Annotated in this window: 103 protein-coding genes (1 of these 103 running past the window's edge); 62 read left to right on the forward strand and 41 right to left on the reverse strand. The window is 50.8% G+C overall.

The window, feature by feature from the left end; genetic code table 11:
• Window positions 1-98: 98 nt before the first annotated feature.
• From EFB08_RS07945 to EFB08_RS07955, 3 genes are all read right to left on the reverse strand, one after another.
• Entirely contained in the window at window positions 99-482 is a 384-nt protein-coding gene (locus tag EFB08_RS07945) for an ankyrin repeat domain-containing protein (RefSeq protein ID WP_123126421.1), read from the reverse strand.
• Between the two features lie 91 nt (window positions 483-573).
• The gene (locus tag EFB08_RS23325) at window positions 574-909 is read right to left on the reverse strand and encodes a hypothetical protein (RefSeq protein WP_125077680.1); all 336 of its coding nucleotides are present in this window, start codon (window positions 907-909) and stop codon (window positions 574-576) included.
• A 363-nt stretch (window positions 910-1,272) separates the two neighbouring features.
• Window positions 1,273-1,680, reverse strand: coding sequence for a hypothetical protein (locus EFB08_RS07955; protein WP_123126423.1), 408 nt, complete (start codon window positions 1,678-1,680; stop codon window positions 1,273-1,275).
• A gap of 209 nt (window positions 1,681-1,889) precedes the next feature.
• Here EFB08_RS07955 and EFB08_RS07960 point away from each other — a divergent pair, with 209 nt between their 5' ends.
• The 6 genes from EFB08_RS07960 to EFB08_RS07985 all read left to right on the forward strand — a co-directional run bounded on the left by EFB08_RS07960 (window position 1,890) and on the right by EFB08_RS07985 (window position 8,040).
• Window positions 1,890-2,660, forward strand: a complete 771-nt coding sequence (locus EFB08_RS07960) for an FkbM family methyltransferase (RefSeq protein ID WP_123126424.1) — start codon at window positions 1,890-1,892, stop codon at window positions 2,658-2,660.
• The gene (locus EFB08_RS07965; protein ID WP_123126425.1) at window positions 2,660-2,962 is read left to right on the forward strand and encodes a DUF4834 family protein; all 303 of its coding nucleotides are present in this window, start codon (window positions 2,660-2,662) and stop codon (window positions 2,960-2,962) included. The genes EFB08_RS07960 and EFB08_RS07965 overlap by 1 nt, the downstream gene beginning before the upstream one ends.
• Window positions 2,963-3,021: 59 nt before the next feature.
• On the forward strand, window positions 3,022-5,439 hold the full coding sequence (locus tag EFB08_RS07970; RefSeq protein ID WP_123126426.1) for a YfhO family protein: 2,418 nt from the start codon (window positions 3,022-3,024) through the stop codon (window positions 5,437-5,439).
• Between the two features lie 120 nt (window positions 5,440-5,559).
• A complete protein-coding gene (locus EFB08_RS07975; RefSeq protein ID WP_123126427.1) occupies window positions 5,560-6,363 on the forward strand; it encodes a cation transporter in 804 nt (267 codons plus the stop codon).
• Window positions 6,364-6,372: 9 nt separating this feature from the next.
• Window positions 6,373-7,353 carry a 1-aminocyclopropane-1-carboxylate deaminase/D-cysteine desulfhydrase gene (locus EFB08_RS07980; RefSeq protein ID WP_123126428.1) on the forward strand — a complete coding sequence of 327 codons (981 nt, stop codon included), beginning with the start codon at window positions 6,373-6,375 and terminating at the stop codon, window positions 7,351-7,353.
• A 48-nt stretch (window positions 7,354-7,401) separates the two neighbouring features.
• Window positions 7,402-8,040: a DUF4230 domain-containing protein gene (locus EFB08_RS07985; RefSeq protein WP_123126725.1), complete on the forward strand. Its 639-nt coding sequence runs from the start codon at window positions 7,402-7,404 to the stop codon at window positions 8,038-8,040.
• 99 nt (window positions 8,041-8,139) lie between these two features.
• Here the strand turns inward: EFB08_RS07985 and EFB08_RS07990 are convergent, their stop codons facing one another.
• Window positions 8,140-8,625 (reverse strand): regulatory protein RecX, encoded by a 486-nt coding sequence (locus EFB08_RS07990; protein WP_123126429.1) that lies wholly within the window; start codon window positions 8,623-8,625, stop codon window positions 8,140-8,142.
• 108 nt (window positions 8,626-8,733) lie between these two features.
• Between EFB08_RS07990 and EFB08_RS07995 the strand changes: the two genes are divergently transcribed.
• From EFB08_RS07995 to gloA2, 3 genes are all read left to right on the forward strand, one after another.
• Window positions 8,734-9,657 carry a DMT family transporter gene (locus EFB08_RS07995; protein WP_262707471.1) on the forward strand — a complete coding sequence of 308 codons (924 nt, stop codon included), beginning with the start codon at window positions 8,734-8,736 and terminating at the stop codon, window positions 9,655-9,657.
• A gap of 195 nt (window positions 9,658-9,852) precedes the next feature.
• Window positions 9,853-12,492: a DUF5686 and carboxypeptidase regulatory-like domain-containing protein gene (locus EFB08_RS08005; protein ID WP_123126431.1), complete on the forward strand. Its 2,640-nt coding sequence runs from the start codon at window positions 9,853-9,855 to the stop codon at window positions 12,490-12,492.
• A gap of 69 nt (window positions 12,493-12,561) precedes the next feature.
• Complete coding sequence (gene gloA2 / locus EFB08_RS08010) at window positions 12,562-12,951, forward strand: SMU1112c/YaeR family gloxylase I-like metalloprotein (RefSeq protein ID WP_123126727.1); 390 nt, start codon at window positions 12,562-12,564, stop codon at window positions 12,949-12,951.
• 106 nt (window positions 12,952-13,057) lie between these two features.
• Here gloA2 and EFB08_RS08015 read toward each other — a convergent pair whose 3' ends face one another.
• The 6 genes from EFB08_RS08015 to EFB08_RS08045 form a co-directional block, all read right to left on the reverse strand.
• Entirely contained in the window at window positions 13,058-13,426 is a 369-nt protein-coding gene (locus EFB08_RS08015; protein WP_123126432.1) for a hypothetical protein, read from the reverse strand.
• A gap of 206 nt (window positions 13,427-13,632) precedes the next feature.
• A complete protein-coding gene (locus EFB08_RS08020; protein WP_123126433.1) occupies window positions 13,633-15,150 on the reverse strand; it encodes a RagB/SusD family nutrient uptake outer membrane protein in 1,518 nt (505 codons plus the stop codon).
• A gap of 12 nt (window positions 15,151-15,162) precedes the next feature.
• Complete coding sequence (locus EFB08_RS08025) at window positions 15,163-18,234, reverse strand: SusC/RagA family TonB-linked outer membrane protein (protein ID WP_123126434.1); 3,072 nt, start codon at window positions 18,232-18,234, stop codon at window positions 15,163-15,165.
• An 847-nt stretch (window positions 18,235-19,081) separates the two neighbouring features.
• A complete protein-coding gene (locus EFB08_RS08030; RefSeq protein ID WP_123126435.1) occupies window positions 19,082-20,407 on the reverse strand; it encodes a glycoside hydrolase 5 family protein in 1,326 nt (441 codons plus the stop codon).
• Window positions 20,408-20,696: 289 nt separating this feature from the next.
• A complete protein-coding gene (locus EFB08_RS08040) occupies window positions 20,697-21,161 on the reverse strand; it encodes a hypothetical protein (RefSeq protein WP_123126437.1) in 465 nt (154 codons plus the stop codon).
• A gap of 78 nt (window positions 21,162-21,239) precedes the next feature.
• Complete coding sequence (locus EFB08_RS08045) at window positions 21,240-22,145, reverse strand: EamA family transporter (RefSeq protein WP_227006262.1); 906 nt, start codon at window positions 22,143-22,145, stop codon at window positions 21,240-21,242.
• 247 nt (window positions 22,146-22,392) lie between these two features.
• Between EFB08_RS08045 and EFB08_RS08050 the strand changes: the two genes are divergently transcribed.
• Window positions 22,393-24,864, forward strand: coding sequence for a bifunctional UDP-N-acetylmuramoyl-tripeptide:D-alanyl-D-alanine ligase/alanine racemase (locus EFB08_RS08050; protein WP_123126438.1), 2,472 nt, complete (start codon window positions 22,393-22,395; stop codon window positions 24,862-24,864).
• A 322-nt stretch (window positions 24,865-25,186) separates the two neighbouring features.
• On the opposite strand, the gene EFB08_RS08055 is transcribed toward EFB08_RS08050, so the two are convergent.
• Window positions 25,187-25,936: a Bax inhibitor-1/YccA family protein gene (locus EFB08_RS08055; RefSeq protein WP_123126439.1), complete on the reverse strand. Its 750-nt coding sequence runs from the start codon at window positions 25,934-25,936 to the stop codon at window positions 25,187-25,189.
• 165 nt (window positions 25,937-26,101) lie between these two features.
• Between EFB08_RS08055 and EFB08_RS08060 the strand changes: the two genes are divergently transcribed.
• The 6 genes from EFB08_RS08060 (at window position 26,102) to infB (ending at window position 34,216) form a co-directional block, all read left to right on the forward strand.
• Window positions 26,102-26,335 carry a FeoA family protein gene (locus EFB08_RS08060; RefSeq protein WP_083470258.1) on the forward strand — a complete coding sequence of 78 codons (234 nt, stop codon included), beginning with the start codon at window positions 26,102-26,104 and terminating at the stop codon, window positions 26,333-26,335.
• 3 nt (window positions 26,336-26,338) lie between these two features.
• Window positions 26,339-28,498 (forward strand): ferrous iron transport protein B, encoded by a 2,160-nt coding sequence (gene feoB, locus EFB08_RS08065; RefSeq protein ID WP_123126441.1) that lies wholly within the window; start codon window positions 26,339-26,341, stop codon window positions 28,496-28,498.
• A 34-nt stretch (window positions 28,499-28,532) separates the two neighbouring features.
• Window positions 28,533-28,718, forward strand: coding sequence for a hypothetical protein (locus EFB08_RS23460; protein ID WP_165864834.1), 186 nt, complete (start codon window positions 28,533-28,535; stop codon window positions 28,716-28,718).
• 233 nt (window positions 28,719-28,951) lie between these two features.
• Entirely contained in the window at window positions 28,952-29,425 is a 474-nt protein-coding gene (locus tag EFB08_RS08070; protein ID WP_123126442.1) for a ribosome maturation factor RimP, read from the forward strand.
• Window positions 29,426-29,432: 7 nt separating this feature from the next.
• Window positions 29,433-30,692, forward strand: a complete 1,260-nt coding sequence (gene nusA / locus EFB08_RS08075; protein ID WP_123126443.1) for a transcription termination factor NusA — start codon at window positions 29,433-29,435, stop codon at window positions 30,690-30,692.
• 188 nt (window positions 30,693-30,880) lie between these two features.
• Window positions 30,881-34,216, forward strand: a complete 3,336-nt coding sequence (infB, locus tag EFB08_RS08080) for a translation initiation factor IF-2 (protein ID WP_394342958.1) — start codon at window positions 30,881-30,883, stop codon at window positions 34,214-34,216.
• Window positions 34,217-34,687: 471 nt separating this feature from the next.
• Here the strand turns inward: infB and EFB08_RS08085 are convergent, their stop codons facing one another.
• The gene (locus tag EFB08_RS08085) at window positions 34,688-35,116 is read right to left on the reverse strand and encodes a hypothetical protein (protein ID WP_123126445.1); all 429 of its coding nucleotides are present in this window, start codon (window positions 35,114-35,116) and stop codon (window positions 34,688-34,690) included.
• A gap of 241 nt (window positions 35,117-35,357) precedes the next feature.
• Between EFB08_RS08085 and EFB08_RS08090 the strand changes: the two genes are divergently transcribed.
• The 7 genes from EFB08_RS08090 (at window position 35,358) to EFB08_RS08120 (ending at window position 43,313) form a co-directional block, all read left to right on the forward strand.
• Complete coding sequence (locus EFB08_RS08090) at window positions 35,358-36,140, forward strand: enoyl-CoA hydratase/isomerase family protein (RefSeq protein ID WP_123126446.1); 783 nt, start codon at window positions 35,358-35,360, stop codon at window positions 36,138-36,140.
• 150 nt (window positions 36,141-36,290) lie between these two features.
• On the forward strand, window positions 36,291-37,796 hold the full coding sequence (locus EFB08_RS08095) for a lipopolysaccharide biosynthesis protein (RefSeq protein WP_123126447.1): 1,506 nt from the start codon (window positions 36,291-36,293) through the stop codon (window positions 37,794-37,796).
• A 23-nt stretch (window positions 37,797-37,819) separates the two neighbouring features.
• Window positions 37,820-38,266, forward strand: coding sequence for a dUTP diphosphatase (gene dut, locus EFB08_RS08100; protein WP_123126448.1), 447 nt, complete (start codon window positions 37,820-37,822; stop codon window positions 38,264-38,266).
• A 123-nt stretch (window positions 38,267-38,389) separates the two neighbouring features.
• Window positions 38,390-39,397, forward strand: coding sequence for a sugar phosphate nucleotidyltransferase (locus EFB08_RS08105; protein ID WP_123126449.1), 1,008 nt, complete (start codon window positions 38,390-38,392; stop codon window positions 39,395-39,397).
• A 17-nt stretch (window positions 39,398-39,414) separates the two neighbouring features.
• Window positions 39,415-41,172 carry a tetratricopeptide repeat protein gene (locus EFB08_RS08110; protein ID WP_227006263.1) on the forward strand — a complete coding sequence of 586 codons (1,758 nt, stop codon included), beginning with the start codon at window positions 39,415-39,417 and terminating at the stop codon, window positions 41,170-41,172.
• Window positions 41,165-41,926 (forward strand): DUF4292 domain-containing protein, encoded by a 762-nt coding sequence (locus tag EFB08_RS08115; RefSeq protein WP_123126451.1) that lies wholly within the window; start codon window positions 41,165-41,167, stop codon window positions 41,924-41,926. The genes EFB08_RS08110 and EFB08_RS08115 overlap by 8 nt, the downstream gene beginning before the upstream one ends.
• Entirely contained in the window at window positions 41,913-43,313 is a 1,401-nt protein-coding gene (locus tag EFB08_RS08120; protein WP_123126452.1) for a murein hydrolase activator EnvC family protein, read from the forward strand. The genes EFB08_RS08115 and EFB08_RS08120 overlap by 14 nt, the downstream gene beginning before the upstream one ends.
• Before the next feature lie 296 nt (window positions 43,314-43,609).
• Here the strand turns inward: EFB08_RS08120 and EFB08_RS08125 are convergent, their stop codons facing one another.
• The 4 genes from EFB08_RS08125 to EFB08_RS08140 all read right to left on the reverse strand — a co-directional run bounded on the left by EFB08_RS08125 (window position 43,610) and on the right by EFB08_RS08140 (window position 46,732).
• Window positions 43,610-44,329 carry an SAM-dependent methyltransferase gene (locus EFB08_RS08125; protein WP_123126453.1) on the reverse strand — a complete coding sequence of 240 codons (720 nt, stop codon included), beginning with the start codon at window positions 44,327-44,329 and terminating at the stop codon, window positions 43,610-43,612.
• 227 nt (window positions 44,330-44,556) lie between these two features.
• Window positions 44,557-45,324, reverse strand: coding sequence for an alpha/beta fold hydrolase (locus EFB08_RS08130; protein WP_123126454.1), 768 nt, complete (start codon window positions 45,322-45,324; stop codon window positions 44,557-44,559).
• A 42-nt stretch (window positions 45,325-45,366) separates the two neighbouring features.
• On the reverse strand, window positions 45,367-45,945 hold the full coding sequence (locus EFB08_RS08135; RefSeq protein WP_123126455.1) for a hypothetical protein: 579 nt from the start codon (window positions 45,943-45,945) through the stop codon (window positions 45,367-45,369).
• A 70-nt stretch (window positions 45,946-46,015) separates the two neighbouring features.
• Window positions 46,016-46,732 carry a pyridoxine 5'-phosphate synthase gene (locus EFB08_RS08140; protein WP_123126456.1) on the reverse strand — a complete coding sequence of 239 codons (717 nt, stop codon included), beginning with the start codon at window positions 46,730-46,732 and terminating at the stop codon, window positions 46,016-46,018.
• Window positions 46,733-46,849: 117 nt separating this feature from the next.
• Between EFB08_RS08140 and EFB08_RS08145 the strand changes: the two genes are divergently transcribed.
• The 13 genes from EFB08_RS08145 to EFB08_RS08205 all read left to right on the forward strand — a co-directional run bounded on the left by EFB08_RS08145 (window position 46,850) and on the right by EFB08_RS08205 (window position 58,809).
• Window positions 46,850-47,311, forward strand: coding sequence for a GatB/YqeY domain-containing protein (locus EFB08_RS08145; protein WP_123126457.1), 462 nt, complete (start codon window positions 46,850-46,852; stop codon window positions 47,309-47,311).
• Between the two features lie 13 nt (window positions 47,312-47,324).
• Entirely contained in the window at window positions 47,325-47,834 is a 510-nt protein-coding gene (locus EFB08_RS08150; protein WP_123126458.1) for a CvpA family protein, read from the forward strand.
• Between the two features lie 179 nt (window positions 47,835-48,013).
• Window positions 48,014-48,586, forward strand: a complete 573-nt coding sequence (locus EFB08_RS08155; RefSeq protein ID WP_123126459.1) for an anthranilate synthase component II — start codon at window positions 48,014-48,016, stop codon at window positions 48,584-48,586.
• A 38-nt stretch (window positions 48,587-48,624) separates the two neighbouring features.
• Window positions 48,625-49,395 (forward strand): alpha/beta fold hydrolase, encoded by a 771-nt coding sequence (locus tag EFB08_RS08160; RefSeq protein ID WP_123126460.1) that lies wholly within the window; start codon window positions 48,625-48,627, stop codon window positions 49,393-49,395.
• Window positions 49,385-50,050 (forward strand): CBS domain-containing protein, encoded by a 666-nt coding sequence (locus EFB08_RS08165; RefSeq protein WP_123126461.1) that lies wholly within the window; start codon window positions 49,385-49,387, stop codon window positions 50,048-50,050. The genes EFB08_RS08160 and EFB08_RS08165 overlap by 11 nt, the downstream gene beginning before the upstream one ends.
• Before the next feature lie 77 nt (window positions 50,051-50,127).
• A complete protein-coding gene (locus EFB08_RS08170; RefSeq protein ID WP_123126462.1) occupies window positions 50,128-51,006 on the forward strand; it encodes an NAD kinase in 879 nt (292 codons plus the stop codon).
• 124 nt (window positions 51,007-51,130) lie between these two features.
• Window positions 51,131-52,081 (forward strand): DUF6089 family protein, encoded by a 951-nt coding sequence (locus EFB08_RS08175; protein WP_123126463.1) that lies wholly within the window; start codon window positions 51,131-51,133, stop codon window positions 52,079-52,081.
• Window positions 52,082-52,175: 94 nt separating this feature from the next.
• Complete coding sequence (porG, locus tag EFB08_RS08180; protein WP_165864835.1) at window positions 52,176-52,907, forward strand: type IX secretion system protein PorG; 732 nt, start codon at window positions 52,176-52,178, stop codon at window positions 52,905-52,907.
• Window positions 52,908-52,959: 52 nt separating this feature from the next.
• Window positions 52,960-53,712 (forward strand): isoprenyl transferase, encoded by a 753-nt coding sequence (locus EFB08_RS08185; protein WP_123126465.1) that lies wholly within the window; start codon window positions 52,960-52,962, stop codon window positions 53,710-53,712.
• The gene (locus EFB08_RS08190) at window positions 53,712-56,294 is read left to right on the forward strand and encodes a BamA/OMP85 family outer membrane protein (RefSeq protein WP_123126466.1); all 2,583 of its coding nucleotides are present in this window, start codon (window positions 53,712-53,714) and stop codon (window positions 56,292-56,294) included. Before EFB08_RS08185 ends, EFB08_RS08190 begins: the two co-directional genes overlap by 1 nt.
• A 57-nt stretch (window positions 56,295-56,351) precedes the next feature.
• Window positions 56,352-57,011: an OmpH family outer membrane protein gene (locus tag EFB08_RS08195; RefSeq protein WP_227006264.1), complete on the forward strand. Its 660-nt coding sequence runs from the start codon at window positions 56,352-56,354 to the stop codon at window positions 57,009-57,011.
• 19 nt (window positions 57,012-57,030) lie between these two features.
• Window positions 57,031-57,642 carry an OmpH family outer membrane protein gene (locus EFB08_RS08200; protein WP_123126467.1) on the forward strand — a complete coding sequence of 204 codons (612 nt, stop codon included), beginning with the start codon at window positions 57,031-57,033 and terminating at the stop codon, window positions 57,640-57,642.
• Window positions 57,643-57,735: 93 nt separating this feature from the next.
• A complete protein-coding gene (locus EFB08_RS08205) occupies window positions 57,736-58,809 on the forward strand; it encodes an RluA family pseudouridine synthase (RefSeq protein ID WP_123126468.1) in 1,074 nt (357 codons plus the stop codon).
• A gap of 465 nt (window positions 58,810-59,274) precedes the next feature.
• Here EFB08_RS08205 and EFB08_RS08215 read toward each other — a convergent pair whose 3' ends face one another.
• From EFB08_RS08215 to EFB08_RS08245, 6 genes are all read right to left on the reverse strand, one after another.
• A complete protein-coding gene (locus tag EFB08_RS08215; RefSeq protein ID WP_123126470.1) occupies window positions 59,275-60,768 on the reverse strand; it encodes a tetratricopeptide repeat protein in 1,494 nt (497 codons plus the stop codon).
• Window positions 60,769-60,806: 38 nt separating this feature from the next.
• Window positions 60,807-61,754, reverse strand: a complete 948-nt coding sequence (locus EFB08_RS08220) for a PstS family phosphate ABC transporter substrate-binding protein (RefSeq protein ID WP_123126471.1) — start codon at window positions 61,752-61,754, stop codon at window positions 60,807-60,809.
• 383 nt (window positions 61,755-62,137) lie between these two features.
• On the reverse strand, window positions 62,138-62,884 hold the full coding sequence (locus EFB08_RS08230) for an energy transducer TonB (protein ID WP_227006265.1): 747 nt from the start codon (window positions 62,882-62,884) through the stop codon (window positions 62,138-62,140).
• Between the two features lie 77 nt (window positions 62,885-62,961).
• A complete protein-coding gene (locus tag EFB08_RS08235) occupies window positions 62,962-63,501 on the reverse strand; it encodes an ExbD/TolR family protein (RefSeq protein ID WP_123126474.1) in 540 nt (179 codons plus the stop codon).
• A gap of 15 nt (window positions 63,502-63,516) precedes the next feature.
• Window positions 63,517-64,122 carry an ExbD/TolR family protein gene (locus EFB08_RS08240; RefSeq protein ID WP_123126475.1) on the reverse strand — a complete coding sequence of 202 codons (606 nt, stop codon included), beginning with the start codon at window positions 64,120-64,122 and terminating at the stop codon, window positions 63,517-63,519.
• Window positions 64,123-64,148: 26 nt separating this feature from the next.
• Window positions 64,149-65,000 carry a MotA/TolQ/ExbB proton channel family protein gene (locus tag EFB08_RS08245; RefSeq protein ID WP_123126476.1) on the reverse strand — a complete coding sequence of 284 codons (852 nt, stop codon included), beginning with the start codon at window positions 64,998-65,000 and terminating at the stop codon, window positions 64,149-64,151.
• On the opposite strand from EFB08_RS08245, the gene EFB08_RS23465 reads away from it, so the two are divergent.
• Window positions 64,906-65,154, forward strand: a complete 249-nt coding sequence (locus EFB08_RS23465) for a hypothetical protein (protein ID WP_165864833.1) — start codon at window positions 64,906-64,908, stop codon at window positions 65,152-65,154. The two genes, EFB08_RS08245 and EFB08_RS23465, sit on opposite strands and share 95 nt — an antisense overlap.
• Window positions 65,155-65,263: 109 nt before the next feature.
• Here EFB08_RS23465 and mazG read toward each other — a convergent pair whose 3' ends face one another.
• Window positions 65,264-66,076, reverse strand: a complete 813-nt coding sequence (gene mazG / locus EFB08_RS08250) for a nucleoside triphosphate pyrophosphohydrolase (RefSeq protein WP_123126477.1) — start codon at window positions 66,074-66,076, stop codon at window positions 65,264-65,266.
• Window positions 66,077-66,770: 694 nt separating this feature from the next.
• Between mazG and glmM the strand changes: the two genes are divergently transcribed.
• The 3 genes from glmM (at window position 66,771) to EFB08_RS08265 (ending at window position 70,511) form a co-directional block, all read left to right on the forward strand.
• Window positions 66,771-68,162, forward strand: coding sequence for a phosphoglucosamine mutase (gene glmM / locus EFB08_RS08255; RefSeq protein ID WP_123126730.1), 1,392 nt, complete (start codon window positions 66,771-66,773; stop codon window positions 68,160-68,162).
• Between the two features lie 94 nt (window positions 68,163-68,256).
• Complete coding sequence (locus EFB08_RS08260) at window positions 68,257-69,399, forward strand: cysteine desulfurase family protein (protein WP_123126478.1); 1,143 nt, start codon at window positions 68,257-68,259, stop codon at window positions 69,397-69,399.
• 149 nt (window positions 69,400-69,548) lie between these two features.
• Entirely contained in the window at window positions 69,549-70,511 is a 963-nt protein-coding gene (locus EFB08_RS08265) for an L-threonylcarbamoyladenylate synthase (RefSeq protein ID WP_123126479.1), read from the forward strand.
• Between the two features lie 116 nt (window positions 70,512-70,627).
• Here EFB08_RS08265 and EFB08_RS08270 read toward each other — a convergent pair whose 3' ends face one another.
• The 4 genes from EFB08_RS08270 to EFB08_RS08285 all read right to left on the reverse strand — a co-directional run bounded on the left by EFB08_RS08270 (window position 70,628) and on the right by EFB08_RS08285 (window position 75,840).
• Window positions 70,628-72,826, reverse strand: coding sequence for a S9 family peptidase (locus EFB08_RS08270; protein ID WP_394342959.1), 2,199 nt, complete (start codon window positions 72,824-72,826; stop codon window positions 70,628-70,630).
• Window positions 72,827-73,078: 252 nt separating this feature from the next.
• Complete coding sequence (locus EFB08_RS08275) at window positions 73,079-74,521, reverse strand: aldehyde dehydrogenase (RefSeq protein ID WP_123126481.1); 1,443 nt, start codon at window positions 74,519-74,521, stop codon at window positions 73,079-73,081.
• Window positions 74,522-74,578: 57 nt separating this feature from the next.
• Window positions 74,579-75,016 (reverse strand): hypothetical protein, encoded by a 438-nt coding sequence (locus EFB08_RS08280; RefSeq protein ID WP_123126482.1) that lies wholly within the window; start codon window positions 75,014-75,016, stop codon window positions 74,579-74,581.
• A 35-nt stretch (window positions 75,017-75,051) separates the two neighbouring features.
• Entirely contained in the window at window positions 75,052-75,840 is a 789-nt protein-coding gene (locus EFB08_RS08285) for an SDR family oxidoreductase (protein WP_123126483.1), read from the reverse strand.
• A gap of 165 nt (window positions 75,841-76,005) precedes the next feature.
• On the opposite strand from EFB08_RS08285, the gene EFB08_RS08290 reads away from it, so the two are divergent.
• From EFB08_RS08290 to EFB08_RS08300, 3 genes are all read left to right on the forward strand, one after another.
• Window positions 76,006-76,533: a 3-hydroxyanthranilate 3,4-dioxygenase gene (locus tag EFB08_RS08290; RefSeq protein WP_123126484.1), complete on the forward strand. Its 528-nt coding sequence runs from the start codon at window positions 76,006-76,008 to the stop codon at window positions 76,531-76,533.
• A gap of 128 nt (window positions 76,534-76,661) precedes the next feature.
• The gene (locus EFB08_RS08295; protein ID WP_123126485.1) at window positions 76,662-76,898 is read left to right on the forward strand and encodes a DUF433 domain-containing protein; all 237 of its coding nucleotides are present in this window, start codon (window positions 76,662-76,664) and stop codon (window positions 76,896-76,898) included.
• Window positions 76,895-77,248: a DUF5615 family PIN-like protein gene (locus tag EFB08_RS08300; protein ID WP_123126486.1), complete on the forward strand. Its 354-nt coding sequence runs from the start codon at window positions 76,895-76,897 to the stop codon at window positions 77,246-77,248. Before EFB08_RS08295 ends, EFB08_RS08300 begins: the two co-directional genes overlap by 4 nt.
• Before the next feature lie 114 nt (window positions 77,249-77,362).
• On the opposite strand, the gene EFB08_RS08305 is transcribed toward EFB08_RS08300, so the two are convergent.
• From EFB08_RS08305 to EFB08_RS08315, 3 genes are all read right to left on the reverse strand, one after another.
• Window positions 77,363-78,094 carry a YebC/PmpR family DNA-binding transcriptional regulator gene (locus EFB08_RS08305; protein ID WP_123126487.1) on the reverse strand — a complete coding sequence of 244 codons (732 nt, stop codon included), beginning with the start codon at window positions 78,092-78,094 and terminating at the stop codon, window positions 77,363-77,365.
• 66 nt (window positions 78,095-78,160) lie between these two features.
• Window positions 78,161-79,021 (reverse strand): SDR family oxidoreductase, encoded by an 861-nt coding sequence (locus EFB08_RS08310; RefSeq protein ID WP_123126488.1) that lies wholly within the window; start codon window positions 79,019-79,021, stop codon window positions 78,161-78,163.
• A gap of 209 nt (window positions 79,022-79,230) precedes the next feature.
• Window positions 79,231-79,614 carry a RidA family protein gene (locus EFB08_RS08315; protein ID WP_123126489.1) on the reverse strand — a complete coding sequence of 128 codons (384 nt, stop codon included), beginning with the start codon at window positions 79,612-79,614 and terminating at the stop codon, window positions 79,231-79,233.
• Window positions 79,615-79,831: 217 nt separating this feature from the next.
• On the opposite strand from EFB08_RS08315, the gene EFB08_RS08320 reads away from it, so the two are divergent.
• From EFB08_RS08320 to EFB08_RS08335, 4 genes are all read left to right on the forward strand, one after another.
• Window positions 79,832-80,887: an amidohydrolase family protein gene (locus EFB08_RS08320; RefSeq protein ID WP_123126490.1), complete on the forward strand. Its 1,056-nt coding sequence runs from the start codon at window positions 79,832-79,834 to the stop codon at window positions 80,885-80,887.
• Between the two features lie 178 nt (window positions 80,888-81,065).
• On the forward strand, window positions 81,066-82,337 hold the full coding sequence (gene kynU / locus EFB08_RS08325) for a kynureninase (protein ID WP_123126491.1): 1,272 nt from the start codon (window positions 81,066-81,068) through the stop codon (window positions 82,335-82,337).
• Between the two features lie 260 nt (window positions 82,338-82,597).
• Entirely contained in the window at window positions 82,598-83,908 is a 1,311-nt protein-coding gene (locus EFB08_RS08330; protein WP_123126492.1) for a cation:proton antiporter, read from the forward strand.
• Between the two features lie 20 nt (window positions 83,909-83,928).
• On the forward strand, window positions 83,929-84,546 hold the full coding sequence (locus tag EFB08_RS08335) for an alpha-ketoglutarate-dependent dioxygenase AlkB family protein (protein ID WP_123126493.1): 618 nt from the start codon (window positions 83,929-83,931) through the stop codon (window positions 84,544-84,546).
• Window positions 84,547-84,730: 184 nt separating this feature from the next.
• On the opposite strand, the gene EFB08_RS08340 is transcribed toward EFB08_RS08335, so the two are convergent.
• A complete protein-coding gene (locus EFB08_RS08340) occupies window positions 84,731-85,234 on the reverse strand; it encodes a methylated-DNA--[protein]-cysteine S-methyltransferase (protein ID WP_123126494.1) in 504 nt (167 codons plus the stop codon).
• 105 nt (window positions 85,235-85,339) lie between these two features.
• Between EFB08_RS08340 and EFB08_RS08345 the strand changes: the two genes are divergently transcribed.
• Together EFB08_RS08345 and EFB08_RS08350 are read left to right on the forward strand one after the other, a co-directional pair.
• Window positions 85,340-86,689: an FAD-dependent oxidoreductase gene (locus EFB08_RS08345; protein WP_123126495.1), complete on the forward strand. Its 1,350-nt coding sequence runs from the start codon at window positions 85,340-85,342 to the stop codon at window positions 86,687-86,689.
• A gap of 116 nt (window positions 86,690-86,805) precedes the next feature.
• Complete coding sequence (locus tag EFB08_RS08350; protein ID WP_123126496.1) at window positions 86,806-89,676, forward strand: CHASE domain-containing protein; 2,871 nt, start codon at window positions 86,806-86,808, stop codon at window positions 89,674-89,676.
• A gap of 113 nt (window positions 89,677-89,789) precedes the next feature.
• On the opposite strand, the gene EFB08_RS08355 is transcribed toward EFB08_RS08350, so the two are convergent.
• The 5 genes from EFB08_RS08355 to asnS form a co-directional block, all read right to left on the reverse strand.
• Window positions 89,790-90,284 (reverse strand): DUF4252 domain-containing protein, encoded by a 495-nt coding sequence (locus tag EFB08_RS08355; protein WP_165864836.1) that lies wholly within the window; start codon window positions 90,282-90,284, stop codon window positions 89,790-89,792.
• Window positions 90,285-90,444: 160 nt separating this feature from the next.
• Window positions 90,445-90,927: a GNAT family N-acetyltransferase gene (locus tag EFB08_RS08360; protein ID WP_123126498.1), complete on the reverse strand. Its 483-nt coding sequence runs from the start codon at window positions 90,925-90,927 to the stop codon at window positions 90,445-90,447.
• Between the two features lie 566 nt (window positions 90,928-91,493).
• Window positions 91,494-92,285 (reverse strand): hypothetical protein, encoded by a 792-nt coding sequence (locus EFB08_RS08365; protein ID WP_125077681.1) that lies wholly within the window; start codon window positions 92,283-92,285, stop codon window positions 91,494-91,496.
• A gap of 721 nt (window positions 92,286-93,006) precedes the next feature.
• Window positions 93,007-93,519, reverse strand: a complete 513-nt coding sequence (locus EFB08_RS08370; RefSeq protein WP_125077682.1) for a hypothetical protein — start codon at window positions 93,517-93,519, stop codon at window positions 93,007-93,009.
• A gap of 705 nt (window positions 93,520-94,224) precedes the next feature.
• Complete coding sequence (asnS, locus tag EFB08_RS08375; RefSeq protein WP_123126501.1) at window positions 94,225-95,613, reverse strand: asparagine--tRNA ligase; 1,389 nt, start codon at window positions 95,611-95,613, stop codon at window positions 94,225-94,227.
• Between the two features lie 230 nt (window positions 95,614-95,843).
• On the opposite strand from asnS, the gene rpoN reads away from it, so the two are divergent.
• The 13 genes from rpoN to EFB08_RS08440 all read left to right on the forward strand — a co-directional run bounded on the left by rpoN (window position 95,844) and on the right by EFB08_RS08440 (window position 107,794).
• The gene (gene rpoN, locus EFB08_RS08380) at window positions 95,844-97,325 is read left to right on the forward strand and encodes an RNA polymerase factor sigma-54 (protein WP_123126502.1); all 1,482 of its coding nucleotides are present in this window, start codon (window positions 95,844-95,846) and stop codon (window positions 97,323-97,325) included.
• 143 nt (window positions 97,326-97,468) lie between these two features.
• Window positions 97,469-98,089, forward strand: coding sequence for a hypothetical protein (locus EFB08_RS08385; RefSeq protein ID WP_125077683.1), 621 nt, complete (start codon window positions 97,469-97,471; stop codon window positions 98,087-98,089).
• Between the two features lie 275 nt (window positions 98,090-98,364).
• Window positions 98,365-98,973: a hypothetical protein gene (locus EFB08_RS08390; protein ID WP_123126504.1), complete on the forward strand. Its 609-nt coding sequence runs from the start codon at window positions 98,365-98,367 to the stop codon at window positions 98,971-98,973.
• A gap of 115 nt (window positions 98,974-99,088) precedes the next feature.
• Window positions 99,089-100,645 carry a M28 family metallopeptidase gene (locus tag EFB08_RS08395; protein WP_123126505.1) on the forward strand — a complete coding sequence of 519 codons (1,557 nt, stop codon included), beginning with the start codon at window positions 99,089-99,091 and terminating at the stop codon, window positions 100,643-100,645.
• Window positions 100,646-100,800: 155 nt separating this feature from the next.
• Complete coding sequence (locus tag EFB08_RS08400; RefSeq protein WP_123126506.1) at window positions 100,801-102,450, forward strand: beta-N-acetylhexosaminidase; 1,650 nt, start codon at window positions 100,801-100,803, stop codon at window positions 102,448-102,450.
• A gap of 142 nt (window positions 102,451-102,592) precedes the next feature.
• Window positions 102,593-102,778, forward strand: a complete 186-nt coding sequence (locus EFB08_RS08405) for a hypothetical protein (protein ID WP_123126507.1) — start codon at window positions 102,593-102,595, stop codon at window positions 102,776-102,778.
• Window positions 102,779-102,787: 9 nt separating this feature from the next.
• The gene (locus tag EFB08_RS08410) at window positions 102,788-103,258 is read left to right on the forward strand and encodes a hypothetical protein (RefSeq protein WP_123126508.1); all 471 of its coding nucleotides are present in this window, start codon (window positions 102,788-102,790) and stop codon (window positions 103,256-103,258) included.
• Between the two features lie 273 nt (window positions 103,259-103,531).
• Window positions 103,532-104,110, forward strand: coding sequence for a DUF4142 domain-containing protein (locus tag EFB08_RS08415; protein ID WP_123126509.1), 579 nt, complete (start codon window positions 103,532-103,534; stop codon window positions 104,108-104,110).
• 71 nt (window positions 104,111-104,181) lie between these two features.
• Window positions 104,182-104,847 (forward strand): DUF4142 domain-containing protein, encoded by a 666-nt coding sequence (locus tag EFB08_RS08420; RefSeq protein ID WP_123126510.1) that lies wholly within the window; start codon window positions 104,182-104,184, stop codon window positions 104,845-104,847.
• Window positions 104,848-105,102: 255 nt separating this feature from the next.
• The gene (locus EFB08_RS08425; protein WP_123126511.1) at window positions 105,103-105,336 is read left to right on the forward strand and encodes a hypothetical protein; all 234 of its coding nucleotides are present in this window, start codon (window positions 105,103-105,105) and stop codon (window positions 105,334-105,336) included.
• A gap of 131 nt (window positions 105,337-105,467) precedes the next feature.
• Complete coding sequence (locus EFB08_RS08430) at window positions 105,468-106,349, forward strand: DUF4142 domain-containing protein (RefSeq protein WP_125077684.1); 882 nt, start codon at window positions 105,468-105,470, stop codon at window positions 106,347-106,349.
• A 266-nt stretch (window positions 106,350-106,615) separates the two neighbouring features.
• Complete coding sequence (locus EFB08_RS08435; protein ID WP_123126513.1) at window positions 106,616-107,350, forward strand: DUF4142 domain-containing protein; 735 nt, start codon at window positions 106,616-106,618, stop codon at window positions 107,348-107,350.
• Between the two features lie 204 nt (window positions 107,351-107,554).
• Complete coding sequence (locus tag EFB08_RS08440; RefSeq protein ID WP_123126514.1) at window positions 107,555-107,794, forward strand: hypothetical protein; 240 nt, start codon at window positions 107,555-107,557, stop codon at window positions 107,792-107,794.
• Between the two features lie 179 nt (window positions 107,795-107,973).
• Here EFB08_RS08440 and uvrA read toward each other — a convergent pair whose 3' ends face one another.
• From uvrA to EFB08_RS08465, 5 genes are all read right to left on the reverse strand, one after another.
• Window positions 107,974-111,009: an excinuclease ABC subunit UvrA gene (uvrA, locus tag EFB08_RS08445; protein WP_123126515.1), complete on the reverse strand. Its 3,036-nt coding sequence runs from the start codon at window positions 111,007-111,009 to the stop codon at window positions 107,974-107,976.
• A gap of 408 nt (window positions 111,010-111,417) precedes the next feature.
• A complete protein-coding gene (locus EFB08_RS08450; protein ID WP_123126731.1) occupies window positions 111,418-112,533 on the reverse strand; it encodes an alanine racemase in 1,116 nt (371 codons plus the stop codon).
• A gap of 134 nt (window positions 112,534-112,667) precedes the next feature.
• Window positions 112,668-113,294: a PepSY-associated TM helix domain-containing protein gene (locus tag EFB08_RS08455; RefSeq protein ID WP_123126516.1), complete on the reverse strand. Its 627-nt coding sequence runs from the start codon at window positions 113,292-113,294 to the stop codon at window positions 112,668-112,670.
• Window positions 113,295-113,441: 147 nt separating this feature from the next.
• Window positions 113,442-114,305, reverse strand: a complete 864-nt coding sequence (locus EFB08_RS08460; RefSeq protein WP_123126517.1) for an LOG family protein — start codon at window positions 114,303-114,305, stop codon at window positions 113,442-113,444.
• A 106-nt stretch (window positions 114,306-114,411) separates the two neighbouring features.
• Window positions 114,412-115,343, reverse strand: partial view of an ABC transporter permease gene (locus EFB08_RS08465; RefSeq protein WP_123126518.1) — the 3' portion only. Its footprint extends 325 nt past the window's final position; 932 of the gene's 1,257 nt are visible here — the last part of the coding sequence; its start codon lies beyond the right edge, outside the window — the gene reads right to left on this strand; it ends in the stop codon at window positions 114,412-114,414.

Below are 115,343 nucleotides of genomic sequence, written 5' to 3' on the forward strand. Positions count from 1 at the left end.
CTATTATTCATTCGGGTGTTGCCTACCAACCGGATTTTAAAAGATTTTCCGCCTGATTTTATTGACTTTTAACAGAGTTCATGTTAGCGCCTGTTTTTTTAAAAGTACTGCCTAACATTATAGTTGCTAATGGTGTTTGCCAACTCTTCAGGACTTATTCCTCTTATGTTTTTCTCGTATCTGTCAGCCCCGTTTTTCAAAAGCAACTTAATGAATTCGCCTCTTCCGTTCGAAGCGAAAGTCGCTCTCCATAAAACGTTATTTCCAAAGTTGTCTTTAGCATTTATGTCGGCGCTTCTTGATATTAGTTCCTGTCCGATTTCAACTGCTAAGTATTGAGCCGCATAATGCAGGAGTGTCCATCCTTTTCCGTCTTTGGAGTTTAAATCGGTTGGGTTCTTCTCCAGTATTTCAGAAAACTCTTGGCTGTCATTTTTCACTATACAGGACACCAGCTTTTCAAATACTGAATTCTTCTTCATATGCGATTCTTCTATTTTTTACTTGGTGCTAACGGACTTGGCTATGCGGCGGTATAACTGCCGTATAGCCAAGTCCGTTAGCAGTTAATATTTAATCACCAGACAGGTAAAACCAACCATTCCCCAAATCTATGTCCTCATATATTTCATAGGGACTTATTGACTTATATTCCTCAATACCAACTCCCTTTGGGGTCTTTAAGAAACCCTTCAAACCATCGGGGGAACCTCTAAACGTGTAAAACAAAATTGCTTTACCAGAATCCATATTATCTATAGATACTTCTCCACCTCCAACAGAAAGGTATGTATATTCGGAGGGTAGCTCAAGGGTATTCTGGTTTGGTTTTATCTCAACCTTGCTAGCAAAGTCAGCTGCTTTTTCATAGTCGTTTCTAAACAGAAAGAAGCCCACCCTGTTACGCATGTAATTCAGTGGTAAAATAATTATTATAACCAAGCACGCAATGCCAATCAGCACGGGCATAAACGTGTTACTGTATTTGCTCCTATTCTTTACCCAAAAGGTCAAAGATGAAATCAGGGTAATCGTAAAAAATATGACAAGGCTGAATAAAAGAAAGGCAAAGAAAAAATTAAACATACTCCAAAGCATATTGCTGAACAAGATAGCTAGGAAAAGAAGCGTTGAGCTTATCAATGACAACTTGAAAACCTCTGTTCTCTTAATGTTATACATAAAAATATAGTTTTCTGCTAACGTACTGGGCTAAACGACGGGCGAGGCCATCGGCCGAGACTGACGTTTAGGTGTTGTTGTAGCAAGTTTTTATTTTTTATAATCTACGACATAATCCTTGACAGATTCTGGGAGCTTGGGGTGACTTAAAAGCGTACCGTAAATTTCCTCTACTTTTCTTCCTGCTATTTCTGTTTGACCAGTGTTTTCGATTCTTCTAACCATCGCTACTCCCAAAAGGGAAGGCTGTCTAAGTAAAGAATCAATTAACTCCTGTTCGTAGCCATCGAGGTGTTCAAGGCCATGTACTATTGACCATAAAACACCTGCTCCATCTTCTTCCGGAAAGCGCTCTAACACATTTAATAAGGTGCGTATTCCGTTTTCTGGATTGTTACTTTCCAGTAGTTCCCCAATCAAGTCGTCCAACTCCAACCAGTCATCATCAATTGGTTCAAAAGAATTGATATCGGTTAAAATGTCTTCTATTTCTCTCATATAAATTTGCTACAACTACCGGATAAACGGAACCCCTACGGTTATTAGCCATATAGCTATCCTTAAACATACGGTTTATTGTCTCAATCAACAGATAACCGTAACTGGACTGCCGAATATACTATATAGTTTTCTAGTAGTATTCTTCCGTTTCCTGCCTCCTTTCCCAAAATCAGGGACTAAACGCACCCCTTTGTTTTCTCCCCCAGATGGCAGAACTTTACCGCGTGAAACTTCTCCGCAAATTATTGGTCAAGGCGCTCGGGTTTGAGGGCTACCTCAGGCTGGTCAGCCGGATGTACATCATCATGGTGGGTTCGGGCCGGGGCCGTGAAAAGTACCCAGAGCTGTTCTTCCTGCGCAAAATCATCCGTCCGGGGGCTACCTGTATAGACATCGGCGCGAATTTGGGCTACTATTCCACTTTCCTGTCCAGGCTGGCAGGACCGAATGGTAAAGTGCTGGCCGTGGAGCCGGTGCCGCTGTTTGGCCGCATCTGGCGAGACAACGTGCGGGCTAGCGGGGTAGACAACCTCACGCTCCTGCCTTTTGCGTTGGGCAGCGAGAACACCACCATTGAAATGGGCACCCCTGTACGCGATGGCTTGGTGCACCACGGCATGACCAAAATCGCGAGCTCAGCCAAAGAAGACTACGCCCAGACGTACCAGGTAGAAATGCGCGTGCCAGATGAGCTTTTCGCTGATTTGGATCGGCTGGATTTCATCAAATGCGACGTGGAGGGCTATGAACACCAGGTGTTTGCGAACCTGCAGGAAACTATAAAGAAGTTTAGGCCGTTGATTCAGACAGAGTTGAACGGAGAAGAAAACCGCCGCGCCGTGGTGGAGATTTTAACCCGTTTAGGGTACGGCGTGTACACGCTAACTCATAAACAGACGTTATCTGCCTGTAGCCCGCAGGAGATAGACCAATACCAGGGCGGCGATTTTTATTTCAAACCAAACCCTAACGCCTAGTGAAATTTTTTTTGATCATACTGGCAGTGATGTTTCTGATGCGGTATTTGATGCCGTACATCATCCGCTTTCTTCTTAAAACGTTTGTTCAGAAACAGATGCGCAAGGCCCAGGAGTACGCGGCCTTCCAGGGGCAGCCACAACCGCAGCAAGCCTATCACCAGCAATACCAGCAACAGAGCCGGAGCCAGACTTCTTCTGGGGGCGGCAGAGTGAAGGTAGCCTACGTGCCCGATGACAAGCGGCCGCCCCGCAAAGACTTCCCTGGTGGCGAGTACGTAGATTATGAAGAAGTGAAATAAACTGAGTATCTTTCAAGCCCGATGCCCCGCATCGGGCTTTTTTATTGCAATTAAACCTCATGGCCTCTTCTAAAATCGATTTCAACCGCCACGTGTTGCCGCACCTGCTGGTGCTTCTGTTTTTTGTGCTGCTCATAGTAGCCTATTTCTCGCCTATTTTCTTTGACGGCAAAACCCTCATGCAGCACGATGTGGTGCAGTTCCAGGGCGGTGCCAAAGAGATCGCCGATTTCAGGGAGCGTACCGGTGAGGAAGCCCTCTGGACCAACTCCATGTTCAGCGGCATGCCCGCCTACCTCATCAGCGTGCAGTTCTCCGGAGACCTTTTCCAGTACGTGCACACGCTTTTCACCGTGGGTTTGCCGTTGGTAGCCTCTAACATTTTCATCACGCTGGTGTGCGCTTACATCATGTTTGTGGTGTTTGGCCTTCGGCCGATGTTGGCAGCGGTAGGAGCTGTCGCTTACGCGTTCGTGTCGTACAACTTCGCCATCCTGGAGGCTGGGCACAACACCAAATCATTGGCCATTGCCTATTTGCCGCTGGTGCTGGCCGGGCTCTGGTACGCTTACCGCAAAAACCTGTGGTTGGGGGCCGCTTTGTTTGCCTTCGGGTTGACCATGCACATTCGCATGAACCACTTGCAGATCACCTATTACCTGCTTTTCATCGTGCTCATCTTCGGGCTGGTAGAAATGATCACCTGGGCCAAAGAAGGCCGCATTGCTGATTTCTTCAAACGGACTCTTATCCTGGCCATCGGCGCAGCCTTAGCTGCCGGCGTTAGTTTCGGAAGAATTTACACCACCGCTGAGTACGGCAAATACTCCATCCGGGGCGCTTCTGAACTGACCCAGGGCAAAGACGCTTCAGAGCTGGGATCGGGTCTGGACCGCGAATACGCTTTCCAGTGGAGCTACGGCGTAGGGGAGACCATGACTTTGTTGGTGCCTAACTTCTACGGCGGGGCCTCACAAGGCCCTCTGGAGAAAGATTCTGAAACTTACAAACAACTAGCCCAGGGCGGTGTGCCTGAATCACAGTTACAGAATGCCACCATGCCGTTCTATTGGGGAGACCAGTCCTTCGTGGGTGGGCCGGTGTACATGGGGGCTATCATCTGCTTCTTGTTTGTGCTGGGCCTACTGGTAACGCCGCGCCGCCTCTGGATCTGGCTTTTAAGCGCTACCATTTTGTCCTTTGTGCTCAGTTGGGGCAAAAACTTTGAGGCCTTCAACTACTTCATGTTCGATTACTTCCCGGGGTACAACAAGTTCAGGGCCGTAAGTATGGCGTTGGTCATTGCGCAGGTGACCATGGTGCTGTTGGCTATTCTGGCTTTGTGCCGCGTGCTTCAGAACGAGCCGGTAGAGAACCTCCAGAAGAAACTGTTCACTGCGCTGGGAATCACTGGCGGACTCTGTCTGCTATTGGTGCTCTTCAGTGGCATGTTTGATTATGTGGGCGCGGTAGATGAGCAATTGGCCCAGTATCAGTATCCAATCCAGGCCATCCGGGAAGACCGTGAATCAATGCTGCGGGGCGATGCTTTGCGCTCCCTGATCTTCATTGTGCTGGCTGCCGGAACGCTCTACCTCTACATCAAACGGAAAGTGACTTCGTTCATGGCCACCGCCGTGATCGGGCTCCTGATCCTGGTGGATCTCTGGACCGTAGACAAGCGCTACCTTAACAACGACGATTTCCAGCAAGATTACAGCAAAACCTACTTCCAGCCAACCCCCGCTGACCTAGCCATTCTGCAAGACAAGCAACTGCACTACCGGGTGTTCAATGTGCCCAATGCCTTCGGCGATGCCCGTACGTCTTACTTCCACAAATCTATTGGCGGGTACCATGGGGCCAAGCTGCGCCGCTACCAGGATGTCATTGAACAGCACATCGCGCAAGGCAACGTGCAGGTTTTGAACATGCTGAACGCTAAATACGCCATCACCGGCGATGAGAAACAACCCGTACAGCTGATTCCGGGGTACTTAGGCAATGCCTGGTACGTGGATGAAGTACGCGCCGTGAGCTCTCCAGATGAAGAAATTGCCGCCCTTAAAGGCATTGACGCCAAGCACGAGGCCATTGTAGACGTCTCTAAATTCCCCGACATCAAACCGCAGACTTATACCACCAGCGGCTCTGTCATTTCTCTGGTAGAATATCAGCCTAACTACCTCAAGTACGTGGCGAATGCGGCCCAGCCTGGCCCGGTAGTCTTCTCTGAGATTTACTACAAAGACGGCTGGCAAGCGTACATTGACGGCAAACCGGTAGACCATTTCCGGGTGAACTACATTCTGCGTGCCATGAATGTGCCAGCAGGGAACCACGCCATTGAGTTCAAGTTTGAACCGAAGGAATACAGCCTGGGCAACACTGTAGCCTTGATTTCGTCGCTCCTGCTGTTTGCCGGATTGATCGGGGCCGTGGTGTACGGGGTTCGCCGGAGACCAGTAGCGGTTTAATCGAGATCATTTTTGCAAGCTTCCGCTTAGGGGCTGTTTCTTTGAAAACAGCCCCTAAGCGGAAGCTTCTTTTTTGCCTTCGGCTATATTGCTCCGGCCTCGTAAACCGTTATAAAGCCTATGCAGAAATCAACCTTCTATATCGCGCAAATGGACTGCGCCTCCGAGGAGCAGATGGTCAGGATGAAGCTAAGAGGACAGCAAACCGTGAAGCAACTGGCCTTTGACCTGGCTGCCCGGCAAGTAGACATCTGGCATAGCGGTGAGGTACGGCCTATTTCCTCCGCGCTGTCTACCCTAGGCCTGGGTGCCCGCTTGCTCAACACAGAATACCAGGACAAAGCAGCAACGAAGGAGAAAACATCCACCGGAAGCGAGCGGAAGCTGTTGCTCCTGGTGCTTGGCATCAACGCGGCTTTCTTCCTGCTTGAGATCACGACGGGTTTTCTGGCCAAGTCCATGGGCTTGATCGCTGATTCGCTGGACATGCTCGCCGATGCCCTGGTCTATGGCCTTAGTCTATGGGCCGTAGGCAGTACCCTTTCGCGACAGAAGAACATTGCAAAACTAAGCGGTTACTTTCAGTTGGGGTTAGCCGTGTTGGGCTTCGCCGAAGTGGTGCGCCGATTTTTAGGAGCCGAGGCTCTGCCCGATTTCTGGACCATGATTGGGGTTTCTGCTTTCGCCCTGATAGGCAATTCTGTTTCTTTGTACCTGCTGCAGAAATCGCAAAGCAAAGGAGCCCACATGAAAGCCAGTATGATTTTTACCTCCAACGATGTCATCGCTAACCTGGGTGTGATCCTGGCGGGGGTGCTGGTTTATTTCACCCATTCGGCCCTGCCCGATCTGGTAATTGGTGTTCTGGTCTTTTTGTTGGTAGCCCGCGGTGCCTTCCGGATTCTGAGTCTGGCTAAATCGTAGTTTCAACCCGTGCCCGAAGTCTCTCCCCTGCAACCGCTCACTGACCCGCTGCTGACCCAAAAAGGAGTGGCATTGTCTATCCTACGGGAGGATTTGCTACACCCCGGCATTCCTGGCAACAAGTGGCGCAAACTCAAATACAACCTGCAAGAGGCCCGGGAGAAAGAATGTGAGACGCTGGTCACCTTCGGAGGGGCTTTCTCTAACCACATTGCCGCCGTTGCTGCTGCCGGGCAGGAGTTTGGCTTCGCTACCATCGGGTACATCAGGGGCGAGGAGACCTTGCCGCTCAACCCCACGCTGGAACTCGCCACCCGCCACGGCATGCAGCTCCGGTATCTCTCCCGCACCGATTATCGCCTCCGGCATGAACCGCATTTTCAGGCCGAAATCCTGAAAAAGGCCCCAAAACCATACTTCCTCCCTGAGGGCGGGACTAACCTGCTGGCCGTGAAAGGCTGCACCGAAATCGTGTCTGAATTGACGGAGCCCTGGGATGTCCTCTGCGTAGCAGCCGGAACCGGCGGAACCATGGCCGGCATGGTAGCAGGCGCGGCTGGCCAGGGAAAGGTAATCGGGTTTCCGGCCTTAAAAGGAGGGGCGTTTCTGCAGAAAGAGGTAACAGAACTGGTGCAGGAATACAGTGGTCAAACCTACCAGAACTGGGCACTCCAGACCGAGTACCATTTCGGCGGCTACGCCAGACACACCCCGGAGCTGCTTTCGTTTATCCAGCAATTTTACCAAAGCCATGGTATTCTGCTGGACCCGGTGTACACCGGCAAGATGCTCTATGGCGTGTTTGACCTGATCAGGCAAGACTATTTTCCCAAAGGCACTCGGTTGGTGGCGGTGCATACGGGCGGCCAGCAAGGATGGACCGGGTACGCTCAGCGGTATGGGTTGGCTTGGCCATTACCTGAGTTGGTAAAGTCGGATGTCGCTTTTGGGTTTACTTTTCTGAAAACATGCCAAAATCGCAGGAGGTAACTTTCGGTGCGGTTTTCGCATATAGCAACCTACATCAATTCTTCATCCATGCGATTCCTATTTTTGCTCCGTAAGTTTATCCCGTGGCTCCTGATTTTTGTGGTGGCAGCCTTGGCTTGGCGCTTTTTGCTGATGCCGGTCAAAAACTTTCTGAACCCGGAGAAGGAACCGACCGTGGAAGTGACCCACAACACCATTCTCACCAGGATTGAGGAAATAGGCAAACTGGAACTGGTGCGTTACAACTTCAAAGATGTGGTGGAATACAAAAAGGAGGTTTCGCAGTTCTTGCCCGATTCTAAAGTAGCCTTGATTGTAGGGGGCGAGGCGGTGGGCTGTATTGACCTGCAGAAACTACAGGAAAGCGATTTGCAGTTCATCGGGGATTCTGTGTTGCACGTGAGTTTGCCCGCGCCGGAAATCTGCTACTACAGAATAGACCACACGCAGTCCAAGGTTTTCGGGAAGGAGAACACCTATTTCAAGGATGCTGAGTTGGTGGACGAAGGCTACAAGTACGCCGAGGAAAACGTGAAACAGGCGGCGCTCAACAGCGGGATTCTACAACAGACATCCGTTAACGCAGAAAAGGTGTTGAAACCGATGCTGGAGAACATGACCGGGCGCAAGGTGTACCTGATGCCCCGTCAAACCATGTCCCCACCGCCGGTGCCGAAAAAACGATAGAAGTAAAAGTCCTGGCAATAAATGCAGTTTCAAGCCAAGGAGCTTTTGGGGCGTTTTTCGGGAAATAGCTTTGAATCAGGTCCCGGGCGGGCACATCGTTTACCCAAGCCCCAATTCCCGCCAGGCATCCTGAATCAGGTCCAGTTCATAGCCTTTGCTTTGCAGGAAATATTGAATTTTCTGCCGACGGGCCAAAGGGTTGCGCTCGCCTTCGGTTTTGTTTTTCTTCTCCAGCAGGTGCAGCAGGTTTTCCCAGTACACATCGGGGTCAATTTCCTGGAGGCCTTTCCTGATGCAAAAGTCAGAGATGCCTTTGGCTTTGAGGCCCATCTGGATTTTGCGGCGGCCCCAGCGTTTTAGGCCGTACTTGCCCCGCACGAAAGATTGGGCGTAGCGTTCCTCGTCCAGCAGTTTTTCCTGCGTCAAGAGAATCACCAGTTCATCGGCCTCGTCTAAATCCAGCCCATAGTCCAGCAGCTTGGCACGCACCTCATTCTGGGTGCGTTCCTGGTAGGCGCAGTAGGAGGCAATCTTGGGCAGCGCCTCTTTCTTGGTGTAGACTTTCTTTTTCTTGGGCTGGAACACTGGTCTATTTTTTAGGTGGAAATACCGCCGAAGGCTTACTCTATAAACCAAAAGTAGGTAAAAACAGTTTGCCGAAACCGCGTTTAAGGGCCCGAAAATCAAAAAGCGATGCAAAATGCTACCGCTAAAACCCCGACCTTTGCAGCTTCATTTTTACCGCTTCCCGCCATGACCAAAGGGGTTCAGTACATGCTGCTTTCCACGTTCTTCTTCGCCCTCATGAATGTGTGCGTGAAGTTCCTGTCGCATTTGCCGCCCATGGAGGTGGTGCTGTTTCGGTCGGTGATTTCGCTGATTCTGAGTTACGGCATGATTCGGCAGGCCGGGGTCTCGCCTTGGGGCAACCGGAAACCTATTCTGGTGATGCGCGGACTGGCAGGCGGCTTCTCGTTGCTCATGTTCTATACCACGCTGCAGAATATTCCGCTGGCGGGGGCGGTGACCATTCAGTACCTGGCGCCCATTTTCACCGCCTTGCTGGGCGTGTTCATCGCCAAGGAGAAAGTGGCGCCGTGGCAGTGGGTGTGTTTCCTTATTTCCTTCTCGGGGGTGTTGGTGATTGAGGGTGTGGACACGCGTATTTCATTGTACTACCTGCTCATTGGCATCGGGAGTGCATTTCTGTCTGGGGTAGCGTACAATTCCGTCAGGAAACTAAGTGAGACCGAGCATCCGCTGGTCATTGTCTTTTACTTCCCGCTGGTGTCCTTGCCGCTTTCGCTGGTGTTCTGCCTGTTTGATTGGGTGCCGTTGCGAGGGAATGACTGGCTGTGGCTTTGCCTCACGGGGGTTCTCACGCAGTTGGGCCAGTATTTCATGACCCGTTCTTACCAGATTGAGAAACTGGCGCGGGTGGCTAACCTCAACTACATAGGTATTCTGTATGCGCTGGCGCTGGGATTCGTGTTTTTCGGGGAGAGTTTCAATGTGTATGCCTATTTAGGCATTGCATTGGTATTGCTGGGCGTGGTGTTGAACATGCAGTACAGCAGGAGATTACGGAAACTGGAAGCGGCGCAGGCAACCTCCTGATCGTTTTAGGTATCTTTTCTGTGAAACAGGCCCGAAACGGCCTGCGGCTTTTGCTTCCATCGGTATCTTCTCGCTACCTTTAACATTGCTTCCTTGCCCTGCCGATAAAGCAGGGAAAGGCGTGATATTAAGCTTCTTGAATATACGTATGCGATAGCGGAAACCTCCTTCGTTATACAGTCAAACCTTTTGCTCATGTTTTCCTTGTTCCCGCGTCTGTTTTCCCTAAGGGTCAGAACCCTTGCCTTGGTACTTTGCCTTTGTCTTCTAAGTGCGTGGGCCGAGGCGGGCATCCTGAAGGGGAAAGTGACTGATGAGAAAGGAGCAGGACTGGCTTTCGCGACGGTGTATCTACAGGGCTCCACGGTGGGTTCCACCACCAACGAGCAGGGAGATTACCAGTTCAACGTGGAGCCAGGCAAACATACGGTGGTGTTTCAATACGTGGGCTACAAAAGCCAGACCAGGGTTTTGGAAGTGCCGGAAGAAGAAAAGCCCACGCCCATTGTGCTCAATGTGCAACTCCTGCCCGATGTTTATAACCTGAACGAGGTGCGGGTGAGCCTCAGTGGTAAAAATCCGGCGTACGGCATCATGGAGCAGGTCATCGCCCGGCGGGATTACCACCTGAAGGAAGTGCAGGCCTACACCGCGCAGGTGTATGTGAAAGGGTTGCAGCGCCTCCTGAACGTGCCCAAGCGCGTACTGGGCATTATAAAGGTACCGGCCGGGTTGAAACCGGGAATCCTGTACCTTTCTGAGTCTGTCTCGGAGATGAGTTTCATGCAACCGGGCAAGTACCGCGAGCGGATGATTTCCTCCAAAGTAAGCGGCAATAGCCGGGCCTTCAGTTACAACCAAGCCTCAGAGTTCAACGTCAATTTCTACCAGAACTTGGTGAAAGCCAAAGGGGTGAACGAGCGTGGTTTCGTCTCGCCGCTGGCCAATAACGCCATGTTCTTCTATAAATATGAGCTGGTAGGCAGCAGTCAGAACAACGGCCACCTCATCCACCGCATCAAGGTCATTCCCAAACGGAAGAGCGACCCAGTGGTCACCGGTTACCTGTACATCGTAGACGGCTCCTGGCGGCTGCAGAGCCTGAACCTGTACGTGACCAAAGACCAGCAGATTGAGTTCGTGGACACCCTACGCATCACGCAGCAATTCACGCCCGCGCCCGGCAATGTGTGGGTTCTGCAATCGCAGAAATTCACCTTCGACCTGGAGGGGTACGGCTTTAAGGGCAACGGCTATTTTACGGCCGTTTACAGTAAATACCGCGTAAAACCCGCCCCCTTTGTAAAACAAGCCCCGGCTCCAGTTCCGGTTGCCCCTGAGATTGCGGCACCTGTCCTACCTCAGCCCGTGGCGGCGGCCAAACCCGTTGCCAAACTTACCCGAAAAGAGCGCCGGGCCCAGCGCGATGCTCCCCCGGTGAACGGCGTGCCCGAGGCCGATTACTTCAAGAAAAAGGAGGTGCTGCTCATTGAGAAAGAAGCCAACACCCGCGACAGTTCCTACTGGGCCGAGATGCGGCCCGTGCCCCTAACTGAGGAAGAGGTAGTGGATTACCACACCAAAGACAGCCTGCAGGTCATCAAGGAATCGAAGCCCTATAAAGATTCGCTGGACCGGAAGAACAACAAATTCAGTGTGTCAGCCCTGCTGCTGTCGGGCTACTCTTACCGGAATTCGTTTGAGCGCACCGAGTTCAGCCTGGAGCCCGTCACCCGCATCTGGCAGTACAACACTGTGGAGGGTCTGGTGGCTAACCTGCGCCTGGAATACACCAAACGGTTCGAGGACCGCCGTCGCTACACCATCGCCCCCACCCTTCGGTACGGGTTCAGCAACGAGAAAGCCCAAGCCAAGATCATGGGTTCTTATAACTATGACCCGGTGAGGCGCCGTTCCGTAGGGTTTGAAGGCGGAAAGTTCGTGAGCCAGTTCAATGCGGCAGAGCCGATTACACCTTTTGTAAACACGGTGTACACCCTGCTGCTGAAGGAAAATTACCAAAAGCTGTACCAACGAGACTTCCTGCGCCTGTGGCATAACCGCGAGCTGGTGAACGGGCTGGCGGCCACGTTTCTGGTAGACTATGCCCAGCGCGAGATGCTCTTCAACACCACCGATTACGTGGTGCGTGACCGCACTTCCCGGGTGTTTACGCCAAACGAGCCCCAAAACGCCGAAGTCGTTTTTACCGCTTTCCCGCGTAACCAGGCGCTCACCGCGGCCGTCACGCTGGCTTACCGGCCCGGTTCTGAGTACATCTCGCACCCAGACCGTAAAATCAACCTCGGCTCCAAGTGGCCTACCTTTGATTTGTATTACCGAAAAGGAATATCCAGCGTGCTGGGTAGTGACGTGGATTATGATTTCGTGTCGTTGGGCGTGAGCGATGACCTGGAAATGGGGCTGGTGGGAACCAGTAGCTACTCGGCGAGCATCGGGACGTTTTGGCGGAAGAAGCAGCTGTACTTCATGGATTTCCGGCATTTCTCCGGCAACCGCACCATTCTATCCGGTGATTTCAGCGGCTTCCAGTTGTTGGATTACTACCGCTTCAGTACCCAGAAAACCTACGTGGAGGCCCATTACAGCCATCATTTCAACGGCTTCATCCTGAACAAGCTTCCGCTTATCCGCAAACTGAAGTGGCAGGAAGTGGGCAGCGTGAACTATCTCCACACCGATGCCGCTGGCCATTACCTGGAACTGGGCGTGGGGCTGGAGCATCTGTTCAAGGTTTTCAGGGTAGATTTTGTGACTGGCTTTCAGGAGCGCCAGAAAGTAAGCTCCGGCATCCGGATTGGGTACGGTTTCTAGAAAATGGCCTGATTTCCGCTACCTGGAGGCCGCATGTTTCACCACAAGCACAATGCGTACCTTTGCTACATGATTCAACTGAAAAGCATTCACCACATAGCCGTCATCTGCACCAATTACCCCGTTTCCAAAGCTTTTTACACCCAGGTGCTGGGCCTTACCCTGCAGCAGGAAATCTACCGGGCCGAGCGCAATTCCTACAAGGCAGACCTTGCTTTGAACGGACACTACGTGCTGGAGCTGTTCTCTTTCCCCGATGTGCCTGCCCGCCTGTCTTTCCCCGAGGCTGCCGGACTGCGCCACCTGGCTTTTGCTGTGGAAAACGTAGAGACTTCCCGCCAGGAATTGTTGCAGCAGGGAGTGGAGGTACAGGAAATAAGGGTAGATGAGCCCACCGGCAAACGCTTCTGCTTCTTCTCTGACCCAGACGGATTGCCGCTGGAGTTGTATGAGGGGTAAGTTTTCCGTTTAGGGCTCATTTTCTGAAAGCAGGGCTAAATCGGGCGTTAAAAACAATCCTGCAACTACAACTGCAGGTTCTTTTCCTTTACAGGTTCTTCAAAAGCTATAATGTGGAAATGGAAATCAGGGCTTCTTTCTGGGCTGGGTTCAGATCTGAGATTCTAGGATAAGGAGTTACTTCTCTCAAAGTCAGTTGGTAGGTTTTGGTCCCTAGTGAGATCTTTGCCATTTCGCCTAAAGATAAGGTTTGAGAGACACTTTCCCCCGTGGAATCCTGCAACTGCACTTGCGCCACGGCAACTCCGGCCCAGATGCATAAGACATCTTTCGGGCAGCGGCTATCCTCTATTTTCTGGAGTGTTAAGGTAAGATTCTGGATAGAGACAGGTTGCTGCCAGGAAAGCGCATAAGAAGGGCAGGGTTGCAAAGGAGTAAACGGCGGGATAGAGGCCTCCTGTTGGGGCGCACGCATCCTCCTAGAAGGAGAATAATCAGAAAAACAAACCTGCTTTTGCGTTTCATGGCTACTTTTTAAAGGGGAGGCGATTCTACCAGGTCTATTGATAAGAGTCTGTAACCCGGGCAAAGGTTGCTTAGGGCTTGCGAAGGAAGAATAAAAGAAAAGGCCCACCAGATTCCTGGTAGGCCTTTTCTTTTAAGTAAAAACCGGTTTGTTGCTTAGTACCCTCCTGGATTTTGGGTTAAGCCGGCCGTTCTTACGTCTTCCCCTGGGATAGGCAGCAAATTGTGTTTGCCTTCTTTGTACCCCAATGGACCGAGTTCCTGCGCAGCTAGTCCCCAGCGTACCAGGTCTACGTAGCGGAAGCCTTCAAACGCGAGCTCCAGTTGACGCTCTTTCACAATGGCATCAAACAAGGCAGTGCCGCTGGCGGTGACTGGAGTTAGTTCAGACCGTTGTCTTACCATGTTCAGGTACTCACGGGACTTAACTTCGTTGCCGGCCCGGTAATAGGCTTCTGCCGCCATCAGGAGCACGTCTGCATACCTAATCATGCGCCAGTTAGTACCGTAGTTCAACTCAGACACCGGTCCGCCGGTCTGAGTGCTGAACGTGCCGTATCTTCTCTGGAAATATCCCTCATAGTCATAAGCGGTGGGGTTGGTCCATTTGCCGCCCATGGCTTTCAGTTCTGCTTCAGACATGACGGTGGCGTTCTTGCGCTCTACATCTCCGGCGGCCTCAAAGGCTTGGTATAGCTTGGCTTTGGGAGAGTTAAAGCCCCAGCCTCCGATGAGGGAATCTGAAGGTGCCTTGGTGTAGAAGTCACTTCTTGGTCCCATCAACTGAAGGTGGATGTTGCTTTCAGGCTGAGCGCCCCAAGGGAAGTTCCCCCAGTCGTAGCTTTGGGTTTTGGTGTAGGAAATTTCAAACACAGACTCCTTGCCGAATTCACCGGCCTCAGAAAACGCCTTGCCCACAGAAGATTCCAGTTGAAACTGGTTTGAGGAGATCACCGTTTCAAACTGCGTGGCTGCATCTGCCCATTTCTTCTGATAGAGCAGCGCTTTTCCTAGCAGTGCCTGAGCCGTTCCTTTAGAAACCCTGAATCTGTCACCGCCGGTAAGGGCTGTTTTCAGGGGAAGGTCTGGCATGGCTTCCTGCAAATCTTTTTCAATCTGGGCGTAAATAACCGTTGTGGCGGCTCTGCCAGTAGTGCTCCACTGTTCAATTGGAATGTCACCGGTTACCAATGGAACATCGCCCCAAAGAGAAACCAGTTCAAAGTAGTTGAATGCCCTCAGGACCTTAGCCTCGGCAATCAGCCTTTTCCGCAGGTCGGTTTCGGGCTGAACGTTGTTGATGACTTTATTAGCGCGGTAGATGGCGCTGTAAGTTAGGCGCCAGGCCCACTTTACGGCGTCATTCTCGCTGTCAAAGTTGAAGTCGTCCAGGGTTTGGTAAGCCGGTTGGTCACCAGGCCCGCTACCAGCGGCGTTGCTTTCATCTGACGGCATTAATTTCACCAAGTAGATACTGCTCCAGGCGGTGTTATAATGGGCCTGCATGATGTCATAAATGGCAGTAGTTGCCTGGAGGGCATCGGCATCGGTTTTGTAGAACTCCTGCTCAGAAAGCTTTCCAGGAACCTCCTGGTCTAAGAAGTCCTTACAGCCCGAACTCATGGCCATTAAGGCTAAGCTGAATGCTGCAATCTTTATATAATTCTTCTTCATGGATTGAGTTGCTTAAAAGTTAAAGTTTAAACCAAACATGGCTAATCTTGGAACTGGGTAAGTTCCGCGGTCAATGCCTAAGCTGTTGGCGTTGTTGCTTCCTGCTTCTGGGTCAAGACCTGGGTAGTCAGTGAAGGTGAAATAGTTGTCAAGAGATACATACACCCGGGCGTTCTTCACTCTGAACTTGCTTGTAAGGGCATTTGGCAGAGTATAACCCAACTGCAACTGACGAACGCGGGCATAAGAACCGTCAAATACCATCAGGTCACTGTTGTACACATAGGCGTTGGTGGTGCTGGCAGCGAAACCGGTGTTGGTGCTACCGGCTCCGGTCCAACGGTCTTCATAGAAGAAAGCTGGTTTGTTGGCAGTAGGGCGGTCTGTGCGGCTAAAGCCCAGAATTACATCGTTTCCTAACTGACCCTGTACGAAGGCTAATAAATCAAATCCTTTGTAGGCCAGGTTCACACGAGCCCCGAAGATTACGTCTGGGTGCGGGTTCCCGATCATGTCATAATCTGCGGGAGAAATCTGCTTGTCACCATTGGTGTCTACCACGATAGGGTCGCCTGGTTTAGGGTTGTAGCCGGTGATACCGGTAGAAGTCAGGTAAGCGCTGATTTCCTCTGGCGTCTGGAAGATACCCGCGGTTTTATAGCCTCTCAGGAACCAGATAGGATAGCCTTCTTTGAAAACGGTAGCAGACCAACCAGTACCCACACTTGCTCCTGGGATTTCGTTCACGTTAGGATCAAGGAAAGTTACCTTATTTTTGATGGTGGTGATGTTTCCAGAAACTTCGTATTGGAAAGCTTCAGCGGCGTCATTACGATAGCCTAATTCAAACTCCCAGCCTTTGTTTTGCACGTTTCCACCGTTCACGAACGGGAGCGAGGCACCTACGAAGCCTGGAGCTACACCTGGGGTGATAAGGTCAATAGTTTTCTTGTCGAAATAGTCGGCGGTGAAGGTCAGGCGGTTGTTGAACATGCCAACGTCTACCCCAAAGTCTAACTGCTCACTGGTTTCCCAGGTAAGATCAGGGTTTGCCAGGGTAGTAGGGGCGGCACCCACCAGGTATTCACCGGAAGCATCTGGATAACGGCCGGTAACTGCTACCGCCGCTAGCCAATCCCCGATGCGGGAACTTGAAAGAGAGCCGTTCTGGCCCCAGCTAGCCCGCAACTTCAATTGGTTTACCTTGGTCTCAGGGAAGAAGTCTTCGTTAGACACAACCCAGCCCAAAGACAAAGAAGGGAAAGTACCCCAAGCCTTGTCAGGCGCAAACAGAGAAGAGCCGTCTCTTCTTACGGTGGCGTTTAACAGGTATTTTCCGGCAAAGTCATAAGAAAGTCTGCCGTAGTAAGAGGCCAGGGTGCTCACATTGGAGTTACTGCCAATTCTGTCCAGGGCATCTGGGGTAGTGTCTGCGTAAGAGAACTTATCTTCCTCTTTGAAGAGGCCAGAGTAGCTACCGCCAATGTAGTTCCACATCCGTTTCACGGCAGAAGTACCGGCCAATAACGTGAAGCCATGGTCTCCTACTTGTTTCTGGAAAGTAGCGAAATTTTCCCACTGCAGGTTAAACCAGTTGTTCTGAGAGTCTGAACCGTTCGCCACGGTGTTCAAGCTTTCGCTGGAGAACCAGAACGTAGGCGTCCAGCCGTGCTGGCGTTGGAAGGCTCCGTCAATCCCGAAACGTGACGTGAACTTAAGGCCTTTGATTGGCTCGATGTCGGCGTACACGTTACCCACTACTTTGTTTTGGGTAGTCTGGCCTCTGGCCAAAGCAATTCTGGCCAATGGGTTGCCGTACTCACCTCTGATAAAGTTAGAGATACCATAATAGTTGCCGTTTTCGTCACGCACCAACGGATGACCTGCATTGATGGCGCTTGTCACGTGGGCGGGAAGGGCACCGGTATAGATAACCGGGGTCAAAGGATCCAGCGAAAGGGCGCTGCTGATTAATCCACCAAATTCATCGTTTTCGGCTAGGCCTCTCCGCTTGAAGTGGGAGTAAGAGAATCTTTCGCCAATGTTCAGCCATTCCTTGATCTTGTGGTCTGAGTTGATGCGCACGGTGTAACGGTCAAATCTGGCTTTGTCGCCACCCAGAATACCTGCCTGGGTGAAGTAGTTGCCGCTCACCAGGAAGCTTGATTTTTCAGAGCCACCGCTAAAGCTGATAGAGTGGTGTTGTTGCGGAGCCGATTGGAAGGCTTCCTCGAACCAGTTGGTGCCTGCACCTGCTGCTGCGGCCTCGGCAGCAGTTGGTCTTCCTGGGCTGTTAGATTCCTCCAGGTACTGCTGGTACTGCTGCGGGTTCATCATTGGCATCAATTCCCCAACAGATTGTCTGCCATATTGGAAGCTGTAGGCAACTTCTGAGGTGTTCACTTTACCGGTTTTGGTAGTGATGATCACAACTCCGTTGGCACCTTCTGCTCCGTAAATGGCCGCTGAAGCTGCATCTTTCAGCACTTCAATAGAGGCGATTTCTGACGGATCCAGGAACTCAATTCCACCGGCTCTAACTCCGTCTACAATGTAAAGAGGTTCTGAAGAGGCGTTTGATCCCGTCCCTCTCACGCGTACCCGCATACCGCTGCCCGGCGAGCCGGAAGCTGGCAATACCGTTACGCCCGCCGTGCGGCCCTGAAGCGCCTGTTCAACGCGGCTGGAAGATACCGTGGCTATTTCAGCGGCTTTCACTGAGGAGATGGCGCCTGTTACCAAGCTCTTCTGCTGTGTGCCGTACCCTACTACCACAACTTCTTCCAGTGCTTGTTGGTCTTCCTGCAAACCTACGTCAATGGTGGTGCGTCCATTGATAGAGATTTCCTGGTTCACGAACCCGATGTAGCTGATCACTAAAGTGGAGGCATTGGCAGGAGCCTGAAGCTGGTATCTGCCGTCTACGTCAGTGGTGGTACCGGCTGTAGTACCTTTTACTACCACGCTCACGCCTGGTAGGGCTTCACCACTTCGGCCGGAGGTAACCCGACCGGTGATTGTGGTTTGAGCAAACGCCACGCTACTTATAAGTAGTAGCAGAAAAGTGAGTAGTTTGTTCTTCATAAAATGCGGTTTTGTTAAAAAGAATCTGGTTTTAGAGTTCGAATATAGAGATTTGTTAAATATTGAGCTTGAAACCTACTACATCACAACTACATCAGGAAGCCTACAGGAGTACATCAGGATTACATCAAACAGGTAAAAAGAAGCTTCTAGGGCTTTTTTATGGGGTTTTGCTAAGTTTTGATGCTTTAAAATATTTTTTTGTCAACCTCTGCGACTTTTGTAAGTGTAATGTTGACATTTTTATATTTTTATAAAGTGAAGAATAGGTTTTTGCCCACCAATGCTGTAATGAATTTGCTTTGTTCCAGTATATCAGCCTTAGGGTAGAAATACATCAAAGGCAATCTTTACACTGGTGGATAAGTATAGGAAAATGGTGGTCAAGCTGAGTTTAAGAGAGGAGAAAGGAGCGGGTTTGATTGGTAAGTAATTGAAAGTAAGTTAATTTGTTTAAAGGTGCTTTGTGGATGAGGGTGCAAATCCTATGCTTTCTCCAAAAGGAAAGAAGGAGGGGTATGCATAAAAGAGCCTTCCAATTGCTACTTCTTCTATTTAGAAAGGAGGGCTGAAGAGAACTAGTATCTTACCCGGAACAGCCTTTCTCCCTAGAGCTGGAGTCTAGAGATAGAGTGGTTTCTAGATAAAATTGGCAAACGAAGGGTTGTATAAGGTGATTTAACAAATGAACCCCTACTTCAAATCAAAAAGTCCCTTGGGTATTTGGCCTGTTTCCATTAAAACACGCCAAATACCCAGAGGACTTCAGGTTGATGCAAAAAAAACTTGGCTATAAATCCTCGTTTTCAGCCTTTAATTCAGAAAACAGGCTGAAAGCAGCTAGTCTCTACTTCTTTACAAAGAAAGGAGCGTTGGCAGTGGCTACGTTGTTCTTGCCATCATATGCATAGACAAACAACCGGTAAGCGCCTTCTTTTTCCGGAGCTTTAATTGTTGCCTGACCTTTGCCGCCATCTTGTACAAGCCCTGAAATGGCTCCGGGTCTTGCTTCAGCGTCACCGCCTTCCTTGAGGTCGGTGCTTTCTGGGAGTAACTCCCACCGGTAGGTGAGGGCGTCCTGGTCTGGGTCAGTGACCTGGGTCTGAATAGGGTAGCTTTGGTTGGGTTTCAGGTAGATGTTGTCGGTGGCTTTCTTGCCATCCAGGTGAAGGTAACTCAGATGCGGGGCACGGTTCTGGGGCCACTTTCCTGACCACAGGTAGTGCATCACGTCTACTACTTCAGACTCCTCGCCCTGTTCGGTGAACAGGCCGTACCAGGTGGGCGTTCTTTCCTGTTTCTGTCCCCACAGGAACACGTAAGAACCCAGGCAACGCTCGCTGTCTTTTTTCATGGTAGCCTCATAGCGGCTGCGGTACACAGCGGCTTTCTCAGAACTGGTTTCTTCTACCGAAGCTTTCCAAGGCGTTTGCGGACCTTCCCAATGGCCAGTTGGACCCCATTCCGTAATCATGTAAGCGCCTTCCCAACCAAACTCCCTAACCCTATCCGGAATAGAGGGTAAATCGCCGTATGCATTGATGGACAACAGGTCTATTGCCGGTGCCTGCGCTTTGATGTAGTCCACCTCTTTTTTGTTCAGCCCCGCCAGCATGGTACTGGCCGGATGGTTAGGGTCCACTTTATGAATCATCTTGGCGATGTCATTCACGGCATCCCACACTTTGGGGTTGGAGTAACTCAGGTTCAGTTCATTCCCGATGCCCCACACCAGCAAGGCCGGATGGTCTTTGTACTTCATCACCTCTTCGCGAAGCTTGGCTAGTTGTTTGGCTACAGCTTCGGTGTTGTTGTAGTCAAAGCCATGCCGCTCGCGGGCCACGTCCAAACCCAAAGTCACGGTTAAGCCCCGCTTGTGCGCCTCGTCCAGGGTTTGCTGGGCATTGTGGGTACTCCAGGTTCTGATGGAATTGCCGCCGTACGCTGCCAGTTGATCGAGATATCGGTTTCCGCCGGCTCCTTTGATGAAGTAAGGCTTTCCGCCTCGGTATAACTGAAAACGGCCGTTCTCTTTTCGCAGCTCAACTTTTACGGTCTTCACCGAAGCTTCAGGAGTCTGGGTAGCGGTAGCTTGAAAATTGTCCTGGGCGCAGGATACAGGGAGGGCAGCAACAGAAAGGAAAAGCAGGCTTCTAAGCAGAGGCTTCTTCATTAAATGAAAGGTTTTGGGTGGCAGGTATAGGTGGGTTTGTGGGTGCTGAAATTATCAATTTTTGCTTTACAGTAAAGAGGTGAGAAATAAAATACTTCTGAAAAAGGGAAAAGGCATTCTCCAGCTTTAGCTTGTTCTTTTTAGGGCCTAAGGTATGCTTTCTGATTTGGGATTGTTTTTGGGAAAGGAGCAGGAAAGCAGAACTCCTGGTTTTATGGATAGGAAATCTCTTCAAAAAAGAAAACCCGCAGTATGTGCGGGTTTTCTTTTTTGAAGAACAGACGTGAACTTACAACGCCTGCACCGAGACCATGGCTTTCTTCTCACTGGGAGAAGGGTTTTTAAGATCAGGGTACGGTTGTACGTCGCTCAAAATTAGTTGATAAGGCTTGTTGCCGAGTTGTACCACCACCGTGTCGGCTTCCCGGAAACCACGATTATCAGGAGCAGGCAATGGGCCTCCCAAATAAAGACGTTGGTTCGTTTTTAGCCCATTCGCATCTTGTACCTCAAGCGTGGCCGTTGCTACCCCATACCAGAAACAGGTCGCCTCTTTGGGGCATCGGCTGTCTTCTATTTTCTGCAGGTTCACCAACAAGCCTCCAATGGGCGTGGGTTTGTTCACCGTCAGGATGGTGGCGCCTTTGGTGCGGGCTTGCACTATGGCTTCCTCTTCCTCCGGCGAGATCAGGTCTGGACGGGCGCAGCCAAAAGCCAGTGCCAAAAGGAACAGAGGGAAGAGTTTACTTTTCATCTTGATGCTGATTTTGGTTTGGTCTTGCTTTTATAAGAAGAGCCCCAAAGCCACCCAAACGTTGCACACGCGCGAAAATTAAGCGGTGACCGGAGTTTCCTTTTTCTTCCCGATGGGCAGGTTGTACAGCACCACCGAGGCAAAGATAACCGCATACGCAATCACCTTCTGCTGGCTGGCCACTTCCCCGAAGTACAGGAATGCCATGGTGAAGTTTATAATCGGGTTCAGGTACATGAGTACGCCTACCGTGGCAGATTTCAGTTCTTTGAGCGCATACAGGTTCAGAAACAGAGGAATCACCGTGAACAGCCAGCTCAGCAGCACAATCTGTCCCACAAAATGGCCCGTGATAGGCTGCGCGTCTTCGCCCACAAACCACGGGTAGCTCGGCCCTATGAAGGTGAACGCCAACAGCAACTGCAAGGTGAGCAGCACAATCTTGTCATAGTCCTTGAGCAGCCGCTGGGTGATGAGGTAAAATGCGTAGGAAGCGGCAATAAGTAAACTGAACAGTAGGTTGTAGACAGAATCAGTACCCACCAGAAGGCAGCTCATCAAGCTCAGGCCCACCGATACCCATTGGTTCACCCGCAGGTGCTCATGCAAAATCAGGAACCCGAGCGCTGCCGTCAAGATAGGGCACAACAGGTAAGAAAAAGAGCCCGTCTGGATGTCTACGTGGTTCACCACATAAATAAAGGCCAGCCAGTTGATAGTAAGTAAAGCACCGCCCATGAGCGTGAACAAAATGAACCGACGCTTAAGGATTGGGCTCTGTCCTTTGTACGTGGCAAACGTTTGGCGCCACTGCTCCCGGCGGGTGGTGCCAGAAACAACCAGCAGCGTCAGGACAGAAATCAGGATTCTGAAATACAAAATCTGGCTACTTGGGGATGCGGTTAAAGCTTTAAGCGGAAACGGAATAAATCCCCAGATGAGAAAGGCGCTGATGGCAGCAATATGGTAACGACTAAATTTCACAACAATTTTTTTAAGGGACACAAAGGTAGAAGTTGCCGCGCGTACTGCCTAATTAGCAGCTGTTTCTGCCTTTAATCGTGTGTCGTGCCCAGGAAAACCGCTCCTCTGATTCACGTGCAGGCTATTTTTGACCGCCTTTTCCGAAAACAATGTTAAAAATGCTTCTTACGGCTTAGGGCCTGCTTTCTTAGGGCAAGGTGTGGTAGTATTTCTTCTGTTGTATATTTGATTAACAGATAACCGCATCATGTTTACTTTTAAAGAGATTGCCCAGGTGACGGGAGGCATGTTGGTACAATGCAACGCAACCTACCCCGTACAGCACCTGCTCACCGATAGCCGTAAAATTGCCAATGCCGTTTCCTCGGTGTTTTTCGCCATTCGGGGCGAATTCCATGACGGGCACCAATACATTCCGGAGCTCTACGCGGCCGGTGTGCGGCAGTTTGTGGTGGAAGACGCCTCTGGAGTCATGGACTTGTCCGCCCTACCTGAAGCCAATGTGCTGCTGGTAAGTGACAGCATTCAGGCCATGCAGCGGCTGGCCGCTTATCACCGCCGCAAGTTCTCTATTCCGGTCATCGGTGTCACGGGCAGCAACGGCAAAACCATTGTGAAAGAGTGGCTGGCGCAGTTATTAAGCGTTTCTGAGCGGGTAGTGAAAAGCCCCCGAAGCTATAATTCCCAGATTGGCGTGCCGCTCTCGGTGTGGCAAATCAATGAAAGCCATACCATCGGCGTTTTCGAGGCCGGAATCTCCAAACCAGGTGAAATGGAGCATCTGGCCAGCGTGCTGCAACCTACCATCGGTGTGTTCACCAACCTTGGTCCGGCGCATGACGAAGGTTTCTCTTCGTCCGCCCAAAAGCTGGAAGAAAAGCTGAAGCTCTTTGACCACGTCACCCAGCTTATTTACTGTGCCGACCAGAAAACCGTGGCCGAGGCAACCCAAGCCACAGGCTTGCCCGGTTTTGCCTGGAGCACCCATGAACATCCCTCGGCGCAGGTGCAGCTCAAAGTGCTGGAAATGCACCACGGCAAAACCAAAATCCGGTTCCGGTTCGATGGCAAAGGCCAGGACTTCACCCTGCCTTTCGCCGATGAGGCGTCGCTGGAAAATGCGCTGCATTGCCTGGCCGTCTTGCTGTACTTGGGCGTAAAACCCGAAGAATTACCTAGTCGCTTCGAGCGCCTGCATCCCGTGGCCATGCGTCTGGAGCGCAAAGAAGCTATCAACGGCTGCTACGTCATTGACGATACCTACAATAATGATCTGGCTGGTCTACGCATCGCGCTGGACGTGCTGGGACAGCAAGCCCGCCGGGGCCGGAAAACCCTGATTGTCTCTGATCTGCTGGAAGCTGGGGTGGAAGAAACCACCCTCTACCAACAGGTGGCGCAGGAAATCACCTCCCGGGGCGTGGACCGCGTCATCGGGATTGGCGACATCATCACCCGACACCAGGACCTGTTCCCCGCCGGCAGCGAGTTCTACCTCGGCACCGATTCTTTTCTGGGGCAACTCCGCTCCGAGACGTTCCGGCAGGAAACCATCCTGGTGAAAGGCGCGCGGGTGTTCCAGTTCGAGAAGATTGTGGCCGCCCTGCAGCAGCAAATACACGGCACCAAATTGGAAGTGAACCTGGATGCCTTGGTGCACAACCTCAACTACTACCGCACCAAAGTACCGGCTCAGGTCAAGATCATGGTCATGGTGAAAGCCTTTGCCTATGGGGCAGGTGCCTACGAGATTGCCAACCTGCTCCAGTTCCACCGGGTAGATTACCTGGCCGTGGCGTACGCCGATGAAGGCATTGCCCTGCGGGAGCACGGCATCACGTTGCCCATCATGGTCATGAACCCCAGCCCAGACAGCTTCCTGAAAATGCGGCAGTACAGCCTGGAACCCGAAATTTATTCCCCAGACCTGCTGCATCGGTTTTTAGACTACTTTCCTAAAAAGAGCTCCAAAACGCCCCGCATTCACCTCAAGCTGGATACCGGCATGCACCGCCTCGGCTTTAGCCCTTCTGAACTGGATGAAGCTTTGGAGGTGCTGGACCATGTGCCCCACGTGCGGGTGCAAAGCGTTTTCAGTCACCTGGCTGGCGCCGATGAAGCGGTATACAATGATTTTTCCCACGCCCAGATTGCACAGTTCAAACAAATGGCCACGCGGGTAGAGCAGGCGCTGGGCTATGCTGTGACAAAACACATTCTCAACTCAGCGGGCATCGTGCGCTTTGGCGAAGAAGCTGCCTTTGACATGGTACGCTTAGGTATTGGTTTGTACGGCGTAGAATCTTCGGGGCAGGAGCAGGGCAATCTGCAGACCGTGGGCCAGTTGAAAACCACCGTTTCGCAGGTGAAATCTATAAAAGCGGGCGAAACCGTAGGCTACAGTCGCCGTGGCATCGCTGATACTGATAAACAAACCGCTACCATCGCCATTGGCTATGCTGATGGCTATGACCGCCGGTTCGGGAACGGGGTAGGTGAGGTGCTCATCAACGGGCAACGAGCTCCCATCATCGGGAACGTGTGCATGGACATGTGCATGGTAGACGTGACGGGTCTTGACGTACAGGCCGGCGATGAAGTGCTGGTATTTGGCGAAGGGCTGCCGCTGACTGAACTGGCTTCCCGCATCGGTACCATTCCGTATGAACTGCTCACCAACGTCAGCACGCGGGTGAAGCGGGTATTCTTTAATGAATAGCGTTTAGGGGCTGTTTTTATAAAAACGGACCTAAACTACTTTGTCGGCTTTGATCCGAAGTTGATAAAAGAACTCACAGGTGAAGGCTAGGTTGGTAACCAGAAACAAAAACGCCACTGAAGTTCAGTGGCGTTTTCTATGATAAAGGGTTAGTCTTTCTTCTTGACACAATTAGGCACTTTCTTGCCATCCTTGTCTTTCATGCCGGCCTGTTCATAGCCATTCCAGCATGGGTCTTCTTTCTTCTGGTCTTTTTTCGTCTTCGGCATACGCGTACAAGATTGATATAGAGGTTTGTACGGGCGTAGAAGACGCAAGTTGTTTAGTTGCGGCTATTCAACTTAGAGAGCAGGCGCAGTATTTCAATATACAGCCAGATCAAGGTGACAGCTAGACCGAAGGCAGCGTACCACTCCATGTTTTTAGGAGCGCCGTATGCCACGCCTTGTTCAATGGTGTCAAAATCCATAATCAGGTTCATGGCCGCAATGATCACCACCAGCACACTGAAGATAATGCCCGCTGTGCCGCTGCTATGGATCAAAGCCATCTCAACGCCAAAGAACTGCAGAATGAAGCCCAGCATGTAGTAGCAGAAAATCCCGAACGTGGCCGTCATGACAATGGACTTGAACCGTTCTGTGGCTCTGATCACGCGGGTGCTGTACAAAAGCAACATGCCGCCGAACACCGTAAAGGTCAACAGCATGGCCTGCGTGGCAATACCTGGGAACTTCGTCTCCAGAATACCTGAGATTCCGCCCAGGAACAGACCTTGCAACGCGCAGTAAAGAGGCGCAATGTAGGCGGCCCATTCTTTTTTGAAAACAAGCAGGAACGCCAGGCCCACGCCTACCAACGGAATAGAAACCAGGAACGGCAGCGGCACGCCCATCAGGGCGAACAGGTCCCAGGAGAAAACCGCAAAGACCAGTACTATTCCCAGCAGCAAAGCCGACTTGGCCATGGTGCCGTTCAGGGTCATGGTAGGTCCATCAAGGGTCTGAGGAGTCGCTGATTGAAGAAAAGCCTCCTCTTTAAGAGCAGGGTTGTTAGAACTGAAAAGTGACATGTTTTTAGTTGGTTTCACGAAAATTAGGCAAAAATCAGTAGAAATACAAGCAAAAACAATGCAAGTAATTGATGGTGATGCGAAACTTCGGGTTCTTTTTGGATTCATTAGGAACACCTTGTACCTTGCAACTGTTTATAACAAGTCTAAATAAGGAAACGAAAGGTGCAAGAAGAGCAGAAGAGTGTGCGGGATCTGAAGATAGGGGAGAAGGGCGTCATCTGTTGCCTGACTGATCCCGAAATGTCTTTGAAACTGCTGGAGATGGGCTGTATTCCCGGCGAAGAAGTGAAACTGAACAGCCGCGCCCCTTTAGGCGACCCCATTACCATTATTGTGAACGATTACACCCTTTCCTTGCGTTTAGACGAAGCTGCTACCATCAAGTTAAAGGCTTAGTCTATGTCCGAAGTTCTTGCGCCGGCCCCCGCCTCCGTTCCCCATACGCTTACCACTCCGTCCCGCAAGGTGGCTAAGATTGCCCTCATCGGGAATCCTAACTCCGGTAAATCCTCTTTGTTCAACCATTTAACCGGTCTGAACCAAAAGGTAGGAAACTTCCCCGGGGTAACCGTTGACAAGAAAACCGGCATCAGCCAACTCACGCCTAACCTGAAGGCACAAGTCATTGACTTGCCAGGCACCTACAGCCTGTATCCCAAGTCGCTGGATGAAAAGGTGATCATTGACCTGCTCCACGACAAAAAATCCGCCTCTTACCCAGACGTTCTCATTATCACCGCCGATGCTTCTAACCTGAAGCGCAACCTCCTGTTGTTCACCCAGCTCGCGGACCTGAAAATTCCGGCGGTACTGGCTCTGAACATGATAGACGTCGCCGAGAAGCATGGGGTGAAAATTGACGTAGCTGAACTGCAGAAAGAGTTGGGGGTACCGGTCATTCCGGTGAATGCCCGTAACGGGAGTGGACTGGCGGCGCTTAAGATTCTTCTTTCCCAGGAGATAGAGGCCCCTGAAACCACCTTCTTCCCCATCCCCGAAAACCTGTTGGTGATGGTGCGGCAGATCAGGTACTACTTTGAACTGAGCAACGATTACCTGGCGTGGCATTACGCGCACCAATACCACAAACTGTCTTTCCTCTCTGAGGATGACAAAGAGTACATCGGGGAGTTGGTGAAAAAATACGGCTTCCATTCCAATGCCCTGCAGGCCGCAGAAACGGTAGAGCGCTACACCCGCATCAACGGGCTGCTCCTGGATGCCATGCGCGTGACCAAGGCCGAGAACAACGAGCAGTTCAGCAACAAGCTGGATCAGATTCTCACGCATAAGATCTTCGGGTACCTGATTTTCTTCCTGATCCTGTTCATGATCTTCCAGGCAATCTTTGCGTGGGCCGCTTACCCCATGGATCTGATAGATACCGGAATTGCCACGCTCAACGCCTGGATTCACACCCAGGCCGATGGACCCTTGGTGGACCTGCTCACTGAAGGAGTGCTAGCCGGATTAGGCGGCGTGTTGATGTTTGTGCCCCAGATTGCCATTCTGTTTGCGTTTATCGCCATTCTGGAAGAAACCGGCTACATGGCCCGCGTGACCTTCCTGATGGATAAAATCATGCGCAAGTTCGGGTTGAACGGTAAAAGCGTGGTGCCGCTTATTTCAGGCGTGGCCTGCGCCGTGCCCGCCATCATGGCTACCCGCACCATTGACTCCTGGAAAGACCGGATGATCACCATCTTCGTGACGCCGCTCATGAGCTGCTCGGCCCGTCTGCCTATCTACACCGTCATGATTGCCTTGGTAGTGCCAGAGACCTTTTACTTCGGGTTCCTGAGTCTGCAGAGTTTGGTGCTGATGGGCTTGTATTTGATCGGGTTTGTGGCGGCCATCGTTTCGGCGGCTTTGTTGAAATGGGTGCTCAAAACGAAAGAGCGGAGTTACTTCATCATGGAGTTTCCTACCTATAAAATGCCGCGCTGGAAAAACGTGGGCCTAACTATTATTGAGAAAGTAAAGGCCTTCGTATTCCAAGCGGGTAAAGTGATTCTGGCCATCTCCGTTATTCTGTGGGTACTGTCTTCCTATGGTCCGGGTAACGCCATACAACAAGCCGAGGAACGCGCCACAACAGAGTTGACTTCCCTGCAACTGAACGAAGCTGATGCTGAAGCGCACATTGCCGGGCAGAAACTGGAAGCGTCTTACGCCGGGCAGTTCGGGAAGTTCATTGAGCCTGCCATCCGTCCGTTGGGCTATGACTGGAAAGTAGGTATTGCCCTACTGACTTCCTTTGCCGCCCGCGAGGTGTTTGTGGGTACTATTTCCACCATCTACAGCGTAGGCGATTCTGAAAACATCTCCACTGTCAAAGAAAAGCTGATGGCCGAGAAAGACGAATTCGGGCAGCCGTTCTTCACTCCGGCGCGCGCCTTCTCACTGCTTATTTTCTACGTGTTCGCCATGCAGTGCATGAGTACCATAGCCGTGGTGTATCGTGAAACCAAAGGCTGGAAATGGCCCATTCTGCAGATGCTTTACATGACCGGTCTGGCGTATGCCTCGGCCTTTGTGGTATTCAAATTATTCTCTTAATGCTTTTCTGTTTTGGGCATGTTTTTAGAAAAACATGCCCAAAACAGTTGATATTTTTCAAAGGCAGCCTACAAATGGCTGCCTTTTTTTGGCAGTTCTGCTGCCGGTATTGTTCATGACTCGCCACTATACTGCAGGTAGTGATTATACAAATTGGATAACGCTTGCGGTTTGGGCCTATTTCGCAAAAATGGCCCTGAAACCAACTTTGCCTGCTTGAACTATTTAGACATCTGCTTGGTTAATTCCTAGACTAGCGGTCTCGACTTTCTGACAATTTGGAAGCGGGAGAAAGGCTGCTCTTCCCAGTGCTAATTTCCTTTTACATTATCTAAAAGCGTACATAATGCCCTGTTGCTTGTGTTTCAGTGGATTTGTTTGTACATTTGTGCGATTGAAGTGAATTAGAGGGGACGAGAGAGTCCCCCTTTTTATTTGTTATCCAGATTGCGAATGGCCTTAGAGGAAATAATAATACAAGGATACGCCCAGGCAGCCCTGCCAGAACCAGACCTGTTCATTGTAAGTGTGAAGGTGTCTGATACGCCAGTGCGGCCCAAGATCACAATCCTTGCCGACGGTGACCAAGGCATTAGCATTGACCAGTGCGCTAAGATCAGTCGCCGCATAGCCAAGCAGATTGAAGAGGCCTACGGAGAAGAAATTTCCTACGTGTTAGAAGTGTCTTCGCCGGGTGTTGATTTTCCGCTGACCTCGCCGCGGCAGTACGCCAAAAACCTGGGCCGATTCGTAAAAATAACGCTGGCCGAAGGTGTAGAGAAAATCGGTGAAATCAGAGAAGTCCTGGAAAACGGAATCCTGTTTGCCGAGGAAGTAAAACAGAAACATAAGAAAGCGTTGCTGGAGCCCGTTCACGTGGCCTTCAGTGATATTGTGAAAGCGCAGATTGTAATCTCTTTTAAATAAGAAAGACATGGATAGTTCAGTATTGATCGAGTCGTTTGCGGAGTTCGCTAAATTCAAGAACATTGACCGCCCTACCATGATGCGGATCTTGGAGGATGTGTTCCGTACAATGATCCGGAAGAAATGGTCTACTGATGAGAATTTTGACATCATCCTGAACGTAGAGAAAGGCGATCTTGAAATTTGGCGTAACCGCGAAATCGTGGATGATAACTCAGAGGACATCTGGGACGATGATAAAATTGCCCTTTCAGATGCCCGCAAGATTGAGCCCGATTTTGAAGTAGGCGAAGAAGTATCTGAGCTGGTGAAACTGGAAGACTTTGGCCGCAGAGCCGTGTTGACCGCCCGCCAGACGCTTATTCAGCGCGTAAAAGATTTAGAGAAAGACCTGCTGTACCAAAAGTACAAAGACCAGGTTGGGGAGATCATCTCCGGCGAAGTCTATCAGGTGTGGAACCGCGAGGTATTGATTCTTGACAATGAGGATAATGAGTTGCTGATTCCTAAATCTGAGCAGATCCCCAAAGACCGTTACCGCAAAGGTGACGTGGTACGGGCGGTGGTGCAGCGCGTGGAGATCATTAACGGTAACCCAAAGATCATCCTTTCCCGTACTTCTCCCCAGTTTTTGGAGCGTCTCTTTGAAGGCGAGGTGCCCGAGATCTTTGACGGTTTAATTACCATCAAGAAGATTGTGCGTGAGCCAGGTGAGCGTGCCAAAGTTGCCGTGGAGTCTTACGATGACCGTATTGATCCGGTAGGAGCTTGCGTGGGTATGAAAGGCTCGCGTATCCATACCATCGTTCGGGAGTTGGAGAACGAGAACATTGACGTGATCAACTACACAGACAACATGGAGCTGTACATCCAGCGGGCGCTGAGCCCTGCCAAGATCAGCAGCATCAAGATAAACGAAGAAACCGGCCGTGCCTCTGTGTTCCTGAAGCCAGACCAAGTGTCATTGGCGATTGGTAAAGGCGGTCAGAACATCAAACTCGCCAGTAAGTTGGTGGGCTTAGAAATTGACGTGTTCCGTGAAACGGAAGAGTTTGATGAGGACATCAACCTGGAAGAATTCTCTGACGAGATTGAAAGCTGGGTAATTGACGAACTGAAGCGCATAGGTCTGGACACAGCCCGCAGTGTAATGGCCGTCAGCAAGGAGGATTTGGTGCGCAGAACGGAGCTTGAAGAAGAAACCGTAGAAGACCTGCTCAACATCATCCGCCAGGAGTTTGATTCAGAAGAAAGCAATAACAACTAGTGGTGCGCTTAATGTGCCGGGTTATTTGATCTGACCGGAAGGATGGGAGCCGTTTAGGGCCTGTTTTCCGGGAATATGGTCAAAAACGCGTAGTCGCCAAGGCCGCCCATCCTTTTAATGAGTAAGAAACAAGTAACTACTAAAAGTAAATCATAACAGCATATTTGAACATGTCAGAAGAAAGAACGATGAGGCTTAAACAGGTAGCAACCACCTTGAACATCAGCGTCTCCACTGTGGTGGATACCTTGAAGGCCAAAGGGGTTGATATCGAAAATAAACCTACTTCAAAAATTACCCCGGAGCAGTTCAATATGCTGTCGAAAGAGTTTGCTTCCTCTATGCAGGCCAAGGCCGAGGCGGCAGATTTGAACCTTCCTGGGAAAAAGCCCGCTGAGCAAGAGCACCGACCCGAGCCTAAGAAGCAGGCTGAACCTGAAGCGGAGATGTTTATCAAATCCAACCAGGTAAGAACGCAGGCCTCAGAGCAGCCAAAACCAGCCGCCGCCCCAGCGCCGCAAGTTTCTGCCCCTGTTTCTGCGCCAGCCGCTGCTACAGCCACTTCTTCTTTGCCCGGTATCAAAATTTTGGGTAAGATTGAATTGGATGCAAAAGGAAGGCCAGTACCTAAACCAGCGCCTGCGCCGGTGGCAACTCCGGCACCAGCTGCTCCAGCAGCAGCTCCAGTAGTCGAGGCACCTGCATCTTCTCCAGCCGCGGCGGCTCCTAGCAGACCGGCAGAAACCCCGGTAGCAGCAGAAAAGCCCGTTGAAACTGTTGCAGCCCCCGCGGCATCTGCTCCTGCCCCAGTAGTAGCAAAAACCCCAAAACCTGCCACCCCTGAACCCGTGAGCGCACCAGCTGCTCCGGCGCCACAAGCGCCGGTAGAAGCCAAGGCACCTGCTGCACCTGCTGCTTCAGAAAAGCCTGCAGAAGTTTCGGCTCCCGCGCCTGCACCTGCTCCTGTGGCAGAGGCACCAAAGCCGGCTGCTCCAGTCGCTCCTGCCCCAGATACAACCCCTGCGGCTGCTCCAGCCCCAGCACCAAGTGCTCCGGTTGTTCCGGCCGCTGCAACTCCTGCTGCGCAAGAGAAACCAGCAGAGCCTGCGGCACCAGAAGTACCACAGACCACTATCAAAGCCCAGGCCGACCAGCTGAAAGGCTTAACCGTTCTTGGTAAGATTGAACTACCGGTAAGCGGTGGCCGTGGGAAAGGCGGAAAACCAGTGGCGTCTTCAGATGAGCGCCGCAGAGGAAACCAACCCGGAGGCCAAGGTCAACCAGGTCAGGGACAAGGTCAAGGCGGAGGAGACAAAAAGAAACGTAAACGCATTGAAGTGCCTAAAACCGGTGCTCAGGGTGGAGCCGGCGGCAATGCAACGGCAGCTCCGCAAGGACACCGCGCAGGCGATAGAGCCACCAGCACCCGTCCTTTAGGAACAGGTCAGGCTGCCAACCGCCAAGGCGGTGCCGGCGGACCAGGCCAAGGCCAACGTCCAGGTGGCGGAGGCGGAGGTTACCAGGGCAACCGTCCAGCGGGCGGAGGTCCGGGTCAGCGTCCGGGCGGCCCAGGACAACGTACGGGAGCACCTAATGCCCCACGTGCCGAATTAACAGACAAGGAAATCCAGGATCAGATTAAGGCTACCTTGGCCCGTCTGAGCGGTGGTAAAGGCGGTAACCAAGGAAACCGTGCCAAATATCGCCGTGAGAAACGTTCTGCCGTGGCAGACGCCGCCGATGAGCGCAGAATGCAGGAGCAGCTGGAATCTAAGATTCTACGCGTAACCGAGTTCGTTTCTGCGAATGACCTGGCAGCTCTGATGGATGTGAGCGTGAACGACGTGATCAAGACCTGTATGAACCTGGGCATGTTCGTGTCTATCAACCAGCGTCTTGATGCCGAGGCGATCACTATCATCGCCGATGAATTCGGGTATGAAATCCAATTTGCTACCACTGAGGACGATGAAAACCGCGGCGTAGAGGAAGAAGATGCCGAAGAGGATCTGCAACCGCGTGCGCCAATTGTGACTATCATGGGTCACGTTGACCACGGTAAAACCTCTTTGCTGGATTATATCAGAAGAACCAAAGTAACCGCCGGTGAGGCCGGGGGTATCACCCAGCACATTGGTGCCTACCAAGTAACCACCGAAGCCGGGAAAGACATCACCTTCCTGGATACTCCGGGTCACGAGGCTTTTACCGCCATGCGTGCCCGTGGTGCCAAAGTAACCGACGTGGTTATCATTGTGGTAGCCGCTGACGACAGCGTGATGCCGCAAACCAAAGAGGCTTTGAACCACGCCCAAGCAGCCGGTTCACCTATTGTGATTGCCATTAACAAAGTGGATAAGCCAACCGCTAACCCAGACAAGATTCGTGAGGAACTTGCCCAGTTGAACGTACTGGTGGAAGAGTGGGGTGGTAAATACCAAAGCCAGGAGATCTCGGCCAAAACCGGACAAGGAATTGACGAGCTGTTGGAGAAAGTATTGCTGGAAGCAGAATTACTGGAGCTGAAAGCAAACCCAGACCGTCGTGCTGTGGGTACCGTGATTGAAGCCGCCCTGGACAAAGGCCGTGGTTACGTGGCTACCGTACTGGTGCAAACCGGAACGTTAGAAATCGGGGATATTCTGGTAGCAGGCTCGCATTATGGTCGCGTGAAAGCGATGACCGATGTGTTAGGCAAGCGCCACAAGAAAGCCGGGCCGTCAATGCCGATCCAGGTGTTGGGTATTGATGGAGCACCCCAAGCCGGAGACAAGTTCGTGGTGATGGAGACGGAGCGTGAAGCCCGTGAGATTGCCGTGAGCCGTCAGCAGTTGCAGCGTGAGCAGAGCATGCGTACCAAGAAACACATCACCCTGGATGAGATCGGTCGTCGTTTGGCCATCGGTACCTTCAAGGAACTGAATGTGATTGTACGTGGTGACGTGGATGGTTCCGTAGAGGCCCTTTCTGACTCATTACTGAAACTGTCTACCGAAGAGGTACAGGTGAACATCCTGTCTAAAGGCGTAGGACAGATCTCTGAGTCAGACGTTCTTTTGGCTTCGGCCTCAGATGCGATCATCATTGGTTTCCAGGTTCGTCCGTCTTCCAATGCCCGCAAACTGGCCGAGAACGAGCAAATCGACATCCGTCTGTACTCTATCATCTACAACGCCATCAACGAGGTGAAAGACGCCATGGAAGGTATGTTGGCGCCAACTGTACAAGAAGTGGTAGTTGCCAACGTAGAGGTACGCGAGGTGTTCAAGATCACCAAAGTGGGAACAATTGCTGGTTGTATGGTGACCGATGGTACCATTACCCGGAACTCCAAGATTCGTCTGGTGCGCGATGGTATCGTGGTTCACTCCGGCGAGATCCTGGCCCTGAAACGCTTCAAAGACGATGCGGCGGAGGTTCGCCAAGGTTACGAGTGCGGTATCAGCATCAAGAACTTCAATGACCTCAACCAAGGGGATATCATTGAAGCGTACGAAGAGCGCGAGATCAAACGGACGCTTTAGTCTTCAGTTGAACAACAGTTTAGTTTAAAATAAAGAAAGCCCCACCTTCTCAGGTGGGGCTTTCTTTATTTTAGGTTTCCGGCTTGTTTTTGTGGAAACATAGAGAATTCGGTATGAAGGGAATTTATGTGGACAACACCATCGGCAGAGACACTCGCAGGACTTCCGGACGCTACGGGGCTTGGAAGAAGCAGGAATATGTTTGGGGAAGCAATTCACCTGGTTAAAAAGTGCACATTCTGTTTTAAGGTTATTTTCAAGAAAAGAGGCAATAAAGGGTTTGTTATTCAATTCTGAAGGAAAGGGTAGTATCCCAAAGACCTCGTGGTGTCCATAGGTCTACGGGTGTCTCTGCCATTCATAACAGACTTCATTTTAGGCTTAGATTCCGCAAAACGGGCTGTAAACAGGAACGCCTCTCCTAAAAGTAGAAGAGGCGTTCCTGTTTACATTTGAAGCTATATCTCTGATCTAGAAGATCAGGAACTTGCGGTTGCGCTTGTTCAGGCTTTGCTGGTACATCTTTCCGTTGGGGTTATCCTGGTCAATGAGGCGCTTTGATTTACGGGTTCTGGTGGCTCTTTTTGGAGCTGTCTTGTTCTTGTAAGACCCAATGGAGAAAGCACCTTTGCCGGTGTCATATTTGTTGTCAGGCATGGAATAGCGCGGACCCGAGTACATGCCGCCACTGGTCTTGGCCGAGGCAACGGCTTTCTGGCGGTCCAGCAGCATCTCGCGGTCAACGTTACCAGAAGAGACCTGGCCTTTCCTGATGCCGTCAGGTCCCCGGCGGGCAGCCTCGCGCTTCGATTTTCTTGGCTTTTGCGCCGATGCCTCAGACGCGTTTGCTCCTAAAAGGATAAGCGCCATGGCAAATGCAACATATCTGAAAAAACTCATCTTATAGGTTTGATTGCGAAGAGAAAAGGAAATATGCCGTGTAACGCGAAACGTGGGGGATCTGTTCCAGAGATTAGAACTTAAATTTGCGAAAAATTTTATACTTTCCTAAGCTTTTCGGCTAAAAAAGTAGCCATGAAGAGTATTTTTAAAGGGTAGGGGGCAAGCAGAGTAATCTGTGTGGATTTCTTTATATTTGCGCCTCTTATTTTAAGGGAAACTCACGTTTAGAAGATAGAACATGGTCCATTACAACAACCTTCTGCTGGAAAACAAAGGCGGCATTTTGTTTATAACGGTCAACAGGCCAAACAAAATGAATGCCCTCAACATTGAGACGGTAAAGGAGATAAACACCGCCATGCAGGAAGTGTATGATGACCCGCAGGTGCGGGGCGTTATCCTGACGGGAAGTGGCGAGAAGGCGTTTGTAGCCGGGGCCGATATCGCTGAGATCGCGGAGCTGAACGAGGTGAACGGGCGCCGCTTCGCTGAGCGTGGGCAGGAGGTCTTTTCCATGATCGAGGAAAGCCCTAAACCCGTGATTGCGGCCGTAAACGGATTTGCGTTGGGCGGCGGGTGTGAGTTGGCCATGGCTTGCCACATACGGGTAGCCAGTGAAAACGCCCGCTTCGGCCAGCCTGAGGTGAACCTTGGCATCATCCCCGGTTATGGCGGCACGCAGCGCCTGACTCAGTTGGTAGGCAAAGGCAAGGCCATGGAACTCATGATGACTGGAGATATGATCACAGCAGCCGAGGCTAAAGAGATTGGTCTGGTCAACCACGTGACCTCTCCCGAAGGCCTAATGGACAAATGCCTGGAGATCATGCAGAAGATTGTGGCCAAGGCGCCACTGGCGGTAGGTATGATTGTAGACTGCGTGAACGCCTGGTATGATAAAGAGGAAAACGGCTACCAGACCGAAGCCAATTCGTTCAGCCGTTGCTGCGGGTCAGAGGACTTCAAAGAAGGAACTTCGGCGTTTCTGGAGAAACGCAAACCTGCGTTTAAGGGAGAATAGGTCTTAGATCCTGATCCAAGCCAAATAGATACGTAAACATTTGCCTGCTCCCGTTTTGGGTCTGTTTTCACCAAACAGGCCCGAAACGGGAGCAGGTGTAAATAGGAAAAGGAAGTTTTTCATCACCTCCTTTCCTGCCATTTCCCTGATATGAGTATTGCAAAGAAACTGGTGGGGCAGACGGCAGCGTACGGGCTCAGCAGCATTGTAGGCCGGGCCCTGAACTACTTGTTGGTGCCTCTGTACACGGGGGTATTTGCGCCTGCTGAGTATGGGGTTGTCACCAAACTGTATGCCATTGTTGCTTTCCTCAACATTGTGTATACCTATGGAATGGAAACAGCTTTTTTCCGTTACGCCAATAAACCGGGGGTAGATAGAAGAGCGCTGTACCACAAAGTTCAGACGCTTCTGCTTACTTCCAGCCTTTTGTTTACGGCTGTTATTTTCCTGTTCTCTTCTCCTATAGCAACACAACTGGGATACCCGGGACGGGAAAAGTATATCGTTTGGTTGGCCATCACCATGGCGGTAGACGCTATCTCCGCCATCCCGTTTGCCCGTTTGCGGCTAGAGAACAAAGCGGTTCGCTTCGCCATTATTCGGTTAACCAACATTTTCCTGGTAATCGCCGGAAACCTATTCTTTCTGCTTTTCTGCCGCCACGTGTACGAGGGCAAGTATTTGGCTGAGTTAAGGCCCTTCATTGAGACCATCTATGATCCCGAGTTGGGCGTAGGGTACATTTTCCTGGTGAACATGATAGCCAACCTGCTGTTTATTCCCATGCTGTGGAAAGAGTTCTCAGATTTCCGTTTTAAGCTTAGTTTGGGAGAAATGCAGCCAATGCTAGTGTATGCTTTCCCGATTCTGGTGATGGGCTTAGCCGGAGCCACCAACGAAATGCTCTCGCGGCTCATGCTGGAAGACTGGCTCCCAGAGGGCTTCTATTCCGGGGTGAGCAACGAAGACGCCCTCGGGATTTTCGGGGCCAACTACAAACTGGCCATCATGATGAGCCTCATGATTCAGGCCTTCCGGTATTCAGCGGAGCCCTTCTTCTTCTCGCAGTCGCAAGACAAGAACTCGCCGGCGACCTTTGCGGTGGTCATGCGCTGGTTTGTGATTGTTTGCGCCCTGGCGTACCTGGGAATAAGCGCCAACCTGGATCTTTTCCAGTATTTCCTGGGGCAGAAAGCGTATCGCACGGGCATGGAAGTAGTGCCCGTGCTTTTGCTAGCCTATCTATTTAACGGGGTTTACTATAACCTGACCGTCTGGTTCAAACTCACTGATAAAACGCAGTACGGTACCTATATCACCATCTTCGGGGCGATTGTGACGGTGGTGGCGAATTTCCTGTTGATTCCGGTCCTGGGCTACATGGGCAGCGCTATTGCGGCCTTCCTGTGCTATTTTACCATGTCGGTGGTGTGTTATGTGATTGGGCAGAAATATTTCCCGGTGCCGTATCCCATTAAAGCTATTTTTGGGTACCTGCTTTTGGCATCGGCTTTGATTTGGCTGGCCAACGCGTGGGAGATGGAGAATTTCTGGCTACGGCAGGCGTACCATTTCGCGCTATGCGGGATCTTTATAGCGGTAGTTTGGGTGGTGGAAAAGCCCCTTCAGCGGCAGGTTAAGGCCGTTAAATAGATAAATTCGTATATTAGCTGTCTATGACTACTACACTTCCAGTTAAAGTTATCAATCTGGGCAAGCACCCTCTGCCCGCTTACGCCACAGAACATTCTTCCGGGTTAGACTTACGGGCTAACCTGGATGCTCCTGTGACGCTTAAACCTTTGCAACGCACGCTCATCCCCACGGGGCTTTCCATTGAATTGCCTGAGGGTCACGAGGCGCAGATCAGGCCCCGCAGTGGCTTGGCGTTCAAACACGGCATTTCCATTGTAAACAGCCCCGGTACCATTGACGCCGATTACCGCGGCGAGATCAAGGTTTTGCTGGTAAACCTATCCGATGCTGATTTCGTGGTAGAAGACGGCGAGCGCATCGCGCAGATGGTGGTGGCCCGCTACGAACGGGTAGCCTGGGAAGCCGTGGATGAACTCACCGAGACAGAGCGCGGTGCTGGCGGGTATGGCAGTACCGGCAAACTTTAAATTGATTATCTTCGGTTTTTACTATATTTTCGGAGAAATAGCCTGAAAACGGAAAGTTTTATATCCAAAATACGAAATCTCCGTAGGTAGGCCTTACTATAAGCAACCTTTTTAAGACACACTATGAGAATCATTGTACCAATGGCCGGCATGGGCAAACGTATGCGCCCGCACACCCTTACTGTTCCTAAACCCCTTATTCCTATCGCAGGGAAACCAATTGTGCAGCGGTTGGTGGAAGATATTGCCAAGGTGTGCCAGGAGCCCATTGAAGAAGTAGCCTTCATTATTGGTAGGTTTGGGGCTGAGGTAGAGGCGAAACTATTGAAGATAGCCGAGTCTGTTGGAGCCGTAGGTACAATCCATTACCAGGATCAGCCGCTGGGTACTGCCCACGCCATCCTTTGCGCCCAAAGCGCCCTGAAAGGCAACGTAGTAGTGGCGTTCGCCGATACCCTCTTCAAAGCCGATTTCAAGCTAGATACCTCCGCCGAGGGCACCATCTGGGTACAGAAAGTAGAAGACCCGCGTCCGTTTGGCGTGGTGAAATTGAACGATCAGGGACATATCACCGAGTTCGTGGAGAAACCACAGGAATTCGTGTCTGACCTGGCCATCATAGGCATCTACTATTTCAAGGACGGCGAGTACCTGCGTAGCGAGTTGCAGTACCTGCTGGACAATGACATCAAAGACAAAGGCGAGTACCAGATCACCAACGCTCTGGAGAACATGAAGAGCAAAGGATCGGTGTTCATCCCCGGCCAGATCTCTGAGTGGCTTGACTGCGGAAACAAAGACTCTACCGTGTTCACCAATCAGCGCTACCTGGAGTACATCAAAGACGAAGAAGGTCTTGTATCGGGAACCGCACAGGTGAACAACAGTGTTATTATACCGCCGGTATATTTAGGGGAAAATGTAGTATTAAACAATTCTGTGGTGGGTCCGCACGTTTCCATTGGAAACAACACGCAGGTAAGCGGGTCTGTGATCAGCAACAGCATTGTACAGGAAAGCAGTAAGGTAAACCACGCCCACATAGCTAACTCAATGGTAGGCAATTACGTTGTATACGAAGGGGTGCCCGCTGACCTGAGCTTAGGCGACTACAACACCCTGCGTGGCTAGACAGGAGATCTAATTTTATGTTGAAGAGAGGACTCACGATAGTGGCTGTTTTGTGCGGAATGGTGGTAGCGGGTGAGAAAAGCTATGCCCAGTCTGAGCGCAAAAAAGAGAAGGGTTCGCCCATCGGTACAACCGGTACTCCCCCTCTTACCCTTAGCCCGCAAGAGCAGCAGCTAAGTGAGTCCTATTTTCTGGAAGGCATGAAGTTCTTCCTCCTGGAAGAGCATAACAAAGCACTGGACCGGTTCCAGCGAGCCTATGCCATCAGTCCTACCAACGCGGCGGTCAATTACAAGCTAGCAGAAACCAGCTTACTTCTGGGCAATGTGCGTGGCGCCTTGCCCTTTGCAAAAGCTGCGCTGGAGCTAGAGCCTAAAAACCCGTATTACCATCTCTTGCTGGCCCAGATTTACTCAAATCAGCAGGAGTATGAAAATGCCATCAAAGTCTACGCCCGCCTCACGCAGGAACTACCCAACACAGAACAGTACCTCTTTAACCTGACAGACCTGTATCTGGCCAAAAACAGGTTAGACGATGCCCTGCGTACCTTGGGGCAGATTGAAGAGAAATATGGCCTTATTGAGGAAATCTCCTTTAAAAAGCAGCAGATCTACCTCAAACAGAACAACCTGGCCAAAGCCTTGCAGGAAGGCGAAAACCTGATTTCCTCTAAGCCCGAGGAAGTCCGTTACCTGTTGGCCCAGGCCGAGATCTTAGCTGCTAACAAGAAGATTGCCGAAGCAGTGAACATGGCCCACAAAGCCTTGGCCGTAGCCCCGGATAACGCCTACGGCCGTCTGATGCTAGCCGATCTTCTGCAACAACAAGGCAAAACAGCAGAGGCCGATGCCCAACTGGAAAAAGCCTTCGGGAATCCATCGCTGGACATTGACTCCAAAGTGAAGATTCTGGTAGATTACATCAAGCGCTTACCAGATGAGAAAGTGGCAGCCCAAGCCATGAAACTGGCGGAACTGACCACCAGTGCCCACCCGCGGGAGGCCAAAGCCTTTGCCGTAGCCGGCGATATTTATGTGAATGCGGGCAAGAAATTACCCGCCCGTGACAGTTACGTGAAAGCGGTGGCTCTGGACCCTGGCCATTACAAAATCTGGCAGCAGATTGTGCTCCTTGATGGGGAAATGAACCAGAACGATTCCCTGATTGTGCACTCAGAACGGGCTCTTGAGTTTTTTCCGAACCAGCCCATGTTTTGGTTCTACAACGGAACAGCTCACCTCATTAATAAAAACTATCCCAAAGCCACCAAATCCTTGGAGTACGGCAGACGGTTAGCTGGGAATAACCGTGATTTACAGTTACAGTTCAACCTGCAATTGGGTGATGCCTACCATTCAATGGAACAGTTCGCGCTCTCAGACCAGGCGTTTGAAGCCGTGTTAGCGGTAGAGCCTTCTAATCCGCATGCGTTGAACAACTACAGCTACTTTTTGTCCATCAGAGGGCAGAACCTGGCAAAAGCGAAAGCCTTGGCCAGTACACTGGTGGCGCAATATCCAGACAATCCTACGTACTTAGATACGTACGCGTGGGTGCTGTACAAACTCAAAGATTACCAGGAAGCCAAAAAGTTGCTTGAAAAAGCCGTGGCCAACTCTTCAGATGCCACCATCATTGAACACTACGGCGATGTACTCTACCAACTGGGGCAACGAGACCTAGCTTTGAAGCAGTGGGTACGCGCAAACCAGGTGGGCGGTGCCTCCGTGGGCATCAGCAAGAAGATTAAAGACAAGAAACTTTATGAATAGTAAAAGTTATATATACGCGTTAGGATTGAGTTTGCTGGTATTGGTAGGATGTGGTAAAAAGGAAGTGCCTGGCGCCTCAGGAGCAGTAGCCCCGGAAAGCATTAACAGAGTAAACGTAGTAAACACAGATTATACCTTCTTCTCGGCCAAAGGCAAGGTGCAGAGCGAAAGCACCAAGATCAACGCCAACCTCACGCTGCGCATGAAGAAAAACGAGGTCATCTGGGCCTCTGTGCAGGCATTGGGTTTTGAGGCCGCCCGCCTGAAAGTTACCCCAGACTCGGTGTATGTCGTGAATCGGCTTAAAGACGAGTATTTTGTGGGTTCTTACAACATGCTGCAGGAACGCTACAACGTAGACGTAGACTTCAAAACGCTGCAGGACATCCTGATCGGGAATTTTGTGGCCGGGGATAACGGACGGGAAAAGCTGGAGCAGGAAGGACCCGTGCAGCACCTGCGTAGCTTACGCACCAACCTGCAAATAGACCAGTTCGTGGATACCACCAAGTTCAAGCTGAAACGCACCGAGGTGCGCAATCTGCAGACCAAGGATTTCATGACCGTAGATTACCAGGATTTCGAGGATCTGAACGGGAAACCATTCGCCATGGCCATGCTGCTTTCCATCCAGCAGCCCGAGGGGAATACGGCAAAAACCACCGTGGTGGCCGTGAAGCACAGACAGGTTTCTACGTCTGAAACTTCTCTCGATTTCCCTTTTTCAGTACCTTCGAACTATGAACGTAAATAGGGCGGGGCTACTTTATCTTTTTTTATTCTTTTTCTTGATTGGGTTCAATTCTGCTGAGGCTCAGCAGAAAAAGACCACCCGTACCCCTTCTAAATCAGGAGCAAAGAAAGCTCCGGTGAAAAGTAAAGCCCAGCTGGAGCGCGAAAAAAACGCTAACCTCAAGCGCATTCAGGAAGCCAACCGCATCTTACAGGAAACCGCCCAGAAAAAGCAAGCTTCTTTGGGACAATTGAACGTGATCAAGGAAAAGATCACCGTGCAAAAAGGCGTCATCAAGAACATTTCCTCAGAGATCGTTTACCTCAACCGTGACCTGCGCACCACCGAAGAGAAGGTAGCCGATGCCCAGACTGATCTGGAAAAACTCAAAAAAGAGTATTCCCGCCTGATTTACGCGGCTTCAAAGACGGCTAACAGCTACAACAAGCTCATGTTCCTGTTCGCCTCAGATTCTTTTAACCAGATGATGCGCCGCATGAGTTACCTACGCCAATACACTGAGGCGCGTAAAAAGCAGGCAGCCGCCATTGAGGAAGTGCAGCAGAACCTGACCCAGCAATTAAATACCCTTACCTCCCAGAAAAAGCAGAAGAGAAGCCTTCTGCATGTGCAGCTGAATGAAAACAAGAACCTGCTTTCCATGCATGACCAGCAGGACCAGGTTATTCAGCAACTCAGCCAACAGGAACAATCCTTGAAGCAGGAGGTAGAACAGCGCCAGAAAGCGGTGCAGCAGTTGAATAGATTGATTGCTAATATCGTGCGCGAAGAGATTGCCCGGGCCGCCCGTGCCGCCGAAGCAGCAGCCAGAGCCAAAGCAGCCCGCGAAGCAGCCGCTGCCGCCAGAGCCGCCGCAGCTGCCGGAAAACCTGCCCCAGATGAACCAGCCACCGGTGCCAGTGCACCTGCCAAGACCAAGGCTACCGTCTCCCGCACCGACCGCGTGACCCTTACCCCAGAGGCCGCCGCCTTGTCCTCAAACTTCGCCGGGAACAAAGGACGTTTCTCCTGGCCGGTAGAACGAGGCTTTATTTCCCAGCGCTTCGGGCGGCAGGCCCACCCGGTATTGAAAGGCGTAGTAGTGGAGAACCGCGGTATCGACATCCAGACCGGGGCTAATGAGCGAGTACGGGCTATTTTCGGGGGGAAAGTTCTGGCGGTGCAGACCATTCCGGGTATGAACAACATTGTGATGGTGCAGCACGGCGAATACTTCACCGTTTATGCCAAGCTCCGGACCGTGAGCGTGACCGAAGGCCAGGAAATCAGTGCCAAGCAGAACATCGGTACCGTCTACACCGATGCCGAGGGTACTTCTGAACTTCAGTTCCAGATATGGAAAAACCAAACCAACCTGAACCCGCAAGGCTGGCTTATGCCAAAATAAGAAAAAGTGTTTAGGGCCCGGTTTCTGAAAACAAGGCCCTAAATACCTTTCAATTAGATAAAATGATTTGTAAGGGCAATCTCTTGTGGTTGCCCTTTTGTTGGCAGCGTAGTCTCAGTTGTTGGTAAGAACACGCACCAACGGCGGCGGCTTTTAGAGAGGCAAACAAATGGAACCGCCAAAGCTTAGCTTTACGGGAAATACCCTTTACTACCCGCAGAAAACAGCTTCTCCCCAAATGCCTTTACTTATTTTAAGCCTGATTTTCAGAAAACGGCCCTAAAGCAGCTAAGGTCTCAGCGTTTGTAGATCAGGAAGATGGCGGGTTGCTTGTGCAGATCGGGGACTTTTCCTTTCCAGTCGGCGACGCGGAGGGTTTTGATGAACTCATTAGAGCCGGTGATGTTGGCCGCGATGCACAGCTTGGTGTCTTTACTCAGGTGCAAAAGCAGATCGTCAATCATCTGTTTGTTGCGGTACGGCGTTTCCATGAAAATCTGCGTCTGATCCTTTATCGCCATCTCTTTCTCCAACCCTTTCAAAGCTTGAATACGGTCGCGTTTCTCAATAGGCAGATATCCGTGGAAAGCGAAGGATTGGCCGTTGAACCCCGAAGCCATCAGACCCATAAGAATCGCCGAGGGCCCGACCAGCGGCACTACCTTTACCCCGTGCTGATGCGCCAATCGGGCTAATTCCGCTCCTGGATCGGCTACGCCGGGACAGCCCGCCTCTGAGATCACGCCTGCATCTTGGCCTGTTAAAATCGGTTTCAAGGCAGCGGTCAGTTCAGCATCGGAAGAGTTTTTATCGATGACGGTGATCTGCAGTTCTTCTATGGTTTGGCTGGGCGCGATGGATTTGATGTAGCGGCGCGCAGTGCGGGCATTCTCCACCAGAAAGTACTTAAGCTGCGCCGTGACATCGGCTACTTGCCGGCAAATGACCGCTGAGGCGGTGTCCTCGGCCAGAACGGTTGGAATCAGGAAGAGGGTGCCTTTGGCGGGTGTGCTCATGTTTCTTCGGTGTTTTATCTAAAAGCGGCTTAAAACAGGTGGCGCAGCTTTTCCCTGTTATCATCTGGGTTAATCCCCATTTATAATCTGGGTTATTTCCCTTTGTCCTCCTGCTTCTTCCTCTTTGGTCATCCTGGAAGAATCTTGTGGGCGAACTAGGTAGACCTTGGCTCAGGCACTATTTTCGTTTTGAGTTCAGAATTCTCAAAATGGCCTGAAAGCAGCCTCTACTTTTGCAGAAACTCCATTGTCAGGCGGTAAAACTCCTGGGGCTGCTCGGCGTGGAGCCAGTGGCCGGCGTTCTCAATGGTTTCTATGGTAGCATTGGGGAACAGGCTTTGAATCTGCGCCAGGTCCTGCTCGGGTTTGATGTAGCGGGAGTTGCCGCCGCGCAGAAACAGGGTGGGTTTAGTGAAAGGCGTTTCAGAGGCAATATTACTCAAGACCTGATGCAGGTTCTGCTCAATGGCATCCAGGTTCAGCCGCCAGCCGAAGGTGTTGTCGTCTTTTCGGTACAGGTTCTTAAGCAGGAACATGCGCGTCCCGAAATCATCCACCTTCAGGGCCAGTTGGTCATCAGCTTCCTGGCGGTTCTGGATGGTATTCAAATCGATGGACCGGAAACCGGTGATGATGTCGTCATGGTGCGGCGGATAGGCTTTGGGGGCAATATCGGCGATCAGCAGTTTGGAAAGCTTCTCTGGGTGCTGCAGCGCGAAGTTCATGGCCACTTTGCCGCCCATGGAGTGCCCGATGATGAAAGCGTCCTCCAATTGGTGCTGTTCAAAGAACTCCAGCAGATCATCGGTCATGAGCTGATAACTGAACTCGGGGGTATGGGGCGACCGGCCGTGGTTACGCAGGTCAATCAGATACACCTTGAAGGTTTTGGAGAACTCCCGGCCAAGCGTCTGCCAGTTATCTAGCGTGCCGAAAAGTCCGTGTAAGATGAGGAGGGGTTGGCCTTCGCCTAGTACTTTATAATTTAATTCCATGGTCTGGAGGGATTGAGTGCGAGGTTCTGTTTCTGGCTTGTTTTACAGAAAACAGGCCCATTTCGTTTTGGTTTGGTAGGGGACGCGCGGCCAAAGGGCTTTGAGTTGCTCTAAATCTATGAGCAGGGAAGTAATTTTTACCTGTTGTCCATCGGTGAGGGTGAGGGTCAGGTACTGGTAAGAACTCCAGAAGAAGCGCTTAGAGAGGCAACTAGTCTGCGTAATTTCCCTGATGTGCTGTTGGTCCAGCAAATACCGGCCGCTGGTTTGCAAAAGCAAAGCAGTGTTGGTTTCCTTTTCCAGTTCCAAAGCATTTTCCCGTTCGTGGCGCCAATACTGGAAATGCACTAGCAACGTAGGCAAGGCAAATAGAAATAACATGGTGCCCAGGCTAATGGCGATGCCTCTTTCCAGTGGGGTCACGTTCTGGTCTCTGAGCAGCATTCCCAGCATGGTGCCGCCCAGCCAGAAACTCAGCAAAGACCAGAACACCATCTTGAACTGGCGCATGGACGAAAGAAAAAACACTCGTTGCTGTTTCCTGAAAAGCCAGGAATAGAACCGCACGCCGTATTGCGCCGCTATGACCAGGGCCGTTATCTTCAGTAACAGGCCTAACATAGACAATGCAGCCTGGCGCTGGTTTCAGGGCTGGTTTTCAGAAAAGGGGCCGTAAACGAAAGACCAGGCATTAGGAATTGAGTTGGCGCAAGTACAACTGAATGGTGTTTTCCAGTCCATAATACAGGGCGTCGCAGATGAGGGCGTGCCCAATGGAAACCTCGGCCAGGTTAGGCAGTTGTTCTTTCAGGTAGCGCAGGTTGTCCAGATCCAGGTCATGGCCGGCGTTCAACCCCAACCCGCACTGCTGGGCTACGCGGGCAGCCTGAGCGTACGGTTTTACGGCAGCCTCGCGGTTCGCTAAATAGTCGTGGGCGTAGGCCTCGGTGTAGAGTTCAATGCGGTCGGTGCCGGTGTGGGCGGCGCCTTCTACCTGCGCGTTGATGGGATCCACGAAAATGGAGGTCCTGATTCCTTCGGCTTTAAACTGATTGATGACGTCTACCAGAAAGTCTTTGTGCTTGAGGGTGTCCCAACCGGCATTGGAGGTGATGGCGTCAGGGGCATCGGGTACCAGGGTCACCTGCTCGGGCTTCACGGCCAACACCAGTTTGATGAAATCTGGGGTAGGATTGCCTTCTATGTTGAACTCGGTGGTCACTACTTCTTTTAGGTCGTATACATCCTGGAACCGGATGTGACGTTCATCGGGCCGTGGGTGCACCGTAATGCCCTGTGCCCCGAAACGCTCGCAGTCCAACGCAGTTTGCACTACATTTGGTCGGTTACCGCCGCGCGCGTTCCGTAGCGTGGCTATTTTATTTATATTTACGCTCAGTTTCGTCATGTTACTCTTACGTTTGCGTTCCTTGGATTGAATGGAGCAAAGATAAAAGAAACTTGCCGTCACTTTCCTAAATGATTTCTGACCCGGGTGCCGCAGCACCTTTACCTAAATAAAACTATGAGCCTCAAAGAAAAAGTAGAAGCCGGTATCAAGCAAGCCATGTTGGCGAAAGACAAAGTGCGTTTGCAAGCCCTACGCGGTATCAAATCGCAGATTCTGTTGGCCGAAACCGAGAAAGGTGGCGTGACCGCCCTCACCCCTGACACCGAGCTGAAACTACTGACCAAAGCCGCCAAGCAGCGCCGCGAATCTGCGGAAGTGTACCGCACCCAATCCCGCCCTGATCTGGAGGAAGTAGAATTAGCCGAGCTGGCCATTATTGAGGAGTTCCTGCCGCAGCAGTTAGACGAGGGAGATCTGCGCGAGCGTCTTTTGGAGATCATCCAACGCGTTGGTGCCCTGGGACCCTCTGACATGGGCAAGGTAATGGGCGTGGCTTCCCGTGAACTGGCGGGCCAAGCCGATGGCCGCGCGATCTCCAACGCCGTGAACGCCCTCCTGAACAACACCAACGCCTAACTCTACTTCTTGCGTGAGCACGTTTGATTTGTTTTTGCTGCTGCCCGTGGCTTACGGCGCTTTCAAGGGTTTCTTCAAAGGCTTGGTGCTGGAGATCGCTTCGTTGGCCTCTTTGATCATCCTAACCGTTTTCGGGATGAAAATAGTGGGCCTGCTCACGCCACCCATCCATGAATGGCTGGGCGACAAAGCCGGGTTCCTGCCCTTTTTGCCGTATTTGGTGGTGTTCATCGGGATTGGGTTTGCGGTAAGGGCCATTGGCATGGTCATCAAAAAAGCCGTGCACCTCACGCCCCTCGGGCTGATGGATAACGTCATCGGGGCTTTGGTAGGGGCAGCCAAATGGGGATTCGCTATTTGTCTGCTTGTTTATTTCGCCAATGCTACCGGTCTGGATGTAACACTTCAAACCGTGCGCAAGTCAGAAGTGTACCCGTATTACCTGGATGCCGCACCCAACGCGTGGGCATTCGTACAGTGGATCATTCCCTTCGGGCGGAAAGCCTTGGAATCCTTTGCCTAAGAGCCGTTTCTGTTTGGAGCTTGTTTTCTCTAAAACAGGGCTGAAACGGAAGAAGGCAAGAATGGGTAAATTCCGCCCCTGTCTGAATATCACTTATTAAGTTCCTGCTTTAGGCCTGTTTTGACAAGAACGGGCCTAAAGCAGGAATATCTTTTTTCTCTTCGCTGCGTTTCTCCACTGTGCTGTTGCTTTTAGACAATTTCGATTCGTTCACCTATAACCTTTATGATTATTTCCGGCAGCTGGGCGTGGAAGTAGAGGTGCGTCGGAACGATGTGCCCTTGGAAGAATTGAAAGCGCTGCCGCTGGAAGGCATTGTCTTGTCGCCGGGGCCGGGAACACCAGAGAAAGCCGGAGTGATGCCCGCTGTCATTGACTTTTACCACGACCGCCTGCCCATGTTGGGAATTTGCCTGGGGCATCAGGCGCTGGGCCAGTTCTTCGGGGCGAAGGTAGAGAAAGGCCTTCGGCCGATGCACGGCAAGATCTCGGAAATTGACTGTGTGCCAGACCCCATTTTTGCGGGGCTACCCTCCAGGATACCAGTGGTGCGCTACCATTCGCTGGTGGTGCAGGAGTCTCCGACAGACCTGGTGCCTCTGGCGCAAACAACTGAGGGAGAACTGATGGCTTTCCGGCACGCACACTTGCCTTTGTACGCCTTGCAGTTCCATCCAGAGGCCGCCCTGACTCAACATGGACTGGAAATGCTCAGAAATTGGGTGAATATTGCTAATATTACAACTCTATAATTGTTTCTACTTACTACCAATACAAGCGATTCTCTCACATGAACTTGGAAATCAAGAAGGAAGGCGGGTTTGAATACATAGATGAAGGTCAGGGCGAAGTGCTGTTGCTCTTGCACGGGCTGTTTGGCGCGCTAAGTAACTGGCAGGGTGTGGTCTCTTATTTCCATAAGAACTACCGCGTGGTTATTCCGCTTATGCCATTGTATGAGATGCCCTTGCCGCAGGCCAGCGTTCCCGGCTTGGTTGAGTTCGTGGAGGAATTCATTGCTCACAAAAACCTGACTGACCTCACTTTGCTGGGGAATTCCCTTGGTGGGCACGTGGCTTTGGAGTTTGCCTTGAAGCGTCCTGAGCATGTGAAACGCCTGGTGTTGACCGGCAGCTCTGGCTTGTTTGAAGATTCCATGGGTGGTTCTTTTCCTAAGCGGGGCAACTACTCCTTTGTGAAAGAACGTATTGAGTACACGTTCTATGACCCTGCCGTGGCTACAAAGGACCTGGTAGATGAAGTGTTTGACATCACCAACAGCAACCCTAAAGTCCTCCGGATCATTTCCATCGCTAAATCGGCGCAGCGGAATAATCTGGGCAAAGACCTTGGCGGGATTAAGGCTCCTACCTTGCTTATTTGGGGCCTGAACGATACTATTACGCCACCCGTGGTCGCGCATGAGTTCAATAGATTGATTCAGAATTCAGAGCTCCGCTTCATTGATTGCTGCTGTCATGCCCCCATGATGGAACATCCAAACGCTTTTAACAGTATCTTAGAAGAATTCCTGTTAAAGACTGCTGTGTATGATAGCTGAAGAATTGATAAACCAGATGGTACCGCCGCTCAAACTCTCTGACACCGGGGAAAAAGCCGTGCGGTGGATGGATGAGTTCCGGCTGAACCAATTGCCCGTGGTGAAGAACCGGAAATATCTGGGTTTGGTCACCGAGGAAAATGTCTTGGAGGCCAAGAACCCCGAGATGGTTTTAGAGAACATTCCTTTTGATTTTGAGCACGTGCACGTGCAGCAGAACCAGCACTTTTACAACGTGATGGAACTTGCCATCAAGAACAAGGTGCAGGTAGTGCCCGTGCTAGACGATCTACAGGAATACCTAGGCGTGATTACGGTCAATGACACTATCTCGGCCTTCGGGCAGATGTCTGCTATTCAAGGCCAGGGTGGAATTCTGGTGCTGTGCATGGCCGAGCGGGACTATTCTTTGAGTGAGATCAGTCGTCTGGTAGAGTCTAACAACGCCAAGATTCTCAGTGCCAATGTCTCGCCAGACGAGGTTGATATTTTCAAAATAAAGCTCACCCTGAAAATCAATACCATGGACTTAAGCCGGATTGTGGCCACGTTGGAGCGGTTCGGCTACAAAATCACGGCCCAGTTCCAGGACGTCTCCGGAGCCCCAGAAGATCAGGACAGGCTGGACATGCTTTTGAGATACTTGAATATTTAAATTTCCTATATAGGCGAACGCCTGCTACCTTTGTCTTGATATTGAATTAATTGCAATATCTTTGAGCAGCCCTGGTCATGAAAATAGCAATAGTCGGTAAGCCTGTAAAAGAGGAAGTAATTCCTTTTGTGCGTCGGCTATTTGATATCTTAATCCGGCAGGGAATTCCGGTTACAGTCGCAGATCATTTCGAAGAGTCGCTGGCTCCCTTTACGGGTATACCTCCGCAGGCCGAGGTTTTCACCCGCGACACTAACCTGCAGGATGTCACCTACATGCTGAGTTTAGGTGGCGACGGTACTCTGCTGGATGCGGTGACTTACGTGGGAGCTTTGCAAATTCCTATTATGGGTATAAATATGGGAAGGCTAGGTTTCTTAGCTTCAGTACCTTATGCTCATTTGGAAGTAGCCATTGATTCCCTGTTGAAAGGACATTTTACCCTGGAAGATCGGTCTTTAATCCACCTGGACAGCGACCAGGATGTGTTTGAGGGGAAAAACTTCGGGTTAAATGAATTTTCTATATTAAAGCGCGATACTTCCTCCATGATTGCGGTTCATACGTACATCGACGGGGAATATTTAAATTCTTATTGGGCAGACGGCCTGATAGTGGCAACCCCCACGGGTTCTACCGGATACTCGCTTTCCTGCGGAGGACCGGTGATGATGCCACAAACAAACAATTTTGTAATCTCTCCCGTATGCCCTCATAACTTGAACGTACGGCCTCTGGTGGTTTCTGATAAAAGTGTAATTTCTTTCGAAATTGAAGGCCGGAGTACCAGATATTTGGTTTCTTTAGATTCTAGGTCTAAACCGGTAGATGCCTCTATTCAACTGGCAGTGAGGAGGGAGGACTTTAATGCAAGGCTGGTTAAATTGAATCAAGTGAATTTTTTAACGACGCTTAGAACAAAGATGCATTGGGGACTTGACCAGCGAAACAATTAAATAGAACTTAAATATAAAAAAGTCCTATATACTTCTTTGTTGTAATAAAAAAAGGTATAATTTTGTCCACCGCAGAGCAAGCGTGCTTTGCAAATTGAAAGTAAATACAGTAACAGTTGATGGCATGAAAAAATTTTTCTCTACTTCTTTAATTTTGTTTGTTCTCTTTATGGCGGCTCTTCCGGAAGCGGAAGCCCAGCGTTTTAGTAGGAGAAATCTTTACAACAGTGTAGGGATCAGTTTAAACGCCATGAATTATTTTGGCGATGTAACCCCTGAGTCTGACTTTACCAGCTTACGTCTTAGCTCTACCCGTCCAAGCGTATCGGTACATTTTACCCGCAAATTCACTCCCAGAATATATGGTCGTGCTGCCCTGTCTTGGGGAAGAATAACAGGAGATGATAGCAAAAGCGCCGATTTCTCTGAACCAGAGAACGAGCCAAGATTCAAGCGTAACCTTAGCTTCAGAAATGACATCAAGGAGTTAAGCGTGCAAGGAGTGGTAGATTTGTTTGAGAACCGCAGAACCTTCATGCGTCGCCCAGACTTCACACCTTACGCTTTCGCCGGGGTAGCTGTACTGCACCACAACCCTAAAGCCTATTATGACGGAACTGATGCTCGTCTGGCAGCAGGCTGGTATGAACTGCAGCCATTAGGAACAGAAGGGCAACATGCTAACGGAGAAGGTTATCCTGAACCATACAAAAAAATCCAGTTCGCTATTCCGTTTGGTTTTGGTGTAAAATACAAGTTGGCTAGATACTGGGATTTAGGCTTTGAGATCACCTGGCGTAAAACCTTCACTGACTACTTAGACGATGTAAGTACTACGTATGCAGATAAGAGCGATTTGAGCACAGCTGCCGCAATTCTTTCTGATAGAAGTGCTCAGAACTCACGTGCTAGCCAGTATCCAATTATCACAGAAAACGGTTACAGCAGATTAGCAGGATACGGTGCCAAAGGAGACCAAAGAGGTGACGTGTCTGATGATGACTGGTACATCACTACAGGTTTTTCTTTAAATTATATCTTGACTCCTGCACGAAGAGGACCTAAATTCCGTTAATACGGAAACACCTTCTGATTTTGAGTAAATGATTTTACAAACAGTACGCACACTCCTTATTTGCACCTTGGTACAAATAGGGAGTGTTTTTTTTGTGTTACCTGCGCATGCGCAGCAGCAAACAGGGCAGCCAAGAACCACCAGTGAACTAGGTATTGGCATTGGCGGAGTAGTATATAAAGGTGACATTGCCCCCCGTTACCGTTTAAGAAGTAACAGACCTGCGCTTAACCTTTTTTACAAGAAAGACATTTCCAATGCCCTTGCCTGGAAAGCAGGCTTGCTCATTGGCCGAATCAAGGCAGAAGATGAAGATTTAACAGATAATCCGTCCTTTCTGGCCAGGGAGTTACCACTGTCTATGTATAGACAGGCTACTGTCATTACTAGTTTTCTTGAGCTAAGCGCAGGGATTGACTATAACTTCATGGATTACTATGATTTCAGGCGCGACGTACGCTGGACTCCTTATTTCACAGTAGGTGTGGCCGGCTTAGTGTTCAATAATAAGACTACCGCTATTGAGCCAAGTAGAATCTACCCAGAGAACGCAGACAAAGAGCAAGCCTACAGAACTGCCTTTGCTTTGGCTGTTCCAGTTGGGGTAGGAGCCAAATATGCCCTCTCTGAGCATTGGAACTTAGGCTTTGAAGCCGGAGTAAGAGTCCTGTTTACCGACGACTTTGACAATCTCACTGATCAGAACGAGCAGGTCATGAATCCGAACAGCAGAGACCTATACTTCTACAACGGAGTAAGCCTTTCCTACACCTTCTATAAGATCAACTGTCCAATTGGGCCTGGTAAAAACAGTAAGGGTAAGTAGAATAGGCATAATGTGCAAAGCTTTTCCTAAATTGCATTGAAATTTCTTTTTAATGAGCGTTAAGGAAAAGATAGACACAGGCAATTTGCCCCAACATATTGCCGTTATCATGGATGGAAACGGTAGATGGGCAAAGAAAAAGGGGAACCTTCGGATTTTTGGTCACCAAAATGCCATTACCGCTGTGCGCGAAACCGTTGAGGCTGCGGCAGAAATCGGGATTAAGTACCTAACACTCTACGCTTTTTCCACCGAGAATTGGTCAAGGCCAAAATATGAAGTGGAAGCCCTGATGCAGCTTTTGGTAAGTACCATCCGCAAGGAAACGGAGACTCTGAACAAAAACAATATCCGGTTGCAGTCTATTGGAGATCTGTCGGCTTTACCCCAGGCTTGCAGAAAGCAATTGGAAGAAGCCATTCAGATTACTAGCCAAAATACCCGAATGACCTTAGTGCTAGCCTTGAGCTATAGTGGTCGTTGGGAGTTGGTTAATGCTATTCAAAAGCTGGCGGCCCAGGTAAAAGCAGGAGAGTTACAGCCAGAGGCTATTAATGAGGGCACGGTGCAGAGCTATTTGAATACCGCAGGCATGCCTGACCCAGAGCTTTTAATCAGAACCAGCGGAGAGCAACGGATCAGTAACTTTCTGCTTTGGCAATTGGCTTATACAGAGTTGTATATCACAGACCTGCTATGGCCCGATTTCAGGAAAGAACATCTTTATGAAGCCATACTTGCTTTCCAGCAACGAGAACGTCGTTTCGGGAAAACAAGCGAACAATTACAAAAAGCACATTCTTAATGAGTAAGTACTTTTGGCTGTTATGCCTTTTAGTGATGTCTGGTATAACTGCCACTGCGCAGATCAGACTGGGAGTTGGCGGCAGCAATGCAACCACCTCCGTTGACTACGCTAATCCCAAGAAATATAAGATTGGGGGCATCACAGTAAGTGGTGCCAAGTTCCTAGATCCTACTACGTTGATTTCCCTTACGGGGTTAAAGATCGGGGATGAAATAGATGTGCCAGGAGATGCCATCAGCCGGGCTATCCAGAAACTTTGGGACCAAGGAATCCTGGGTGGGGTAGATGTGCGTGCCACTAAGATTGAGGGAGATGTGATTTACCTTGATTTCTTTTTGACGGAACGCCCTAGATTATCCCGATTCGATTTCTCCGGAGCTTCCAAGGCTCAGATTGAGGATATCCAGAAATCAATTGCCTTGAACAAGGGAAGAGTGGTAACAGACGCCCTGTTGAACTCTACCCGTACCACTGTTCAGAAATTTTACCAGGATAAAGGGTATCTGAATGCCCAGGTAGTCATTCGCCAAATACCAGATTCAGTAATCGCCAACAGTGTTGCCCTTGAAATCAGGGTAGACAAAGGAGAGAAAGTGCGTATTGGCCAACTGGACATCGAGCGGATCAACGCAGCCACCGGTGAAGACCAGAAGAGTGGGGTAGCCGGTTTTCTGGCTGGAATCTGGAGCGATGATGATAAAATGGTCTTTAGTGAAAGCCAGTTGAAGCGGAAGCTGAAGAAGACAAAAGAAAAGAAATTCTATAAAGTCTTCACTGGAGCCAAATTCAATAAAACTGAGTTTGAGGCAGACAAGAAGCTTCTTCTTGATTTTTATAATTCAGAAGGTTTCCGTGATGCCACCATCGTTTCTGATTCTATCTACAAGATCAGCGATGATCGCATAGGAGTAAAGCTTGTGGTAGATGAAGGCCGGCGCTATTACTACCGCAACATTTCCTGGAGCGGAAATTACCTTTATGATGATGCCATGTTGGCCAGAGTGTTAGGCCTCAACAAAGGTGATATCTATAACCGTGAGGAACTGGATAAACGCCTTAATTATAACCCAAGCGGCAATGATATCACCTCTTTATACATGGATGACGGTTATCTGTTCTTCCAGATTGAGCCGGTTGAAGTAGCTGTAGAGGGTGATTCTATAGACATTGAGATGCGCTTGAGCGAAGGCTCACAGGCAACTATCAACTCCATCTCTGTTTCCGGAAATACCAAGACAAGTGACCACGTGGTTCTTAGAGAACTGCGCACATTGCCTGGGCAGAACTTCAGTAGAGCCGCTCTGATCCGTTCGCAGCGGGAGCTTTCCAACTTGGGCTATTTTGACCCTGAGAAAATCGGGATGAACCCTATTCCGAATCCTGAGAATGGAACGGTTGATATTCAGTACACGGTAGAAGAGCGTCCGAATGACCAAATCACGTTATCTGGTGGTTGGGGTGGTGGCCTTGGTGCGGTTGGTACCGTAGGTTTGGTCCTGAATAACTTCTCTTTGCGCAAAGCTACTGACTGGAAACAATGGAGACCGGTCCCATCCGGTGACGGTCAACGGTTAGCCTTGAACATTCAGGCCAACGGGAAACGCTACCAGTCTTACTCACTTTCGTTCACAGAGCCTTGGTTAGGCGGACGTCGGCCAAATTCCTTAACCGTAAGTTTGAGTAAGTCTATCCAGAGATTTAATCAGCGGGATGAGTTTGGCCAGTTACAGGATGCGTTCATTGATATTTCTGGAGCCAGTGTAAACCTGGGTAGAAGACTACGGTGGCCAGATGACTATTTTACCTTAAGTAATTCAATCTCTTACTTCAGGTATAATATGAGCAATGGCTCTACCATCTTCCAAAACTACGCTGAAGCAGACCAAATAAGAGATGCGAACAATATTTCGTTCATCACCTCTTTTGCCCGCTCCAGCATTGACAACCCAACCTACACCCGTTCCGGTTCCTCTATCGGATTGAACGTGACCTTTACCCCGCCTTACTCTTTGTTCAAGAGCGGAGTGAATTCTTTCCAGTGGATAGAATTCCATAAATGGATGTTTGATGCGTCCTGGTTCCATTCTTTGAGCGGCAATGGCAAACTGGTGTTGAACACCCGAGCTCACTTTGGTTTCATTGGAACCTATGGATCCAACAAAACAATTGGACCTTTTGAGCGATTCAAATTGGGCGGTTCCGGTTTAGGAGGTGGTTCCTTCATTGTGGCCACAGACTACGTTGGCTTGAGAGGTTATGAAGATGAAAGTATATCACCAAACGGAGCAGGTGGTATAGCCTTCAACAAATACGTGGCTGAGCTGCGTTACCCGGTATCGTTGAACCCAGCGGCTACGGTGTTTGTTCTGGGCTTTGCTGAAGCTGGTAACAACTTTGGAAGCTACCGTGAATACGATCCGTTTAAATTATATCGTTCTGTAGGGGTAGGAGCCAGAGTGTTCATGGCCGCCTTCGGTTTGCTAGGCTTTGATTATGGATGGGGACTTGACACTGTGCCTGGTCGCCCCGGCGCAAATGGCGGACAGTTCCACTTCATCATTGGACAGCAAATCAGATAATTGGAACAGAATTTGATAAAGATAAAAGCGATGAAGAAGGTAGGGTGCTTTTTAATAATGAGCTTGTTCTTTCTCTTAGGGAGAGAAGCAAGTGCCCAGCGCTTTGGCTATATTGATTCTGGCTTTATCTTGCAAAAAATGCCCGCTTACACCAATGCACAGGAAGAGGTAGAAAAGCTATCTCAGGCTTGGCAAAAGGAAATTGAGGGCATGCGGGCGGAACTAGAGAAGCTCCAAAAGAGTTATCAGGCTGAGGAAATACTGTTGACTCCTGACATGAAAGTGAAGCGTCAGGAAGAGTTAAACCGCAAGGAAACTGAACTTCGGGATTTTCAGCGCAAGATGTTCGGGTTTGAGGGCTCTTTATTCAAAAGGAGGCAAGAACTAATCAGACCGGCGCAGGATCAGTTGTTTGAGGCCGTGGAGAAGATTGTGCGCCAACGCGGGTTAAATTTTATGTTTGACAAGTCAGGTGATGTGGTGATGCTGTATACAGATCCGCGGCATGATTACACTGAGTTTGTGTTAGAAGAGTTAGGCTTGGCCTCTAAAGAGCAGAATACAGCAGGTGCCCGTCCCGCCAATGCTTTGGTAGACGACCCTGCCGATGTTCCACCACTACCAGAAGGGGCAGTTACTTCTGAGAACCCTACCAGCCCAGGCAAGAAAGCAACGCCCGCCCGTAAAGCACCCCCGGTTAAAAAGAAAAACAATTAAACAAACTAAGTAACTTACAATGAACAAACTGAAATCTCTGTTAGTAGCCGCTTTTTTACTCGTAAGTGTGGCTTCTTTTGCACAGACAGGAACCGTTAAAATTGGTTATACCAACGCCAATTACATCATCAGCCAATTGCCTGAAAGCCGCCAGATTGAGTCAGATCTGAAAGCCCACAGCAGCCAATTGGAGAAAGAGCTTCAGAACAAATACAAAACCTATCAGGAAAAAGTAGAGGTCTACAAAAAAGGCGCCCCTACCATGACCGATGTGGTGAGAGCTGACAGAGAGAAAGAGTTGACTACTCTGCAAGCCTCTATTGAAGAGTTTCAGCGTAACGCCGATGCTTCTTTGCAGAAAAAAGAGCAAGCTGCCCTTGAGCCAGTAATGAACAAAATCCAGAAGTCTATTGACAAAGTGGCTAAAGAGAACGGATTCACCCACATCTTTACCGCCGAAGCTTTGTTGTATGGCCCAGAAGATGGAAATGGTTTTACTGACCTGGTTCTGAAAGATCTTGGTGTAACTCCAGCTCCTAAAGGCTCACCAGCTGCTTCAGCTGCTAGCCCAGGTGCCACTGCTCCTAAGCCAGCCGTACAAAACGCTGCCCCTGTTAAAAAGAAGAAATAAGGAGTATCCCTTAGAATATATAAGAGCCGGTGACGATAATCGTTACCGGCTCTTTATTTTTGTGCTATATTTTAGAAAACAGGCCTAAAGCGCATGCAATTACCAGACGGCAGAGAAGACGACTTTGATGAAATAGCCAACCCTGACTCTGATGAGGAGTTGTATGAACACCACCGCATTCAGGTAGACAAAGGACAGGCGCTTCTCCGGTTAGATAAGTTCCTGATGGATCGCCTGCCTAACGTGACCCGGAACAAATTGCAGGAAGCCATCAAAGCTGAATCTGTTAGGATTAACGGCAAACCTACCAAGGCCAGCTACAAAGTAAAGCCTCTTGATGTGATTACCGTCACGCTGGCTAATCCGCCCAGAGACACTGATATCATTCCTGAGGATATTCCTCTTAACATCGTGTATGAAGATGAGGAATTGATGATGATCAATAAACCAGCAGGTATGGTGGTGCACCCAGCCTATAACAACTGGTCTGGTACGCTGGTGAACGGATTGGTGTATTACTTGCAGAACCTCCCTACCTCCAGAAATGGAGAGATACGACCTGGACTCGTGCACCGCATTGACAAAGATACCTCGGGGCTGTTGGTGATTGCTAAAACCGACCTAGCCATGGCGCATCTTGCCAGGCAATTCTATGATCACTCCATTGAACGTACCTATTATGCTATTGTATGGGGAGTACCAGCGCAGGCCAAAGGAACTATCGTAGGTCATATAGGACGAAGTGCGAAAGACCGGAAAGTCATGGCAGTTTATCCCGATGGTGAATTCGGGAAACATGCCATCACCCATTATGAGGTGTTGGAGAGTTTCACTTACTGTAGCTTGATCAAGTGCAACCTGGAGACCGGACGCACACACCAGATCAGGGCGCATATGAAGTACCTGGGGCATCCGCTGTTCAATGATGCTACCTACGGAGGGGATAAGATCCTGAAAGGCCAACAGACCGGTTCTTACAAGGCCTTTGTCCAGAATACATTTGACGTGCTGCCCCGGCAAGCTTTACATGCCAAATCCTTGGGGTTTCAGCATCCCACCTCCCAAAAGTTTGTTTTCTTTGAATCAGAACTTCCCGCTGATTTTTCGGCTGCTTTGGAAAAATGGCGTCAATACGGTCAAGTACTGCAGAATAGAATTCAAGCCTAAACTTGTATGACAGCTAATAGCATTGGAGGGATTACTTCATAATTACTTCTACTTGTTTGTTTCTGATTATTGGTAGGGTTAATTCAGTTGGAATACCTTAATGTTGAAGTATTTGGAATAGGTTCATTTTAGGCCTACTTTCCGAAAACCTTGCCGAAAGCAAATGGAAGCTTTGCTCAAGTGCATGAACAGCTTACTTGAACTAAGTTCTTAAGTCAAACGAAAGAAGTGAGGGTGATTATAGAGAAATAATTTGGTTAGGGATAAAAGCTTAATTGCCGGGTTTGATGCTTTTAGTGGAATGGAAATCCTGGTGGAATGGGATTACATGAGTTTCCTTTCCGGTCTATATCCTGTTCTCTTGGATAAAGCTTTCGATATAACCTGCATTTTAATTCCTTCCTTGAACATAAAAAAAGCGCCTCTTAAATTTTAAGAGGCGCTTTTTTTATGTTCTTAAAGAGACTACTTCATTGCTTTCAGTCCGTTCAAACCATTGGCGGCATCTACGTTGGTAGGATCCAAGGCTTTCACTTCTTGCCAGTGTTTAGTAGCATTCGCTTTGTCTTTTTTCAGGTAGTAGTAGTAGCCAAGGTAATTGTTGGCCGTGATTAAGTCTTTTTTGTACTTCTCTTTATCACCTGAAGTAAGCTTAATGAACTCTTCATAGTGAGGTTTTGCTAAGCCTGCTTTTGTTTCAGGGTCAAGGCTATAGTTGACACGCGCTCTCCAGAAGTGACCATACGCATAGGTAGGGTTCTTCGTTGTGATGATGGTGTACACGCTATCTGCCGTTTTGAAATCATCATTCAACTCATGGGCATAGCCATAGTAGAACAGATCGGTGTTGTTTGGAGGAGTAGTAGCGAATTTCGCTTTGTACGACTCAATGGCTTTAGGGTAATTCTTAAGGCTTAAATACTGTTTTGCCAGAAGATCATCGTAAAGAGGATTCTTAGGGTCTAATTTTTTTCCTTGTTCAATTACCGCAATAGCTTCCTGTGGTTTCTTGTTCTCTACCAAGATATTGGCATAGTACTCGTAGTCAGAAGGAATGCGCTTGGTCTCATCATACTTATTGAAGTATGCAGTGATCGCCTCAAGTGCCTTGTCGTACTGTTTGGTGTCAAAGTAAGTATAAGCCAACAAGCGGTTCATGGCAATGTTGTTAGGATCGCTCTTCAGAACAGATTGGATTTCTGTCATGGCGTTGGCGTAATCCTTGGTCAAGTAGAGGATAGAGGCATATTTAGCACGAGTTTCCGGCGTGTTTTCTGCCAATGATACATACTTTTTGATGTACTCAGAACTCTTAGGGTACTGTTCTGCACGGTAGTACAATTCTGCCAACTCAAGGTAGGTAGGAGCGTAGTTTGGATCAGCGGCTGCTGCAGCATCCAATGCTTCTTTGGCTTGGGTGAAGTTACGCGACTGTACGTACAACTGACCTTTGCGTAAATGGGCTTTCGCGAACTTACTATCTGCGGCTAAGGCTTTGTCGTAGTTGGCCATGGCTTTGCCACCATCTACCGTCTTGTTATGCAGGTAGGCATCACCCAGCAGAACAAAGGCATTAGCGTTCTTGGTATCCTTACTGGTAGCTTCCTCCAGTACTTTGATGGCCGGAGTCAAGTCTTTCACGCCAGAAGTCACGTAGGCTTCGCCAATTGCAATCTTAATGTTGTTGTCTTTGTTTTTGGTCATAGACAACGCTTTGTCAAACAACTGCTGCGCTTCTGCTAATTTATTTTGTTCAAGAGCTGCCTTCCCTTGTTTCACCAAGCCTGCGGCAGAGTTATCTTGTACAGCATTAGAAGCGAATGCAAGCAGCTCCTGAGGGGACTGTACCTCTGTTTGTTCCATCTTACCAGGACGCAGCCCATTGTTATGTGCTGAGGCTCCAGCGGCGGTAAAGAATGCGGCCGCTAAAACTCCATACGTCTTCCAGTTCTTAATCATTTGGTTGTTTGTTAGTGTTAGTGAAACTCTGGTTAATTTTATTGTCTGAACCCTACTATCCGAACGGGCATTGTAGCCGGCACCAAGCCTGATTTCAATATGATTCTCTGGCCTTTATCACCGGTAATGAAGGATGCAAAACCTGTGCCAAGTCCGGCCCGTGCCTCTTTGCTTACTATAAAAACTTCTCTCCGTAGCGGATAAGTTCCCTGCGCCAAGTAACCTTGGTAGGGTTGTATAAAATCGTTTTCAGATGTTGGGTTCTCCTTTGCGCTAATACCTACCACATTCACCCTTTTCAGGAAACTGATGGCGGTACTGTCGTGCCGGTCACTGATCCAGTTAACTCCAATTACTCCAATCGCATTCCTATTTTGTGCTACGTAATCTACCAGATTAGAGTTTGAGGTAGAGGCATAGGTGTTGGGCGGCAATGGTTTCTTCAGGTTGATTGAATCAATAATAAACCGGGCCGTACTTGAGTTACTGTTATCAAAGACAATAGTAATCTTGCCATCTTTAGCCGTAGGATCTAACTGACGCCAGGAAGTTGTCTTACCTGTGAAGACATCTCTCACCTGTTGAAGAGTAAGCGTTGTATCTGTATTCTCTTTGTTTAAGATGAGGGCAATCCCATCAACGGCGATCTTATTGATCCTTGGGGTGATTTTAAACTTTTCAAATTCGGCTTTCTCCCGGTCATTCAGTTGTCGGGCCATGATGGCGAAACGAACCGTGTCATTTAACAGGTCTTGTACCACCTGGACCTCGGGTTTATACACTGCCTGAATGTTCGCATACTTGTATATCCCCTGGAAAGTCTGAATCTGGGCTTCTATAATGGGGGCGTAAGACTCGTCAACCGTAATCTTGATCTTTCCCGAAGTTGCGGTGTCTGTATTCTTATTGCCAGACTGCCCGCATGAGAAAGCCGCAAAGGCCAAACCTGCAGAGAACAGGAAAGGTAAGAGGTTAGTCTTCTTCATTTCGTCTGGTTTTTTTAAAATACTGTTGGTACGCTCTCACAAATCTAATCAAACCGTAGAAAAGGAGGAGCCCTCCAAATATATATTTATAATCTCTTGGGAAAGGGATTTGCTTCTCGCTAGAGAAAAGAACGTATAAACCAAATCCAAAGTATAAAAGCACCATTAGCAATGACACATATTTCATGACATTCTCATAGGTGCTTTTCTGCTGGGAATGCTGGGGTCTTCTAGAGTAATTCATGATTCTGCTTCTGGTTTAGCTTCAACTAATCATACGTGAATGCAAGACTGTTTGGTAAAAAAGAACTCCGAAGACAATCCATTCTTAATTGAATGTCTGTCTCCGGAGCTCTTATATAAAGAACCAATACAGGTGTTGGTTATTTGATCACGATGCGGTAAGGAACTGTATATTTTACAGAAACTTTACGACCGTTCTGCTCACCTGGGCTCCATTTTGGCATACCCTTGATTACACGTACGGCTTCTTCGTCCAGACCATAACCAAGACCTTTTAGTACTTCAATGTTCGTGATTTCACCGGTTGGGCCTACTACGAAAGAGAGTACCACGTTACCTTCAGCACCAGCCCGCTGAGCGGCCGATGGGATACGGAATTTCTCACCCATGTATTTCATCATGGCTGCCATCCCGCCTGGGAACTCAGGCATTTTCTCTACCGCAATGTAAACTTTGTCTTCGAAAACCTCCTGTACCGGACCGGCAGGGCCTGTACCGCTTTCAATCCCTTCAAGGGTTGGCGGTGCGGTTGGGTCACCTTTCACGGTTTCAGTACCGGCGTCTGTTTTCTGAAGTTCTTTTACATCCGGAATCTCCTCTTTCTGTACTTCTTCGTCCTTCTTCACTACCGGAGGCGTGAATTTAACGGTAGAACGTACGGGTGGTGGGGGCGGTGGTGCATCTGGTGGTGGGGGCGGTGGTGGCACAACCTTCTCAACGGAAGGCGGCGCGGCTAAGTCCACTACTTTCACTACCGGTGCGGCAGTCACTGCATCCTCGTCTTTGAACATTGACTGTATCAAAGGAATACTTAAAAAGAGAACGAAGAGAATGATTGCAATGACAATTGCCCGGTTAACGTGCTTCGTGTATAGTTTACGAAGCATGTAGGCTCCATACTCTTTGTTACGGCCTTCAAAGACCATATCATCAAGAGTTGCGGTTGCTAAACGTTGATTATCCATTATTGCGCTCCTCCTCCTTTCTCTGCGTTTCTAAGTAAAGCGGCATCTGCGTTATCCAACTCTACCACGGCGTACTTCTGCGTGTTGGTGATACTCATCTCGTCTAAGATATCCACAAGGTTCTTGTAAGAAGAGGTCTCATCAGCTTTGATCAGCACTACCAGGTTTGGATTGGCGCGAGTGGCTTCCAGAACTGTTTTTCTGATTCCGGTTCCAGACCAGTTGCTTTCTTCCACTTGCGGGATGATGTTCATGTTTGGCTGGTGCAAACCACGGTAAAAGAAGATTCTGTTATCGGCGCCAAGCAGAACAGTGAAAGCGTTAGAGGCCTTCAATTCATTTTGCTCTTGTCTGTCCTTTGGCTTCACCGGCATGTTGATCTCCATGATCTGCGGCTTGGCCAGCGTGGTGGTCATTACGAAGAAGGTAAGCAACAGGAAGCCTAAGTCTACCATGGGGGTCATGTCCACCTTGGTAGAGCCTTTCTTGGCCCGCTTTTTACCGCCTTCGTCGCCGCCTTGCTGTTGTATTTCTGCCATGTCGTTTCCCTTTCGTTATTTAATAACAGGTTTAACTTCCATATCCGTCACAAGATTGAAACGGTTTACGTTTTTCTCCTGCAAGATCTCAATCACACGACCAGCAATTGGGTAACGGGCCTTTTGGTCTCCTTTGATGGCTACAATAGACTGTGGGTTGGAGTAACGGGCTAATTGCACCCAGTCACCTAACTCGTTTCTAGTAGAATCAATTGGAATACCAGGTTGGTTCACCTTTTTCTGATCTTCGGGTTTCAGAGCCAGATAGGACTTAAGTTGGGAAATTGGAACTCCAAACGAAGCCAAAGAAGCAAAAACCTCTTTCTCTGGCTGCGTGAAGCCCACTCCATATTTCTCACTTATTTTATCTATCAGTCTCAGTTTAGTGTTTTTGTCGTCTACCCCAAAGAAAACGCGCTCATCGTTACCAATACTGATCGTGATCACGTTGGCATCTGGGGCTTTGATTTCTGTTGTTGCAGACGGCGTATCCACCACCAGCACTTCCTCTGGCGCGAACTTCGAAATAAGCATGAAGAACGTTACCAGAAGGAATGCCAGGTCCACCATGGGCGTCATGTCCAGGGATGGAGAGGTTCTGTGTACTTTTACTTTAGGCATCTTTTCCTTCTAAGTTAGAAGTTCAATTAGATTCTGTTGTTTTCAGTGTGCTGAGCGGCATACGTCTGGATGATGCTGTAAGAAGCCTCATCAATGCTGTACGTCAACTCATCAATTTTGCTGGTGAAGAAGTTGTACGCCACGATAGCGATGGCAGAACCAGTAATACCAAGGGCTGTGTTGATCAAGGCCTCAGAGATACCGTTTGCCAGCTGGGTTGCGTCTGGAGCACCACTTGCAGTTGCAAGAGCCGCGAACGCTTTAATCATACCCAATACCGTTCCAATCAGACCTACCAGGGTAGAGATAGAGGCGATAGTAGAGATGATCACCAGGTTTTTCTCCAGGATAGGCAATTCAAGAGCAGTCGCTTCTTCAATCTCTTTCTGGATAGCCAGGATACGCTGATCCTTGGTCATACCGTGCTCGTTGTGCATTTCCTGGTATTTCAGCAAACCGGCTTTCACCACGTTGCCTACTGAACCTTTCTGTTGGTCACAGATTGCGATAGCACCATTGATATCGTTGGCGTTCATTTTCTGACGCACGCTTCTCACGAAAGACTCAAGGCCTTTACCGCCTTTTGCTTTGTTGATGGTTAAGAAACGCTCAATTGAGAAAGTGATTACCAGAATGTTGATCGCAATCAGGATTGGCACGATGAAACCACCTTTGTACACCTGGCCCAGCATGTTGCCTGGAAGTGGGTGATTGGCGTTATCTCCGCCTTCAAAGTTAGCTCCGTTACCAAGGATAAACAGATAAATACAAACAGCAGCGATAATGGCTACCGGAATTACGATGCTTGCGAACATTGAGCCTGCCTTGCCTTCTTGTTGTGCTGGTTTTGCAGTTGCAGGTGCACTCTTTTTTTCCATTGTTTCTAAAAATTTAGGTTTAGTTGTTTGTGTTACTTTGTTAGTTGTTGATAATGAATTGGTTGTTAAAAATTTAAATGCTCTTTCAGCTTTAATAATTCCCTTTCAACTGTTAATTGTCTTGAGGAGTTACATCAATTTAGGAGCAACCTAAATACAAGCCTAGGGATTTAAACGCAAAATATCAAATTATACCGGAAATATTATTGCAAAAGTACAATATATTTAGGGTATTCTTAAGAATTTTGGTATTACTCCTTTGGCTAGCCTTTTGTTTTCGCTTCGTTCCAATAGACATCCATTTCGGCCAGGGTCATTTCGCTTAGTTTCTTTCCTTGGCTAGCTGCCGCTGTCTCAAGGTACTGGAACCGCTTAATGAACTTCTGGTTGGTTTTAGCCAAGGCTTCCTCTGGGTTGAGGTCCAGGAAACGGGCAAAGTTGATGAGGGAGAAGAACACATCGCCTAGCTCATCGGTGGCTTTGGCTTTGTCTTCGTCGCTTAAGTGGGGCTTATCAAATTCAGCCTTGAACTCAGCTAATTCTTCCTCTACCTTTTCCCAAACTTTGGAGGGTTCATCCCAGTCAAATCCAACACCGCGGGCCTTCTCCTGGATGCGCATGGCTTTTACCATGGAAGGAAGCGATGAAGGAACGCCGGCTAAAACCGATTTATTGCCCTCTCTCAGTTTCAGGCTTTCCCAGTTCTTTTTGACCTCTTCTTCAGTGTCTGCTTTGGTGTCACCGTAAATGTGCGGGTGGCGGAAAATCAACTTGTCGCATTGGGCATTGAGCACCTCTGCTATGTCAAATTCCCCTTGTTCAGAAGCAATCTTCGCGTAGAAAACCAAATGCAGCAGTACATCGCCTAACTCCTTTTTGACTTCCGGGAGGTCCTGGGTGAGGATGGCCTCAGAGAGCTCGTAGGTTTCCTCAATGGTGAGGTGCCGCAGGCTTTCCATGGTCTGTTTCCGGTCCCAGGGACATTTTTCACGCAAATCATCTAAGATATCCAGCAGACGACTAAAGGCGTCAAGCTGTGCTTGGCGGGTGTAAGCGGGTACTACAGGGGTTTCCATCTAACAAAGATAAACGTATTGTTAACAATTCATGAGCTCTGCATGCATTCTTAATAAAACAGTAACACAACAAACCATAATCTTTCCCGTGGGTACAAAGGCTAACCTGTTTTAACGCCCTTTTGTGAAAAGCAGGCTTTAAACAAGTTACGTTCCGGCGAAGACCTTGTCCGGGCCAGGAACGGTTTATTTTCTACCATGATGCATGCTTCATCAGAATTCCATACGTGTAGAATAAAAATATCTAAAATTTTTCTGCGTGCGGGGCGGCGGGTTCTTCTGGAGGGTTGAATGTGTTGACAGAGCCCCATTCTGAGAGAACGCCTAAAATAAAGATTGGTTTTTCTGAAGGGGCTTATCCTGCGTATTTCAGGCAAAAAGATGGTGTTCGGCCTTAAAACTCGCTAACGGGCTTCTGTTTTTAGGCCTGTTTCCGTGAAAAGAGGCTTGAAACGCATTAGTTTCTGCAAGTGAGCTAAGCTAGCCCTCAAGGGAAAAGAAGTTTTCTGAAAGGCGGCTTCCTGCTTTTAAGTTACAATGAATACGTTCTTTCATGGAGTTCATTTGGCAGATTTTTGCATTGGCTCAGGGCTATAGGAGTACTATTCTAAGCGGTACGCAGACACCTTTGTCTTCTTCTTTGCATTGATTCATTTCAATTTTACTACTTTTGCGTGTTCAAAAATTGGAATCAGTGGCACTTATAAAATCAATTTCAGGAATTAGAGGTACAATTGGTGGCGAAGTAGGGGAAGCCCTCACACCAGTTGATGTAGTGAAATTCGCGGCGGCATTTGGCACCTGGGTACTACAAACAACTAAAAACGATACCATTGTTATTGGCCGTGATGCCCGCCTTTCTGGCGAAATGGTGAACCGCTTGGTAGCCGCTACGCTACAAGGGTTAGGCATTAACGTGATTGATTTAGGTTTGTCTACCACGCCTACCGTAGAGATGGCCGTGCCAGCCAAGAAAGCCGGCGGCGGAATCATCCTCACCGCCAGCCATAACCCCAAGCAGTGGAACGCCCTGAAGCTGTTGAACCAGCACGGCGAGTTCATTAACGATGCCGAAGGGAAACTGGTACTTGATCTGGCTGAGCAGGAGTCTTTCCAGTTCGCCGAGGTTACCAAGCTGGGCAAGTACACCCAGAGTGATAAATTCCTGAAAAAGCATATCAAAGCCATTCTTGATCTGCCGCTGGTAGACGTAGAGGCCATAAAAGCCAAGAACTTCAAAGTAGTGGTAGACGCTGTGAACTCCAGTGGTGGGTTTGCCGTGCCTATGCTGCTAGAGGCCCTAGGCGTAGCACATATTGAGAAAATAAACTGCGACCCAACCGGTCATTTCGCCCACAACCCAGAGCCGCTTCCCGAGAACCTGGGCGAGATTGCCCGCGTGATGGAGAAAGGCAAGTTTGACCTGGGTATTGTGGTAGATCCAGACGTTGACCGCCTAGCGCTGGTGAACGAAGACGGCAGCATGTTTGGCGAAGAGTACACCCTGGTAGCCGTTTCAGACTACGTTTTACAAAATCAGCCCGGAAACACTGTTTCTAACCTGTCGTCTACCCGCGCCCTGCGAGATGTAACCGAAAAAGCCGGTGGGCAATATTTTGCCTCTGCTGTGGGCGAGGTGAACGTAGTGAACATGATGAAGGCTCAGAACGCCGTCATCGGGGGCGAAGGCAACGGAGGTATCATTTACCCTGAGTTGCATTACGGTCGCGATGCTTTAGTAGGTATTGCGCTGTTTTTATCGCATTTGGCTAAGACCGGGCTCAGCATCTCCCGCCTGCGTGCCAAATACCCTAACTACTATATCTCCAAAAACAAAATCGAACTCACCAAAGACATTGATGTAGACGCGGTACTGGGCAAAGTGCAGAAGCATTACGCCAAGCAACCCATCAACACCATTGACGGCGTGAAGATCGAGTTCAACAAAGAGTGGGTGCACCTGCGGAAATCCAACACCGAGCCTATCATCCGGATTTACGCCGAGTCAGATAGCCTTTCCACCGCAGACCACCTGGCCAACAAAATCATCGGTGACATCAAAGAAATTATCACCGTTAAATCATAAGCGAATAAATCCATAGCTTTTATTTCTTCCTAAGAAGGCTTCCTATGAACCGGACTTGTTTCACCTGTTGTTGTTGTAAAAAGTAAGTTTCCTCATGCGTGTATATTTAGATAATGCGGCTACCACGCCCATAGACAAAGAAGTTTTTGAAGTAATGGCTCCCTTCATGCTGGAGCACTACGGAAATCCATCCTCTATACACGCACACGGAAGGCAGGTGCGGGCCGCCATTGAAGGCGCCCGAAAGACAGTAGCCGGTTTGATCAACGCATCGCCATCTGAGATTTTCTTTACCTCCGGGGGGACCGAGGCCGACAACCTAGCCATTATCTGTTCCATCCGCAGTCTGGGCATCAAGCACGCCATCTCCTCGCCTTTGGAGCACCACGCGGTTCTGCACTCGCTGGAGGCGCTGGAGAAAACAGGTGAGGTGGAACTGACCTTGCTGAAGGTAGACGAAAACGGCGTGCTGGACCTAGATCATCTGGAGCAGACCCTGGCTTCGCAGCCGCGCACGTTTGTGTCTGTCATGCACGCCAACAACGAGATCGGGAACCTGAACGATATCCAGGCCATCGCTGATATCTGCAAGAAGTATGACGCCATCTTCCATTCAGATACGGTGCAGACCATGGGCCATTACCGCCATGATGTGCAGGCTTTAGGCTTGAATTTCTTGGTGGGCTCGGGCCATAAATTTCATGGACCCAAAGGTGTGGGCTTTATCTATGTAGATTCATCCGTGAAGATCAATCCCTTGATCCAGGGCGGATCGCAGGAACGTAACATGCGCGGCGGCACCGAGAACGTGTACGGCATCATCGGGCTGGCCAAAGCCCTGGAGATCGCGTACCGCGATATGGATCAGCACCATCAGCACATCCAGCGCCTCAAAGACCACATGATCTTTAAACTGCGCGAGCAGATTGAAGACGTGCAGTTCAACGGCCTTTCCGCCGAGGGAGACAAAAGCCTGTACACCGTTTTGAATGTAAGTTTGCCGGTATCTGAGATGAACGAGATGCTCCTTTTCAACCTAGACATCAACAAGATCTCTGCCTCGGGCGGAAGTGCCTGCACCAGCGGCGTGGATCTAGGTTCTCACGTGTTGCGCGCCATTGGTTCAGACATGGAGCGGGGCAATGTGCGCTTCTCGTTCAGCAAATACAACACCGTGGAAGAGATTGACTACGCCGTAGCTACCCTGGCTAAACTGTACCAGAAAGAGACAGTGTAATCAGAAATGAATACTTGAGAAACAGAAAGCCCTGCCCGCACGCAGGGCTTTCTGTTTTAGAGCCGTTTTTCTTAATACAAACTTAAAACAGATTTCCCGGCTGTAAATGAGAGAACATCGTAGTAGCTTTGCAGGATTATCATAGTACTATGGCAGACATCGGCACTGATTTACAGCGCGCAGTATCCTTTCTTACGCAAGGCGATTTGGTGGCGATCCCCACCGAAACCGTGTACGGCCTTGCCGCAAATGCTTACGACGAGGCAGCAGTAGTGAAAATATTTGAGGCCAAAAACCGACCGGCCTTTGATCCGCTCATTGTGCACACCCACGCAGTTTCCCAGGTCAGCGGAATTGTGCGGGAGGTGCCGGATGCCGCCTATAAACTAGCTGAACGCTTCTGGCCAGGGCCGCTCACGCTCATTCTTCCCAAAGCTGAGCATGTGCCGCTGCTGGTGACCTCGGGCCATGACTCGGTGGGCGTGCGTATCCCTAACCATTCCCTCACGCTGGATTTGCTCCGGCAGTTGCCTTTTCCGGTGGCCGCGCCCAGTGCTAATCCGTTCGGGTATGTGAGTCCAACCACTGCCCACCACGTACAAGACCAATTGGGTGACCGAATCCCTTATGTTCTGGACGGCGGCGCCTGCGAGGTAGGTGTTGAGTCCACCATTCTCCGGTTGAACGGCGATGAGGTGGAGGTGCTTCGGTTAGGCGGTCTGGCCTTGGAGGACCTGCAGGAAGTGGTGCAAATCTCCAAAGTCCAAGTGAAAACCTCGTCTTCTAATCCTGCTGCCCCCGGCATGCTCAGCAGCCACTACTCGCCCCGCAAAAAGGTGCTTTTGGGCAATATTTCAGAAAACCTGCAGAAAACAGATCCTTCCCGGACTGGGGTGATTTCGCTGCAGCAAATTTATTCTGAAGTTCCACGTGAACAGCAAATCCAGCTCTCTGCCTCCGGCGATCTAAGCGAAGCCGCCCGCGGTCTTTTCTCCGCCCTCCGCACCCTGGACGCCCAACCCATTGACCTCATCCTGGCAGAACCCATGCCCGAGCAAGGCTTAGGCCGCGCCATTAACGACCGCCTGCAGCGGGCCAGTTTTCAAAGCTAATTGTACGACTGGGTTTTTAGTGACCATCTTGTGAAAAGGGTCCAGAAACTCCTATAAAAACAAAGCGCCAACTCTGAAAAGAGTTGGCGCTTTGTTTTTATAGGAGTAAGGGCAGACTACAAATTCCGCAGCACGAACTCGGTCATTTTGGTGAACAGGTGGATGCTGGTGTTGCCGCCGCTGATGCCGTGGTTCCGGTTAGGGTAGTAGGCGCTCTCAAACGGAATATTGGCTTTCACCAAGGCGTTCGTCATCTCAATGGAGTTCTGGAAATGTACATTGTCATCACCGGTGCCGTGGATGAGCAGGTACTTGCCGCGCAGTTTGTTCGCGTGGGTGATGGGCGAGTTGTCGTCGTAGCCTTTGGCGTTGTCCTGCGGCAGTTTAAGGAAGCGCTCGGTGTAAATAGAGTCATAGAAGCGCCAGTTAATTACCGGAGCCACCGCAATGGCGGCTTTGAACACATCGGCGCCTTTGGTGATGGCCAGCGAGCTCATGTAGCCCCCGAAGCTCCAGCCCCAGATCCCGATGCGGCTTTTGTCCACATACGGCAGGTTGCCCAAATGCTTCGCGCCTTCAATCTGATCGATGACTTCATAGTGGCCCAGGTTGCCGTATGTCATCTTCTTGAACTCCGCGCCGCGTCCGCCGGTACCCCGGTTATCAATCACCGCGATAATGTAGCCTTGCTTAGTAAGGTAGCTATGCCATAAGTAGTTACGGCCTCTCCAGCTGTCTACAACTTCCTGGCTGCCCGGGCCGCTGTACTGGAACATCAGCACCGGGTACTTCTTGTTCGAGTCAAAATCAGCGGGCTTGATGGTGTAACCGTTCAGCGTCACGTTCTCAGAGGTCTTGAACTGGAAGAACTCGGGCTTGGGCAGGTTATAGGTAGCCAAGGTGTTCTTCAGGGTCTCATTACTCTCCAATACCTTAATCTGCTTGCCGTCTGAGGTGTGCAAGCTTACCACTTGCGGCGTGGTGATGGTGGAGTAGTAGTCCAGGTAGTATTTGAAATCGCGGCTCAGGTTTATGGTGTGCGTGCCTTTGGCTGGCGTAAGGCTTTTCTTGTTCTTGCCGTTCAACCCGATGCTGTACAAATGGCGCTCCATCGGCGAAGCCTCAGTGGAGGTGAAATACACCACGTTGTTCTTTTCGTCCACGCCATAGAAGCTGCTCACTTCCCACTTGCCCTTCGTGATCTGGCGCACCAGCTTGCCGTTCATGTCATACAGATAGAGATGGTTGAAACCGTCTTTCTCCGAGCTGTGCACAAACTGCTTGCCGTTGGCTAAATACGTCAAATCATCGGTGATGTCAATGTAGGCATTGTCGGTTTCCTTCAGAACCACTTTGCTTTGGCAGGTCTGCGTGTTGGCGTGCAGGATCTCCAGCGTGTTCTGCAGGCGGTTCATGCGCCGGATGGACAACAAATTAGGCGTGTTGGTCCAGTTGATGCGCGGAATGTATTGGTCGGCCTCAGTGCCGGTTTCCATCTTCATGGTTTTACCCGATGCAAGGTCGAAGGTGTAAATCGCTACGGTGGCGTTTTTCTCGCCGGCCTTCGGGTACTTGAACTTGTAGTCCTGCGGATACAGCGGGCCCCACATCTGCATGTTGTACTCCGGCACCTGACTCTCATCGAACTTGTAGAACGCGATCTGGTTTCCCTGCGGCGACCATAAGAAGGCCTGCGCGAAGCTGAATTCCTCTTCGTACACCCAATCCGTACCGCCGTTGATAATAAAGTTCCACTTGCCGTCGGTGGTAATCTGGCGCTCCTGCATGGAAGCCAGGTCCACGTAGAACAGGTTGTTGTCGCGCACGAAGGCCACGTACTTATTATCCGGCGAGAAGGTGGCGTAGCTCTGCTTGCCGCCCTGGCTCAGTTTCTGCAATTTCTTGCTGGCGCGGTCATAGACGTAGAAATGGCCTTTGCTGCTGCGGCGGTAAATGGGTTCGTGCTCGGCCTCGAACAAGATTTTGGTCTCATCTGCGCTGAAGCTGTAATCATCGTACTCCAGCGTCTTGCCGTTTACCTGAATGGCCTCGCCCTCAATGATGGTGCTCACCGGCTGACCAGTAGTCACATCTACCTGCACAATGTCCACGGCTTGGTTGGCCTGGTCGGCTACCTGGCTGGAGTAGAACTGGCCGTTGCGCATCCAGTTCACGCCGTACACCGATTTGGCCTGGAACGTGCCTTTCCGGAAAATGTCGTCTAAATCAAAGTCTCGTTTCTGCTGAGCCTGGGTGCTCACCGCCATTAAAAGGCAGGATGCCGCTACAAGCCAGCGGTTCATTCTATGTTTCATTCGGTTTGTTAGAAAGTTCGTAGCGTTAAATTTAGACAATTATTTTGGATAGGAGACAGCCGAAGGAACGTTCGTTTTAGGAGTGTTTTAGAAAAAACAGCTCCTAAATACCTTTCAGTAGAGGCTTTCTATGGCGCGGAAGTTACTTCCGTGCCTAACTAAAAAGTATTTGTAAGTCACGGAAGTAACTTCCGCGCCATATTTGAATGTTGGAATTAAAGAAATAGAAGCATTCACTCAATCATTCATTCATCAAAGCTTGATACACACGTTCTGCGGATCAGTGAAGAAGCGGAGGGCTTCCCAGCCGCCTTCCCGGCCTACCCCGCTTTGCTTGGTTCCTCCGAAGGGCGTGCGTAAATCCCGCAGGAGCCAGGTGTTCACCCACACAATACCGGATTGCAATTGGTGCGCCACCCGGTGGGCGCGGGTAAGGTCCTGCGTCCAGACGGAAGCAGCGAGGCCGTATTGCGTATAGTTGGCGCAGGTGAGGGCCTCTTCCTCTGTGTCAAAAGGCATCAGCGTGACCACCGGCCCGAAGATTTCCTCGGTATTGGTGCGGCAGGTATGCGAAAGTCCTTCAAAGACGGTGGGCTGGAGGAAATATCCGTTCGCGCAACGTCCCTCCAGGTGCACGCGTTCGCCGCCGGAGAGCAGCGTGCCGCCCTCTTCCTGCGCCAGCGCGATGTACTGCTGCACTTTCTGCAAATGCGCGGCCGAGACTAATGCACCCATGTTGGAGCCCGCTTCCAGCGGATCACCGACCCGCAGGTTTTCGACCTTTTTCAGAAAAGCAGCCTTGAAACGCGCGTACAGCGGACGTTCTATTAAAATACGCGAGCCGCAGAGACAGATCTGCCCTTGGTTGGCGAAGGCGGCCTGCACGGCAGTGGTCACGGTCTTCTCGAAGTCACAATCGGCGAAGATGACGGTGGCGTTCTTGCCACCCAATTCCAGCGAGAGTTTTTTGAACATTGGGGCCGCCGCGCGGGCGATGGTTTTGCCGGTTTGGGTGCCGCCGGTGAAGGAAATGGCCTTCACTTCGGGGTGCTCGCACAGTGGCGCGCCCACTTTGGGGCCGGTGCCGTGCACGATGTTCAGTACGCCCGCGGGCAGTCCGGCCTCTATACACAGTTCCGCCAGTAGATGGGCAGTGTACGGCGTGATCTCAGAGGGTTTGGCCACCACGCAGTTTCCGGCGGCTAGGGCGGGGGCAAACTTCCATGTGAACAGATACAGGGGAAGGTTCCACGGGGAAATACAGGCCACTACACCCAGCGGTTTGCGCACCGTGTAGTTCACGGCCACGCCTTCCATGGTGTGGGCCTCGGACGCGAAGTGTTGCACACCCGTCCCGAAGAAAAACAGGTTGCTGCTGGCCCTCGGAATGTCAACGGTCCTGGAGAGCGAAAGCGGTTTTCCGTTATCAGTGGTTTCGGCTTCGGCTAAGCGTTCCAGGTTCTGGTCAATCAGTTCAGAGAGCTTTATCAGGAAACGGCCCCGTTTCTCCGCGGAAAGCGCAGACCAGGCCGGAAACGCCGCTTGCGCCGCCTCTACTGCTACCTGCACATCCCGCTCGTCAGAATCCGGAATCTGCGAATACACCTCGCCGGTGCTCGGGTTGATGTTGGGCAGGTAGGTGCCAGAGATGGGAGCCGTGAAGGTGCCGTTGATGTAGTTCTGGAGGTGCAGCATACAGCAGTTGTTTATCTAAAGAGCAGTTCTGAAAGGAGGCATCACGAAAAGCCGAGGTCAGTTCATATAGTTGGCTGTACTCCAGAAGAGATACACGATAATAGCTGAAAGGACTAGGCCTCCGAGCACGTTTATCGCTAACAGTTTATGGTGCCAGTCTTTCAGGAACCAAACCAGTCCGGCGAAGCATAGGCAGAACACCGCAATCAGGAATCCGCCCAAATAAAAGAAGAAAGGCAGGGCCAACGCAGGGAGAACAAGAAAAGCCAGCGCCAGGTAGATGCACAGCTTGAGGTTCTGGTTCCCGAGCAAAGGTTTGAGAAGTTCTGAAATGGACAGCAGCAGAAACGGCAGAAACAGAAGCGCCATAAAGAAGATGAGCAGCACCGCCATGCCTCCCTCTTTTATAAAAAGGATGGTCAATATGATGGAGGTGAGCGAAAACCCAACGGCTTGGTAAAGGCTTAAGTAGAAGTTGAGTTTCTTCTGTTTCACGGGTGTTGAGGGGAAAGGTCTTTGCTTCTTATTGATTACAGGTTACCTAATCGTCCGCCGTCTACCGGAACGTTGATGCCGTTGATGTAGCCTGCGGCGGGCGATGCCAGAAACGCAGCGGCAGCAGCGACTTCGGCAGGTTCCGCAAATCGGTTGGCTGGAATGCCGGCCAGCATTTCCTTTTCGATTTCTTCTCTTTGGAGGCCGGTTTTCTGCATCCTGGTTACAATAAGCGAGTGGTGCCTGGCAGTAAGTGTGGCACCGGGCAGCACGTTATTTACTGTAATGCCAAAGGGAGCCAGTTCAAAGGAAAGCGTCTTTGCCCAATTAGCCACGGCCCCCCTGATGGTGTTGGAAACGCCCAAGCCTTTGATGGGCTGCTTCACCGAAGTAGAGATGATGTTGATGATTCTGCCATACCCAGCTTCTTTCATATACGGGGTAACGGCCTGCACCAGCACGTGGTTAGACAGCAGGTGCGCCGCGAAAGCACTCTCAAATTCTTCCAGAGCTGCATCCAGGGCTGGTCCGCCCGCTGGTCCGCCGGTGTTGTTCACCAGAATATGGGCTTGGCCGATTTTTGATAAATGAGCCTCTAAACGCTCCTGCACTTCCCGGGGGCGGCTGAAATCTGCCACTACGTACTGGTGCTGCTGACCCGCATCAGTGGAAAGTTCTTTAACTGTTTCTTGTAGGCGTTCTTCGTTTCTGGCTACTATGGTAACAGTGGCGCCCATCAGCGCTAACTCCAAGGCTACTGCTTTGCCTATGCCCTGCGTACTGCCGCAGACTACGGCGTGCTTGTGCTGTAAATTCAAATCCATAAAAGTAAATGTACAGATTATTATGGAGCAGGAAATGAGTGTTTCAAGGCTGCTTTTCAGAAATCGGCTTCAAAGCGGCGTCTATCTTTTCTGCAGGAGGTTTCGTACCTTGGAGCAGTCTCGGGCACACACCGGGCAAGCATTGTTTACCCAAACGCTACTACCATGGCCTTACAACCTGCCTTCAACTTCAAGAAATGGATAGACGAACACCGCCACCTGCTCAAGCCGCCGGTGGGCAACCAACAGGTGTACAAAGACAACAAAGACTTTATTGTGATGGTAGTGGGCGGACCCAACTCGCGCAAAGATTACCACATCAACAACGGTGAGGAGTTCTTCTTCCAACTGGAAGGTGACATCGTGCTAAAGGTCATTGACAACGGCGAGTTCAAAGACATCCACATCAACGAAGGCGATATCTTCCTGCTTCCACCCAACGTACCGCACTCACCGCGCCGTGGTCCCAACACCGTGGGCCTAGTGATGGAACGCTATCGCAACGAAAACGAAATGGACGGTTTCCAGTGGTACTGCGAAAACTGCAACAACAAACTGTACGAGGAGTTTATTCCAGTGTCAGACATCGTGGGGCAGTTGCCCGTGGTGATGAACGCTTTCTGGGCTTCAGACGAAAAACGCACTTGCTCTAACTGCGGTGAGGTGATGGCAAAGCCGATTGTGGCGCAGTAGTGAAGTACTTCTCCCCCTGCCATCCTGAAAGGGACTTGTAGCTAATAGGTTAGAAGAACTTAGTTTTAAACAGACCTATATTTTATCTAGTTTTGGTTCTAGCAAGTAAACTAGCAAGTAAAAGAGATATGCAAGAAGAACTCCTGAGTAGAATCACGATAAATCCCAACATCTGCCATGGTAAGCCTACTATTCGTGGTTTGCGTTATCCTGTAGACAGCATGCTTGAGCTTTTAGCCTCCGGCATGACCATAGAAGAACTTCTGGAAGATTACCCTGATTTGGAGAAGGAAGATTTTCTTGCCTGCCTTCAGTATGCCGCTAAGCTAACTCAAGTAAAAAGCATCTATAGAATAGCTTCATGAAGTTTATTGTAGATGCCCAACTGCCCAAAACGCTTTCTGACTTCATCAAATCCAAAGGAGTGGATTCAATTCACACCCTTGAGTTGCCAGACAAGAATAAAACGCAGGATGGATACATCACCCAATTAGCTTCTGAGCAGCAGTTCATTGTCATCACCAAAGACGCCGACTTTCTGGAATCTTATGTGTTGAGAAAAGAACCTCCTAAACTGTTGTTGATAAAAACCGGCAACATTAGGAATAGTGAGTTGATGGATCTGTTTGAAAAGCATATAGGAATGATCGTGGACCTCTTTCAAACACATTCACTTATAGAGGTGTCTAAAACAGAAATTGTGGTGCACGCCTAAGAAGGTTATGTTTCGCCTATAAACCACAAAGGCCCACCTTCCCTAAAGAAAGCGGGCCTTTGCTATTATTTCCGTTTCAGAGCCGTTTTTCAGAAAACGGGCTTCAAACGCATGTTATTCGTCTTCAGCGTCTTCTTTCATGTTGTGGTACACGGCCTGTACGTCATCGTCCTCTTCCAAGCGGTCCAGGAGCTTGGTCATGTCTTCTTGGTGTTCCGGGGAAAGTTCTTTCAAGACGGTAGGGTAGCGCTGTAGTTCTGAGGTTTTCACGTGAATACCGCGCTCTTCCAGGGCTTTCTGCATGGCTCCGAAGTCACCGAAAGAGGTTTGGATGATGATTTCGTTCTCTTCCTCGTCTTTGTCAATGCTCTCCAGCCCGAAGTCAATCAAATCCAGTTCCAGTTCTTCCATGTCCAGGCCTTCGCCGTTCAAGTGGAACACGCCTTTGCGCTCAAAAATGAAGTCGAACTGGCCGGTGCGGCCTAGTTCTCCGCCGGTGCGGTTGAAGTGCATGCGCACGTTGGCCACGGTGCGGTTCACGTTATCGGTAGCGGTTTCTACCAGAACGGCCACGCCGTGTGGGCCATAACCCTCATATACTACCTCTGAGTAATCATTCTCTTCTTTGCCTTGGGCACGTTTAATGGCGGCTTCTACACGGTCTTTGGGCATGTTTACCCCTTTGGCGTTCTGGATGCACACGCGCAGACGGGCGTTGGTGTCTGGGTCAGGGCCTCCGGACTTCACGGCCATCACAATCTCTTTCCCTATGCGGGTGAACTGCTTGGACATCATGTCCCAGCGTTTCATCTTCCGGGCTTTCCGGAACTCAAATGCTCTTCCCATTGCAGTTAGTCTAAAACGAAGTACAAGCAAATATCGGGAAAAACGGCGGATGCCCCAAGCGGGTTGCTATACATGTTCGGCTAAATAATCTTCCAGAGTGCGCTTGCCCCTGAAAGGCGCCACGCAGTCGCGTTTGGTGACTTCCACAAAGAACGCCGCCTTCTCGTAAAGCGACCGGTTCACCAGGCGCACCACCGGTAAAAACGTGTTCACCACCCAATAGGGCACTTTAGGGATAGCCTTGGTTTTGCCAGCCGCCTTGCCCACCAACTCCACTAATTGCAGCCTAGAATACGTGACCGGGCCGCCCAGTTCAATAGTGTCTACCGGAAGGGTGAGCGCCTGTACGCAGGCTTCGGCTACCTCATGCTCATGAATAGGGTTGGTGACGTGGTGCCCGCTGCCAATGGAAGCCAGCTTTCCCTTCCGGGCCATGGGCAGCAAATCCAGGAACGCCGAGAAAAGCGCAGGCGGTTTGATGATGCTATTCGGGATGCCGCTTTTCCTCAGGGCTCTGGTAAAATCTTCGTGCGCTTTGAAGTACGCCACATGCGGATATTTCTCGCCGCTGAACGCTGCCACGTACACAAACTTCTTCAGTTGGCGTCCGTGTTCCTGGGCCAGTCTGAGCACGTTCAGGTTGCCCTGGAAATCTACCTCGTGAAAGGATGTGCGGCTTTGGTCTGAGAGGCTGAGGCTTTTCCCAAGGGCCGAGATGATATAGTCCACACCCTCCAGTAAGGCAGGCGAAAGGGTCTCGGGGTCAGTAGGGTCGCAGACCACCACCTCGTTTACCCAAGGCAAAAGCTGCTCGGCTTTACGTTCGGTGCGGGCGGTGGCCCGGATGTTATACGATTGCTGTTTCAGCACTTCCAGTACCGAGGAACCCAGGCTTCCGGTGCTCCCTAAAACAAGGACAGTCTTCATAGGCAGGAGAGAAAAGGGGGGAGGTCATAATCCTACATTTCTCTAACCTAGCTCTTTTTTGCCGATTTTTCAAATAACGGTCGGTAAACTGCTGAAAATGCAAATGAAGGTGCGCTCTGTTATAGAATAGGTATTTGTCTGAAAAGTAGTACCAGAACGTAGCCAATCCGTTTAGAGGCTGTATTTGTGAAAAGGGCCTCTAAACAGGTTTACTCCACATAAGCCGTGACTTCCATCTCCACCAACAGCATCGGGTCAATGAGAGCTTTTACCTCTACCATGCTGGTCACCGGCCTGATGTCTTTGAAGAATTCGCCATGGGCCCGGCCTACCTCTTCCCACCTACTGATATCGGTCACGAACATGCGCGTGCGCACCACGTCTTTCATGGAGGCACCGGCTTCCTGCAAGACCCGTTCAATCTTCTGCAGAATGTAAACCGTTTGGGCGTACACATCGCCGGGGCCAACTACCTGTCCGTTCTCCACGGCGGTGGTGCCGGCCACCTCTATGAGCGGACCTACTTTCACGGCGCGGGAGTAGCCCACGCTGCTTTCCCAGGGAGCCCCCGAGGAAAATAATTGACGTGCCATGTGCGTATAAGATAAGGTGAAAGGATGCCGTAAGTTTATTTAACCCGCCGCACTTCTGCCAGTGAATTCTGTTTTTAAGTAAATAAACTGAGATGCGTTTCAGGGCCGTTTTGCCAAAAGCGGGGCTAAAACGCAGCCCAAGGCCACTCAAGGCAAGACTATGTGCAAGAGTTTTCGTAAGTTGAGCAACAGTTCCCACTAGTTTGTATGGCCTTACATGTTGCACCAGCCTCTTAAAATAGACATCCACACGCACATTCTGCCGGAACGGTGGCCCGATTTGCGGGAACGCTACGGCTACGGTGGGTTCATCAGGCTGGAGCACCACAAGCCCTGCTGCGCCCGCATGATGCTGGACGACCGGTTCTTCCGGGAAATTCAGGAAAACAGCTGGGACCCCGCCGCCCGTATGCGCGAGTGCGACCAGCACGGCGTGCATGTGCAGGTGTTGAGCACCGTGCCCGTCATGTTCAGTTACTGGGCCAAGCCCGAACACACTTGGGACCTCTCAAAAATCCTGAACGACCACATTGCCGGCGTAGTAGCTCGGTACCCCACGCGGTTTGTGGGCCTCGGCACCTTGCCCATGCAGGACACTGATTTGGCCATCAAAGAGCTGGAGCGCTGCGTGAAGGAACTGGGGCTGGCCGGGGTGCAGATAGGGTCTAACGTGAACGACACCAACCTGGACGATGCCTCCCTGTTCCCCATCTTTGAAGCCGCCGCTGATTTAGGAGCTGCCATCTTTGTGCATCCCTGGGACATGATGGGCGAAAAGAAGATGCGCAAGTACTGGCTGCCCTGGCTCGTGAGTATGCCCGCCGAAACTTCCCGTGCCATCTGCTCCCTCATCTTCGGGGGAGTGCTGGAACGATTACCAAAACTGCGGTTAGCCTTTGCCCACGGCGGAGGTTCTTTCCCGTTCACTTTGGGCCGCATCCAGCACGGCTTTGACGTACGCCCTGACCTTTGCGCCGTAGACAACCCCGTGCCGCCGGAAAACTACGTGGGCAAGTTCTGGATTGACTCGCTGGTGCATTGTAAGAACACCTTAGATTACGTGGTCAAACAGTTCGGGGCCGATAAGGTAGCCTTGGGCTCAGATTATCCTTTCCCGCTGGGCGAACAGGAGCCGGGCAAGCTCATTGAATCCATGCCCTATTCGGATGACGTGAAAGAAATGCTGCTGAGTGGTTCTGCCTTACAATGGCTGGGGCTGGAGAAAGAACGTTTCTTGGTGGAGAAGCTTCAGCAGACCAAACAAAATAAGTAAACTTCCCGCCAGACTTCCTGTTTAGGTTAGCGGAGCTACTTTACGCCTTTTTTAAAGAAATCGGGCCAGAAACACCAAATCGGATAAAGCTTGAGTTAGAAGTAAAAGTGTATGGTTGTCTAACACCTGTTAGGTAACTTAGCCTCCGTTCCAGTACAGATTTTAGCACGTAGTATTCATGTCTTTTCAAAATACCCTTGCCTTCGCCCAGTCCTTAGACCAGGCAGACCCGCTTCGTTCGTTCAGAGACCAGTTCCATATTCCGCAGCACAACGGCAAAGACACCGTCTACCTCTGCGGAAACTCTTTGGGGCTTCAACCCAAATCTGCCCGGGCTGCTCTGGAGGCGGAGATGACTAAATGGGCCGAGTTAGGTGTAGAAGGGCACTTTACCGGCGAAGACCAATGGTTTACCTATCACGCGGGACTGGCAGGACCCACCGCCCGGGTAGTAGGGGCCAAGCCCGAGGAAGTGGTGGTCATGAACCAACTCACGGTGAACCTGCACCTCATGCTGGTCTCTTTTTACCAGCCGCGCGACCAACGATACAAAATTCTCACCGAGGCCGGGGCTTTTCCCTCTGACCAGTACGCGCTGGAAAGCCAGGTGAGATTCCACGGATATAATCCAGACGAGGCCATTATTGAGGTGGCGCCTCGGGCCGGCGAACACACCCTCCGGACCGAAGACATTCTGGCAGCCATCCGGCAAAACGGAAGTGAGATTGCTTTGGTGATGATGGGCGGCGTGAATTACTACACCGGCCAGGTGTTTGACATGGCCGCCATTACCCGCGAAGCCCACGCCGTAGGTGCCAACTGCGGATTTGACCTGGCCCACGCCGCCGGCAATGTGACCCTGCAGCTGCACGGCTGGAACGTGGATTTTGCCGTATGGTGCACTTACAAATATATGAACTCGGGTCCGGGTGGAACGTCTGGCGTGTTTGTGCACGAGCGCCACGCCCGTAACCCAGACCTGCCCCGTTTTGCCGGATGGTGGGGCCATGACCAGAGTGTTCGGTTCCAGATGAAGAAAGGGTTTATTCCCATGCCAGGCGCCGAAGGGTGGCAGGTATCCAACAGCCAGATTCTGCCCATGGCAGTGTACAAAGCCTCGCTGGAGCTCTTCGACCAGGCCGGTATGGCCAACCTAAGGGCTAAAAGCGAGCAACTCACCGCTTACCTGGAGTTCCTGATCAACGGCTTGCAGCAACCCAAAGAGGCCCTGGAGGTGATTACGCCAACAGAGCCATCGGCGAGAGGATGTCAACTATCCTTGCTCGTGCACCAGAACGGACGGCAGCTGTTTGAGACGCTCATGGCCAACGGCTTTACTCTGGACTGGCGGGAGCCCAACGTCATCCGCGTAGCGCCCACTCCGTTGTACAATACCTTTGAAGATGTTTACCGGTTCGGGCAGTTTTTGACGGCGCATTTCAACCAATAGAACAGACCGGCCTTTTATCCGTGCCTTTCCTGAGGTTTTCGTTTGGTGGCGTTTTTAGAAACTTAGCCTCTAAACGGAACCTCGGGAAAGGCACTTTGCTTTTAGGGTAGTTTCGGCAGGAAAATGTCTTTGGTGGTAAGTGTCTTCCTGATTTTTTGCCCTTTTTCTGAAAACAGGTGAGAAACAAGTCGTTAGTTTCCGTATGAAGTAAGTATTTATACGAGAGCCCGGGGTTCACTCATTCAGAAACAGCAGCAGTCATGGATATTTACCTGATTTCTTTTGTGGTGGTAGGAATTGCCGCCTTGGCCATGGCTTGGTTGCCCACTTGGTTTAAAGAAGTGCCTATTTCCTACGCCATGCTGTTTGTGGTGTTGGGTTTCCTGCTGTATAAAGTACCCATTGGGCTTCCCGAGCCTGACCCATTGCGCAAGAATGAATTTGCCCTGCGTCTCTCAGAATTGTGCGTCATCATCACGCTCATGGGTACGGGCATCAAAATCAACCGGCGGTTTTCGTTGTTCAGTTGGCAGGTGCCGCTGCGGCTGGTGAGCTGGACCATGTTGCTCTGCATTGGGGCGCTGGCCTGGATGGCCTGGTGGTGGCTGGGTTTCCCGGTGGCATCGGCGGTTTTGCTGGCAGCGGCGTTGGCCCCAACTGATCCGGTGCTGGCTTCTGATGTGCAGGTGGGCCCTCCCAGCGAGGAGGTGGAAGACGCCACCCGGTTCGCCTTAACCGCCGAGGCTGGCCTCAACGACGGAATGGCCTTTCCGTTTACCTGGCTCGCCATTGCGTTGGCTACCCACGGCCTGGCCCCCGAAGACTGGTTGGTGCACTGGCTTTCCTATGATCTGTTGTACCGCATTGTAGTTGGGGTAGGAGCGGGATATTTGCTGGGGAAAGTCTTGGAGTACCTGCTGTTCAAGCTCCCCAAGCGCGGTAAGTTCCCCGAGACCCAGGACGGTTTTGTGGCCGTCTCTTCCACGCTGTTGGTGTACGGTCTCACCGAGATGGTGCACGGCTATGGTTTCATCGCGGTTTTTGTCACCGGCCTCACCCTCAAACACTACGAAGAAGACCATTCCTACCACCGCGAAATGCATGATTTCACAGATCAGATTGAACGCCTGTTGGTGGTCATCGTCCTGATTCTTTTGGGCGGCAGCATTAGTCGGGGGCTTTTAGACGCGCTTACCCTGGAAGGGGCGATGGTAGGCATCGGGTTTCTGCTGGTGGTGCGGCCGTTGGCGGGGTATATCGGGTTATTGGGTGTTCCGGTAAAAACGCGCGAAAAATGGGCCATCAGCTTTTTCGGGATCAGGGGGATTGGTTCCGTGTTTTACCTGGCTTTCGCGTTGGGCGAAGCTGATTTTGCGAATCCGGAGGAAATCTGGGCGGTGGCCGGGTTCACCATTCTGCTGTCGGTCTTTCTGCACGGAGTGTTGGCCACTCCCATCATGCAGTACCTGGATCGGGTGAGGCAGCCCGGTGACTTTATTGATCCGGCCAAAGCCGCCCTGGAAATGTCAGACGATAACAAAGGCGAACCGGGTGAGAAGCCCCAAGCGTAATTTAGGTGTATCTTTCCAGTATGCCGCAAATCTCCCCAGAATTCCAGAACCGGTTCTTCCCTTATCAATTGCCCATGCCAGAGGCGGAGGTGTACCTGGTGCCTGATTTTATCTCCAGAGAAAAGCAAGCGTCTTTGCAGGAAGCCTTGACCCAAAAAGCCGCCTGGCGGCAGGAAAAGATAAGGATGTTTGGCAAACAGGTAGACCAGCCCCGGCTCACCGCCTGGTACGCCGATGCCGGGAAAGCCTACACGTACTCGGGTCTCACCTGGGAACCGCTGCCGTGGCTGCCAGAGTTGGCAGAACTCAGATCACAATTAGAAAAGACCACAGGTGCTCCTTTTAATAGCGTCTTACTCAACCTCTACCGCCACGGACAAGACAGCATGGGCTGGCACGCTGATGACGAACCCGAACTGGGTCAGAATCCCATCATTGCCTCCCTCAGTTTAGGGCAGGAGCGTACCTTCAGTTTTCGGCACCGTTTACAAAAAGAGCTCAAAAACCAGCTGGTGTTACCTTCCGGAAGTCTGCTGTTAATGGCTGGTTCCACCCAGCATTATTGGCACCATCAACTCCCCAAAACCACCAAGCTTCTGCAACCCAGGATCAACCTCACATTCAGGTTTATTTATTGAATGATTGAGGAAGTGAATGATTGAGAGAATAGGTGAAGTGGAAAGCTCTAAATTCAAATGTGAGTTGATGAGGAAAGAAACTTCAGGGCCATAGAAGGAACAAGCCTCTTCATATTTTCTATTTAATCTCTCACATTTTAATCTCTCACATTCTCTCAATCATTCACTCTCTCAATCACTCATTTCAAAAAAGACTCGTCTGGTACGTGCCTACCAGTTTGGCCTCGTGTTCCAGGAGCCACTGTTTGCGCCAGAGGCCGCCGGCGTACCCGGTGAGTTGGCCCTGTGCCCCGATCACGCGGTGGCAGGGCACCAGAATCATCCAGGGGTTGGCACCGTTTGCAACGCCTACCGCCCGCACTGCCCCGGCGTTGCCCATGCGTTTGGCCAGGCCCAGGTAATGATCTGTTTTGCCCATCGGGATCTGTTGCAGGGCTTGCCAAACCTGCTGCTGGAAAGTAGTGCCTTGGGTGTGCAACGGAACATCAAACGAGTGGCGCTTGCCCGCGAAATACTCCTCCAACTGGGTGGCCGCTTGTCTCAGGCAGTCAGGGAATTCAGGGCTATCCGCTTCGGGGCCGTTTTCCAGAAAGCAAGCCTTAAACAGGTGATTTTCCGTAGACGTGAGCTGGATGGTGCCCAGGGGAGAAGGCACATGGAGGACAAAGAGCGGCGAAGGAGCGGGCATGGCAAGGCTTTTTCACGAAATTTAACCTAAGTTTACCTCTTCTTTCCGTAGAATGCACTACTTCACGGCGGTTTTTACGCCCGCAGACCATATGATCGTAAATTGATGGAGAAAACCACCCAGCTTAGTGTCATGGGCGGGGGCCTGGTAGGCTGCCTGCTGTCATTGTATCTTGCCAAACAAGGATACCGGGTGGATGTCTACGAACGTCGGCCTGACCTGCGTCGCACTGATATTGGGGGCGGGCGTTCCATCAACCTGGCCTTGAGCGACCGCGGCTGGCGGGCCCTGGAAACCATCGGCATCGCCGAGGATATCAAGAAAGTGGCCATTCCCATGTACCGCCGGGTCATGCATGACAAAAACGGGAACCTCTCTTTTCAGCCGTATGGCCAGGAAGGGCAAGCCATCTATTCGGTTTCCCGGGGCGGCCTGAACCAGGCCCTGCTGGACTTAGCCGAGGCCGAGCCCACCATCTCGCTGCATTTCCAGCAACAAGTCATGGAAGTGGAAGTAGCCACGAACAAAGTCACCATGCTGGATACGGTCTCGGGGCAGGAGCACCACGTACAGCCCGATGTGATCTTCGCCGCCGACGGTGCTTACTCCATGGTGCGGCTATCTCTGCAGAAAACAGATCGGTTCAACTACGAGCAAAGCTACCTGGACTACGGCTACAAAGAACTCACCATTCCGCCCGCGCCTGACGGCGGCTGGCAACTGGAGAAAAATGCCCTGCATATCTGGCCCCGCGGCCAGTACATGATGATTGCGCTGCCCAATGTAGACGGCTCCTTCACCTGTACCTTGTTTTTCCCCTATGAAGGCGACCCTTCGTTTCAATCACTGCAGACCGAAGCCCAGGTGAACAGCTTCTTCCAGGAGATCTTCCCCGATGTCACCGCCCTCATGCCCGACCTGGCGCAAGAGTTCTTCGAGAACCCGGTTGGGTCACTGGTCACCATCAAATGCCTGCCCTGGCGGCATAGCGGCAAGATCCTGCTCTTAGGCGATGCCGCCCACGCCATCGTTCCGTTTTACGGCCAGGGCATGAACGCCGGGTTTGAGGACTGCACCATCCTACGGGGCCTGCTGGAACAACACCAGGACGATTGGGAAACCATCTTCCAGACGTTCCAGGACCTGCGCAAACCCAACACCGATGCCATCGCCGACCTGGCCGTCTACAACTTTATTGAGATGCGCGACAAAGTAGCCGATCCGCGTTTTCTGCTCCAGAAGAAAGTAGAGTCTAAAATAACCGCCCAATACCCAGATGCCTGGTTACCTTTGTATTCCATGGTCACCTTTTCCCCCGATATTCCGTATGCCGAGGCACTTGCCAATGGCCAGCGGCAAGAGGAGATCATGCGCGGATTGATGGAGTACATCCAGGCGGAGGAAGATTATGACAAGCCCGAGGTGCAGCAATATCTGCGAACTCATTTGGCCTAACTTCTCTCTGCTTTCAGCCTGTTTTTAATAAAAGGCCCCAAAAACGACGGTGTTCATTTGGCCAACTTATACCACACCGGTAGCACAGCGCCAAAGGTGTAGCGAACTGACAATACATGATATTTTCCCGCTTAAAAGACTACTATCTGGCCCTGGGCTCCTTTGTGTTGGTACTGGGGATGACCTTGTATGCGTACTATGTGTCCAGAACCAACGACCAGGTAGAAGACGAGCAGGATTTTAAGATCCAGCAGGTAAAGATCAAAGCCACCCTGGAGCGCCGGATGGGGTATTACCTGCAAATCCTGAAAGGAGTGAACGGGCTGTTTACGGCCTCAGACTCCGTGACCCGCGCCGATTTCCAGGACTACCTCAGTTCCCTGCAGATTGAGAAGAACTACCCAGGGGTACAGGGAATCGGGTTTTCGGTGATGCTTACGCCAGAGCAGGTGCCTGAACTGGAGGAACGCGTCCGGGCTGAGGGCTTTCCTGATTTCAAAGTGTGGCCCGAAGGCTCCCGCACTGAATATACTTCCATTATCTTCATAGAGCCCATGACCGGGCTGAACAAGAGGGCCTTCGGTTTTGACATGTTCCAGGATCCTGCCCGGCGCGAGGCTATGGAAGCCGCCCGAGACGTCAATCTTCCGGCCATGACCGGAAAGGTGAAGCTGGTGCAGGAAGGCGGCGGCAGCGAACAGCCGGGCTTACTTATGTATATGCCCGTTTATTATGGTGGCGAAGACCCTGTTGACCTAATGGAGCGCCGGGCCAAGTTGAGGGGCTTTGTGTACGCGCCTTTCCGGGCCAGTGACTTGTTCAACAACACCATCGGGGGGGAGTTCAATGACATCAGTATCTCTATCTATGACGGGAAAGAAGTCAAGGAAGAGGCTTTGTTGTATAGAAACGCCGCGCAGATAGACCCCTCTGAAAACCAGGACAGCCTGTTGCTGGCCACAGATGTCATCAAATTTGCAGGTCGCACCTGGACCATCCGCTACAAGGCCACCTGGGGTTTCAGGGAAGCCAGCGGCATTGACCAGCATGACCTTATTTTGCTGGGCGGCTGCATCATCAGTCTGCTCATTTTCTTTGTGGTGTGGTCCCTGCAACGGTACCTGCGATCCAACCAACTCACTGAGCTCATCACCAAGAACACCACGGCGGGTTTGTTTATGCTGGATGACCGAGGGTACTGTAGTTTCCAGAACCCGGCGGCCGAGAAAATGCTTGGTTTCAGCCTGCAGGAGCTCAAAAGCCGACCTTTGTATGAACTGGTGCACAGCGGTCAGGAACCCGGCAACCTGGCCCCTGAACTGGTGTCGCAGAAGTCCTACACCTTTGAAGACACGTTCCTGTGCCGCGACGGAAACCATATTCCGGTGGTGTGCTCCACCCGCTACGTAAAGCAGGGCGGCGCCGTGGTGGGCCATATCCTGGAGGTGCGCGACGTGACCGAAGAACGGAAAGCCCAACAGGCTTTGCTGGAAAGCGAGGCCCGTTTCCGGAACATGGCCGACAGCGCCCCCGTGATGATCTGGATCACCGATGAAAACAACGATTGCTCCTACGTGAACCGGCAGTGGCTCAAGTTCACGGGCTCTACCCTGGAAGACAACCTGGAAAAAGGATGGTTGCAGTACATCCACCCCGAAGATGCAGAAGCCAGTACGCAAACCTATGCCAAGGCCCGGGAGGAGAAAAACGAATTCAAGGTGGAGTACCGCCTGCGTCGCCGCGACGGCCAATACCGTGGCGTGATGACCATGGGCATTCCCCGGTTCACCGCCGAGGGAGAATTCATGGGCTACATCGGCTCGGCCATTGACATCAGTGACCGTATTAAAATGGAGCAGCGGCTGAAAGAAAGCGCCGATACCCTCCAGAAGATTTTCATGCAGGTGCCGGCCATTGTGGGACTGGTGCAAGCGAAAGACCTTAGGTACACGCTGGTGAACTCTTACCTGAACACCCTGTATGATGGGAAAGCCAAAGTAGGGGAAATCGCCACTGAATCATTGCCTGTGCCGCAACGCGAGAAATTCAAAAACGCCATCCAACGCATTGTGGAGACTGGCGAACCTTTCATCGGGCAGGAAGTACCGGTTGCCTTTGATGATTCACCCGAGGGGGAGGAAACGGTGCGCTATTTCAACATTGTGTACCAACCTATCCTGAACAGCAAAGGCGCGGTGGAGTCGGTGCTCACCTTTGCGGTGGAAGTAACCGAGCAAGTGCAAAGCCGGCAGCAGCTCTCCGCCATCAACAACGAGCTGAACCAGAAAAACCAGGAACTCATCAGGATCAACAACGACCTTGATAATTTCGTGTACACCGCCTCACATGACCTGCGCTCGCCGCTCGCTAACCTGGAGGGCTTGACCACCGCCCTTCTGGAAACGGTTGACGGCAAAGAGGATAGCGAAGAGCACCTGCTGCTGCACATGGTGGCCTCGTCCATCAATAAGCTGAAAGGCACGATTCATGACCTCACCGAGATCACCAAAGTGCAGAAAGACTTGGACTCACAAGCCGAGGTGCTTTCCTTCGCAGAGATTCTGGCCGGCGTGGAAGAAGACATCGCCCCGATGATCCACGAAGCCGAGGTGCAATTGCAAACGTGCTTTGAGGTGAAACACCTTCGGTACGCGCGCAAGAACCTGCGCAGCATTCTCTATAACCTGGTCTCCAATGCTGCCAAATACCGGGATCCCTCCCGTAAACTGATGATTACCGTCACTACCGACCAGAAAGACGGATATGTGGTTTTGACCGTGAAAGACAATGGCTTGGGCATAAGGGAAGACCAGCAGGAAAAACTGTTCACCATGTTCCGGCGGTTCCACTCCCACGTAGAGGGCACCGGCATTGGCCTTTATATTGTGAAGCGCATCATTGAAAACAATGGCGGGTACATAGAGGTGCAAAGCAAACAAGGCCAAGGCAGTACGTTCACCGTGTATTTTAAAGAGGTATCTCTCTAAGTCAACTTTCAGCCATCTGGAGAGTGCCAAATCCAAAAGCCGCTTTGGGCCTGTTTTTCTAGAAACAGGCCCAAAGCGGCTTCTTATTTTCTGCGGAAGAAAAATAACGTTGCTTAACCCAGCAAAGGAAGAAGCAGCTCGGGGTCAATTTTCTGGAGCATTAATTCTACCTGTTGGCGGGTGAAACGGCCATTGACCTGAAGCATCAGAAACGAGTTGCCGTATTTGCGATAGCCTACAATCTCCTGCACCTGTTCCTGAGACTGCCGCATCCTGAACTGCAGTGAGCCCGGGTCTTCGGTCAGCGACGGGATAGCCGCATAGCTGTCTTTCTGCAACACCTGGTCCAGTTCCTGGGTCAGGCCCTGCTCCAGGAACCGCATAGATTTCCGGTCGGTAGGGGTGAAGGTGAGCACGCGCACCGAGGAGATGTTGGCCAGCGCCGCCCGTACGGTGGTATCCGAAACCTCTTTTGCCAGGTACCGAGATACTAGGCCCACCGGAACCGTGGTGCCCTTGAAGCCCGCCTGGTTTCGGTACTTTTGGAAAAACTCAGAGGTTGATTGAGCCGGAGGCAGTTTGCTGGTGCTGCTGCAAGCTTGGGCCAAGCAGAAAAAGGCTGCTGCCAGAAAAGGCAGGAGAATTCGCAAAATGGAATTCGGGGATGTATGAAGGACTGAAGAATGCATGCGCTTTTATGTTTTTGCCTTCTTTTACGGAAAAGAAGGCAAAAACGCTCACGCTTGCGCTGACCAGGTGGAGTCTGGCCTATTTATGCTCCTCGGCCCTGGCCGACGGCTTTTGGTAGATGTTGGGTGTGTGCAGTTGCATGAAGCGCTCTGGATGGGGCAGGGGCTCAAACCCGAATTGGCTGTACAGGTCGTGCGCATCCTGAGTGGCCAGCATCCAGCGGCGTAGCCCTTGCAGTTCGGGGTGGGTTCTGAAGGCCTTGATCATCCATTTGCAAAGCCCATTGCCCCGGTGCTCCTCCAACACGAAGACATCGCAGAGGTAAGCAAAGGTGGTATAGTCGGTGATCAGGCGGGCGAAGGCGACTTGTTTTCCCTCAAAATACACGCCTACGCACAACGAGTGGTCAATGGCTCTTTTCACTGTCTGGCGGGGAATACCCTTGGCCCAGTACGTCTCGCTTAAAAAGCCGTGAATCGTTTCTAGCTGTAAAAGGTCTTTATCGAAACTCAGAAAGAAACCTTTCTTATTGGCTTCAGGAAAAGGAATAGAAAAAGGCATGATAGCTGAATTAGTTGTTCTTTGAGCGATTCTTATGCAAGAATAGAACATAAGCGATGGTTAAATTATAAAAACACTTTATGGAATACAATTTATAATTCAAGGTAACTTTGTCTGCAATTCGCATTCACAGAGATTGTAAAAACTGTGAAGCATTCCTATCTAAAAGGTAAGAAGCAGGAGTTTGAGATTGCAGCCTTGGCAAAGAATAGAGAAGCACTTATACCCTTTAAAGTCGAGGGTGATTAGAGCGCTTGATATAAAGTAGCGTTGGTTAAGCAGAGCTCTGATTTTTGGAGACGCTGTGGCTTTTCGGCTTATCCAGCACAGTTTTGGATTTTCCTGATGCGGAAGCTTCTCTAGATGTGTCTTCCTGATCTATTTCTTTCTTTGGAATGCCTAATTAAGAGAGGAAAACAGGAAGATTAAGGTCAGTAGACTGGTTTTCCCTTGTGCGTGTTTCTGTACAAACCTGTGGCAGCCTGACAGCAGAGAGGCAGATGAAGCGGATTTTTCCGAGGCCCGTACGCTAAGAGAAAGCGGCATGGGCCTCGGAAAGAATAGCCTTAGGTGTGTAGAATGTACGGAACCTCTGGAGTAGTAGCGGGAACTCGCTTTTTCTGGGTTCCTGTAGGGAAGGCCTGTTTCCCTTGGGTATTTATGGCAGGAACGGCGTCTTCGCTCTTGCCTCTGTACAGCACCATGCCGAAGATGTTATGAAGCGAAAGTTCTTGCTCCATGTGCTGCAAAATTGCCCTGATAAAGAAAATAATACCCAGCATCTCCAGTACTTCCTCCAGCGAAGTGCATAGTTTATAAACAGGATCTAAGCCGTCGCCTTTGTTGGCGATGAAATCACCGCCAACCATTTCCATGCCTACTGCCCCTGAAATGAAGATGATCCCAGACATGACGAAACGGAACAGAGTTTTTCTGGGCAGCGCTAAAAGGAACCTCACCAGATAAAGGCCCACAAAGGCGAAAAGCAGCACGTAGGGTACAAACCAGGCAAAGTTCAGCAAACCCAGGTTGTCTTGTTGAAGCGACTCTTTTAGAAAGTTCCGGGAGGGTTTCACCAGTAGTTCATGGATGGAGAATAACTCATCCAGGCCCAGCCAGGCAAACATGCCACTCATGAAAAGCCATTTCTTGTACTGCGAGGTTTTCTGGCTGGCCTTTACGTGCTGAGAAATGGAGTAAAGCAGGAAAGCGCTGATAAAGAGGTTGATGGTTGAAAAATACGCCGGAAGGTTTCTTTCGCCGTCAAAGGCAAACATTCCCGTTACATAGTATTTAAAGGAATAAGATCCTGTGATGGAAGCATCCCCATAAACCCGCAGGTAATACTCTATTGACATTGCGCATAGGTCTAAGATCAGTAAGACAACCAGGGTTTTGACCAGAAACCGTAGCACTGCTGTAGACTTTATTTGGTACAGGTTTTCCATGATGAATGAAATATGAGATAATGATCTTTGATAAAAAGAGATGTAAGTAGAATATATGTTTGCCAATAATAGTTATATTTTTTATAAACAAAAATAAATTTTAGGTAGAAATAATATTTTAGTTACATAAAATAGGGAATTAAGTATACAGGAGTTGAGGCTGCTTGATTCAAATAGCCCTAAATGCATTATTAAGCATACTTTAGGAAAACAGGCTGAAAGCAGATAAAGAGGAGAAAATTCGGCTTATCCTGTCGAGGAATAAGGATTTTGTAAGTGACTGCAGCAGACGCTAGAAGGCAGGAAATTTTTAAAGGCTGAAGTTGACCCAGGAAGCAAATCTACAACTTGCCCGCTTATGGTTGCCGGCCTTTTATTTGTTCCGGTGTGGTTTATTGCCAACTGGCCCATTAGTATAGTTAAGCAGGGAGGTAGCTGGCTTTAGGGTACAGGCAAAGCCAATTATAAGTAAACAGACCTGTGTTTTAGGGCGGTTTTCAGGAAAGTGGCCTTAAAACGATTCATTGTTAGACTTCCCAAAGTTTGTAAATCATAAAACCCCAAGCGCCCAATCAATTGGGCGCTTGGGGTTTTATGATCTTTTGTTAAGAAGCAGTTCTGCGCTTGCAGGTTATTTGTTGGAGGCAATCTTGCGGTTACCTTCTTTTTCTTTTGCGGCTAGCTTGCGGGCGGCTTCTTTTTCCTTCAATTCCTGAGCGCGTTCTTTGGCGGCTTGCTTTCTGGCTTCTTCCTTCTCTTTCAGGGCAAGTTTCGCCTGGCGCTCTTTTTCTTTAAGCGCCTCTTCTTTCTCTTCTAAAGCTTCCTTCTTCTCTTGCTCTTTTTGTTTCAGGGCAGCGGCTCTTTCCTTTTCGGCTTGCTTTCTTGCCTCCTCTTTTTGCGCGAAGGCTGCATCCATGGCTTCGTATTTGGCGTCAATGAGGGCCTCGCGGGCAATCTGTTTCTGTTTGGCAAGTTCCTTCCGCTCTTTGGCTTTTTGCTTGGCTAATTCGGCGCGTTCTTTTTCTTTCTGCTTCATCGCAGCAATGCGCTCTTTGTTTTTTTGTTCATTGCTTTGGGCCTGAGCAGAGCCCACTGCCAGGACGAAAGTAAACGTAAGCACGAGGAGAGTAAAACGTCTTAACATAGATAGTTTGTTGAGGGTTGACTTTGTGTTCGTTGCAAAGTAAAATAATGTACTAGTTAAATGCTAATAAACTTGCGTTAAAATAATTATTGTGACCTTAATTGTAATTATATTGGTATTGGAAGTTTTAGTAAGGTTGAATTACAGACTAAGTGAACTTCCAAAATCAGGTTTACTTTGAGGTTGTTAGCTGTCCTTCAGCTTTATAGGGGAACTACGTATAAACAGCAGAAAAGGTGGCATCCAATAGGATTATGGAATCAAAAAAGTTGCCGGATGTAAGCAGATTAGGAAGCTTCCCCTATTTCCCTGCTAGAATTAGTGCTAGATAACTCTTGATAGGTCTTTCTCAAATTATGGCAGGAGCCTTCTGTTAGCACAGGGCTCATCATAGCTAATGCTGTATCGTTCAAGAGAAATGGCGCAGGAAAGTTCAGGCCCATGAAGAGTTCTTACGGAAAAGGATTAGATGAGATGTGCTGGGTTCTTTCAGGTAGTCGAAAAAACACAGAAGGGAAATGCTCCCCAGGCTATGTGGAAAAGTGAGGAAAGCAAGCGGAGCGATATAAAGATGGAGAAGTAATCACTTAAGAATAGAGAAGAAGGAAATGGGGCTACTTTAACCAAAATGGCCCTAAAACAAAAGGGCCCTACTGCTTTCGCAATAGGGCCCTTTTTGAGCCGAAGCCTTTAATAAAGAGCTTTTTAAAACTCTGCGCTCTTCGGGAAACGAGGGAAAGGAATCACGTCTCTGATATTGCCCATGCCGGTCACAAACAGTAGCAGGCGCTCAAAACCCAACCCGAAGCCGCTGTGCGGCACCGTTCCAAAACGGCGGGTATCCAGGAACCACCACATTTCTTTCTCCGGAACGCCCATCTCTTGCATGCGGGTCACCAGTTTCTCGTAGCTCTCCTCCCGCTGCGATCCACCGATGATTTCCCCGATGCCCGGAAACAACACGTCCATGGCGCGTACGGTTTTGCCGTCATCGTTCAGCTTCATGTAGAAAGACTTGATGTCTTTGGGGTAGTTAGTGAGGATAACAGGCTTCTTGAAGTGCTTCTCCACCAGGTAGCGCTCGTGCTCGCTTTGCAGGTCAGTGCCCCAATCCACTTTGTACTCAAACTTCTGCTTGGCCGTCTTCAGGATCTCAATAGCCTCGGTGTAGGTCAGATGCTGGAAATCATTCTCCACCACAAAGTTCAGGCGGCTGAGCAGTTCCTTGTCGTACATGTCGTTCAGGAACTGGAGGTCATCCTGGCAGTTCTCCAAAGCATAACGCACCAGGTACTTGAGGAAATCCTCGGCCAGTTCCATGTTGTCTTCCAGTTCATAGAAGGCCATCTCGGGCTCAATCATCCAGAACTCGGCTAGGTGACGGCTGGTGTTGGAGTTCTCGGCTCTAAAGGTTGGTCCGAAGGTGTAGATCTCAGACAAGGCCATGGCGGTTACCTCACCTTCCAACTGACCCGAAACGGTCAGGTTGGTTGATTTTCCGAAGAAATCCTGGGAGAAGTCTACTTCGCCGGCCTCGGTACGAGGCGGGTTCACCGGATCAAGGGTGGTTACCCGGAACATCTCACCGGCGCCTTCAGCATCTGAGGCGGTAATGATGGGTGTATGGATGTAGAAAAAACCTTTGTTGTTGAAGTACTGGTGCACGGCAAAGGCCATGGCGTGCCGTACGCGCAGCACCGCGCCAAACGTGTTGGTGCGCGGGCGCAGGTGGGCAATCTCGCGCAGGAACTCCAGCGAGTGGCCTTTTTTCTGCAAAGGATACGTCTCAGGGTCGGCGGTGCCCAGCACCTCAATGCTACGGGCCTGGATTTCCACGGTTTGGCCTTTGCCCTGGCTCTGCACCAACGTGCCCAGCACCGACACGCTGGCGCCGGTGGTCACCTCCTTCAAGGCCTCGTCGGTGAACAAGGTCATGTCGGCCACCACCTGAATATTATGGATAGTAGAGCCGTCGTTCACGGCAATAAACGTCACAAACTTGTTGCCGCGCTTGGTGCGCACCCAACCTTTTACCAACACCTCCTGGCCGCTGGCCGGCGTCTGAAGAACTTCCTGTACTTTAATTCTTTTCATTTTGAATAGCGTATCACGTAGCACGTATCAAGTAGCACGTAGTTGACCCGTGCAAAAGTAGGGATACAGGCGCAAAAATCTTAACAGAAAGAAGAGTCTTGCCCTCTGATGCCCTTTACTTGATACCTTGCGCCAAAGGCGCGTGCCAAAATTAACCTTTTTTGCAAACCAGTAGTAAAAAACCATAACTTTGGGCTAGACCGCACGTGAGTGGCCGGCGCCGTTTATGTATGCAGAGACTAGATTTAAAACAGTTTTTATCCCAGAAATTATCGCCGCAGCAGATACAGTTCATCAAGTTGCTGCAGGTGCCTACCGCTGAACTGGAGGCCCGCATCAAAGAAGAACTGGAGGTGAATCCCGCTTTGGAAGAGGGAGATGCCGCTGATGAGCCCGCGACCGATAACGACGATTCCAACAGTGATGCCGATGATGATTTCGACAACACCGAGGATGATTTTGCCGAAGACGAAGCCCGCCGCGACGATGACGATGTGGACCTTGGCGATTATATCAACGATGACGAGGTTGCCGGCTATAAAATGCAGGGCGACGGCCCCGGCGATGAGGAAGACCGCGAAATGCCCATTGCCTTCACCGGTTCCCTCACCGATGCCCTCATGGACCAACTGGGCTTCCTGAATCTGAACCCTAAGCAACTGGCTATCGGGGAGCAGCTCATCGGGTCGATTGACCAGGACGGCTACATCCGCCGCGAGTTGCAGGCCATCTCCAACGACTTGGCTTTCTCGCAGAACATAGACGCCAGCCCCGAGGAGATTGAAGACGTACTGCGCCGCATCCAAGCATTTGATCCGCCAGGTATCGCTGCCCGTGACCTGCAGGAATGCCTTTTGTTGCAACTGGAGCGCCGCGATCCAGACGATATCACCGAAGTAGCCGAGCAGATCATCCACGACTGTTTTGACGAGTTCACCAAAAAGCACTACCCTAAAATACAGCAGAAACTGGAGCTTGAGGACTACGAGCTGAAAGCGGCCATTGACCTGATCCTGAAGCTGAACCCCAAGCCCGGCGGAACCGGCGGTGCCACGCGGGTGCAGTATGTGATCCCCGATTTCATCATCACAAACGAAGACGGCCAATTACAGCTTTCCCTGAACGCCCGCAATGCCCCAGACCTGCGCATCTCCCGTTCCTACGCCGACATGTTCGATGCGTATGACAAGAGCTCCAAGAAAGACAAGAAGCTGAAGGAGACGGTCACGTTCGTGAAGCAGAAACTAGATGCCGCCAAATGGTTCATAGATGCCATCAAACAGCGCCAGAACACGCTCCTACGCACCATGGAGGCCATACTGCGCCGCCAGTACGACTATTTCCTGGAAGGCGACGAAAGCAAGCTCCGGCCCATGATCCTGAAAGACATCGCCGAGGACATAGGCATGGACATCTCCACCGTGAGCCGGGTAGCCAACAGTAAAAGCGTGCAGACTGAGTTCGGGATCATCCCACTGAAGTTCTTCTTCTCTGAAGGCATCGCCACCGACGCCGGCGAAGACGCCAGCAGCCGGGAGGTGAAAGCCATCCTGAAAGACATCATTGAGGCCGAGAACAAGCGCAAGCCCTTATCTGATGATAAGATTGAGAAGATGCTCAACGAGAAAGGCTACAACATCGCCCGCCGTACGGTGGCCAAATACCGCGAGCAACTGAACATTCCCGTGGCTCGTTTGCGCAAAGAACTGTAGGAGGGCTAGCCTCCAATTAGAAATTATGAAGTAGAAATTAGAAATGAGGTTTATAGTGTCAGGTTTAAAGGGAATACAACACCAGGGGTAAGTTTAACACCTACCCAATTCCTAATTTTTAATTTCTAATTCCTAATTACAAAGTGAATCCCCGCCTCGCAACGGTGCTTTCGGTGCTATTCCATCCGTTGTTACTTCCTACGTACCTGTTCAGTCTTCTGCTGTATTATTTGCCGCCTGAGGTTTTCTCGTATCCGCCTGAAGGCCGGCGGCTGATTTTGCTGCTGGTGTTCATCCTTACGTTTCTGTTACCTGTGTTGGGAACTTTGCTTTTGCAGCAGGCCGGCTTGGTTACCTCCATCACCTTAGATGCCCGCTCTGATCGGCGGTGGCCGCTGCTTTTGTCGGCTACCTGCTACACGGTGCTTACGGTGGTGTTCTACCGGATCTCCTTCTTTGACAGTCTGTTTTTTCTCATGATGGGGGTGATCACGGCCTCCATCTACCTTACGCTCATCATCAACCAGTTCTGGAAAATAAGTGCGCACAGCATCGGGTTAGGCGGTGCGCTGGGAATTCTGGTGCTGCTGCACGGCTGGCTGCCCGAAGCTTACCTGCTGTACCCGGTAGCCTTCGGATGCATTATCTGCGGAGCGGTCATTTCGGCCAGGTTGGCTCTTGGAGCGCATACCTCTAAACAGGTCTATGCTGGGTTTGCTTTGGGATTTCTGCTGGGCATCTGCCTCTGGGGAACTTCGTTTTAGAGGTGTTTTAGGCAAAAAGGCCCCAAAACCATCGAATTTCCCTCGGCCAATCAAAAGGAAATACCTCACATTCCCGAGCCCAGAAGTAAAGTCACGAACTTTCTTTTAGCCTGACGTGCCAAAGCATTTTAAGCCTGTTTTCCTGGAAATGGCCGGAAAGCAGGCAATTGGTTCTTACTGGCATGGAGTGCAAGGATAGCAGCAACAGGAACTCATGGTTGTGATTCAGAAGGCTTTTGCGGATATTGTAGAAGAATTATCGGATTACCTTTCTCATGCGTTTTAAGTCTTTCGTCTTTTCTGTTTTCCTCTGCTTTTTAGGGTTGGTTTTTACTGATGGTATCGCGCAGGTTGGCAAGACAGAAGCCCAAGTGGTGCAGAGTTTTATGCGCTATCTGGCTTCCCAGACCGGCCGCCACAACCGGGTAGACCAGAAAATCGTGCCCTGGAAAGTGTCTGAGGTGTATGTGAATGACTCGCTTTGGGCCAAGGTCAACCTATCGGATGACAGCCGTATTGCTGCCCGGCAAGGGTTGTACGGGGCGGGTCCGCAGCTCAAGATGGATTACCGCCTCACCCGGCAGGATTTCCTGCAGATCAAAGGCCAGATCAGAAAGCAGGAGAAAACCGAATGGACCTCGGCCGATTTCCCTGAGAACATCATGGTGCTGGAGCAACTGGGGCTGGCGCCTGCTACCTACTATGCCTATTCTTACCCGTTGGTGCTGCTTTCCAAAAAACTGGTGCTGGTAAAAAAGTACTACCACGCCGACAAGGTCTTCAATAGGTGGTCTTGCCTGGAGGTTTATCGCATTACCAAAACCGGTAAATACCAGCTGGAGAACTGCTACCAACGCACCCAAGGGTATACCCCGGCCGGATAAACGGTTCGCCTATTGCTTTCAGGAACAGGTTTTTACCAGTGGGTTGGTTTATCATAGCTCCTTCCCTATATTTACCCCACACATCCTCTTACATCAAGCCAACAAACCCTCTTCAATGAACAAAGCTTTCAAACTAGCCTTAGGTGCCGCTTTTCTGGCGATGCCCGCTTTTGCCCAACAAGTAGAACCGCTGGATGCGGCAGTGGTAGAGAAAATCCGCCAGGAAGGATTGAAGAACTCCCAGGTAATGGACATCGCCTTTTACCTCACCGATGTGAACGGCCCGCGCCTCTCTGGTTCTACCGGTCTTGCCAAAGCCAACCAGTGGACCAAAGACAAACTGACTTCCTGGGGACTGAAAAACGCTGTCATTGAACCATGGGGCACGTTCGGCAAAGGTTGGGATGTGGAAAAATCATACCTGGCGCTCACCAAGCCCTATTACCAACCCATGATCGGTTCGCCGAAAGCCTGGACTCCCGGCACCAACGGCCCGGTGAAAGCGCAGGTGATGCTGGTGAAGGCCTCCAAAGAAGAAGATCTGGCGCAGTACGCCGGTAAACTGAAAGGCAAAGTAGTGATGATGGAGGTGACCAACCCAATCAAAACCACCTTCTCGCCCGATGCCAACCGCTACACCGACGAGCAACTCCAGAAGATGGCTGAGCCCGTGCAATCAACTGCCGGTCGCACGCCCATGACCGATGCCCAGCGAGCCACCATGCAGGCCCGCCGCGCCTTGATGGCCAAGATGAGCGAGATGTTCCTGCAGGAAGGTGCAGTAGCCATGTTCAGCGGCCGCAGCGGCTCGCACGGTACGTACTTCACCAGCAACGGCGCCTCATACGCCTCAGATGCCAAACCGGTGTTGCCGGAATTTGAGATGGCCCAGGAAGATTTGGCCCGCATGAGCCGCCTGCTGGCTGCCGGTATTCCAGTGGAAGTGGAACTGGAAAGCAAAACCCGTTTCCTCACCGATGATCCGCAGGGCTACAACGTGATCGCCGAGATTCCGGGCACCGACAAAAAGCTGAAGTCTGAGGTTGTGATGTTGGGAGGCCACATTGATTCCTGGCACGCCGCCACCGGCGCTACGGACAATGCCGCCGGCGTGGCCGTGATGATGGAAGCCGTACGCATTATCAAAGCCCTGAACCTGCAACCAAAACGCACCATCCGGATTGCCCTTTGGGGCGGCGAGGAGCAAGGTTTGCATGGCTCGCGCGGATACGCCAAAAAGCACTTGGGTGACCCGGCTACCATGAAACTTTTGCCTGAGCACACTAAAATCGCGGCGTACTACAACCTGGACAACGGTTCCGGCAAGATCAGAGGAATCTACACGCAAGGAAACGAGGCCGTGGCTCCGCTGTTCAAAGAGTGGCTGAAACCCTTCAATGACCTGGGAGCTACTACCGTGACAAACCGCAACACCGGCGGCACCGACCACCTTTCCTTCGATGGTTTGGGTCTGCCCGGTTTCCAGTTCATTCAGGACGAGTTGGAGTACAACACCCGTACCCACCACACCAACATGGACACCTATGACCGTCTGCAAGCCGATGACCTGAAGCAAGCCTCTGTGATTGTGGCTTCGTTTGTGTACCAATCTGCCATCCGGAAAGACAAACTGCCCCGCAAGGCACTTCCGGCCGTGAAGCCGCAGTCATAACCGATACTAAATAATAAATAGTACGGCCTTTTCCTGGTAATCCGGGGAAAGGCTGTTCTGTTTATAGGCCATTTTAAGGAAAACATACGCAAAGCACATAGGGCAAATTTCACTGATTTTCTGTAAAATAGGACTTCCAATAACCCGCGGGCAAAATGAAGAAATGGTGGCTTTCCTTCTTGTCAGGGATTTTTGCCCTGGTTTCCTTTCATTGCCTAGGGCAGGCTGGGGCGGTAAACAACATCGTGCCCAAACCGGTTTCTTTCACCGCCACCGGCGAACGGCCCGTCCTCCTCAACAAACACACCGTCATCCTCGCCGATGCTCCCTACAAAGCGCAGGCCGAATATCTGCAGGGCCTTCTGCTGGATCAATGTGACCTGGGCTTGGCCATTGGGAAGCCAGACGCTAAACCGGGTAAACACAGCAAGATCCAGTTGATGCACGACACCATTGAGGCCAATCGCCCGGAGATGTACTGGCTGGAATCGGGTGGTCCGGTGATCAGGATCAAGGCGAGGGACGTGGCGGGCATGGTGCACGGCATCCAGACGTTACTGCAATTGTTGCCGCTGGGCAAAACCAAAGAGGTGCCGTTCCCTACGGTAGAGATCAAGGATTTCCCGAGGTTTGCTTACCGCGGCATGCACCTGGACGTGAGCCGGCACATCTTTCCGGTCAGTTTCCTCAAAAAGTACTTGGATTACCTGGCTTTCCATAAGTTCAACACCTTTCACTGGCACCTCACCGATGACCAGGGTTGGCGCCTGGAAATCAAAAGCTACCCCAAACTCACGCAAGTGGGTGCCTGGCGCAACTCCACCCTCATCGGGCATTTCAAAGACGTGCCGGCGCGCTATGACTCCACCCGGTACGGCGGCTTTTACACCCAGGACCAGGTTCGGGAAATCATTCAGTACGCGGCTGTGAGGGGCATCAATGTGATTCCGGAGATCGATATTCCGGGGCACAGCCGCGCGATTATTGCCTCTTATCCAGAATTCAGCACTAAACCAGACTCGGCCTGGCAGGTAGCCAATACCTGGGGCATGTACAACCGGCAGAACAACGTGCTGGCGCCTAATGCCGCTACCTTTCAGTTCCTGGAAACCGTCTTCCAGGAAGTGGCAGATCTGTTCCCCTCAGAATACATTCACATAGGCGGCGATGAGTGCAGCAAAATCTGGTGGAAAGCCAGCCCCAGTACGCAGGCGTTCATGAAGGCCAACGGACTCAAAGACGAGAAAGAGCTGCAGACCTATTTCATACAACAGGTGGCGGGTTATCTGGCGAAAAAGAACAAGAAAGTCATTGGCTGGCACGAGATCCTGGAAGGGGAACTGGACACCACGGCGGTGATTATGAACTGGGGCGGGGCGAAGGAAGGCATAGCGGCGGCCCAGCGGCGGCACCCCGTGATCATGGCACCCGGCAAGCCGCTGTATTTTGACAATTACCAGTCCAAAGACCCCAAAGACAGTCTGGCCATCCATGGGTACAATCCGCTGGATGCGGTGTACCAGTACAACCCGGTGCCGCAGGAGTTGCAGCAACTCAGGCTGGAGAAATACATTCTGGGTGCGCAAGCCAACGTCTGGACCGAATACATGGAAACCCCGGCCAAGGTGGAGTACATGGTGTTCCCGCGCATGACCGCCCTCAGCGAAGTGCTCTGGACCGATCCCCGGCAGAAGGACTTCGCTGATTTCAAGCGAAGGCTGAAAACCACCATTCTGCCCCGGTATTCCTTCTGGGGAAGTGCCTATTTCAAGGACTTCGAGCGCTGGACCCTGGCCGAAAAATAAATCAAGCAAAGGCGGGTTCTTTCGGTAGAAAAAGGCACTATTCTGTTTCGGGCACCGTTTCAAAAAAGAGGCCTTAAACCGGTAAAGGCTTGAGTACTGGGTACATCTTTGTATCTTTACTGATTACCTTTTGCTTTTACCAATGACTTTACGTTCGTCTGGCCTTTTGCTTAATTTCATGCTCACCATCTCTTTCCTTATTTTGATGTGGCGGCTGGAAGACCCCAATATCCTGGTGACCCTTGCCGCTTTCATCGGGTTCATGATGTTTGTGGTGATCAAAATCATCTTGGTGCTGCGAGACCGGAAAAGCAAAACCACTAAATAGCGTTATCCTATGGAATCCTTCTTCTTAAATCTTTCACCCACAAACCAGAACGGGGCTACGCTGGCCAAGCTGTATCTGTTTATGGCCGTGGTGTTTTTATTGCTGGGTGGTCTGGGCGTGTACAGACATTACACCGCCGAAGAGGAAGTTGCCCTGAGTGTTTACTTCCTGCCTTTGCTGCAACTGGCACTGGCTACCTCGTACCTGGTAGTGGCCTGGCGCCGCCGCAAGCCCTCCGGAACCAGCTACGTGCAGGTCACCGAAGAGCATCTGGAGCTGAAACTTTCCCAAACCCAGAACCCGGTAACTTTACCCTGGAGCACCATTAGTCTGCTGCGGGTGCAAACAGATAAATTGCTGTATCGGCTTACCTCGGGCCAAACCGGGCAGATTGAGTTTGACTCCATCCCCGAAGAGTACGAAGAAGCCGTGCGTGACGCCATCCGGCAGGCTGGCAAAAGCAAAGGGGTAAGCCTTTAGTCTTAAGCACGCAACGGTCTTCCATTACAGAAGGCGCTTTGGGCCTGTTTCTATGGAAACAGGCCCAAAGCGCCTTTTTTATGACCTTGATTTTGGTATCAGATAAACAAGGGTAAGGAAGCCTCTTCCGATTTCGGGCTCTGTGTATTGTTTCTTCTTAGCAGGAATAACCAGCCTTTTGCACTTTACGGAGGCCATTGTTAACCCTACGCAGACAGGAACGTAAAAGAGTCTACGGTAACTACCGTTTGCCATCAGTACAAGATCTAAACTATGAAAAATTACACGTTCTACCTGCTTCTTGCAGCCTGCGTTTCCTTGGTTTCTGGTTGTGGCGGCTCATCGTCTGATGCAACATCAGTAGATGCGGCCGGCAAACACAATGAAGAGCTGCTGGAAAGCACGGGCAAAGACGAGAAAGGGGGATGGTTTGTGGCTGAGGCGGCCAGTGGCGGTTTGTTTGAGGTGGAGTTAGGAAGGCTGGCCAGCAGCAAGGCCACCGATCCGAGGGTAAAGCAATTGGGGCAGCTGATGATGGACCATCACACCCAAACCAATACCCAATTGAAACAAATCGCTGACCTGAAGAACCTCATGGTGCCCACCACCCTCGGCGAAGACCATCAGGAGGCCTACAACACCGTGATGAGCAGTTCTGGAGCTGCCTTTGACAAAGCCTACGTAGAGGCCTTGGTCAAAGACCACAAAGAGGCCATAGAGCAGTATGAAGAGATGTCTGAAGGGGGAAAAGACATGGAATTGAAAGCCTTTGCCGGAAAAAGCCTGCCCACCCTACGGGCCCACCTGGAGCAGGTAGAGCAATTGGAAGAAGAACTCAATGCCAGGCAGTAGATTCCCAGTGTAAAGGGTAAAAGATAAAGCAGGCTTGGGCAGGAGAAGATGGATGCCAAAAAGGAAGAACCATGAAAAAAATACTTTACGTAACGGCGGCTCTGGCCGTAGTGGCGGGAACGGCCTGTAGCCGGATAGACGCCAATACCTCAAACAACGTACCCACCACAGATGCTTACGAATCAACCGTAACCTCTACCAACAGCGCTACCGGAACCGTGGGCACCTCAGCGGATGCCTATGTGGCGCCTGGAACCACTAGCACGGTAGCCGGCACCGGTACCATGCGCTACGGAACCCGCGCCATCACCGAGGCTACCTTCCTCACCGAAGCAGCCAGCAGCAGCATGATGGAGGTACAGTTGGGTAAGTTGGCCCTGGAACGGAGCGCCAACTCAGAGGTTAAGAAATTTGCCCAGACCCTGGTAGACCATCATACCAAAGCCGGCCAGGAAATCACCACCATTGCCTCCGGCATGAACCTGACTCTACCCTCGGCTTTACTGCCCATGCACCAGGAACTGGTAGACCAACTCTCCAAATTAACCGGTAGCGCCTTTGACGAAAAGTACCTGGACAAAATAGAGGATGTGCACGAAAGCGATATCGCCTTGTATGATGTGGTAAGTAATGCCGCCCCTACCACCACCGTCAAAGCATTCGCCATCAGAACGCTTCCGGTCCTGCGCATCCATGAGCACCAAGCCGATGAGTTGGAATCGAAAGTGAACAAATAAAAAATAAGCCCTTTACAACAGAAAAGCCTGCTCTTGCAGGCTTTTCTGTTGTAAACCCTTTCACCAAATTCTTAAGCAGAACGAAGGTCGAAGTATCGGAACCCTAAACTTAAGACGAAAAATTAGAGGGCTTGCACACTCTTATCGCCTTACTACCTGCTTTGCAAGAGAGCGAGGTGAAAAATAGACCCAAAGGAATCACCTTCTTTCAGTTAAGACTATTTATGCTTTAAGACCATTTCCCAGAAAACGACCATGAAACAGCTACTCTATATCATACTTGTTGTATTCCTAGGGATGAACGCCGCCTGTAGTACCGAGCAGAAAGGCACGAACCCCACCACAGACACCGATAACAGCACAGAAGAGACCGCCGCTAGCCCTACCGCGGCTACCAGTAGCGCCGGCAGCAGCGGCATGGGCGGAGCAGTTTCTACCCACGCCATCGCTTCAGATACGGTGCCTTCAGACTCCACAAATCAGCAGTAAGGAGGAAACGACACCGTATTTATAGCTTGGCTCTCAGACCAAATTCAGTATTTCTTCAGAAATAAATTCGCTAACTGCCTCATTATAAGGTCGTATACAGGTCAGAACGAAACGAACAAAAAAGCAGAGCTATGAAGAAAGTAATGTCAATACTGGTAGTCGGCGCTATGATCGCGGGCACAGCGTGTACCAGCACGAATACAGGCACCGATACCTCCGCAGGGACCGCCACCTCCACTGACACCAGCGCAGGATCTGCTTCTGGAACCATGTCATCAGGATCTGGTACCATGTCTGGTTCAGCCGGAACTACCACCGGTACAACCTCCGGCGGCACCACAACAGGTACTACCACCGGAACCACTACAGGAACCACTGGCGGCACAACCGGTACTACAGGTACAACCACTGGTACTACAGGCGGTACTACTGGAACTACCACCGGCACTACAGGAGGAACAACAGGCACTACCGGAACTACAGGTGGTACAACTGGTACAACTGGTACAACTGGAGGAACCACTGGAACAACCGGCGGGGCAGGCGCCACCGGAACCGCGGGAGCTACCATGGACATGACCAACATGACCGATGCCATGTTTATGATGACCGCCGCCAGCAGTAACCTGTTTGAGATCCAGGCTGGTAAACTGGCCACGCAAACTGCCACCAATGCCGAAGTGAAAAAATTTGCCCAGATGATGATAGACCATCACACCCGGGCCAGCAAAGAACAAATGTCACTGGCTTCCCAAATGAAAGTGACCTTGCCTACAACCTTAATGCCCGTGCATCAAGCTATGTTGGACAAATTGAAAGGAAAAACCGGCAAGGAATTTGAAGAAGATTACATGGATGCCATGGAAACCGCCCATAAAATGGACATTGCCATGTTCACGGCGAAGAGTGCCCGGGCCGATGCCCCTACGGTAAAGGCATTCGCCGCCAAAACCCTGCCCATGCTGAAATCACATCAGGAGATGGCAACTAAATTAGAAGACCAGGTAGATTAAGCCTCGGTTCCAGGATAAAAGGTGTAGGTGTCTGCGTTTTAAGAGGGTTTTTGCCAAAACTTCCTTTAAACGCAGACACTATTTTTATGCCTTGTCTCCACAAATAACGCGCAGCCCTCCTGATAACAGCCCAAAGAAAATAACGGACCTGAGAAAAGTGACCAAAGAGAAAAACTTCGGCGAGGCAAGTATTTCAACTCCGGTCAGAGGCCTGCGTATAAAAAGCAACCTTAAAATAACAGTTCTACGCGATCATCACTAAAACTATGAAAAACAAGATGCCCCTCTTTGCCGCAGCACTTATTTTAACCAGCGTGGCTTGTAGTACTTATACCTCCAGTACAGATCCAGACGATTTAGGAAGCGGATATGCTCTTTCAGAAGAAAGAGTAGGCACCGGGCATAACGCCAGCGCCGGCGTAGCCGAAGCCAATAACAACGCCACCTTGGATAACCCTGCCACGGGCGTGAACTCAGACAGTCTGGCGGCCAACCAAAACCCAGACCAGCTCTTTATGATGAAAGCCGCCAGCGGAGGCCTGATGGAAGTAGCGGCCGGTAAACTTGCCGCCACCAAAGCACAGAACCCCGAGGTAAAGCAATTTGGCCAGCGCATGGTCACCGACCACACAAAAGCCAACACCGAGCTCAAAGCTATTGCCGCCAAAAAAGGGGTGACCTTGCCCACCGCGCTTTTACCGGAGCACCAGCAGCACCTGGACATGCTTACCCAGCAATCCGATGCCGAGTTTGACAGATCCTACACCCAGCACATGGTGGAGGCCCATGACAAAGACATCGCCGAGTTCCAGCGCCAGTCCACTGCCGGCAAAGACGCTGACCTGAAAGCATTCGCGGCTAAAAACCTACCGGTTTTACAGGCGCACCGCAAATTGATCCAGCCTATCTATGAAAAGGTAAACCGGGGCGGATCTCCTGAAGGTGCTACCGCCAGCGGAGCCGCAACCAGCGGAACCACCAAAAAAGCAGGCGCTCAGTAGTCAACAAGATTGCCAGAAACAGAAAGCCCGCGCCCTATCAGGAGCGCGGGCTTTCTGTTTAAGAGCCGGTTTAAGGAAAACAGGCCTCAAACGGGAGGAGAATCAAACAAAATAGCAGAAGGCAAAGCCCCTGTTACCAGAGAAAAAGCAGGTTGTTTTTGAAAGCATTGATTCAGTACCTTTGCGCCAAACTTTCTGAAAACGATGAAATCTATCATGCCTTTCTTTGCGGCTTGTGCTCTGCTGGCCGGTACTGCCTGTTCAACTTACACTTCTTCCACCGATCCTATTGACTTGGGTTCCGGGACCTCTACCCAGGAAGAAGTAACCACTACCGCCGCTCCCGCTGAGGAAGCCCACACAGTGGCCGCCCCGGTGAAAGCTGATAGCGCCACAGCTGCTACCCCAAACACTTCCGAGCATTCAGCAGAAGCCGCCCACTAAGAAACCATTTGCTGGAATCCTGAAACCGGCCCGACCAGTTGTAAGGGTAAAACTTACCGGATTCTTTCAAGCCGACAATTTTGCTGCAACCGTCTTTAAAACAGAAAAGCCTTGCTTTGATAGCAAGGCTTTTCTGTTTTATGCTTTAAGGCCATTTTTCGAAAAATAGCCGTGAAACCTTATTCCGATTTCTTCTTCCGTCCAGGTGTTTTCTTCTCCTTTACGGCAGCGGTAGGGGTGCTGGCTTCTGTTTCTACTTTCTTTTTACGGCCTCGGGTTTTCTTTTCGGGTATAACTTCTTCCAGTACTTCATCCTCAGCTTCGGGTTCTTCTTCCACAAATACCGGCGCGTCTACATAGTGGCTGGTGCTCAGTTCCTCCTTCAGGAAACGGGCCGTATAGCCTAAGTTCAGCTCTGCTACGTGCTCCGGCGTGCCTTGGGCCACAATCATACCGCCCTTGGCACCACCTTCCGCCCCGATGTCAATCACGTGATCAGCAACTTTAATCAGGTCCATGTTGTGCTCAATGATGAGTACCGAATTGCCTTTGTCTACCAGTTTGTTCAACACGTCAGACAGGTGCTGGATGTCCTGGAAGTGCAGACCGGTGGTGGGTTCATCCAGAATGTAGAGCGTACGGCCGGTGTCTTTCTTGGAAAGCTCCGTGGCTAGTTTCACGCGCTGTGCCTCGCCACCAGACAAGGTAGTGGCCTGCTGACCCAAGGTGATGTAGCCGAGGCCCACCTGGTTCAACGTCTGAATTTTGCGCAGGATACGTGGTTGGTGCTCAAAGAACTCCACCGCAGCTTCCACGGTCATATCCAGTACATCCGTGATAGACTTGCCTTTGAAGCGTACTTCCAGCGTCTCACGGTTGTAACGTTTGCCTTTACAGGTCTCGCAGGGCACGTACACATCGGGCATGAAATTCATCTCAATGGTGCGCATACCGGCTCCCTCGCAGGTTTCGCAACGGCCACCTTTCACGTTGAAGGAGAACCGTCCGGCCGCGTAGCCTCTGATCTTCGCCTCGGGCATAGACGCAAACAAACTGCGGATCTCGGTGAACACGCCCGTGTAAGTTGCCGGGTTAGAGCGCGGCGTCCGCCCGATGGGGCTTTGGTCTACCTCAATCACCTTGTCAATGTGCTCCAGGCCTTCAATGGCTTTGAACGGCAGCGGCTCACGTTTGGCGTTGAAGAAGTATTTGTTCAGGATTGGGTAAAGCGTGTCATGGATTAGCGAAGATTTTCCGCTTCCAGATACCCCCGTCACGCAAATCAGTTTACCCAGCGGCAACTCTAAGGTCACGTCTTTCAGGTTGTGACCGGTGGCCCCGCGCAAAATCAGGCTTTTGCCGTTTCCTTCGCGTTTTTGCTTGCGTACTGGAATACCCCTTCTGTAGCTCAGGTAATCCGAAGTAGTCGTGCCGCTCTCCATCATCTCCTTTGGGGTACCGGCCGTTACCACTTGCCCACCGTGCACACCCGCACCCGGACCAATATCTACCACGTAATCGGCGGCCAGAATCATGTCTTTGTCGTGCTCCACAACCACTACCGAGTTGCCCAAGTCGCGGAGGTCCTGCAAAGCTTTGATAAGCTTCTCGTTGTCGCGCTGGTGCAGCCCGATGCTGGGTTCATCCATGATGTACAACACGCCCACCAACTGCGTACCTATCTGCGTAGCCAAACGAATCCGCTGGCTCTCTCCGCCAGACAAGGTGCGTACCGAGCGATGCAAGTGTAGGTATTCCAATCCCACGTCTACCAGGAAGCCAATCCGCTTGCGGATCTCTTTCAGCAGCTCGCGGGCAATGAGGTTCTGACGTTCGTTCAGGCGTTCCTCCAGGTTTGCTACCCAACCCGCCAGCTCCGCAATGTCCATTTCAGACAGTTGGCCAATATGCTTGTTGTCCAGCTTAAAGTGGAGCGATTCTTTTTTCAGGCGGTAGCCGTTGCACTCAGGGCAGGTGCTTTGCTGCGTGTATTCCTGCACCCAGTTGCGCACGTTCTCAGAGTCAGACTCCAGCTGTTTCTTCAGGAAGTTGAGCACACCCTCAAACACGAACGGCTCTTTCTTGCCTCTGGGGTCCTCTTCTTCAAAACCATGCAATAAATGGTTCCAGGCCTCTTCGGGGATATCCTGAATAGGAACGGTGAGCGCAGTTTTATGGCGTTTGAGTAAGGCGGTAATTTGCGAGAAAATCCAGATATCGCGGTACTCGCCCAGCGGCGCAATACCGCCCCGGCTGATGCTCACGCTTTTGTCCGGTACAATGGATTCCTCGGTCAGTTCCTCAATTTCGCCCAAGCCGTTGCATACCGGGCAAGCGCCATAAGGTGAGTTGAACGAGAACGTATTCGGCGCCGGGTCATCATACGCGATGCCGGTGGCCGGGTCCATGAGGTGGCGGGAGTAGAACTGCGTCTCGTTCGTATCCGCATCCATGGCCAGGGCGGTGCCTTTGCCGTGCTGCAACGCGTTCTGGATAGAGGTAGACAAACGGTACCGGTCATCGGCCGCAGGCACCAGCTTGTCAATCACAATCTCGATGTCGTGAATCTTGTAGCGGTCTACCTGCATCTTGGGCGTCAGTTCCACCAACTCCCCATCGATGCGGGCACGGATAAAGCCCATCTTCCGGATCTGCTCAAACAGCTCGCGGTAATGGCCTTTCCGGCCTTTCACCACTGGGGCCAAAATGATGGTGCGCTTGCCGCGGAAGTACTCCATGATGTGCTGCACAATCTGGTCATCAGACTGCTTCATCATCTTCTCGCCGGTCACGTAGCTAAACGCCTCGGCGGTACGGGCATAGAGCAAGCGCAGGAAGTCATAGATCTCGGTGATGGTACCCACCGTGGAGCGCGGGTTGCGCGAGGTGGTTTTCTGCTCGATGGAAATTACTGGCGAAAGCCCCTCAATTTTGTCTACGTTCGGGCGTTCCAGTCCGCCCAAAAAAGAGCGGGCATAGGCCGAGAAGGTCTCCATGTAACGGCGCTGCCCCTCGGCGTAGATGGTGTCAAAGGCCAGCGAGGATTTTCCGCTTCCACTGATGCCCGTGAAGACCACCAACTCGTTGCGCGGAATCTTGAGCGAGATGTTCTTAAGGTTGTGTTCCCGGGCCCCGTACACTTCAATGAAAGGCACATCCACGGTGGAGGAATTATTTTTGGCTACCGATGTAGCTACAGAATCTTTTGGCGTCATCCGATCGGTTTCGGTTTAAAGAGCAAAGGTAGGCATTCCCGCGCTAGAATAGCACCGGGCGATCCATCTCTTCTTAACCGAATTTGGGAGGGAATAGTTTATTGAGGGTTGTTAGTTTTTAGTTGTCAGTTGCTAGTAATTAGTGGGAGCGCTTCAGGGCTGTTTTCGGGAAAGGAGGCTTGAAGTAGGTAACAACCCAGCTGGCGCGAGCGTCCCGCTCGTGCCTTCTTTATCTAATCCTTGTTGATGGTTAATCTGGAATGCTTGCGGACACGAGCGGGACGCTCGCGCCAGCGAGAATAGATAAAACCGTTGCTCAGAAGACCTCGTAGTGTGCGCAGCTCCTGCGAGCGTCTGTGCCAGTGTCGGTTCCGGCCTGGTCTACCAGAAATAGACCAATTCCAATTATTAAGCGTTTACCCCACTCAAATGCTCCAGGCGCTCGCCTTGCAACGTGAGATAGCCCTTCATCAAATCAGCGGTTAAACAGGAATGCACCGGCAAGACGCCTACCAAACTGCCTATTCCAAACTGGGAGAACAGCTCCGGCGTGGTTCTGACTACTCCATGTTCTTGTGAAAGCGACAATACCGCGGTACCAGGCAGAGGCACTCCCCAGCCGTTCTCCGTTAAAGGCACCACCAACCCGAAAATAGTTCTGCCATCTGGCAGGGGTAGCATGTCTTTAGAGAAGTGCACGGAGCCACCGTAGAGGATCACCTCGTTGCGGTCTGGGTGCAGGGCTACCACGGGGCAGGCCATAGCTACGGCAATATCCTCTAGTTGGCAGGAACCGATCTGGTTTTGGGTAAGGTCATAGAAGACGAAGTTGCCGGGCCGGATCTCGTCCATGCCGCTGAAATCTTCCATGGCGCTGCAACAAGGCGTATCCCCAATGGAGAGCTGAAGGTGGGGCCAGGCTGCCACGTAATGCTCTTTGAGGGCACGCATTTTCTCCAGGGTCTGTTGATGCACGGCGGCAATGGCCTCTACGCCGCGGGCTTTGTAGGAGTGGCCAGCGTGGGCCAGAAATCCTTTAAAGGTATGTTGCGGCATTTGGGCCAGTTCCTGTAAAACGGTGTCTAAAACGGCAGTGTCCTCAGTCCTGATGCCGGTGCGGCCGTAGCCGGTGTCTGCCTTTACCCAAATGTTTACCGGCACTTTCAAATGCTCCCGCAGAAAAGCCACGTCATCGGCGGAGGTAACCGTCAGGTTTAGCGTAATCTGCTGCGCCAGTTCTGCGATTTGGGGCAATTGTCTACGGTTCAACGGAAAGGCAATGGTGATGTCCTGCCATCCATGTTTGGCGAAATACTGGGCCATCTTTACTGAGGAAACGGTGATGTCCGTAATACCTTCCTCTCTGAACCATTCGCCTACCTGCCAGCTTTGGTGCGTTTTAAAGTGCGGCCTTAGCCGAACATTCTGCCAGTTCGCCTTCTCAGCCATGCGGCGGATGTTGGCGCGGGCGATGGTTTCGTTCAGCAGAAGGGTAGGCTCGGAGATTTGGTCAAGAAAGGACATAGGAGGCGGTAAGAATTCAACCCAAAGGTACACAAGTCTGTTTAGCCTGAGAACACCAATTGAAAGGAGTGCAACTTCCGTTTTAGGCCTGTTTTACTAAAAACGGCCCCAAAAAGGAAGAAGGAAACGGGAGCTTAAACCGGTCGAACAGGTCTGGCAGGACGTGCTCCGCTGGGTTTAGAGACAGGGGCAGGTTTGTCTTGTTTCATGCGCTTTGGGCCGTACCAGAGCCAGAATCCGGTGATGGTAAAGATGAGCAGGGCCACGCCCATAATGGTGCTGTACATCACTTTCAGTACACCACTTTCCACACCAAACCACCTGTCCAGAATGGAGCCGTCATGAAGGTTTTCAATGAAATCTGCGCGGCGGGTTTCCAGGTGCAGCAGTTTTCCGGTGGTGGCATCTAGTTGTACGCCCAGGTACTTTTCCACGAAGAGGAACTTCACGGTTCCTTTGTCGGGGCGCATGTCAATGCGGTCCAGGGTGAGGGAAGCATCTGCCCCTAAAGAATCATGCACGGCCCGGAACGCGTTGGCGGTAAGGCTGTCCACCGGAAGCCAGTCTTTGAGGTTGGTGGAGGTGCCGGTGTAGGTTTTGGCCAGGATCAAGCCGCCGGTGTGTTTCTTCCAGCCCAGCAGAAGTCCGGTGATGGAGACTACAAAAAAGAAGACGAACAGCAGGGCGCCGGTGAGCCGGTGTACTTTCCGGAAATCGCGGAGGACGCGGGCCTTTTTCTGTCTTTTGGTGGAATCGGTCACGGCGGTGGGGGAGAAGGCGTTACTTTATTTAACTGGGTGAAAGCAAAGTTAGTGTATTGTGTGGGGTGCAAAAGCAAAAGAGCCCCGAAACATTTCGGGGCCCTTTTGTGGAAAACAGGCCCAAATCGGCCAAATAATATCTTCTCCTTAGAAGTTTGGAGACAGCAGGTATTTGCTGTAGAAATCATCAATGACTTTGACGGCATCGGTGGCGTTGTCTACCAAGTGCACCAGGTCCAGGTCCTCGGGGCTGATGTTGCTTTCCTGGGTCAGCATCACGTCTCTGATCCAGTCAAACATGCCTTGCCAGTATTTCTTGCCCACCAGCACAATCGGGAACTTGCCAATTTTCTTTGTCTGGATAAGCGTGATCGCCTCAAACAGCTCATCCAGGGTTCCGAAACCGCCGGGCATGCCAATGAAGCCTTGGGCGTATTTCACAAACATCACTTTGCGCACAAAGAAGTAGTCAAAGTTGATGAGCTTGTCTGGGTCAATGTAGATGTTGTTGAACTGCTCAAACGGCAGTTGGATGTTCAGACCAACGGAGCGGCCACCTTCAGAGTGCGCGCCTTTGTTACCTGCTTCCATAATGCCGGGCCCGCCGCCGGTGATCACGCCGTAACCGTGGCGCACCAGCTTGGCTGCAATCTCTTCGGCCATGATATAGTACGGGTTCTCGGGCTTGGTACGGGCAGAGCCGAAGATGGAGACGCACGGCCCAATCTTGGCCATTTTCTCAAAACCCTCCACAAACTCAGACATCACCTTAAAGATCTGCCAAGAGTCGGCTATTTTGATCTCGTTCCAGTTTTTATCGGTAAACGCTTCACGTATGCGCTTGTCATCATCGCTGGTGAACGTGGCGTCATTCTTGGCTATCTTCTTTGCTTCCTGCAGGGAATCCACCTTGTGGTCATTCGCATGTGGCTGAATAATGGTGGTGCCGCTTCCAACGTTCGCGGTTTCATCGTGCAGCTTGGTTTTGCTTGATTTTCTCAACTTCGTCATATATCAATCATGTATAGAGCCTATTTTACGGAAAGGAGCCGAAAACAGGCTTGGTAACTTTAAAAAATGTGGAACTGGTACAGGGTAAACGGACGGTCTGATACGGCTATTTAGACCTGATAGCGATTACGGGGTCCAGATGGGAAGCAATGACCGCCGGAATAATGCCCGAAAGCACGCCAATCACGACCGATACGCCCAACCCCAGGAGAATGTTGCCGGGCGTAAGGATAATATCCAACGAGCCCATAGGGATAAAGGTTACCAGCGAGACCAGCAGAATGCCTACCCCGCCACCTATCAGGCTGAGGAACACTGACTCAAAGAGAAATTGGAAGAGGATGAAAAAGTTTTTAGCGCCCAAAGATTTCTGGATGCCGATGATATTGGTGCGCTCCTTCACCGAGACGAACATGATGTTGGCGATCCCGAAACCGCCCACCAGAATGGAGAAGCCGCCAATCACCCAACCCGCGATCCCGATGATGGCGAACATCTCGCCAATGGCATCGGCCATCATCTCTGAACGGTTAATGGCAAAGTTGTCTTCCTGGTAAGGTTTCAGGCCGCGTACGGTACGCATCTTGCCCTTGATCTCGTATTCCAGGTTCTGGAGGGCCACGTCATCTACCCGTCCTTTGACCATGAGCGTAGGTTGGATGCCCCTCGGTCCCCCGGCAAACATCTTCCCGAAGGCGCCAAACGGCACGTAAGAGTTTTTGTCATTGGTGGGCATGCCCTCAAACAGACCAGCGCCCTGTTTTTCCATTACCCCGATGACCGTGAATTTCTGGCCGCCTATTCTGATGTCTCCGCCCAGAGCGGTGCTTTGAGGGAAAAGATTTTGCGCGATCTCGTTTCCAATCACAATCACGTTGCGGGAACCGTCAATTTCCTGCTGGGTAAAGAACCGGCCTTCTTCAATGGGCACCTCGGCCACTTTGTTGAAATCCAGGGTCACGCCTTGCAGCATGATGCCGCCCATGCTGTTGTTGCGGTGCTTGAACGTATTGCCGCCCCGCCGAGCTACCAAGGCTA

It is taken from the genome of Rufibacter latericius, from assembly GCF_003721515.1.
Classification (GTDB): Bacteria; Bacteroidota; Bacteroidia; order Cytophagales; family Hymenobacteraceae; genus Nibribacter; species Nibribacter latericius.

Coding starts and splice junctions, on each gene's coding strand:
- EFB08_RS08230 (WP_227006265.1), bottom strand. CDS start 62,884: ATGCTTCGTAAACTATACACGAAGCACGTTAACCGGGCAATTGTCATT.
- EFB08_RS08090 (WP_123126446.1), top strand. CDS start 35,358: ATGGTCCATTACAACAACCTTCTGCTGGAAAACAAAGGCGGCATTTTG.
- EFB08_RS08370 (WP_125077682.1), bottom strand. CDS start 93,519: ATGTTAAGACGTTTTACTCTCCTCGTGCTTACGTTTACTTTCGTCCTG.
- EFB08_RS08240 (WP_123126475.1), bottom strand. CDS start 64,122: ATGCCTAAAGTAAAAGTACACAGAACCTCTCCATCCCTGGACATGACG.
- EFB08_RS08115 (WP_123126451.1), top strand. CDS start 41,165: ATGAATAGTAAAAGTTATATATACGCGTTAGGATTGAGTTTGCTGGTA.
- EFB08_RS08220 (WP_123126471.1), bottom strand. CDS start 61,754: ATGAAGAAGACTAACCTCTTACCTTTCCTGTTCTCTGCAGGTTTGGCC.
- EFB08_RS08125 (WP_123126453.1), bottom strand. CDS start 44,329: ATGAGCACACCCGCCAAAGGCACCCTCTTCCTGATTCCAACCGTTCTG.
- EFB08_RS07975 (WP_123126427.1), top strand. CDS start 5,560: ATGCAGAAATCAACCTTCTATATCGCGCAAATGGACTGCGCCTCCGAG.
- EFB08_RS08335 (WP_123126493.1), top strand. CDS start 83,929: ATGCCGCAAATCTCCCCAGAATTCCAGAACCGGTTCTTCCCTTATCAA.
- EFB08_RS07985 (WP_123126725.1), top strand. CDS start 7,402: ATGCGATTCCTATTTTTGCTCCGTAAGTTTATCCCGTGGCTCCTGATT.
- EFB08_RS08140 (WP_123126456.1), bottom strand. CDS start 46,732: ATGACGAAACTGAGCGTAAATATAAATAAAATAGCCACGCTACGGAAC.
- EFB08_RS07970 (WP_123126426.1), top strand. CDS start 3,022: ATGGCCTCTTCTAAAATCGATTTCAACCGCCACGTGTTGCCGCACCTG.
- EFB08_RS08365 (WP_125077681.1), bottom strand. CDS start 92,285: ATGTCAATAGAGTATTACCTGCGGGTTTATGGGGATGCTTCCATCACA.
- EFB08_RS08415 (WP_123126509.1), top strand. CDS start 103,532: ATGAAAAATTACACGTTCTACCTGCTTCTTGCAGCCTGCGTTTCCTTG.
- EFB08_RS08025 (WP_123126434.1), bottom strand. CDS start 18,234: ATGAAGAACAAACTACTCACTTTTCTGCTACTACTTATAAGTAGCGTG.
- EFB08_RS08395 (WP_123126505.1), top strand. CDS start 99,089: ATGAACAAAGCTTTCAAACTAGCCTTAGGTGCCGCTTTTCTGGCGATG.
- EFB08_RS08040 (WP_123126437.1), bottom strand. CDS start 21,161: ATGAAAAGTAAACTCTTCCCTCTGTTCCTTTTGGCACTGGCTTTTGGC.
- EFB08_RS08440 (WP_123126514.1), top strand. CDS start 107,555: ATGAAATCTATCATGCCTTTCTTTGCGGCTTGTGCTCTGCTGGCCGGT.
- EFB08_RS08295 (WP_123126485.1), top strand. CDS start 76,662: ATGCAAGAAGAACTCCTGAGTAGAATCACGATAAATCCCAACATCTGC.
- EFB08_RS23325 (WP_125077680.1), bottom strand. CDS start 909: ATGCGTAACAGGGTGGGCTTCTTTCTGTTTAGAAACGACTATGAAAAA.
- EFB08_RS07960 (WP_123126424.1), top strand. CDS start 1,890: ATGGCAGAACTTTACCGCGTGAAACTTCTCCGCAAATTATTGGTCAAG.
- infB (WP_394342958.1), top strand. CDS start 30,881: ATGAGGCTTAAACAGGTAGCAACCACCTTGAACATCAGCGTCTCCACT.
- EFB08_RS08290 (WP_123126484.1), top strand. CDS start 76,006: ATGGCCTTACAACCTGCCTTCAACTTCAAGAAATGGATAGACGAACAC.
- EFB08_RS08435 (WP_123126513.1), top strand. CDS start 106,616: ATGAAAAACAAGATGCCCCTCTTTGCCGCAGCACTTATTTTAACCAGC.
- EFB08_RS08450 (WP_123126731.1), bottom strand. CDS start 112,533: ATGTCCTTTCTTGACCAAATCTCCGAGCCTACCCTTCTGCTGAACGAA.
- EFB08_RS08215 (WP_123126470.1), bottom strand. CDS start 60,768: ATGATTAAGAACTGGAAGACGTATGGAGTTTTAGCGGCCGCATTCTTT.
- EFB08_RS08015 (WP_123126432.1), bottom strand. CDS start 13,426: ATGCGTGCGCCCCAACAGGAGGCCTCTATCCCGCCGTTTACTCCTTTG.
- EFB08_RS08260 (WP_123126478.1), top strand. CDS start 68,257: ATGCGTGTATATTTAGATAATGCGGCTACCACGCCCATAGACAAAGAA.
- EFB08_RS07955 (WP_123126423.1), bottom strand. CDS start 1,680: ATGAGAGAAATAGAAGACATTTTAACCGATATCAATTCTTTTGAACCA.
- dut (WP_123126448.1), top strand. CDS start 37,820: ATGACTACTACACTTCCAGTTAAAGTTATCAATCTGGGCAAGCACCCT.
- EFB08_RS08120 (WP_123126452.1), top strand. CDS start 41,913: ATGAACGTAAATAGGGCGGGGCTACTTTATCTTTTTTTATTCTTTTTC.
- EFB08_RS08135 (WP_123126455.1), bottom strand. CDS start 45,945: ATGTTAGGCCTGTTACTGAAGATAACGGCCCTGGTCATAGCGGCGCAA.
- rpoN (WP_123126502.1), top strand. CDS start 95,844: ATGCAGAGACTAGATTTAAAACAGTTTTTATCCCAGAAATTATCGCCG.
- EFB08_RS08425 (WP_123126511.1), top strand. CDS start 105,103: ATGAAACAGCTACTCTATATCATACTTGTTGTATTCCTAGGGATGAAC.
- EFB08_RS08315 (WP_123126489.1), bottom strand. CDS start 79,614: ATGGCACGTCAATTATTTTCCTCGGGGGCTCCCTGGGAAAGCAGCGTG.
- EFB08_RS23460 (WP_165864834.1), top strand. CDS start 28,533: ATGCCCAAAACAGTTGATATTTTTCAAAGGCAGCCTACAAATGGCTGC.
- EFB08_RS08095 (WP_123126447.1), top strand. CDS start 36,291: ATGAGTATTGCAAAGAAACTGGTGGGGCAGACGGCAGCGTACGGGCTC.
- EFB08_RS08400 (WP_123126506.1), top strand. CDS start 100,801: ATGAAGAAATGGTGGCTTTCCTTCTTGTCAGGGATTTTTGCCCTGGTT.
- EFB08_RS08190 (WP_123126466.1), top strand. CDS start 53,712: ATGAGTAAGTACTTTTGGCTGTTATGCCTTTTAGTGATGTCTGGTATA.
- EFB08_RS08205 (WP_123126468.1), top strand. CDS start 57,736: ATGCAATTACCAGACGGCAGAGAAGACGACTTTGATGAAATAGCCAAC.
- EFB08_RS07945 (WP_123126421.1), bottom strand. CDS start 482: ATGAAGAAGAATTCAGTATTTGAAAAGCTGGTGTCCTGTATAGTGAAA.
- EFB08_RS08320 (WP_123126490.1), top strand. CDS start 79,832: ATGTTGCACCAGCCTCTTAAAATAGACATCCACACGCACATTCTGCCG.
- EFB08_RS08340 (WP_123126494.1), bottom strand. CDS start 85,234: ATGCCCGCTCCTTCGCCGCTCTTTGTCCTCCATGTGCCTTCTCCCCTG.
- EFB08_RS08200 (WP_123126467.1), top strand. CDS start 57,031: ATGAACAAACTGAAATCTCTGTTAGTAGCCGCTTTTTTACTCGTAAGT.
- feoB (WP_123126441.1), top strand. CDS start 26,339: ATGTCCGAAGTTCTTGCGCCGGCCCCCGCCTCCGTTCCCCATACGCTT.
- EFB08_RS08265 (WP_123126479.1), top strand. CDS start 69,549: ATGGCAGACATCGGCACTGATTTACAGCGCGCAGTATCCTTTCTTACG.
- EFB08_RS08195 (WP_227006264.1), top strand. CDS start 56,352: ATGAGCTTGTTCTTTCTCTTAGGGAGAGAAGCAAGTGCCCAGCGCTTT.
- EFB08_RS08300 (WP_123126486.1), top strand. CDS start 76,895: ATGAAGTTTATTGTAGATGCCCAACTGCCCAAAACGCTTTCTGACTTC.
- EFB08_RS08160 (WP_123126460.1), top strand. CDS start 48,625: ATGAACTTGGAAATCAAGAAGGAAGGCGGGTTTGAATACATAGATGAA.
- EFB08_RS08420 (WP_123126510.1), top strand. CDS start 104,182: ATGAAAAAAATACTTTACGTAACGGCGGCTCTGGCCGTAGTGGCGGGA.
- EFB08_RS08235 (WP_123126474.1), bottom strand. CDS start 63,501: ATGGCAGAAATACAACAGCAAGGCGGCGACGAAGGCGGTAAAAAGCGG.
- asnS (WP_123126501.1), bottom strand. CDS start 95,613: ATGAAAAGAATTAAAGTACAGGAAGTTCTTCAGACGCCGGCCAGCGGC.
- EFB08_RS08270 (WP_394342959.1), bottom strand. CDS start 72,826: ATGAAACATAGAATGAACCGCTGGCTTGTAGCGGCATCCTGCCTTTTA.
- kynU (WP_123126491.1), top strand. CDS start 81,066: ATGTCTTTTCAAAATACCCTTGCCTTCGCCCAGTCCTTAGACCAGGCA.
- EFB08_RS08005 (WP_123126431.1), top strand. CDS start 9,853: ATGTTTTCCTTGTTCCCGCGTCTGTTTTCCCTAAGGGTCAGAACCCTT.
- EFB08_RS08285 (WP_123126483.1), bottom strand. CDS start 75,840: ATGGATTTGAATTTACAGCACAAGCACGCCGTAGTCTGCGGCAGTACG.
- EFB08_RS08275 (WP_123126481.1), bottom strand. CDS start 74,521: ATGCTGCACCTCCAGAACTACATCAACGGCACCTTCACGGCTCCCATC.
- EFB08_RS08390 (WP_123126504.1), top strand. CDS start 98,365: ATGCGTTTTAAGTCTTTCGTCTTTTCTGTTTTCCTCTGCTTTTTAGGG.
- EFB08_RS08175 (WP_123126463.1), top strand. CDS start 51,131: ATGAAAAAATTTTTCTCTACTTCTTTAATTTTGTTTGTTCTCTTTATG.
- EFB08_RS08070 (WP_123126442.1), top strand. CDS start 28,952: ATGGCCTTAGAGGAAATAATAATACAAGGATACGCCCAGGCAGCCCTG.
- uvrA (WP_123126515.1), bottom strand. CDS start 111,009: ATGACGCCAAAAGATTCTGTAGCTACATCGGTAGCCAAAAATAATTCC.
- EFB08_RS08055 (WP_123126439.1), bottom strand. CDS start 25,936: ATGTCACTTTTCAGTTCTAACAACCCTGCTCTTAAAGAGGAGGCTTTT.
- EFB08_RS08350 (WP_123126496.1), top strand. CDS start 86,806: ATGATATTTTCCCGCTTAAAAGACTACTATCTGGCCCTGGGCTCCTTT.
- EFB08_RS08105 (WP_123126449.1), top strand. CDS start 38,390: ATGAGAATCATTGTACCAATGGCCGGCATGGGCAAACGTATGCGCCCG.
- EFB08_RS08310 (WP_123126488.1), bottom strand. CDS start 79,021: ATGAAGACTGTCCTTGTTTTAGGGAGCACCGGAAGCCTGGGTTCCTCG.
- mazG (WP_123126477.1), bottom strand. CDS start 66,076: ATGGAAACCCCTGTAGTACCCGCTTACACCCGCCAAGCACAGCTTGAC.
- EFB08_RS08460 (WP_123126517.1), bottom strand. CDS start 114,305: ATGACGAAGTTGAGAAAATCAAGCAAAACCAAGCTGCACGATGAAACC.
- EFB08_RS08050 (WP_123126438.1), top strand. CDS start 22,393: ATGTTTACTTTTAAAGAGATTGCCCAGGTGACGGGAGGCATGTTGGTA.
- EFB08_RS08130 (WP_123126454.1), bottom strand. CDS start 45,324: ATGGAATTAAATTATAAAGTACTAGGCGAAGGCCAACCCCTCCTCATC.
- EFB08_RS08110 (WP_227006263.1), top strand. CDS start 39,415: ATGTTGAAGAGAGGACTCACGATAGTGGCTGTTTTGTGCGGAATGGTG.
- EFB08_RS08085 (WP_123126445.1), bottom strand. CDS start 35,116: ATGAGTTTTTTCAGATATGTTGCATTTGCCATGGCGCTTATCCTTTTA.
- gloA2 (WP_123126727.1), top strand. CDS start 12,562: ATGATTCAACTGAAAAGCATTCACCACATAGCCGTCATCTGCACCAAT.
- EFB08_RS08345 (WP_123126495.1), top strand. CDS start 85,340: ATGGAGAAAACCACCCAGCTTAGTGTCATGGGCGGGGGCCTGGTAGGC.
- EFB08_RS08145 (WP_123126457.1), top strand. CDS start 46,850: ATGAGCCTCAAAGAAAAAGTAGAAGCCGGTATCAAGCAAGCCATGTTG.
- EFB08_RS08020 (WP_123126433.1), bottom strand. CDS start 15,150: ATGAAGAAGAATTATATAAAGATTGCAGCATTCAGCTTAGCCTTAATG.
- EFB08_RS08245 (WP_123126476.1), bottom strand. CDS start 65,000: ATGGAAAAAAAGAGTGCACCTGCAACTGCAAAACCAGCACAACAAGAA.
- EFB08_RS08410 (WP_123126508.1), top strand. CDS start 102,788: ATGGAATCCTTCTTCTTAAATCTTTCACCCACAAACCAGAACGGGGCT.
- EFB08_RS08430 (WP_125077684.1), top strand. CDS start 105,468: ATGAAGAAAGTAATGTCAATACTGGTAGTCGGCGCTATGATCGCGGGC.
- EFB08_RS08170 (WP_123126462.1), top strand. CDS start 50,128: ATGAAAATAGCAATAGTCGGTAAGCCTGTAAAAGAGGAAGTAATTCCT.
- nusA (WP_123126443.1), top strand. CDS start 29,433: ATGGATAGTTCAGTATTGATCGAGTCGTTTGCGGAGTTCGCTAAATTC.
- EFB08_RS23465 (WP_165864833.1), top strand. CDS start 64,906: ATGGCTACCGGAATTACGATGCTTGCGAACATTGAGCCTGCCTTGCCT.
- EFB08_RS08405 (WP_123126507.1), top strand. CDS start 102,593: ATGACTTTACGTTCGTCTGGCCTTTTGCTTAATTTCATGCTCACCATC.
- EFB08_RS08185 (WP_123126465.1), top strand. CDS start 52,960: ATGAGCGTTAAGGAAAAGATAGACACAGGCAATTTGCCCCAACATATT.
- EFB08_RS08330 (WP_123126492.1), top strand. CDS start 82,598: ATGGATATTTACCTGATTTCTTTTGTGGTGGTAGGAATTGCCGCCTTG.
- EFB08_RS08030 (WP_123126435.1), bottom strand. CDS start 20,407: ATGAAGAAGCCTCTGCTTAGAAGCCTGCTTTTCCTTTCTGTTGCTGCC.
- EFB08_RS08305 (WP_123126487.1), bottom strand. CDS start 78,094: ATGGGAAGAGCATTTGAGTTCCGGAAAGCCCGGAAGATGAAACGCTGG.
- EFB08_RS08165 (WP_123126461.1), top strand. CDS start 49,385: ATGATAGCTGAAGAATTGATAAACCAGATGGTACCGCCGCTCAAACTC.
- EFB08_RS08360 (WP_123126498.1), bottom strand. CDS start 90,927: ATGCCTTTTTCTATTCCTTTTCCTGAAGCCAATAAGAAAGGTTTCTTT.
- EFB08_RS07995 (WP_262707471.1), top strand. CDS start 8,734: ATGCAAAATGCTACCGCTAAAACCCCGACCTTTGCAGCTTCATTTTTA.